Annotated in this window: 101 protein-coding genes, 1 tRNA gene and 1 riboswitch (2 of these 103 running past the window's edge); of the genes, 18 read left to right on the forward strand and 84 right to left on the reverse strand. The window is 45.9% G+C overall.

Annotated features, from left to right (window positions below; translation table 11 throughout):
- The 3 genes from MHI01_RS09435 to MHI01_RS09445 all read right to left on the reverse strand — a co-directional run.
- On the reverse strand, window positions 1-904 hold the 5' portion of the coding sequence (locus tag MHI01_RS09435; protein ID WP_017689571.1) for a LacI family DNA-binding transcriptional regulator. It extends 101 nt beyond the left edge of the window; 904 of the gene's 1005 nt are visible here — the first part of the coding sequence; it begins with the start codon at window positions 902-904; its stop codon lies beyond the left edge, outside the window.
- Between the two features lie 129 nt (window positions 905-1033).
- A complete protein-coding gene (locus MHI01_RS09440; protein WP_036669849.1) occupies window positions 1034-2041 on the reverse strand; it encodes a globin-coupled sensor protein in 1008 nt (335 codons plus the stop codon).
- Window positions 2042-2284: 243 nt separating this feature from the next.
- Window positions 2285-4180 carry a PrkA family serine protein kinase gene (locus MHI01_RS09445; RefSeq protein WP_036669848.1) on the reverse strand — a complete coding sequence of 632 codons (1896 nt, stop codon included), beginning with the start codon at window positions 4178-4180 and terminating at the stop codon, window positions 2285-2287.
- A 361-nt stretch (window positions 4181-4541) separates the two neighbouring features.
- Between MHI01_RS09445 and MHI01_RS09450 the strand changes: the two genes are divergently transcribed.
- A complete protein-coding gene (locus MHI01_RS09450) occupies window positions 4542-5387 on the forward strand; it encodes a DUF2161 domain-containing phosphodiesterase (protein ID WP_127544391.1) in 846 nt (281 codons plus the stop codon).
- A 111-nt stretch (window positions 5388-5498) separates the two neighbouring features.
- Here MHI01_RS09450 and MHI01_RS09455 read toward each other — a convergent pair whose 3' ends face one another.
- The 3 genes from MHI01_RS09455 to MHI01_RS09465 all read right to left on the reverse strand — a co-directional run bounded on the left by MHI01_RS09455 (window position 5499) and on the right by MHI01_RS09465 (window position 8332).
- Window positions 5499-6125, reverse strand: a complete 627-nt coding sequence (locus MHI01_RS09455) for an FMN-dependent NADH-azoreductase (RefSeq protein WP_036610012.1) — start codon at window positions 6123-6125, stop codon at window positions 5499-5501.
- 190 nt (window positions 6126-6315) lie between these two features.
- On the reverse strand, window positions 6316-7539 hold the full coding sequence (locus MHI01_RS09460; protein WP_036610015.1) for an aminotransferase-like domain-containing protein: 1224 nt from the start codon (window positions 7537-7539) through the stop codon (window positions 6316-6318).
- 136 nt (window positions 7540-7675) lie between these two features.
- Entirely contained in the window at window positions 7676-8332 is a 657-nt protein-coding gene (locus tag MHI01_RS09465) for a response regulator transcription factor (RefSeq protein WP_017689577.1), read from the reverse strand.
- 439 nt (window positions 8333-8771) lie between these two features.
- On the opposite strand from MHI01_RS09465, the gene MHI01_RS09470 reads away from it, so the two are divergent.
- Window positions 8772-9182 carry a uroporphyrinogen-III C-methyltransferase gene (locus MHI01_RS09470; protein ID WP_017689578.1) on the forward strand — a complete coding sequence of 137 codons (411 nt, stop codon included), beginning with the start codon at window positions 8772-8774 and terminating at the stop codon, window positions 9180-9182.
- Window positions 9179-10243, forward strand: coding sequence for a phosphodiester glycosidase family protein (locus tag MHI01_RS09475; protein WP_340982988.1), 1065 nt, complete (start codon window positions 9179-9181; stop codon window positions 10241-10243). Before MHI01_RS09470 ends, MHI01_RS09475 begins: the two co-directional genes overlap by 4 nt.
- 298 nt (window positions 10244-10541) lie before the next feature.
- Here the strand turns inward: MHI01_RS09475 and MHI01_RS09480 are convergent, their stop codons facing one another.
- The 6 genes from MHI01_RS09480 to MHI01_RS09505 all read right to left on the reverse strand — a co-directional run bounded on the left by MHI01_RS09480 (window position 10542) and on the right by MHI01_RS09505 (window position 18162).
- The gene (locus tag MHI01_RS09480) at window positions 10542-11558 is read right to left on the reverse strand and encodes a LacI family DNA-binding transcriptional regulator (RefSeq protein ID WP_282322110.1); all 1017 of its coding nucleotides are present in this window, start codon (window positions 11556-11558) and stop codon (window positions 10542-10544) included.
- A 77-nt stretch (window positions 11559-11635) separates the two neighbouring features.
- Window positions 11636-13801 (reverse strand): beta-glucosidase BglX, encoded by a 2166-nt coding sequence (gene bglX / locus MHI01_RS09485; RefSeq protein ID WP_282322111.1) that lies wholly within the window; start codon window positions 13799-13801, stop codon window positions 11636-11638.
- 98 nt (window positions 13802-13899) lie between these two features.
- Complete coding sequence (locus tag MHI01_RS09490) at window positions 13900-15495, reverse strand: ABC transporter substrate-binding protein (RefSeq protein ID WP_076252415.1); 1596 nt, start codon at window positions 15493-15495, stop codon at window positions 13900-13902.
- A gap of 52 nt (window positions 15496-15547) precedes the next feature.
- A complete protein-coding gene (locus MHI01_RS09495; RefSeq protein WP_036610027.1) occupies window positions 15548-16450 on the reverse strand; it encodes a carbohydrate ABC transporter permease in 903 nt (300 codons plus the stop codon).
- 18 nt (window positions 16451-16468) lie between these two features.
- A complete protein-coding gene (locus tag MHI01_RS09500; RefSeq protein WP_017689585.1) occupies window positions 16469-17428 on the reverse strand; it encodes an ABC transporter permease in 960 nt (319 codons plus the stop codon).
- Window positions 17429-17439: 11 nt separating this feature from the next.
- Window positions 17440-18162, reverse strand: coding sequence for an alpha/beta hydrolase (locus MHI01_RS09505; RefSeq protein ID WP_257467745.1), 723 nt, complete (start codon window positions 18160-18162; stop codon window positions 17440-17442).
- A gap of 515 nt (window positions 18163-18677) precedes the next feature.
- On the opposite strand from MHI01_RS09505, the gene MHI01_RS09510 reads away from it, so the two are divergent.
- Window positions 18678-19595, forward strand: coding sequence for a serine hydrolase domain-containing protein (locus MHI01_RS09510; RefSeq protein ID WP_340982990.1), 918 nt, complete (start codon window positions 18678-18680; stop codon window positions 19593-19595).
- A gap of 101 nt (window positions 19596-19696) precedes the next feature.
- Here MHI01_RS09510 and MHI01_RS09515 read toward each other — a convergent pair whose 3' ends face one another.
- The 17 genes from MHI01_RS09515 to MHI01_RS09595 all read right to left on the reverse strand — a co-directional run bounded on the left by MHI01_RS09515 (window position 19697) and on the right by MHI01_RS09595 (window position 38093).
- On the reverse strand, window positions 19697-19951 hold the full coding sequence (locus MHI01_RS09515) for an AbrB/MazE/SpoVT family DNA-binding domain-containing protein (protein ID WP_036610032.1): 255 nt from the start codon (window positions 19949-19951) through the stop codon (window positions 19697-19699).
- 167 nt (window positions 19952-20118) lie between these two features.
- Window positions 20119-20586, reverse strand: coding sequence for a tRNA (uridine(34)/cytosine(34)/5-carboxymethylaminomethyluridine(34)-2'-O)-methyltransferase TrmL (gene trmL / locus MHI01_RS09520; RefSeq protein ID WP_017689589.1), 468 nt, complete (start codon window positions 20584-20586; stop codon window positions 20119-20121).
- Window positions 20587-20725: 139 nt separating this feature from the next.
- On the reverse strand, window positions 20726-21814 hold the full coding sequence (serC, locus tag MHI01_RS09525) for a 3-phosphoserine/phosphohydroxythreonine transaminase (RefSeq protein WP_036610035.1): 1089 nt from the start codon (window positions 21812-21814) through the stop codon (window positions 20726-20728).
- Between the two features lie 397 nt (window positions 21815-22211).
- Window positions 22212-23636: a type I glutamate--ammonia ligase gene (gene glnA / locus MHI01_RS09530; protein WP_036669830.1), complete on the reverse strand. Its 1425-nt coding sequence runs from the start codon at window positions 23634-23636 to the stop codon at window positions 22212-22214.
- 413 nt (window positions 23637-24049) lie between these two features.
- Window positions 24050-25114 (reverse strand): 3-deoxy-7-phosphoheptulonate synthase, encoded by a 1065-nt coding sequence (gene aroF / locus MHI01_RS09535; RefSeq protein WP_036610039.1) that lies wholly within the window; start codon window positions 25112-25114, stop codon window positions 24050-24052.
- 286 nt (window positions 25115-25400) lie between these two features.
- The gene (locus tag MHI01_RS09540; protein ID WP_315371544.1) at window positions 25401-26354 is read right to left on the reverse strand and encodes a 4-hydroxy-3-methylbut-2-enyl diphosphate reductase; all 954 of its coding nucleotides are present in this window, start codon (window positions 26352-26354) and stop codon (window positions 25401-25403) included.
- Window positions 26355-26421: 67 nt separating this feature from the next.
- Complete coding sequence (locus MHI01_RS09545; RefSeq protein WP_340982991.1) at window positions 26422-27882, reverse strand: sensor histidine kinase; 1461 nt, start codon at window positions 27880-27882, stop codon at window positions 26422-26424.
- A 1-nt stretch (window position 27883) separates the two neighbouring features.
- Window positions 27884-28573, reverse strand: a complete 690-nt coding sequence (locus tag MHI01_RS09550; RefSeq protein WP_036610048.1) for a response regulator transcription factor — start codon at window positions 28571-28573, stop codon at window positions 27884-27886.
- 176 nt (window positions 28574-28749) lie between these two features.
- Complete coding sequence (locus MHI01_RS09555) at window positions 28750-30414, reverse strand: S1C family serine protease (RefSeq protein ID WP_340982992.1); 1665 nt, start codon at window positions 30412-30414, stop codon at window positions 28750-28752.
- A gap of 148 nt (window positions 30415-30562) precedes the next feature.
- On the reverse strand, window positions 30563-31225 hold the full coding sequence (locus tag MHI01_RS09560; protein ID WP_340982993.1) for a response regulator transcription factor: 663 nt from the start codon (window positions 31223-31225) through the stop codon (window positions 30563-30565).
- Window positions 31226-31243: 18 nt separating this feature from the next.
- Window positions 31244-32269: a HAMP domain-containing sensor histidine kinase gene (locus MHI01_RS09565; RefSeq protein ID WP_036669825.1), complete on the reverse strand. Its 1026-nt coding sequence runs from the start codon at window positions 32267-32269 to the stop codon at window positions 31244-31246.
- A 3-nt stretch (window positions 32270-32272) separates the two neighbouring features.
- Window positions 32273-33301 carry a cell wall-active antibiotics response protein LiaF gene (gene liaF / locus MHI01_RS09570; protein WP_036610055.1) on the reverse strand — a complete coding sequence of 343 codons (1029 nt, stop codon included), beginning with the start codon at window positions 33299-33301 and terminating at the stop codon, window positions 32273-32275.
- A 198-nt stretch (window positions 33302-33499) separates the two neighbouring features.
- Window positions 33500-33715, reverse strand: a complete 216-nt coding sequence (locus MHI01_RS09575) for a hypothetical protein (RefSeq protein ID WP_036610057.1) — start codon at window positions 33713-33715, stop codon at window positions 33500-33502.
- Window positions 33716-33827: 112 nt separating this feature from the next.
- Window positions 33828-34367 (reverse strand): 3D domain-containing protein, encoded by a 540-nt coding sequence (locus MHI01_RS09580; RefSeq protein WP_081595013.1) that lies wholly within the window; start codon window positions 34365-34367, stop codon window positions 33828-33830.
- Between the two features lie 428 nt (window positions 34368-34795).
- Complete coding sequence (thrS, locus tag MHI01_RS09585) at window positions 34796-36733, reverse strand: threonine--tRNA ligase (protein ID WP_340982995.1); 1938 nt, start codon at window positions 36731-36733, stop codon at window positions 34796-34798.
- A gap of 159 nt (window positions 36734-36892) precedes the next feature.
- A complete protein-coding gene (locus MHI01_RS09590; protein WP_155985060.1) occupies window positions 36893-37033 on the reverse strand; it encodes a hypothetical protein in 141 nt (46 codons plus the stop codon).
- Between the two features lie 115 nt (window positions 37034-37148).
- Window positions 37149-38093: a putative sporulation protein YtxC gene (locus MHI01_RS09595; RefSeq protein ID WP_340982997.1), complete on the reverse strand. Its 945-nt coding sequence runs from the start codon at window positions 38091-38093 to the stop codon at window positions 37149-37151.
- Between the two features lie 180 nt (window positions 38094-38273).
- Between MHI01_RS09595 and MHI01_RS09600 the strand changes: the two genes are divergently transcribed.
- From MHI01_RS09600 to MHI01_RS09615, 4 genes are all read left to right on the forward strand, one after another.
- Entirely contained in the window at window positions 38274-38678 is a 405-nt protein-coding gene (locus MHI01_RS09600) for a hypothetical protein (RefSeq protein ID WP_051447154.1), read from the forward strand.
- Between the two features lie 294 nt (window positions 38679-38972).
- The gene (locus MHI01_RS09605) at window positions 38973-39467 is read left to right on the forward strand and encodes a cation:proton antiporter regulatory subunit (protein WP_340982998.1); all 495 of its coding nucleotides are present in this window, start codon (window positions 38973-38975) and stop codon (window positions 39465-39467) included.
- Window positions 39468-39471: 4 nt separating this feature from the next.
- Window positions 39472-40710: a cation:proton antiporter gene (locus tag MHI01_RS09610; protein ID WP_036610060.1), complete on the forward strand. Its 1239-nt coding sequence runs from the start codon at window positions 39472-39474 to the stop codon at window positions 40708-40710.
- A gap of 113 nt (window positions 40711-40823) precedes the next feature.
- Window positions 40824-41729, forward strand: coding sequence for a YitT family protein (locus tag MHI01_RS09615; protein ID WP_051447155.1), 906 nt, complete (start codon window positions 40824-40826; stop codon window positions 41727-41729).
- Between the two features lie 316 nt (window positions 41730-42045).
- Here the strand turns inward: MHI01_RS09615 and MHI01_RS09620 are convergent, their stop codons facing one another.
- The 6 genes from MHI01_RS09620 to metA all read right to left on the reverse strand — a co-directional run bounded on the left by MHI01_RS09620 (window position 42046) and on the right by metA (window position 48943).
- A complete protein-coding gene (locus MHI01_RS09620; RefSeq protein ID WP_340982999.1) occupies window positions 42046-43059 on the reverse strand; it encodes a zinc-binding alcohol dehydrogenase family protein in 1014 nt (337 codons plus the stop codon).
- Window positions 43056-44033, reverse strand: a complete 978-nt coding sequence (locus MHI01_RS09625) for an aldo/keto reductase (protein WP_340983000.1) — start codon at window positions 44031-44033, stop codon at window positions 43056-43058. Before MHI01_RS09625 ends, MHI01_RS09620 begins: the two co-directional genes overlap by 4 nt.
- Before the next feature lie 233 nt (window positions 44034-44266).
- On the reverse strand, window positions 44267-45403 hold the full coding sequence (gene mqnC / locus MHI01_RS09630) for a cyclic dehypoxanthinyl futalosine synthase (protein WP_036611015.1): 1137 nt from the start codon (window positions 45401-45403) through the stop codon (window positions 44267-44269).
- Window positions 45404-45644: 241 nt separating this feature from the next.
- On the reverse strand, window positions 45645-46817 hold the full coding sequence (locus MHI01_RS09635; RefSeq protein WP_047842272.1) for a trans-sulfuration enzyme family protein: 1173 nt from the start codon (window positions 46815-46817) through the stop codon (window positions 45645-45647).
- Complete coding sequence (locus MHI01_RS09640) at window positions 46814-48001, reverse strand: PLP-dependent transferase (RefSeq protein ID WP_340983001.1); 1188 nt, start codon at window positions 47999-48001, stop codon at window positions 46814-46816. The genes MHI01_RS09635 and MHI01_RS09640 overlap by 4 nt, the downstream gene beginning before the upstream one ends.
- Window positions 48002-48025: 24 nt before the next feature.
- Window positions 48026-48943: a homoserine O-acetyltransferase MetA gene (gene metA, locus MHI01_RS09645; protein ID WP_036610071.1), complete on the reverse strand. Its 918-nt coding sequence runs from the start codon at window positions 48941-48943 to the stop codon at window positions 48026-48028.
- A gap of 236 nt (window positions 48944-49179) precedes the next feature.
- Window positions 49180-49303, reverse strand: a riboswitch (SAM riboswitch).
- A gap of 451 nt (window positions 49304-49754) precedes the next feature.
- On the opposite strand from metA, the gene corA reads away from it, so the two are divergent.
- On the forward strand, window positions 49755-50690 hold the full coding sequence (gene corA, locus MHI01_RS09650; protein WP_047842270.1) for a magnesium/cobalt transporter CorA: 936 nt from the start codon (window positions 49755-49757) through the stop codon (window positions 50688-50690).
- Between the two features lie 70 nt (window positions 50691-50760).
- Here the strand turns inward: corA and MHI01_RS09655 are convergent, their stop codons facing one another.
- The 8 genes from MHI01_RS09655 to MHI01_RS09690 form a co-directional block, all read right to left on the reverse strand.
- Window positions 50761-51762, reverse strand: coding sequence for an HRDC domain-containing protein (locus MHI01_RS09655; RefSeq protein WP_340983002.1), 1002 nt, complete (start codon window positions 51760-51762; stop codon window positions 50761-50763).
- 176 nt (window positions 51763-51938) lie between these two features.
- A complete protein-coding gene (locus MHI01_RS09660) occupies window positions 51939-52817 on the reverse strand; it encodes an ROK family protein (protein ID WP_047842269.1) in 879 nt (292 codons plus the stop codon).
- 72 nt (window positions 52818-52889) lie between these two features.
- Window positions 52890-53576: an MOSC domain-containing protein gene (locus tag MHI01_RS09665; protein ID WP_340983003.1), complete on the reverse strand. Its 687-nt coding sequence runs from the start codon at window positions 53574-53576 to the stop codon at window positions 52890-52892.
- A gap of 30 nt (window positions 53577-53606) precedes the next feature.
- Window positions 53607-54713 carry a phosphodiester glycosidase family protein gene (locus tag MHI01_RS09670; RefSeq protein ID WP_301291341.1) on the reverse strand — a complete coding sequence of 369 codons (1107 nt, stop codon included), beginning with the start codon at window positions 54711-54713 and terminating at the stop codon, window positions 53607-53609.
- Window positions 54714-54718: 5 nt separating this feature from the next.
- On the reverse strand, window positions 54719-55612 hold the full coding sequence (locus MHI01_RS09675; protein WP_017689620.1) for a 5'-3' exonuclease: 894 nt from the start codon (window positions 55610-55612) through the stop codon (window positions 54719-54721).
- A gap of 138 nt (window positions 55613-55750) precedes the next feature.
- Complete coding sequence (locus tag MHI01_RS09680) at window positions 55751-56116, reverse strand: arsenate reductase family protein (RefSeq protein ID WP_340983004.1); 366 nt, start codon at window positions 56114-56116, stop codon at window positions 55751-55753.
- 343 nt (window positions 56117-56459) lie between these two features.
- On the reverse strand, window positions 56460-57443 hold the full coding sequence (locus MHI01_RS09685) for an RluA family pseudouridine synthase (protein ID WP_340983005.1): 984 nt from the start codon (window positions 57441-57443) through the stop codon (window positions 56460-56462).
- Window positions 57440-58015, reverse strand: a complete 576-nt coding sequence (locus MHI01_RS09690) for a cob(I)yrinic acid a,c-diamide adenosyltransferase (RefSeq protein ID WP_036610088.1) — start codon at window positions 58013-58015, stop codon at window positions 57440-57442. The genes MHI01_RS09685 and MHI01_RS09690 overlap by 4 nt, the downstream gene beginning before the upstream one ends.
- Window positions 58016-58163: 148 nt before the next feature.
- Here MHI01_RS09690 and MHI01_RS09695 point away from each other — a divergent pair, with 148 nt between their 5' ends.
- Window positions 58164-58775: a DedA family protein gene (locus MHI01_RS09695; protein ID WP_074094303.1), complete on the forward strand. Its 612-nt coding sequence runs from the start codon at window positions 58164-58166 to the stop codon at window positions 58773-58775.
- Between the two features lie 85 nt (window positions 58776-58860).
- Here the strand turns inward: MHI01_RS09695 and MHI01_RS09700 are convergent, their stop codons facing one another.
- The 7 genes from MHI01_RS09700 to MHI01_RS09730 form a co-directional block, all read right to left on the reverse strand.
- The gene (locus MHI01_RS09700) at window positions 58861-59403 is read right to left on the reverse strand and encodes a bifunctional adenosylcobinamide kinase/adenosylcobinamide-phosphate guanylyltransferase (protein WP_017689625.1); all 543 of its coding nucleotides are present in this window, start codon (window positions 59401-59403) and stop codon (window positions 58861-58863) included.
- Window positions 59404-59440: 37 nt separating this feature from the next.
- A complete protein-coding gene (locus MHI01_RS09705) occupies window positions 59441-59992 on the reverse strand; it encodes a hypothetical protein (RefSeq protein ID WP_310333874.1) in 552 nt (183 codons plus the stop codon).
- Window positions 59993-60160: 168 nt separating this feature from the next.
- Complete coding sequence (locus MHI01_RS09710) at window positions 60161-60382, reverse strand: aspartyl-phosphate phosphatase Spo0E family protein (RefSeq protein ID WP_179198508.1); 222 nt, start codon at window positions 60380-60382, stop codon at window positions 60161-60163.
- 186 nt (window positions 60383-60568) lie between these two features.
- Window positions 60569-61777 (reverse strand): aminotransferase class I/II-fold pyridoxal phosphate-dependent enzyme, encoded by a 1209-nt coding sequence (locus MHI01_RS09715; RefSeq protein WP_036610094.1) that lies wholly within the window; start codon window positions 61775-61777, stop codon window positions 60569-60571.
- Window positions 61778-61790: 13 nt separating this feature from the next.
- A complete protein-coding gene (locus MHI01_RS09720) occupies window positions 61791-62291 on the reverse strand; it encodes an Lrp/AsnC family transcriptional regulator (RefSeq protein ID WP_024628343.1) in 501 nt (166 codons plus the stop codon).
- Between the two features lie 160 nt (window positions 62292-62451).
- Entirely contained in the window at window positions 62452-62847 is a 396-nt protein-coding gene (locus tag MHI01_RS09725; protein ID WP_340983006.1) for a spore coat protein, read from the reverse strand.
- A 45-nt stretch (window positions 62848-62892) separates the two neighbouring features.
- A complete protein-coding gene (locus MHI01_RS09730) occupies window positions 62893-63126 on the reverse strand; it encodes a hypothetical protein (protein WP_047842262.1) in 234 nt (77 codons plus the stop codon).
- Between the two features lie 97 nt (window positions 63127-63223).
- Between MHI01_RS09730 and MHI01_RS09735 the strand changes: the two genes are divergently transcribed.
- Window positions 63224-64444 (forward strand): NAD(P)/FAD-dependent oxidoreductase, encoded by a 1221-nt coding sequence (locus MHI01_RS09735; RefSeq protein WP_340983007.1) that lies wholly within the window; start codon window positions 63224-63226, stop codon window positions 64442-64444.
- 95 nt (window positions 64445-64539) lie between these two features.
- Here the strand turns inward: MHI01_RS09735 and MHI01_RS09740 are convergent, their stop codons facing one another.
- From MHI01_RS09740 to MHI01_RS09755, 4 genes are all read right to left on the reverse strand, one after another.
- Window positions 64540-65754, reverse strand: coding sequence for an MFS transporter (locus MHI01_RS09740; RefSeq protein ID WP_340026924.1), 1215 nt, complete (start codon window positions 65752-65754; stop codon window positions 64540-64542).
- A 129-nt stretch (window positions 65755-65883) separates the two neighbouring features.
- Window positions 65884-66450 carry a hypothetical protein gene (locus MHI01_RS09745; RefSeq protein WP_036669791.1) on the reverse strand — a complete coding sequence of 189 codons (567 nt, stop codon included), beginning with the start codon at window positions 66448-66450 and terminating at the stop codon, window positions 65884-65886.
- A gap of 119 nt (window positions 66451-66569) precedes the next feature.
- Window positions 66570-66989, reverse strand: coding sequence for a DUF350 domain-containing protein (locus tag MHI01_RS09750; RefSeq protein ID WP_036610109.1), 420 nt, complete (start codon window positions 66987-66989; stop codon window positions 66570-66572).
- A gap of 71 nt (window positions 66990-67060) precedes the next feature.
- The gene (locus MHI01_RS09755) at window positions 67061-69427 is read right to left on the reverse strand and encodes an endonuclease MutS2 (protein ID WP_340019851.1); all 2367 of its coding nucleotides are present in this window, start codon (window positions 69425-69427) and stop codon (window positions 67061-67063) included.
- Window positions 69428-69614: 187 nt separating this feature from the next.
- Between MHI01_RS09755 and MHI01_RS09760 the strand changes: the two genes are divergently transcribed.
- Together MHI01_RS09760 and MHI01_RS09765 are read left to right on the forward strand one after the other, a co-directional pair.
- Window positions 69615-69974, forward strand: a complete 360-nt coding sequence (locus MHI01_RS09760) for a phage holin family protein (protein WP_036610114.1) — start codon at window positions 69615-69617, stop codon at window positions 69972-69974.
- 220 nt (window positions 69975-70194) lie between these two features.
- Window positions 70195-70587: a cytochrome c oxidase subunit II gene (locus tag MHI01_RS09765; RefSeq protein ID WP_047842258.1), complete on the forward strand. Its 393-nt coding sequence runs from the start codon at window positions 70195-70197 to the stop codon at window positions 70585-70587.
- A gap of 104 nt (window positions 70588-70691) precedes the next feature.
- Here the strand turns inward: MHI01_RS09765 and MHI01_RS09770 are convergent, their stop codons facing one another.
- The 14 genes from MHI01_RS09770 to leuB all read right to left on the reverse strand — a co-directional run bounded on the left by MHI01_RS09770 (window position 70692) and on the right by leuB (window position 91589).
- The gene (locus MHI01_RS09770) at window positions 70692-73400 is read right to left on the reverse strand and encodes a hypothetical protein (RefSeq protein WP_340983008.1); all 2709 of its coding nucleotides are present in this window, start codon (window positions 73398-73400) and stop codon (window positions 70692-70694) included.
- Window positions 73401-73538: 138 nt separating this feature from the next.
- Window positions 73539-75992, reverse strand: a complete 2454-nt coding sequence (gene pheT / locus MHI01_RS09775; RefSeq protein WP_340983009.1) for a phenylalanine--tRNA ligase subunit beta — start codon at window positions 75990-75992, stop codon at window positions 73539-73541.
- Between the two features lie 82 nt (window positions 75993-76074).
- Window positions 76075-77109 (reverse strand): phenylalanine--tRNA ligase subunit alpha, encoded by a 1035-nt coding sequence (gene pheS / locus MHI01_RS09780; RefSeq protein WP_047842255.1) that lies wholly within the window; start codon window positions 77107-77109, stop codon window positions 76075-76077.
- A gap of 633 nt (window positions 77110-77742) precedes the next feature.
- Window positions 77743-79635 carry a ribosomal protection-like ABC-F family protein gene (gene abc-f, locus MHI01_RS09785; protein ID WP_340983010.1) on the reverse strand — a complete coding sequence of 631 codons (1893 nt, stop codon included), beginning with the start codon at window positions 79633-79635 and terminating at the stop codon, window positions 77743-77745.
- 519 nt (window positions 79636-80154) lie between these two features.
- Window positions 80155-80225 (reverse strand) — tRNA-Gly (locus tag MHI01_RS09790).
- A 160-nt stretch (window positions 80226-80385) separates the two neighbouring features.
- Window positions 80386-82512, reverse strand: coding sequence for a bifunctional diguanylate cyclase/phosphodiesterase (locus MHI01_RS09795; protein ID WP_340983011.1), 2127 nt, complete (start codon window positions 82510-82512; stop codon window positions 80386-80388).
- A 289-nt stretch (window positions 82513-82801) separates the two neighbouring features.
- A complete protein-coding gene (locus MHI01_RS09800) occupies window positions 82802-83758 on the reverse strand; it encodes an aldolase catalytic domain-containing protein (protein WP_036610133.1) in 957 nt (318 codons plus the stop codon).
- An 83-nt stretch (window positions 83759-83841) separates the two neighbouring features.
- Window positions 83842-85155, reverse strand: coding sequence for a DUF4129 domain-containing protein (locus MHI01_RS09805; protein ID WP_340983012.1), 1314 nt, complete (start codon window positions 85153-85155; stop codon window positions 83842-83844).
- Window positions 85152-86267, reverse strand: coding sequence for a DUF58 domain-containing protein (locus tag MHI01_RS09810; RefSeq protein ID WP_036669763.1), 1116 nt, complete (start codon window positions 86265-86267; stop codon window positions 85152-85154). The genes MHI01_RS09805 and MHI01_RS09810 overlap by 4 nt, the downstream gene beginning before the upstream one ends.
- A gap of 4 nt (window positions 86268-86271) precedes the next feature.
- A complete protein-coding gene (locus tag MHI01_RS09815) occupies window positions 86272-87237 on the reverse strand; it encodes an AAA family ATPase (protein ID WP_047842249.1) in 966 nt (321 codons plus the stop codon).
- Window positions 87238-87358: 121 nt separating this feature from the next.
- Window positions 87359-88465: a PAS domain-containing sensor histidine kinase gene (locus tag MHI01_RS09820; RefSeq protein WP_036610143.1), complete on the reverse strand. Its 1107-nt coding sequence runs from the start codon at window positions 88463-88465 to the stop codon at window positions 87359-87361.
- A gap of 448 nt (window positions 88466-88913) precedes the next feature.
- Window positions 88914-89330 carry a hypothetical protein gene (locus MHI01_RS09825; RefSeq protein WP_017689649.1) on the reverse strand — a complete coding sequence of 139 codons (417 nt, stop codon included), beginning with the start codon at window positions 89328-89330 and terminating at the stop codon, window positions 88914-88916.
- A 356-nt stretch (window positions 89331-89686) separates the two neighbouring features.
- Window positions 89687-90226: a peroxiredoxin gene (locus MHI01_RS09830; RefSeq protein ID WP_036610146.1), complete on the reverse strand. Its 540-nt coding sequence runs from the start codon at window positions 90224-90226 to the stop codon at window positions 89687-89689.
- A gap of 277 nt (window positions 90227-90503) precedes the next feature.
- Window positions 90504-91589: a 3-isopropylmalate dehydrogenase gene (gene leuB, locus MHI01_RS09835; RefSeq protein WP_036610148.1), complete on the reverse strand. Its 1086-nt coding sequence runs from the start codon at window positions 91587-91589 to the stop codon at window positions 90504-90506.
- Between the two features lie 233 nt (window positions 91590-91822).
- On the opposite strand from leuB, the gene MHI01_RS09840 reads away from it, so the two are divergent.
- Window positions 91823-92803: an aldo/keto reductase gene (locus tag MHI01_RS09840; protein WP_036669756.1), complete on the forward strand. Its 981-nt coding sequence runs from the start codon at window positions 91823-91825 to the stop codon at window positions 92801-92803.
- A 259-nt stretch (window positions 92804-93062) separates the two neighbouring features.
- Here MHI01_RS09840 and MHI01_RS09845 read toward each other — a convergent pair whose 3' ends face one another.
- The 4 genes from MHI01_RS09845 to ilvB form a co-directional block, all read right to left on the reverse strand.
- Entirely contained in the window at window positions 93063-94604 is a 1542-nt protein-coding gene (locus tag MHI01_RS09845) for a 2-isopropylmalate synthase (RefSeq protein ID WP_036610154.1), read from the reverse strand.
- 139 nt (window positions 94605-94743) lie between these two features.
- On the reverse strand, window positions 94744-95736 hold the full coding sequence (gene ilvC / locus MHI01_RS09850; RefSeq protein WP_036669754.1) for a ketol-acid reductoisomerase: 993 nt from the start codon (window positions 95734-95736) through the stop codon (window positions 94744-94746).
- Window positions 95737-95997: 261 nt separating this feature from the next.
- A complete protein-coding gene (gene ilvN, locus MHI01_RS09855) occupies window positions 95998-96480 on the reverse strand; it encodes an acetolactate synthase small subunit (protein WP_024628317.1) in 483 nt (160 codons plus the stop codon).
- Entirely contained in the window at window positions 96477-98228 is a 1752-nt protein-coding gene (ilvB, locus tag MHI01_RS09860; RefSeq protein ID WP_036610160.1) for a biosynthetic-type acetolactate synthase large subunit, read from the reverse strand. The genes ilvN and ilvB overlap by 4 nt, the downstream gene beginning before the upstream one ends.
- A gap of 604 nt (window positions 98229-98832) precedes the next feature.
- Here ilvB and MHI01_RS09865 point away from each other — a divergent pair.
- Window positions 98833-99276: a GNAT family N-acetyltransferase gene (locus MHI01_RS09865; protein ID WP_036611020.1), complete on the forward strand. Its 444-nt coding sequence runs from the start codon at window positions 98833-98835 to the stop codon at window positions 99274-99276.
- Window positions 99277-99282: 6 nt separating this feature from the next.
- On the opposite strand, the gene MHI01_RS09870 is transcribed toward MHI01_RS09865, so the two are convergent.
- The 9 genes from MHI01_RS09870 to MHI01_RS09910 all read right to left on the reverse strand — a co-directional run bounded on the left by MHI01_RS09870 (window position 99283) and on the right by MHI01_RS09910 (window position 108123).
- A complete protein-coding gene (locus MHI01_RS09870) occupies window positions 99283-99672 on the reverse strand; it encodes a hypothetical protein (RefSeq protein ID WP_047842246.1) in 390 nt (129 codons plus the stop codon).
- A gap of 214 nt (window positions 99673-99886) precedes the next feature.
- On the reverse strand, window positions 99887-100849 hold the full coding sequence (locus MHI01_RS09875; protein ID WP_127544454.1) for an ABC transporter permease: 963 nt from the start codon (window positions 100847-100849) through the stop codon (window positions 99887-99889).
- Window positions 100850-101929, reverse strand: coding sequence for an ABC transporter permease (locus MHI01_RS09880; protein ID WP_036610168.1), 1080 nt, complete (start codon window positions 101927-101929; stop codon window positions 100850-100852).
- Window positions 101922-103460, reverse strand: a complete 1539-nt coding sequence (locus MHI01_RS09885) for an ABC transporter ATP-binding protein (protein ID WP_127544457.1) — start codon at window positions 103458-103460, stop codon at window positions 101922-101924. The genes MHI01_RS09880 and MHI01_RS09885 overlap by 8 nt, the downstream gene beginning before the upstream one ends.
- Before the next feature lie 299 nt (window positions 103461-103759).
- Window positions 103760-104800 carry a BMP family lipoprotein gene (locus tag MHI01_RS09890; RefSeq protein WP_127544459.1) on the reverse strand — a complete coding sequence of 347 codons (1041 nt, stop codon included), beginning with the start codon at window positions 104798-104800 and terminating at the stop codon, window positions 103760-103762.
- 579 nt (window positions 104801-105379) lie between these two features.
- Window positions 105380-105739, reverse strand: a complete 360-nt coding sequence (gene rplT / locus MHI01_RS09895; RefSeq protein WP_017689664.1) for a 50S ribosomal protein L20 — start codon at window positions 105737-105739, stop codon at window positions 105380-105382.
- An 88-nt stretch (window positions 105740-105827) separates the two neighbouring features.
- Window positions 105828-106031, reverse strand: coding sequence for a 50S ribosomal protein L35 (gene rpmI, locus MHI01_RS09900; protein WP_017689665.1), 204 nt, complete (start codon window positions 106029-106031; stop codon window positions 105828-105830).
- A gap of 24 nt (window positions 106032-106055) precedes the next feature.
- Window positions 106056-106550 carry a translation initiation factor IF-3 gene (gene infC / locus MHI01_RS09905; protein ID WP_017689666.1) on the reverse strand — a complete coding sequence of 165 codons (495 nt, stop codon included), beginning with the start codon at window positions 106548-106550 and terminating at the stop codon, window positions 106056-106058.
- Between the two features lie 334 nt (window positions 106551-106884).
- The gene (locus tag MHI01_RS09910) at window positions 106885-108123 is read right to left on the reverse strand and encodes a glycosyltransferase family 2 protein (RefSeq protein ID WP_036610177.1); all 1239 of its coding nucleotides are present in this window, start codon (window positions 108121-108123) and stop codon (window positions 106885-106887) included.
- Window positions 108124-108833: 710 nt separating this feature from the next.
- On the opposite strand from MHI01_RS09910, the gene MHI01_RS09915 reads away from it, so the two are divergent.
- Complete coding sequence (locus MHI01_RS09915) at window positions 108834-109361, forward strand: phosphatase PAP2 family protein (RefSeq protein WP_017689668.1); 528 nt, start codon at window positions 108834-108836, stop codon at window positions 109359-109361.
- 50 nt (window positions 109362-109411) lie between these two features.
- Window positions 109412-110563, forward strand: a complete 1152-nt coding sequence (locus MHI01_RS09920) for an MGDG synthase family glycosyltransferase (RefSeq protein WP_076327057.1) — start codon at window positions 109412-109414, stop codon at window positions 110561-110563.
- Window positions 110564-110703: 140 nt separating this feature from the next.
- Here the strand turns inward: MHI01_RS09920 and MHI01_RS09925 are convergent, their stop codons facing one another.
- The 3 genes from MHI01_RS09925 to MHI01_RS09935 all read right to left on the reverse strand — a co-directional run bounded on the left by MHI01_RS09925 (window position 110704) and on the right by MHI01_RS09935 (window position 114223).
- Complete coding sequence (locus MHI01_RS09925; RefSeq protein WP_390924812.1) at window positions 110704-112257, reverse strand: ABC transporter substrate-binding protein; 1554 nt, start codon at window positions 112255-112257, stop codon at window positions 110704-110706.
- A 100-nt stretch (window positions 112258-112357) separates the two neighbouring features.
- Entirely contained in the window at window positions 112358-113221 is an 864-nt protein-coding gene (locus MHI01_RS09930) for a carbohydrate ABC transporter permease (protein WP_373865007.1), read from the reverse strand.
- 96 nt (window positions 113222-113317) lie between these two features.
- Window positions 113318-114223, reverse strand: a complete 906-nt coding sequence (locus MHI01_RS09935; protein ID WP_017689672.1) for an ABC transporter permease — start codon at window positions 114221-114223, stop codon at window positions 113318-113320.
- Window positions 114224-114631: 408 nt separating this feature from the next.
- Here MHI01_RS09935 and MHI01_RS09940 point away from each other — a divergent pair, with 408 nt between their 5' ends.
- A protein-coding gene (locus MHI01_RS09940) for an AraC family transcriptional regulator (RefSeq protein ID WP_340983013.1) crosses the window boundary here: on the forward strand, window positions 114632-115343 show its beginning. The gene runs 1541 nt beyond the window's last position; only the first 712 of its 2253 coding nucleotides appear in the window; its start codon is at window positions 114632-114634; its stop codon lies beyond the right edge, outside the window.

Here is a 115343-nt window from a genome sequence, read left to right on the forward strand (position 1 = left end):
ATTCGATGGACTTAATGCCAATGGAATAGATATTCTGATTCACCGTGGTCAACCCCGGTTTGAATACCTCAGCATAATACGTGTTATCGAACCCGACAACCGAGATATCTTCTGGTACACTCAGTCCATGCTTTTCAATTTCATGAATCGCACCAAAGGCAGACATGTCTGATGCACAGACAATTCCCGTTGGTTGATCCTGAAGTGCCAGCAATCGTCGGGCAGCCTTGCTTCCCCCGTCGAAGGAATAATCGCAGATCTCCAGATATACCGTAGAATACGGGATGCCGCATTCTCGCAGCCCTTCCCGATATCCTTCCAATCGCAGATTGGCTACAGCAGGTCCAAGTGTCCCTGAGATATAGGCAATTTTGCGGTGCCCAAGCTCATGCAGATGTTTGACACCCATCGAGATCCCGTTCGCGTTATCCGTAGTAATGTAACCGGCACGTTTGCCCAACATGTCCGTATCAACAAACATCGTTGGAATCTCTGCATCCACCAGTTCCTGAATACTCGCGTTTTCTCTGCCTTCCCCGAATACCACTACGCCATCCACATTACGACTGCGGCAATGTTTGATGAACGAGTACGCCGGATCATCGAATCGAGTAGACAACCGGACCAGGTCATATCCACTGTTCTCCAGCGCTGTCTTGATCCCTTCCAGCAACTCCGACACAAAAGGGTTCGTAAACGGAACTGTTAACAGTACTCCCACCGTCCATGAACGGCGTTTGACAAGTCCACGTGCGACCACATTGGGTTGATATTTCAATAATTCGATGGCTATATTGACTTTTTTGCGTGTTTTTTCACTTACATCAGGATAATCGTTTATCACTTTGGAAACGGTTGCAACAGATACTCCCGCTTCCTTGGCTACATCATGGATAGAAGCCATCTGATCACCTCAACCTCTTTCGAATCCCCTGTCTCCGGCTGCATTTTCTATAACATCGGCAGGTTTGTCTACCCATTATAGCTTAAAACAGCCTGAAACGGTATGGAAGGTTCCTAATGCTTTTAAGCTCTATTCCTGCTGTTCCAGATTCTTCAAATCCAGAGACAGTTTCTCCATTGTTGTTGCAAATACAGCGAGTTCAGCCGAGCGTGAAGCTTGGCTACGTGCTCCGCGAGACGTATGATCCGACTCCTGCTGCACACTGCTCAGTTTCTTCATGATCTTCTCCAGATTAGACTGAATCTTACCCTGTGCATCCCGGGAACTGGCTGCAAGCTTGCGCACCTCACTGGCAACTACTTCGAAGCCACGTCCAAACTCTCCTGCATGAGCAGCTTCAATCGCTGCATTCAGGCCGACAAGATGACTCTGATCCGATATCTCGCGAATGAGTTCACCCATTTTTCCGATCTGCTGGATCTCTCCTGTTAATTCGGTAAGCATAACCTGAGCCTGATCCTGAGAAGCCGCTGTTTCTTTGGCAACATTCGATATAGCCATTGCACTTTCATTTAATTCACTAATCATGCCTGTAAGCTCTTGGGTAATCTGCGTAATTGCCTGTAATGTATGTTGTTGGTCATCGGCAAGCTGATGTAACTTTTCTTTTTCTTTCTTCTCATAGGCTTCCAGGACAAGCTGTGAATCCAGATTAAACATTTTGCTGAGCGCTTGAATGACAAGATGCCAGGAATCAGGGATAACCTGTTGGAATATGCTCGTTGCAATATCCAGGTAGACCATATAGGTACCCAGATAATAATCTTCAGACAGACCAATCCGTGAATGCACAAGTCCAATCGCAATCCGTTGCTCAATATATGCGTCGTCCACGATTCCATCCGTCATTGATAACCAGTACATCTTCTGTGTTTCTTTTAGACGATCAATGGTAGAGAATCGAGCGATCAGATCTACCAATTCAGGATAATTCCCCACATGATTGTAGAAATGATCCACCACTTCATTAACGACTTTTTTAAAAACAGGCCGATGATCGGCAAGCAGTTTTAGATCCCCTGCGGTTAATCCCATGTAATCAAGTTGCTTCTGTCTTGTTGCGGAAATACTGCTCATATCTGGTTCAGTCAGCTCCTTAATAAACACTAAATTACTTTAAATTGTAAATATATGTATTGATTATAGACTAAAATACCTAAATATACATATACCATTAGAACTAATTCTCTTTAAAATTAACCTTATTTGTCAGCTTTTTAGACTAATATGACCTTCATGTAATTAAAAAGGCCCTGACCCTGCTGTGAAGGAGCCTCACAACAGGCATCAGGAGCCTGATCCGGAATGGTTCGTTGCCGATTAGCGATTAAGCAGACTACCCACATAACGTAACAGTTCATTCGCGCTGGCTGCGGTGTATCCATGTTCCTCAATTAAACGTTTAATGACTTCATTCATACGTTTCAATTGTGTTGCATCCGGTGTTTTGGTTGAGGTTGTGATCTTGACAATATCTTTCAGATCGGTGAACAACTTTTTCTCAATCGCTTCACGCAAACGGTCATGGCTGCTGTATTCGAACTTGCGCTCCTTGCGGGAGTATGCCGAGATTCGGATCAGAATCTCTTCTCTGAACGCTTTCTTTGCATTCTCGGAAATCCCGATCTGTTCCTCAATAGAACGCATCAAACGCTCATCCGGGTCCATCTCTTCATCCGTGAGCGGGTCACGCATCTTGGACCAGTTGCAGAATGCTTCAATGTTATCGAGGTAATTCTCAAATAACGTTCTTGCGGATTCCTCGAATGAGTAAACAAATGCTTTCTGCACTTCCTTCTTGGCCAGTTCATCATACTCCTTGCGTGCAAGAGCAATGAAGTTCAGATAACGCTCCCGCTCTTCCTTCGTGATCGAGGCATGTTGGTCCAGACCATCCTTGATCGCCCGCAGAATATCCAGCGCGTTAATGCACTGAAGATTTTGCTTAATCAAAGCACTGGAGATCCGGTTAATGACATACCGTGGATCAATGCCGGACATCCCTTCATCCAGATACTCATTTTGCATCTCGCGCAGATCAGCTTCTTTGTATCCTTCCACTTCTTCACCATCATACATGCGCATTTTTTTAACGAGATCCATGCCTTGTTTCTTCGTTTCCTTCAAGCGGGTAAGTATGGAAAAAATGGCTGCAGTCCGCAGTGCATGCGGTGCAATATGAACATGCTTCATGTCACTTTGCTGAATGAGCTTGGCATAGATTTTCTCTTCCTCGGATACCTTCAAGTTGTACGGAATCGGCATGACAATCATCCGGGATTGCAGTGCCTCATTCTTCTTGTTGGAGATAAAAGACTTATACTCCGATTCATTCGTATGCGCCACAATCATTTCATCCGCACTGATTAAGGCAAAACGTCCCGCTTTGAAATTTCCTTCCTGCGTGAGCGACAGGAGATTCCATAGGAATTTCTCATCACATTTCAACATCTCCTGGAACTCCATTAACCCACGGTTCGCCTTGTTCAACTCCCCATCAAAACGATAGGCACGTGGATCGGATTCGGAACCAAACTCCGTAATGGTGGAGAAGTCGATACTCCCCGTCAGATCGGCAATATCCTGTGATTTCGGATCGGATGGACTGAACGTTCCTATTCCCACGCGATTATCTTCGGAAACAATGACCCGTTCCACCGGTACCTTGCTGATATCACCACCATATTCGGTACGGAGTCTCATCTGGCAGGATGGGCAAAGGTTACCCTCAATACGGACTCCAATTTCCTTTTCCACTTCAGGACGAAGCTCCAGCGGAATCAAATGCAGCGGTTCCTCATGCATCGGGCATCCATCAATGGCGTATATGGCACCTTTCTCTGTCCGCGAGAACTGTTCAAGCCCCCGCTTCAGCAGCGTCACCAGCGTCGATTTCCCTCCACTTACAGGACCCATCAGGAGCAAGATCCGCTTCCGTACATCCAGACGGCGTGCAGCCGAGTGAAAGTATTCTTCAACCAACTTTTCAATCGAACGGTCCAGCCCAAAGATCTCCTGTTCAAAAAACTTGTACCGCTTATGCCCACCTACTTCTTCCACCCCAAACGATTCAATCATCTCATACACTCTGGCGTGAGCCGTCATTGCCGGAGTCGGGTCCTCTCTCAGCAGTGCAATATAATCTTCAAATGTTCCGTTCCATGTCAAACGGTCACTCTCTGCCCGATGTTCCGCAACGCGTTCAAAAATATTCATGCTTGGTACCTCCCATGGCTCCTTTAGTGTGATTGTCAACCATTCCGAATGGTATGAAGAAATCAATAGAATTGCGGCTCCTGCTTGAATACCAATCTTGCGGTCCTGTGTAGTCCCGCCACCCTCTGTCCAAACGTCTTGTTTTGTTGTGAAAAGTGTATTACATACCTATGCGGCAATTCGGATAAGTTGACCTCTTTTTTTCAATCAACCGCTTCGAATTTTGGCTTTTCCCTGTTCTATCAGACATCTTGTGCCTTCAGAAAAAAAAGAACGAATATGATATAATGAGGGTTCTAAATTCAGGAAACCGGACAACACATGGTCAGAGACAGGCCACTTCTGGAAAGGAGCACGGACGATGGCAGTGAAATACGAAACCGAATTATATTCTCCTGTGAAGGCTTTTTTCGAGCAACGTGGCTTCGACGTCAAGGCGGAAGTCAGACATTGTGACCTCGTCGGAGTCAGATCGGACCAGGACGAACCACTCATTGTGGAGATGAAAAAAACATTTAACCTCTCCTTGTTGCTGCAGGGCATGCAGCGCTTGAAACTTAGCCCGTTCGTGTATCTGGCCGTCGAGCGCAATCGCAGTAAACGCGGAGCCGTGAACCAACGCTGGAGCGAACTGACCGCACTATGCAGACAGCTCGGTCTGGGGCTGCTGACTGTCACATTTTACAAAACCAAAGCTCCCCTGATTGATGTATTGTGCGAGCCCTCCGCCCTGATCCCCCTCACTGGCCCCAATCAGGTTGCCCGTAAAAGCGGTGTTCGGCGGAAACGATTGCTCAAGGAATTCGACGAACGCAGCGGAGACTACAATACGGGAGGCAGCACACGAAGACAGCTGGTCACAGCATATCGTGAGAAGGCTTTGCGTGTCGCATCCGCTCTACGGACGAACGGAGAAGCCTCTCCGGCCAACCTTGCCAGACAGACAGGCGTAGGTTCTGCCGCAGCAATTCTGCAAAAAAATTATTATGGCTGGTTTGAACGCCTCTCCCGTGGAAAGTATATTCTGACGATTAAGGGAGTACAGGCGTTAACCGAGCATGCACACATGCTTGAGGATAATGATATGATTGAACGAACCATTAATGAACTCGATGTAACGTATTCTGTATCTGGTGAAAATAAGGACGACCTTGCACACATTGCTGAAGCAGCAGAAGCTTACTTAAAAAATACAGGCCATGTCTGATATGGAATCACTCGAAGTAAGTGATATGAAAAATGAGAATGCAAAAAAAACACCTGTAATCTCCACTGGAGACTACAGGTGTTTTGATGTGTTCTATATAGAAGATTGTTATTAGAATTTTACTGCTACTTCGGAAGCCAATTTCAGACCTGCAGTAACGATTTCTTCAGCACGATCTGCAGAAGCGTTATGTCCTTCAACGATAACCACTTCAGGGTTTTGAATGCCCCACAAGCCAAGAACTGTTTTCAGGAAGTTCAGGGACATTTCAGCAGCTGCCATTGGGCCTTCGGAATAAACGCCACCACGTGCGTTAAGCAAAGCTACTTTTTTGTCGCCAGCAAGTCCTACAGGACCTTCAGCAGTGTATTTGAATGTTTTACCAGCTTGGCTCAGGTAAGCAATGTAGTTTACCAATGGAGCTGGAACAGTGAAGTTCCACAGTGGGAATGCAAATACAACTTTGTCAGCTGCCAGGAATTGATCTTGCAATTGTGCTGCAAGTGAAGCTGCTTTTTGCTCGTCAGCTGTCAGTTCAAAACCGTTAGCTGCTTTGTAAGTACCTGTGATAGCAGTGTTACCATAGAATGGGAATTCTGTATTGTAGAGATCCAACTCAGTAACTGTGTCACCTGGGTGGGACTCTTTGTATGCGCTCAAGAATGCATCGTACAATTTAACGCTGACTGCTTGATCTGCAGGACGGTCATTTGCTTTAACAAATAAAATATTAGACATGTTGAATTTTCCCCCGTTAAATAAAATATATGAGTGCTTTTCCTGAACTGGCCACCATTGTAGCTTATATAAAGAAACCAACAACTCATTAATTCATATTATATATAAAAATGTTAGTGGATGCAATAACGTAATCACTTTGGTCATGAACCAATTTTAATTTTTGCTACAAAATCTATTTTGATCTGACTTAACTACGAGCCGTAAATTCGGAAATGGCTTCACTGATCAGGTTCATGCCAAGTAGCAATTCATCCCGGCCCGGGTGGCTAAAGTTCAATCGGATGTAACGTTGATCCTGTACACCTGTGGAGCATAGTGATCCAGGAAGAAAGGATACACCTTTGGGCAAAGCCGCCTTAAGCAGAGCGCCACTATCCAATCCTTCCGGCAACTGTACCCACAGATACATTCCGCCCTCAGGGATGTTGTACTGACACCCTTTCCAGCCCGGCCTCTTCAACAGTTCAAGCATCAGTTTGAGTCTTGTCTTATACTCCCGATTCAACATCGATAGGTGATCACTCCAACGAAATGGGGAATGGGCAAGCAATTGATACAACAGCCGCTGATTCATCGGACTGGACTGACCATCTGCAATTCGTTTAACCGAGGCCATTGCCTGAATCAGCGCAGGATGTCCAGCGGCCCATCCGGTTCGAAGAGCGGGCGCTACCGTTTTGCTGAATGAACCAATGTAGAGAACATGTCCACCCTGATCGGCAGTATCCAGTGCAAAGAGTGAAGGATATTTACGATAGAATTCCGTTGGCTCAAGGCCATCAAAATGGAGCTCTCCGTAAGAATCATCTTCCACAAGCAGTACACCATAGCGCGAACACAGCTCAAGGACAGCCTCCCGCCGCTCCATACTCCACAAAGCACCGGTCGGATTCGAGAAACTGGGTGCAGCAAAAAGCAGCTTCGGTCTAACCTGCTGCATGTGATGCTCCAAAAGGTCTGGAAGTATGCCGTCCCGATCACCCATTACGGGCACAATCTTGGCTCCTTGCATCTCCAGAACCTCAAGACAGCCTGGAGATGTGGGATGTTCAACCAGTACAGAATCTCCTGGCTCAAGCAATAGACGCATCACCAGATCGATGGCCTGCTGGGTACCAGTGGTCAACAGAATCTGCTCGGGTACCGTTCGTATGCCTTTGCGTGCATTCCAGTCTTTGTTCAACCACTCTCTTAGGGGTGTGTAGCCTGCTGGCTCTCCATATTGCAATGCGGAAGGGCCTGAACTAAAGACAGACACCGCTGCTTCTTCCAACAATTTGAAAGGAAACAACTCCTCCGCAGGCAATTCTTCCGCCAGAGAAATGAAATAATCCCTGCCAGACATCTCACGTATATCCCTCAGTGGTGATGACAAAAGCCTGTTGGTACGGGAAGCAAAGAAATATTTCATCGATCCGTTCCCCTTTCGTCCCTATTCCGAAACTGTACTCGCAGTCCGCAGCCCTACAACCTATTCCTGCTCACCATCGAATATGACCGGATGCATACCGAACTGTTGTGATCATGGGAAGAACAGACCTGTTTCGTCAGGATCCCGTCTTCACTTGTCTTGCATGCAAGGCATAACGTTCAATGGCCTGTGCTCTACTGCTCACTTCCAGCTTCACGTATATTTTACGCAGGTAATTATCAATGGAACGTCTGCTAACGTTGATCTCATTCGCTATTTTATCATAGGTTACACCCTGAACAATTCTTTCCATGATAAAAGTTTCGGTTTCTGTTAATTCAATGACACGTGCTTCTGTCGGAGACTCCACAGGTTGCGCCCACTCCGCACTGTTTAACCACGACAATGGAATGGACACATGGCCCTCACGCAATCCAGAGATCAGATGAATCAGCTGGCTAGGGGAAGCCTGTTTGGATAACATGCCGCTTGCACCAAGGCTCATCAGATGACGAAACAGCTTCACATTGTCTTCATCCGTCAAAATAATGATGTGACTGTGAGCTGACAGATTCTTCATCTGGGCAATATATTGATCTGCCTGACCCTCCGGAAGACGATAATCCATCAGAATCAGATCAGGCTGGTGAATATTCACCAGATCGAGCCCTTCTGTTCCGGTCGAAGTCATGCCACGTACCGTCAGATCTTGCTGCTCTTCCAAAATCAATTTTGTACCGAGCATGCTGGTGGGGTGGATATCTATGATGACCACCTGCCATACTTTTTTCATTGTTGTTCCCCCTGTTATGTATTGGACAAATAACTTTTAAATTCTGTCATGATGATTTCATCGTCTATGCGACAATCCGAGTATAGAAGAAGCATAGGTCGGATTATGTCGAAAAACAGAAAAATACAGGAGGAAGCCGATAAAAAAGCTCTATTTTCACTGTATTTTGTTATAAAAACACCATGACGTCCATCTTTCCATCCCCGGAAAGGTCAAAATATAGTATAAATTTCCTGCATTTCTATCTAAAAAAGTCGAAAAACCTGCCCAAAGTTCCTACTTATTGCATCTATAAGAAATTGTATCCTAGGACTTCCTTCCGATGCAATCTCTTTTTACTCTATTAAGTAAAGAATTTCATTTTTGCGTAATCAATAGGGGCATGATAGAATGAGGACTGGAAATTTTTTTGTACCTATAAATGACCAGGAGTGATGATATGAAACCATCTGCCCCGTCCTCTGACATCCATCACACCCGGAGCGCCAAAGGCAAGGCTGGATCTTCAATCAAACTGTTTCTGGTAATGTGGATTGTTCTCATTGCACTAGGAGTCGTTGGAACCTACTATTATAGTAACCATCTCCAGCAACAGATGATTAACCAGCTTCAAGCCCATAATCAGCAGCAGATTGCAGCGCTAAAAACCGACTATGAAAATCAGCTAACAACGATATCAAAGGAAGTAGAAGACCTGCAGGGACAGGTTCAATCCTTCAATGAATTGCTGACTTTCACCAAGGATAATGCAAGTGACAAAACGGATAACAGCAACAAATTGTATACCCAGCTGAGCGAAGTCAAAAAACAACTGGAGACACTCCAGAAAAAGATGGACCTGCTCAAATGATTACACCCGTCAAACAGGTTAATCGTTTTTTTATGCTTGCACTCGCTCCTTTTGTTGGATTGATACTATGCCTGATGCTGCTTCGTCCTCCACTTGAACCCGGAGGTTTGATGCCTACCGAACTGTCAGAGGATACGATTACACCCCGGACCCAAGCAATTAGCCAAGAGCTTGCGGGGGCAAAAGATGCTGCTGTCCAGACTTCTTCTTCTATTAAAAGAACGACACAGCTCTATAATAAAACAACAAGTACGATGTCTACACTTGTGCAGAAGGCTTCCGCCCAGGCCGATCGTCCGGAAACGATCTACAACAAACGGATTTCATCCAAACTTGGCGTTCCATTTGAACGGGTAGACAGTGACCGGCTAACGATTGAAATGTACAGAGTGAATCCTGGCAGCTATAAGGGCTATGCCATGAAGATCAAGCTAAAAGACCCTACTGCCATGCAGATGGCTCTAGACAGTGAACCTGGGCGTTCTGAGACGACCATGCAGGCTGTGAAGCGTAACGGCGCAATTGCCGGGATTAACGCAGGTGGATTTGCTGACAGTGGCGGCAAACGTTATCCACTTAGCACAACCGTCATGGACGGGAAGTACGTGAACGGTTTCCAGGCCAGTTTCAAAGATCTGTTTTTTGTAGGACTTAACGATGCCGGTAAACTGGTCGGAGGCAAGTTCTCCGACAAAAACTCACTGGATCGCCTGCAACCACAATTCGGGGCTACGTTTGTTCCGGTGCTGCTACAGAATGGGCGGAAAACCCCAATTCCCGACAAGTGGAAAGTATCACCCAAACGAGCACCACGTACAGTCATTGGCAATTATAAAGATGATCAGTTATTGATTATTGTAGTTGACGGATATAATGAGGGCGGAAGTTCCGGTGCTACCCTTGAAGAGTTGCAAGGGCGATTGTACAAGCTTGGGGTGATTGACGCCTATAATCTGGATGGCGGTGGATCATCCTCGCTTATTCTGAATAATCGGGTTGTGAATAACCCTTCAGATGGCAGCCTCAGACCGGTTCCCACACACTTTTTATTTTACAAATAATAGGGTGAAGCATTTCTTTTCTACCTATAATGGTTATAATAGAAGAAAATGAGCTTGTGCAGGAGGTGCGAAGGGCATGTCATTTTCACTGACATTCTGGATTATTGCAATCGTATTGACTCTCTTCATTACAGGCATTCTCACTTCTTCCTACAACAATGACAAAACAAAAGGCTTGTAAAGGCCAAGCCTCTCTCCGGAGAGGCTTTTTCTATTGCTTCATCCTCGAAATAACAAGAGACAAGGCTTAAAAGAATGATTCGATTCTTCTAAGCCTTGTCTCTTGCTGTATTCGGGATCAATAGCTAACCGCCCGGTCATTCCGCATAGATATAACCGAATCAGCCGAAATAGGCCCACTCACCGACCCACCCTCAACTAATGTCACATAAATTCGTTCATGATCGACGGGTTCTCCAGCAATAATTTTGATCAATTGTTCAGCAGCGAGCGATCCCCACTTGCGTTTGGAATAATCAATGCTTGCCAATCTCGGCTGGACGTATTTGCTCAATTCAATATTGTCGAATCCGATGACATCAATCTCCTGACCAACGCCAAGTGCACTGTCTGCCAGACGATCACACAAACCAATAGCCATCTCATCATTGAGGCAGAATACCGCTGCGGGTCCATCATACACCTGCACAATCTGATCTGCGGCTTGTTCTCCACTACTCTTCTCAAAATCTCCCGTGATCTCAATCCATTCCACACCGGCTTCACGTTCTGCAACCTGTCTCACAGCCTTTAACCGCTGCACAGAGTCAAACGAACCTTCCGGTCCTGTCACCACGTAGATTTTCTTATGTCCCTGTTCAATCAGATGTTCCATCGCAAGTGTCGCCCCGGCTTTATTATCCAACAGAACCTGATTAATGTTGGGATGATCCATCTCACGGTCCAATACAACGATTTTGTGCCCACGATCGGCATACTGCATTAGTTCCTCACTTGCAAACGTATGATCCAGGATGATCGCACCATCAATCATTCTCTCTGGAAGCATGCGATGGGATTGTTTACCACTGCACACGATCAGGTCATAGCCTTGAGCATTACATACGGCTTTCATGCCACTCAGCAAGTCTCCATACACATCTCCTCTAAAATCGGTCAAGAATACACCTAGAATTTTGGATTCCCTCTTCTTCAGTGTTCTTGCTGCGGCATTTGGAACATAGTTCAGTTCTTTGGCAATGGCCAAAATTTTGGAACTCGTCTCATCGGTCACTTTGTTGCTGCCATTCAGCGCATATGACACAGTAGAGATGGAAACTCCCGCCTGTTTGGCGATATCCTTGATACTGACCACATTCTTCGCTCCCCTGTTATGTTCATCAGGCCTTCCATAACAAAAGGCCTGACACATTACTCTTTCCATTCATCAGATTAAACAAGTCTGAATGATTTCTTCTGAGTATCCCGACTGTTTGCACCCACAAGAATATGGAACTCGCCTCGATCACTGCGGTAGCTTAAGTCAGAATGGTGATAACGAAGCTGTTCTTCATTTAACGTAAACGTGGCTGTACCACTCTCGCCTGGCGCCAGTGCAAGCTTCACATATCCTTTCAGCTCACGCATAGGACGAACGACTTCACCCGTTACATCACGAACGTACAACTGAACGGTCTCCACGCCTGCGCGCTCACCCGTGTTCGTTACACGTACTTGAATGCTCAGGGACTCTTCGGTAGTCATCTCATTACTTGACACTTCAAGATCACCATAAGAGAACGAAGTGTATGAGAGACCATAACCGAACGGAAGCAAAGGTTCATTCGGGCTGTCAATGTATTTGGAGACATAACGTTCTTCCGTCTTCTCCGGGTTCAGTGGACGACCTGTATTGAAATGGTTGTAATAGACCGGAATCTGACCTACGGACTGCGGGAAGGACATCGTCAGACGTGCGGATGGATTCACTACACCTGTCAGAACATCTGCAATCGCGGCTCCGCCTTCACTACCAGGGAACCAGGCTTCAAGAACGGCATCCGATTCATCGATTACACCATGCAGATCCAATGGACGGCCGTTAAAAATAACGCTGGCAATCGGTTTTCCCGTTGCTTTGAGCTGTTTAACCAATTCCAATTGGGCTACTGGCAGACGAATATCCGTGCGCGAGCCACCTTCTCCACTCATCTCGGAGTCTTCACCAAGAGCAAGGACAATCAGGTCTGCTTTGCTTGCCACTTCCAGGGCTTCGGCAATCTGCTCAGCTGTAATCGTATGAACATTACTGCCTTGAGCAAATTGAACTTTCCCACCCGTCAGGCGTTCTTGCAGAGCTGTTCCCAACTTAACTGCATCTTCCTTAACTCCTTCGCAGGACCACCAGCCCAAAATATCAGGACTCTGTGCAAAAGGACCAATAAGGGCAACATTAGCGTCAGGTTGAAGTGGAAGCACGCTCTCATCATTCTTCAACAGGACAGCTGATTTCGTTGCCAGTTCATACGATACCTGACGGTGCTCTTTGGAAAATACAATCTCACGTTCACGTTCAGGATCAGCTGCACGAAGTGGGTTATCGAACAATCCCAGCTTTTCTTTCAGTTGCAGAATTCGCAGAACGGCTTCATCAATGAGCTTCTCATCCACTTCACCACTCTCAATCAGTTCAGGCAAATGATGCACATAACAAGGTGTCATCATCTCCATATCTACTCCTGCGCGAATGGCACGATATGCCGCTTCACGATCATCTTCTGCAGCACCATGCGCAATCATCTCGCGAATGGAAGCCCAATCCGAGATTAATACACCATCAAAACCCCACTCGTCACGCAAAATACCGCGCATTAACTTCTCATTGCCACTTGCCGGAATACCGTCAACCGTATTGAACGAAGTCATAACCATCTCCACGCCCGCATCCAACGCTGCTTTGTACGCTGGCAAATAGTACTCACGCAGGTTACGCTCAGACATGTCCACCGTATTGTAATCCCGACCACCCTCAGCCGCTCCATAAGCCGCAAAGTGTTTAACACAGGCTGCAAGACGATCTGGCTCATCCTTCAAGCTGTCGCCCTGATATCCACGTACAAACGCAGCCGCGAACAAACTGTTCAGATAAGGATCTTCTCCTGTCGTTTCCATCACACGGCCCCAGCGCGGGTCACGAACCAGATCCACCATAGGTGCAAAGGTAACATGCAAACCGGATACAGCTGATTCACGTGCTGCAATTTCAGCACTTTTCTCAGCCAGTTCTGTGTCCCATGAACAACCGATCGCCAGTGGAATCGGGAAAATGGTTTTGAATCCATGAACTACGTCAGCCATGAACAAAAGCGGAATGCCCAAACGGCTTTTTTGCATATAAGCTTGCTGTACATCAATGATGGCCTGCGCACCGGACAACCCCAGAATGGACCCACTGGCATCTACGGACTGCTCCGTAATTCCCATCTCTTCCATCGGCCCTGTGATCTGACCTTCAACATTTGTTCCTTCATAGAAGTTGGCAGTCAACTGAAGAAGCTGAGCTGTTTTTTCCTCCAACGTCATCTGTCTTACCAGATCTAGCAACTGCTCGTTATTCATCTAATCGTATCCTCCACTATAAGTTGTTGAAATAAAGAACCCGGCTGCGTTCGGGGAGAGACCGCGCACCGGGTTCAAAATTAATTACTGAATGATTACTAGAATTTATCGTTTAGCTCATCCAGATAAGGTTGAACCAGGGACATTTTACTGTTTACCCATTCTTTCCAGTTTGCCTCTAGATCTCCGTTTTTGAGGATCAAGTTGGCATATTCATTCTGGTAGTCGAATGAAGCCTGACTCTTAGCTTTGGAATCGTACAGGTTGACATCCCAATCGTATGGTGCAAGCGATTTGCCTTCTGTACCAAGTTTTGCTTTTTCTTCGAACAATTTCACGGCTCTATCACGGTAATCTTTTTTGATTGCAGGGTTTACAACACTGAAGTCGTCACCAAGCAGATACAGACCTTCGAAACGAGCTGGATATTTATCTTCCAATACCGTTCCTTCTGGCAACAAGCTAACGAGTTCGTTGTTTTCATCATATTTCCAATCTTTTCCTTCAAAGCCCATGTTGATGAGCAACTGTCCTTCTTTTGTTGCGGAGTAATCGATCAGATCCATGATCCGTTCGAATTTCTCGTCACTAATGTCTGGATTGAAGATTAATGCAGACCAGAAGTTGGCTTGTTCCATGTTACGGTATTTACCGTCATCGCCTACTACGATTGCTGTGTGTACCAGTTCATCACTATCTACACCCAGATTTTTTTTCATATCGGAATCCAGACCTTGTCTGTAGGAAGCCAGTCCGCCCAGACTTGTTACAGCAGCTGTACCTGTTACTTTGAAGTTGTTTTGACCTTCATTGTTTTTCCATGTGTAGAACTCAGGATTGAGCAGTCCATCTTTATAGGCTTTTTGCATCAATTTAAGTCCTGTCAGCGTTTCAGGATCTGCTGGTCCCCAGTGGAATTGGCCATCTTCACCTTTGTAGAACGGAGAGTCAGTCATGGCATGCACACTGTTTGGCATAATCATGTTTGTCATAGCATCTGCCGCATTGTAGGACAGAGGTACAAGTTTGTTACCCACTTTGCCTGGATCTTTTTCTTTCACTAGCGCAGCATATTCATTCAATTCGGTTGTTGTATAAGCATCTTTCAGTTCAAAACCAACCGCTTCAGCCCAGTCTTTACGAAGCGCAATGACACCAATTTGGTTCGTGAGTGGGTCAGCTGGTTTGTTCTCGAAATAGATTGGTCTAGGCAGGACATATGTTCCACCTGTCAATTCTTCCAACTTGTCTCCAAGACCCGTCAAATTGTAAGCTGCTGCCACGTTAGGCCAGCGTTCTTTCCAGTCATCCGGGAATTTGTAGAACAAACCTTGTTCAATGCTGTTAATGGCATCGCCATGTACGTAGTTCCATACCGCTACATCCGGCAAGTCGCCAGAGTTGATCCACAGACGAAGCTTCTCGCCCCATGAATCCCAATCGATATAGTTGTAGTCCCATGTCAAATTAAATTTGTCTGTCCAGAACTTGTGGAAATCATTATCCAGGTTCCCGTTTTTGATTTCTGTCAGGTTAGCTACAGAGATGGTCAGGTTGTCTTTGTAATTTCCCTCTGCATCTTTTTCGTTACCACCTGAAGCTCCTTGACTGGAACAAGCGGTCACCATCAGCATAACTACACTAAGCGTGATGGCAAAGAGAGCTCTTACTGACAATTTTTTTTTCGTTTTCATGTTTTACCCCCATGTTTTTAGTAGAATTTTATTGCAAAATCCTATACGTATATCAGGTCTTGATTGCCCCTGTTAATACCCCTTTGGCAAAGTGTTTTTGCAGCATTGGGAAGAAACACATAATTGGTACCATGGTGACAAATACGGCCGCCATCTTCATACCCATTGAGAAGTTGCTTGCTTGAGCAGCATCCACACTGGATGCATTGGATGCATTCGTCGTAGATGTCACGATAATATTTCGGAGTACATTCTGGAGCGGTAACTGATCCGCTTTTCGAAGGAATATCATCGCATCATACCAACTGTTCCAGTAAGCTACACCGTAGAACAACGTGATTGTAGCCATAATTGGTGTAGCCAGCGGAAGAACAACGGAGAACAAAATTCTCCACTCTCCGGCTCCATCCAGTCTCGCCGATTCCATGAGTGATTCAGGCAAGGTGTAGAAGTAGTTCATCATCAGAATCATGTTAAACGCACTGAAGCTTCCCGCCAGGATAACGGACCACAGCGTACCTGTAAGATGAAGTGATTTCATGATCAGGTACAGCGGTACGATACCACCATTAAAGATCATGGTGAACAGTACCAGGAAAAAGAGAAATTTCTTAAACGGAAATTTGTTGCGACTAAGGCCATATGCCATGCTTGTTGTCAGGAACAAGCTGAGTGGCAAGCCGATGACTAGCAATATAATTGTATTTTTGTACCCCGTCAGAATCGTTCCGTCAGCGAACAATGCCTTGTAGGAATCCAATGTCCATTCTTTAGGGAACATCAAAAATGGATTGTCAGCATATTCTTTTTGTGTTGCAAACGAAATCATGATGACATTCCAGAACGGAATCAGGATCATCAGGGCAAGCACTAGTAATACGGCGAAAATAATGTAATCGAGAAGTGTCATTTTTTCTGTACCAATTCTCGGTTTTTTGTTAGCTTTCTTGCTCATCTCATTTTTCCTCCTCTCTTATCGGAACAAACCGTCTCCGCCAAGCCACTTGGCAAATCTGTCAGCAAGAAGCAGCAAGGCCATATTCACCAGGGAACGGAACAAGCTGACCGCTGTCGAGAATGAGAAATCGGTAGATGACTGGAACGTAATCCGATAGATATATACATCGAGTACTTCCGATACATTTTTGGTAGCGGCATTTGCCAAGTTGAAGATCTGGTCAAACCCGGAAGACATCAATCCACCAACCGAGAGAATAAACATGATTGTGATGGTTGGAAGGATGTTCGGTAAAGTAATTTTGAACATCTGTTGCATACGGGAAGCCCCGTCAATCTGTGCTGATTCATACTGATCCTGATCAATACCGGAAATGGCAGCCAGGAATATAATCGCGCCCCATCCACTTGATTTCCAAATATCAGTCAACAGCAACATGGGTACAAAGTTGGATTCGGACCCCAGGAAGTTAATCGTTGGCAATCCGAGTAATCCGAGCGCGCTATTTACCAGTCCGTCATATGCCAGCACATTGATGACTACCCCGGATACGATGATCCAGGACAGGAAGTGCGGGAACGTAAGAACGGTTTGGAACAATTTTTTCCCTCTGCGCATCCGCAATTCATTCAGCAACAGCGCCAGAATAATTGGGAACGGGAACTGAATAATCAGTTTCAGAATATTGATGTACAGCGTACGCCATACTGCGTCGATAAAGGTTGGATCACGGAAAACATATTTGAAGTTCTCGAATCCGCTCCATGGACTTCCCCAGATGCCCAGGTTGGCCTTGTAATCTTTGAATGCCAGAGACAGGCCACCCATCGGCATGTAGGCAAACAGAATTAGCCAGACAAGCCCCGGAATAAGCAGGGTGTATGTCATTCGGTGCTTCCAGATTTCAGTCCAGAGCGAATTGCCCTTCACGTTTCCCTTCAGCTTTTTGCTAGGTCCTTCGGCTGCAGGTTTCACATTGCATCTCCTCACTCTACTATGGTCTTGTCGTTGTACAGAAAATCAAACATCGTTCTCAGGTGGTGCTCCCAAAATCTCCATTCATGAGCCCCCGGCGTCTCCACATACCGAAAATCAAAGGCAGTCCCCTGCATGTATCTCGCATAGTCGCGATTCATCTCTACAAAGGGGTCACTATCGCCACAGCAACTGAGGATATCCGGTAAAGGAACACCCTGTTCCAGCAGCTTGGCCGACAGTGCGTAAATATCCTGATCGGCTTTTACCTGTAAACGTTCTCCAAAAACCGCTTTCATTTCCTTGATCATTGTCGCTGGCATATGGGGATCATGAAGCCGTGTCTGGATATCCGTTACGCCAGATAGAGACACTACTTTGCGATATCGCTCTGGATAAGTTAGTCCACATTTCAGTGCACCATATCCACCCATGGATAAACCTGCAACGTATGTTTTCTCCGGATCAGGATTCAGATTGAGCAGACGCTTGCATATTTCAGGTAACTCCTGAGTGATGTAGTGGAAGTAATTCAGGCCGTATTCCATATCGGTGTAATAGCTTCGATTCGCTTCCGGCATAATGATCGTACAGCCATATTGCGCTGCATACATCTCAATTGTGGTTAACCGTTGCCAGGTACTCGCATTATCGCCTGCCCCGTGCAACAGATATAGTGTACCGCCTGAAGTCTCTCCGGAGTCACTGGACACAACATGTATGCTGGTATTCATGCATAAGGTTGGCGATCCAGTTTCGATCGTTATATGTGCCATAAATGTAACCCCTCTCATCATCGCCTGCTGTCTTTACTCATTCGTTTCTCTGGCGTTGGATTGCAGGCTGTTGTAGATTCCCTTGTATTACGATGGGTTATCGAAACGATTTTCTCGAATCGTTTCAAAACATAGCCAACGTTGATTCACATGGACTTCATTACAACACTTTTAATGTGGAAGCGATTTCTTCGAATCGTTTCGAATAAATCATAAGCCCGATGAGTAAATCCTGTCAATAACCTTTTTACAAATTTCGCGTTTTTTTCTCGAAAAAATGCTCTTTTAAGTCTAAATCTGCGTCCAAAGACACTATTATTACGAAAAAATGAAAATTTAGTAAGTGCTATTACAACTTTAATTGACACCAAACCAGGTTTATACTAACATGGGTTCTGATTTTGCATTCGAATTACGGAAACGTTTCACCAACCGATTTTACTCAGGTTTCACCTGATATTAGGGAGGTTAATATGTCTGAGCAACTCAAAGGTTTCATTCATACGATTACGGAGCAACAATTGAACGTTTTTTCCATTCGCATATTACAAAAAGGGCATCTGCTTGCCCATTGGGACCCGGATAAGGATCAGCGCAGGGTACAACATTCCATCAGTAAATCCTTCACATGTATGGCCGTTGGTCTTGCTCTTGAAGAAGGTCTGATACATCTGGATGCGACACTTGGTGATTATTTCTCTTATGATCATGTCCCGACTGCACAGCGCAATCTCCCATCGCCGCAGGAATTGAAACTAAGTGATCTTCTCCGAATGTCTTCGGGTCATGACTCTCCCCCTCTTTGGGCTGATGAGCGAGCTTCATTGACCGAAAAGGACTGGGCGAAATATTATATGTCTCTGCCTCTGGACCGGGTACCTGGAGAACAATTTACATATAGCAGTGGGGATACATTTATGATCTCAGCCATGCTACAGGCTGCTACCGGCCAAACCGTGAAAGATTACCTGACTCCACGGTTATTTAATCCGCTTGGCATCCATGATGTAGAGTGGGAAACCTCTCCACTCGGCGTAACGCTTGGCTGTGCAGGTCTTTGGATAAGTAATGAGGAACTGAGTCGATTTGGACAGTTACTGTTGCAGGAGGGCTTTTGGGAAGGCAGACAGCTTGTACCTGCGGATTGGATTCGACAGGCTACGTCCCAGCAGATCGAAACGACTGGAGACGGTGATTGGGGAAAAGGTTACGGGTATCAGTTCTGGATGTGTTCCCATGATGCTTACCGCGCCGATGGCGCCTATGGTCAGTTGTGTATCGTAATTCCCTCAAAGGAAGCTGTCATATGTATTAATAGTGAGGAAGAAAATATGCAAGGCATCCTGAATGCCGTGTGGAATGAGGTTTTACCCCTTTACACCCAGCGTTAGTATACGTATTTTATCTTTTTTTCAAATTGCAATTATGCCATTCAATTGAGAATAAAACAAAAAAAACGCCACGGGGTCAATGGACCCCATGACGTTATTTCTTATCCGTGTTGTGGAAGCTGAGTCATTTCATCTAAACATTGTGCGCATATGTAACGCTCTTTGAACTCGTTGACTTCCTCGATGGATCCGCAGAAAATACATTTTGGACGATATCTCTCCAAGATAATATGGTCCCCTTGTACTAAGATTTCTACAGGATCTCCCTCATTCATTTGATACCTTTTACGCAAAGATTTAGGCAATACGATCCTACCTAATTGGTCAACTTTGCGAACTACTCCAGCTGGCTTCATAGCTACGGCACACCTCTCCTATCTTACTCTAAATTTCTAGGTACATTTGTACTATGTTTATAGATTCGCCAAGATTTTGTCGAATCCTGCTGGAAATAAACATTTTTTGTCCTTTTTTTTGAAAAATGTTTTTTTTCCGAATTCTAGCCGTCATTTATAACCAAATTTTATCCTTCTAACCCCGGGAAATTGAGCTGGCGTAACGCTTCATATACAATAATTGCTGCCGAATTGGACAGATTTAATGATCTAACATCACCAGTCATTGGCATTTTCATGCATGTATCGGGATTCGCAGCAATTAATTCAGGTGGCAGGCCTTTAGTCTCTTTACCAAAAACGAGGAAGTCCCCATCCTGAAAATTAAAATCACTATATCGGTTCTTGGCCTTCGTAGTTGCATAGAAGAAACGACCTTCCGGATATTTTTCCTGAACCTCAGCAAATGAGTCGTGGTATTCAATATGGACAGCATGCCAGTAATCCAGCCCTGCACGTTTCAATGTAGCATCATCTGTTCGAAATCCAAGTGGACGTACGAGATGCAGATGGGTACCGGTTGCCGCACAAGTACGCGAAATATTGCCTGTGTTCGCCGGAATTTCTGGTTCAACCAGAACGATGTGTAAAGCCATATGTGTTCAATCTCCTTTTCATTTCATGTTGACGACAACCCTCTAATCTTAAAGAAAAGCCCTCCACACGTCAATGTGGAAGGCTCTGGTAAGGCACAGGATAAGACACAAAGGTCCATTACACCGTACCTATACTAATTTATCCATTTGTCTTCTGGAAGTGGCTCATGAAGTCTGTCAGTGCCTTAACACTCTCATAAGGAGCAGCATTATAAATGGAGGCACGGAGACCACCCACACTGCGATGTCCTTTCAAACCTACAAATCCTTCTTCCTCCGAAGCCTTGATGAACTTTTTCTCCAATTCTTCAGAAGCAAGACGGAAGGTTACATTCATGAGGGAACGATCTTCTTGTTCCACACAACCACGGTAGAAATCACCGGAACCATCAATTGTGTTATAGAGCAATTCCGCTTTTTTCGTATTTTTTTGCTCAATACCAGCCAGTCCGCCCTGTTCTTCAATCCATTTCAATACTTCATTCACCATATATACTGAGAAGGATGGTGGCGTATTGTACAGGGAATTGTTATCTACATGTGTGCTGTAACGAAGCATGGTTGGAATCGTTTTAGGCGATTCGCTCACCAGTTCCTCACGAGCAATTACAACCGTAATTCCGGATGGACCCAGGTTCTTCTGTGCACCCGCGTAGATCATGCCGAACTGATTAAGATCAAATGGTTTACAGAAAATATCACTCGACATGTCCGCAATCAGAGGTACTGAACCGGTATCCGGGAACGACTTGAATTGCGTACCTTCAATCGTTTCGTTCGAAGTCAGATGCACATAAGCCGTACGTTCTGGCAAACTCAGATTCGAAACATCCGGCAATTTCATAAATTTCTCTGCTTCCGAAGATGCAGCAACATGTGTCTCGCCGATCAACTTCGCCTCAGACAGAGCCTTCTTCGCCCAGCTGCCAGTCATCACGTAACTTGCAGTCTGCCCTGCGCCGAGCAGGTTCATTGGCAACATCGCGAACTGAGTGCTTGCACCGCCCTGCAGAAAGAGAACCTTGTATCCTTTTGGACTGCCTAGAAGCGACAACAACCGCTCCTGAGCTTCATTATGTACAGACTCATACACCGCTCCACGGTGAGACATCTCCATAATCGACATGCCTGTATTACGAAAATCTACAAATTCCGCCTGTGCACGCTCCAGTACCTCAAGTGGTAACGCCGCAGGTCCTGCATTAAAGTTATACGCTCTTTTTGTCACAAAATCCCCCGCCCTTTCCATCCGTAACTCTGACATACAAACAGCATTTTGCACAATTCGATTAGAATCGCTCACGGGTATAAGAGTTGGACAGGAAGAAGCATCCTGATCCAACCAACGTATAGACAAATTGAATCATTTTGATCTATATCTTACTTATTGAAAGTCGCTCTATGGATTTGTGCAAAATGCACTCAAAGTAAATATTATCGCTATGATATCAGTATTCTCTATCTGCTTCAAGGGCAATATGCACTGAAGTGTTGAATTCAGGTCATCAAATTCCTTTATCACCCTGCAAAGTTAAAGCACTACATTGTTTAATTCAAGGAAAAGCCTCCGAGAGCGTGTCCCGGAGGCTTTAAGTTGGAACAAGAACTGTTCCGACCCCGACCGATTAGCAGTCGAAGTAGAGGCTGTACTCGTGCGGATGAATGCGGATCGCTACTGCTTTCGCTTCATCACGTTTGAGGTTGATGTAGTTATCAAGGAAGTCTTTCGTGAATACGCCGCCTTCAGTCAAGAACTCGTTGTCAGCTGCCAATGCATCAAGTGCTTCTTCCAGGGAAGCTGGCACACTGCGGATGTTTTCTTTATCTGCATCAGACAGGTCATAGATGTTTTTATCGAGAGGACCATATCCAAGCTCAGTTGGGTTGATTTTACGTTTGATTCCATCCAGACCCGCCATCAACATTGCGGAGAATGCCAAGTATGGGTTAGCTGTGGAGTCTGGTGTACGGAACTCGATACGACAACCTTTTGGTGTCACAGCTGCAACCGGAATACGAACTGCTGCGGAACGGTTACCTTTGGAGTAAACCAAGTTAACTGGTGCTTCGTAACCAGGTACAAGACGTTTGAATGAGTTTGTACTAGGGTTAGTCAAAGCGATCAGTGCCGGAGCATGGTACAAGATACCTCCGATGTAGTGCAGAGCCATTTCACTCAGGTTAGCATATCCCGCTTTGTCATAGAACAATGGGGAATCGCCATCAAAGATGGATTGGTGAACGTGCATTCCGCTACCATTATCACCGAACAATGGTTTTGGCATGAATGTTGCTACTTTGCCATATTGACGTGCAGTGTTGTGCACGATGTATTTGTATGCAAGCAGGTTATCTGCTGTTTTCTTCAGTGTATCAAAACGGAAGTTGATTTCGGCTTGACCCGCTGTCGCCACTTCATGGTGATGACGCTCGATTGACAGGCCAGCTTCTTCCAAAAGGCGACACATTTCGCTACGAATATCTTGTTGTGTATCCACTGGTGCTACTGGAACATATCCGCCTTTAGTACGAACTTTGAAGCCCAGGTTTCCGCCTTCTTCCTGACGGTTGGTATTCCAAGAAGCTTCTTCTGAATCTACGAAGTAGGAAGAGCTGTTCGTGCCGCTCTCATAACGAACATCGTCGAAGATGAAGAACTCGGATTCAGGTGCGAAGAATGCTGTTGTACCTACGCCGCTTTCTTGCAGGAAAGCTTCTGCTTTAACAGCGATACTACGTGGGTCACGCTCATAACGCTCGCCATCCGGAGTGAAGATATCACACATAACATTCAATGTAGGGTGTGCAGTGAACGGATCGACATAAGTCGCTTCAGGGTCTGGCATCATAACCATATCGGACTCTTCAATTCCGCGGAAACCTTGGATAGAAGAACCGTCAAAAGCTACTCCATTTACGAACGTGTCTGCATCAACAGCCGAAGCTGGCAACGAGATGTGATGTGCACGACCAGCTAAATCTACAAAACGAAAATCTACCCACTCGATGTTGTTCTCTTGAATTGATTTCAATACGTTTTCAACCGACATGTATTCGTCCTCCCAAATATTCCGAACATTAAACAACCCCACTAAGAAAATGTCTAAATTCGAATTTTTTTCTGTCGTCATTATAAATTTTAAAACATGACATCGTCAATACTTATGTAAGGTATTTTTTGAAGGGATGTTAGATATACTCACACTTTATAAATAACATAAATTCATATAACAACTAGTTTTATATACATTTAACTGGTTTAATGCGGTAAAGCGACCCCTATTTTAACCTAAATCATGGGAAAAACTTCACATCATAAATGTTTCTTATCACTATTGATTAATAAATACGTTCAAAACTGCAAAATATGCAAAAAACCGAGCATCTATCTGATTCCGTTGCAATGAACGAGATCAGAGGAGATGCCCGGATGATGATCCAGACCTTGACTATGAAATTCTTATTACACGCCTACACGTGCCGGGAAAAATTCTGCCGGTTGTTTGGCTGTGCTGAATGATTTACCCACGATTGGTGCCAGTTTCTCCAGATCCTGCAACAGGTTGGCGAATTGGTCAGGGAACAAGGATTGCACACCATCTCCTGTCATGGAGTTATCCGGATCGGTATGCATTTCAATGATCAGGCCATTGGCACCTGCAGCAACAGAAGCTTTTGTCATCGGTTCCACCAGTTCACGTCGTCCAGTACCATGGCTCGGATCGGAAATAACCGGCAAATGGCTCAGAGACTGCAGAACAGGGATCGCTGACAGATCCAACGTATTCCGTGTGTAGGATTCAAACGTACGAATACCACGTTCACACAGCATAACATTTGGGTTACCACCCGCAAGAATGTATTCAGCCGCATTCAACAATTCATCGTATGTCGCACTGAAACCACGTTTCAACAATACGGGTTTGCCACACTCGCCCAATTTGCGGAGCAGGTCAAAGTTCTGCATGTTACGTGTACCTACTTGCAGAATATCTGCGTACTCGGCGCAAATATCCACATACTCAGGTGTCATGACTTCTGTAATGGTCAGCAGATCATGTTTCTTGCCTGCTTCCGCCATCATGATCAATCCTTCTACACCCGTTCCCTGGAAGCTGTAAGGACCCGTACGAGGCTTAAATGCACCACCACGTAACACTTGCCCACCAGCAGCTTTCACAAGCCCGGCAATCTCATCAATCTGTGCAGCGGATTCAACCGCACATGGTCCGCCCATGACAACAAGTTCTTTTCCGCCGATATCTACACCTTTGATGGAGATCACCGTATCTTCCGGATGGAAGTCGCGACTTGCCAATTTGTAAGACTTCGAGATTTTAACGACATTCTCGACACCTTTCATTTGGCGAAGATGCTCTTGCATTTTAGGTTCAACTTTACCAATCAAACCAATGATAGTACGATCCTCTCCGCGAGAGATATGCACCTGAAGCCCTTCTTTTTCAATAACTGCAACGATATCCTGAATCTGTTCCTCCGGTGTAGCTTTGCCTGCAATAACGATCATATTAATTCCCATCCTTCCTTGTATGAGAGCACAATAATTTCCTTAACGTGCGTCTGATTAAATATAAAAACTCTGTCGCGCTTAAACGCTTGTTCGCTTTTAAGCTTTTATCCGTTAAAGTGAATATACCATAGTTATCTGATTGCGTCAAGGTACACATTCCTTATCCATATACAAAAAAAGAATCCTGCTCCACAGGCTCCGACATTCGGATCTGCATAACAGGATTCTTCTCATTCACATCTCGTTTTTAATTCACATACACTTAGACTTGCTTTTACATTTCCTAAGGTGTACGTGTTTTTTCTCTAACTGGAGGCAACAGTTTGCTCATGTTCACGGTACGTTTGATCTCCCACGTCTCCGGCTTGTCATGTTCATACTGTTCCAGGTAAAGGATGACTTCTTTCGTGATCGGTGTTGGTGTTGATGCACCCGAAGTAACCGCCACCTTATTTACACCTTTCAACCATTCTTGCTGAATCTCGGAAACATCAGATACACGGTAGGCCGTAACACCCGCAATCTCCTCCGACACTTGTGCCAGACGGTTAGAGTTATTGCTGCGAGGATCACCCACCACGATAACCAGGTCCGACTGACCTGCCTGTTCCGCAACAGCTTCTTGACGAACCTGAGTTGCAAGGCAAATCTCATTATGAATCTCTGCGCCCGGAAACTTCTCCAGCAGACGGCTCATAATGTGTTTGATATCCCACTGGCTCATCGTTGTCTGATTTGTAATAAGGATTTTGCCTGGAGATACGTTCAGCTCTTCGATCTCTTCTTCCTTCTCGATCAGATGAACGAGATCTGGTGCAACACCAACGGCACCTTCTGGTTCAGGGTGATTCCTTTTACCAATATAGATGATCTGATAACCTTCTGCCGTCTTCTCCCGAATGAGATCATGGGTCTTGGTGACATCAGGGCATGTTGCATCCACTGTTGTCAATCCTTTGTCCCGTGCCAACTTGCGCACTTCAGGAGATACACCATGAGCTGTGAAAATAATTGTGCCACTCTCCACTTGGCTCAAAATATCCATCCGGTTCGGACCATCCAATGTAATAATACCTTCATCTTCAAAGGAATCCGTCACATGTTGGTTATGCACAATCATACCCAATATATAAATAGGTCGTGGTAAATCCAGATTGCGTGCCGCTTGACGCGCGAGCACCATCGCATCCACAACGCCGTAACAATATCCCCGCGGCGAAATTCGTAGTACTTCCACTTGGTTGCCACCCGCTTTCTTTCTCGGCAACGTTGCCGATGTAATTGCAGTCCTGTCTATTATACCTTTATTCGATAGGCGGAGCAAAGACAACCGGCAACCAGATAATAAAGGTGGTTCCTTCTCCACGTCTGGTCACAACCTCAACCGATCCATGGTGTTCCTCAATAATCCACTTCGCAATCGAAAGTCCCAGACCGATGCCCGGTGTAGCCCCGCGGGATTCATCTGCCCGATAGAAACGATCAAAGATGAACGGCACTTCGTCCCGATCCATCCCAATACCGGTGTCGCTAATGCGTAGTCCCACCTGGCCCTTGTATAATACGGCATCCAGCGTCACAGAGCCTTCAGGTGTGTATTTAAACGCATTTTCGATGAAAATAAACAACATCTGTTGCAGATAGTCCTTGCTACCGTTCACATAAATGCCGTTCAGGGTGGAAAAATCTCCTGGAAGCCAGTCTGCCTGACGATCCAGAAATTGTGCTCTGCGTGCCACTTCCTGTACGAGAATCTGCAGCGGGATCGGATTCAGTTCAATTTTCTGACCCGTATCCGCTCTCGCCAGCGATAACATGTCGCTGATCAGCCTGCTCATACGTTTTCCCTCGTCCGCCATGTCTTCAATGGCTTCCAGAGACATTTGTTTGACAGTCTCCTCATCCAGATTCGGTCGGTCGGTTCCCTCCTGATCCCACAGCTTCTTCAGGAAGTCCACGTTCCCGCGAATGGTGGTCAGCGGCGTACGAAGTTCATGCGACGCATCGGATACAAAGCGGCGCTGGGCAGCATTCGTCTCCTCCAAACCGCGGAATGACAATTCTGTACGTTCAAGCATATTATTCACCGTTTCAATTAAACGTCCAATTTCATCCTTGGGACCCGCATATTGAATTCGGACACTAAGATCGTCACCCGATTGAATCTGATTCGCAGCATCAATGACATTGACGAGCGGACGCATCGATTTACGAGCCAGAACGAGACCCGAAGTAATGGCAAGCGCCATCGCAACAAGCCAGCCAAAAACCAAAATATTAAGCAACGCTTCCAGCAAGCGAGCCTGTGAACTCACATTGGCTCCTACCTGAAGAATTCCACGTACTTCATTGGTACCCTGAAGCGAAAGGGGAAGCTGATTCACCAGAAACGGTGTCCCATCCACATAGATCTTGGATATGCCACGCTTTTCAAGAATTTCATTGGGTTTCAATACCGGAAACTGAATCTGCAATTTCTTCATATTGCCGGAAATTATGCCCGAACGGCTCTGATAATCCCAGAGTTGAATATAGATTTGTGCCTCCTGAAGCTGACTCTCTGTAAACAGGTCCAGATCCAACGACTGTGAAAGAGGATTAACACCAATCTGTTCCGTAATCCGGGTACTCTTCACCTTCAATTGCTGTTCGACTTCCTGGTAGGTGTTTAAATAAACAAAGGCATAGATTACAACGCCCCAAAAGATAAGAACAGCCGCCAAAATGCCAGAATACCATGCGGTTAGTCTTAACCGGATGGACATATTAGGAGTCACCTCTCAGAATATAGCCGGCTCCCCGGATGGTCTGGATTAGACGCTTGCCACCGTATTCTTCGGTCTTCTGTCTGAGCATAGCAATGTACACTTCAAGCACGTTAGACTCACCGCTGTAATCATAACCCCAGATTTTATCCATAATCAGATCACGGGACAGTACCCGTCTTGGATTTTGCATAAACAGATTCAACAGTTCAAATTCTTTGGCAGTCAGCTCCAGACGCTGCCCATCTCGCAATACTTCACGTGAGTCATTGTCCAAAATGATATCTTCATACATTAAGCGGTTGTCCGGCGTACCCGCACTATCTGACTTGCGGCGCAGCAATGCCCGGACACGTGCCAATAATTCTTCCAGCGCAAAAGGTTTTACAAGGTAGTCATCGGCTCCCGTGTCCAGTCCGGTCACCCGGCTCTGTACTTCATCCTTGGCCGTAAGCATCAGCACAGGCACTTTACTGCCTGCTTCTCTCAATCTCCGACATACCTCAAATCCGTCAATCTGCGGCATCATCACATCCAGCACAACGATGTCCGGCTCCTTGTCCATCAGTTTGCTGAGGCCTTCGGCTCCATTGGAAGCCGTCTGTACCTCATATCCTTCAAAAGCCAGCCCCCGGCGGAGCATGGATACAATTTTTTCGTCATCATCCACAATCAAAATAGTTGAGCGCATGGTGGTCTTTCTCCTTTATCCTAACGTTTTATCCCATTGTAACAGGCAGAAGCACAATCTGCATCTTCAAGTAGGCGTCTCCAATCCGTCCTGGTCCATTGTAACCCTGCTTCATCAGGGCAAAAAAAACGGAAGGGCCTTCAAACCCTTCCGTTGTGTTAATCCTTGCCCGATATTTATGGTTGCTGCTGTTGTGTATCTGTTGTTTGTGAAGTATCAAAATCATTTTTGTTGCCAATTGTGATTTTCAGATCCATCTTCTTACCATCACGCACCACGTTTAATGTAACTTCACTGCCGATCTTCTGTTTCTTGATGAAATCAATCAGGTCTTGACTTGTCGCATAAGGCGTACCGTTAGCACCTGTGATGATGTCATATGCACGAAGATCTGCTTGGTAAGCCGGTGATTGGAAGATCGTGCTGGCTACAACTGAACCTTCGGTAACGTCTGTTCCCATTTGTTTAGCAACTTCAGGCGTGAGAGCCATCAGAGACGCACCGATAAAGGGTACTGGCTCTTTGGGAACTTCTTTGTTCTCTTTAAGATATTTAACGGCTTCAGAGATGACGCTCGACGGGATTGCAAAACCAATTCCCTGTGCATCTGCGCTTACTGCAACGTTCATTCCGATAACTTCCCCATTCAGGTTAAGCAACGGACCACCGGAGTTACCCGGATTAATCGAAGCATCTGTTTGCAACAAATGGCTGTACTCACGTGTTTTTCCTGTTTCTTCATCTGGAATGCTGATCGTACGTTCTTTGGCACTCAGTACACCTGCTGTAACCGTGTGTTCGAATCCTTCAGGATTACCAATAGCTACAAGCCATTCACCGACTTGAGTACTGTTGGAATCACCCAGTGGAGCTACAGGGAACGCATCGTCACCACTGTTTTTCTCAATTTTCAATACAGCCAAATCCAGATCAAAGCTGCTTCCCAGCAATTTAGCCTCATAAGGCTTGCTGTTGTTCTCCAGGGTTACCTGGATTACATCTGCACCCTGAACAACGTGTTGGTTCGTCAGGATATATCCTTCTTTGTCAAAAATGAACCCGGAACCAATGCCCATAGGCACAAGCTGATTACCGCTTTGTGGTTGCTGGCTTTGGCCTTGATTGCCTTCCGTTCCGCCCCCATTACCAAAGAAGTATTGGTACAGCGGATCACTTGTATTTGATCCACCCTGACCCAATCCTGTACGTGAGGACTGCTTCGCGAGTGTTTCGATTTTGACGACAGCCGGACTTGTACTTGTTACTACGGAAGACACATCTTCTTTGCCTGTTGGCAGTAACGACGCTGTGACATTGTTGCCTCCGCCTGTGTTTGTAGACGCTTCCTGTCCTGAACTTTGATTGTCTGTGTTCGTAAGTGCCGTCTCCGGTGTGAACATGTTTGTTCTATCAGCTGTGTACATGAGAACGGTGATGACCAGCATCCCGGCAATAAAGGAAAATAGAAGTGATCTTACGGAAGAACGTGGCTTGCGGTTATTATAGTTCCAGTTGCCTTTGCCGCCATTCCCTTGATCTCCACCGTTACCTGAGCCGTTTCCGCCGCCTGCTGATGATCTTTTCGCTTGTTCGGATGGTTCACTATTATAGTAAGTAGGTACGGGTCTCACCGGATCAGGTTTTGTAATCTCTACATTTCCTTCTTCACGCTGATTAGTGCTTCCCATGTGATTTGCTGTATCTTCCTGATTCACGGACTGAAAAGGTCCATAAGAATAATAATAGGAGGATTCGTCCGTTCCGGAAGAATTGCGATTCTCCGTTTGTTTGGTTTCGTTTTCCTCGTCTTGACGGTTCGATCTATAGTTGCGTTCGTCCATGCCTCTCTACCTCCCAATCTCTTATTCCCAAGAGATATTCTTTAACTGTCCTTATTTTGTACTTTAAACCTTAACCGTACCTTAAAAACAATTAAAAAGGAGATAAAAGCACATAAGAATAGACTCTTTTCCCCGTCACGACGGCATTTTACCCTTTCGTTTTCACCCATCCCTGACGATGAGCATAGATGGCCAACTGTGTACGATCGTCCATCTCACATTTCATCAGCAGGTTACTTACATGTGTTTTGACGGTTTTGATACTGATATGTAATTCTTCTCCAATGTCTTTGTTGGTCTTTCCCTCTGCAATAAGCAGCAGCACTTCCTTCTCCCGTTCAGTCAGACCCGATTCACTCTCTCTCGCTGTACGTTGTCTGATTCCCCGGGTTAACGCCTGCGAAACATCACCTGTCATAACAGGCATGCCTCTATATGCCCCTTGCAGAGCATAGATCAGTTCTTCAGCAGAGACTGTCTTCAGTACATAACTTACCGCACCCGCTTCAATCGCTTGCACAACCAGATCATCCTCCAGGAAACTGGTGAGCATCACAATTTTCATCCATGGAAATTCAGTCATGATGGCTTTTGTTGCTTCAGCGCCATTCATTACAGGCATCATCAGATCCATCAGGATCAGGTCCGGCATTTCACTATCATTTAACTTACGTAACTGATCAAGCGCATCCTGCCCATGGCCCGCTTCTCCCATCACATGAAAAGTAGGTTCCAGCATCAGATATGTTTTCAAGCCCATGCGCACCATATCATGGTCATCCACAATCATCACGTTTACTTTACCACTCATTGCGTCTCCCCCTCTGGTTCACTCAGGAACGTTCGGGAATTTCGGGATCAATACCCGTACCGTCGTTCCCGCTCCCGGTTTCGATATAATCTGAACTTGCCCCCCAAGCTTCTCCGCCCGTTCACGCATGGTAGATAACCCGTATGAACCCGGACGCTCCGCTTGCTGTAAAAATCCCTGACCATCATCGCTGATGCTCATGCTGATCTGATGTTCACTCTCCCGTATGGACAGACTAACCACTCCAGCCTCTGCATGCTTCACGACATTGGCAACTGCCTCCTGAATAACAAGAAACAGCTGGTGCTCAATGGCATCCGAGATTCCGCCATCCAGTTCCAGCTCTTTCACACCTTTAAGACCATTCTGCCTGCAATAATCAGGAAACCAACTATCCAGTGCTGCGGTGAGGTCACGCCCTTCCAGCTCCACCGGTCGAAGTTGGGCAATCAGTCCTCGCATCTGACGCTGTGCAATATGTGACATCTGTATTAACTGGTCCAGTACTTTACCGCCATGTTCCGGATTCATCTCCAGCAGTCGCGGTAAGGACGAAGCCGACATATGCATGGCAAACAGCTGCTGGCTAACCGTGTCATGGAGGTCCCTTGCCATTCGTTTGCGCTCTTCAAGCACAGCCCGCTCCGAGGCTTGCTCCTTCTCAATGACTTCCTGCTCACCGAGGCGCTGAAGCAGTCTCATCTTTTTCTCAATCGAATCCATCATGACATTGAACTCCTGATAGACACGACCAAACGAAGCGTCATCCGCTTCAGGCATGCGCACCGCCAGATTACCCTTGGATACTTTCAACATGTTGAGATCAAGCAGGTCGATCTTGCGTTGGAGTCGTAATGCAGCGATATATCCGGTGATAACGGTGGCCAGCACAACAACAGCAACATAGGTCCATGCCCGCTGACGACCAGCCCCCATCAACACCTCTCCATACAATAGATAGAATCCGCCCAGTGTAATCAGACCAGTTAGCGCAAAATACATCATCAGTTCCCATTTATTGGCCTTGAGAATTGTTCGAATCATGCATTAACCCACCTTATTCACTTTGACGTCTCCGATAAACACACTTACAATAATCCGTACTTTTTTGCTTGCTTCATGGTAATGGGCAGTTTCAGCCTGGGCACTACTCAGGAATCCGCCGCGTTTCTGGTTCAACAGTGACATATCTCCAATGAAGGAATTTGTCGTCACCGTCACACCCAGATCCATATCTTCCGGAACAAATACTTTCACATCCCCAATAAATGAAGAAATGACAATCTTCGTCTCCCCATAAGGAATCTGTGCCTTCGTCAAATCAATTACAGTATCTCCGATAAAAGCCGAGATGTTCATTGGTTTCAACGAGAACACTTCCTGCCCCATGTACAGATCACCGATGAACGCCGATTTATTAATTGTATTGCCACTGCCATAATCCCCATAACCATTTCCGTAGCCATCATCATAATGTTCTCCGTATCCGGTATCGTTAGAGTTATACGATTGATGTTTCTTCTTATATTGATGCCCTTGTGATGATGAATCCGTTGATCCTGTGAAATGAGGGCCATGTGCATCGTTCTTCTGTTCCTGTTTTGGTTTGCCAAATGTTTTCTCGAACTGTTCGTCAAACGATGACGGCATCTCCAGATCCTCCGGAGCCAACGGTTTATAAGGTTGCTCAGGTGCTGGAGGTGGCTGCATCTTGTCATGATGTTTCCGATCACGACGTCGTGGCCCGATCAGTACAAACAATCCTCCGCCAATCAGCATAACCGGGATCAGATAACGAATGAACTCCCCCATGGAGTAATCAATCCATCCCAGGTTACGGGCAAGAAAGTAACCACCAATTGCCAGTACAATTACCGGTCCTATAAAGGCGTAACCCCCGTTGCGACGAATCTCGGAGATTCCTTTGACCCCCCACCAGATTAGAAATAACGGCCAATATGTTCTGAAAATATATCCTACATCAATGTCATATCCCAATTGTCTGAACAAGATCATCGCACCAATAGCAATAAGAGGTATGCCAACCCACCAGCGGTCACGCGTCGATCGTTTCATCGCTCATGTCTCCTTTGTCTGTATTGTGTAATCAGTGTAACTCAGACAAGACAATGAGAACAGCGGCGGCAGGTGGAATTCATCTCGGTCTCGAGACTGAGATGGGAGGATATTAATGTAAAAAACTTCGCATATGTAAAACACCCCGGAGCTGCTGCTCCAGGGTGCTGAATCATCATTTGATTAATGAATCTTCAATTATTTTTTGTATTTTGATGCTTTGCCTTGACCTTGGCCAGTTTGGCCTGTGTTTTCTACACCGAACTCGGCATTGTATTTTTCATCAGGTGTTTGGAAATTATCTTGTACTTTGTTTTGAGCGGATTGCTTCACTTTTGCTGCTGCATTCTCTTCTCCAAACTCTGCATTGTACTTCTCGTTTGGCGTTTGGTACCCTTGTGATTTTTTAGCCACAACGAATCACCTCTCTCTTCATATTTACGATGCATTGCTGCACCGCGGGGTTCGTCCCCAGTCAGTATTATGTGAAGAGAGCACTTCAGTTATTCATGTTCAACATGTGAAATTAAATGGCCTTGTCCAACCACGAATCAGGTACAGATTTGTACACATCGATTGCATCGGCCAACTCGCTGAGCATCTTTTCTGTACACTTTCCAGCGCCTTGCCTGATCACCTGTACCTCCACATCTTTTTTGCCCCACTCTTTGTACACTTGCTTGGTTGTCGGGAAATACAGATCGATTTTATTACCTTTGATCGCTGAACCCGTATCTGCAACAATTCCGTAACCATAGCCTGGAATATACAGAATGGAACCCATTGGGAACAACTTCGGATCAGCTGCAATCGTGGAAACTGTTTCTTTATCACGACGTACTTTTACACCAGAATACGTAATTCCGTATTGAGGATGTTTGGGTCCTTTTCCTGTAGACTCCACACCTGCCGTATATCCCGTTGCTGTAACCTTTTGTGTACCCAGGATTTGTTCTGAACGCGGAGCAAGCACCGGCATAGACGGATCTGCCACTTGTTTCTCAGGAAGCTCAGGCCTTGGAATGACCATCGGTTGCGGTGACCACAATAAAGCCATATACACCATGGTCGTCAGCTGGGCCTCGTCGCTGTATTGATGGCTAACCTGTTCCGGAAATTCTTGATCAGACTTGCTCGATGTTTCAATTTTCGGACCTTCACTGCCGCTGCTCTGACTCTCGACATGCAGTACTGTACTTTCCTCTTCAAATGTATAGGCATCCGCCTGATTCAGGTTAATCATCATCCCGGCGAACATCACACAGCCAACCAATAAACCCCGAATATGTTTCTTTTGAATTGAGAATTGCTTTTTCATTGTATAACCTCCCCCTCACTGCAAAGGTTTTCCAAAAAGCAATTAATCTATACTTTTTACTGCAAACACTACGAAAAAACGCCTGAATAACATAGGTCAATCCCATGTTATTCAGACGTTATTCAGAGTGATCAGCGCAACTTATGCACTGGTTATCTGATAGATCATTTGTTCATTTATACCAAACGTGTTGCAATTTCTTCTTTCAATTGAGCGATAATTTCATCGACCGGTTTCATGCCCAGATCGCCTTCTCCACGCTTACGCACGGATACGGCTTCTGCATTACGCTCATTCTCACCAACAACAAACATATAAGGCATTTTCTCAAGCTGCGCCTCACGGATTTTATATCCAAGCTTCTCGTTCCGCAGATCGGCTTCAGCAGAGATTCCCGCACGTTTCAGTTTCGCTTCCACTTCACGCGCATAATCGTCGAAGTTTCCGGATACCGGGATCACTTTTGCCTGTACCGGAGACAACCACAATGGGAAAGCTCCTGCAAAGTTCTCCAGCAAGAATGCTGTGAAACGTTCCATTGTACTAATTACACCGCGGTGAATAACGACTGGACGATGTTTCTGTCCGTCATCGCCCACATATTCAAGTTCAAAGCGCTCAGGCAACAGGAAGTCCAGTTGAACCGTAGACAATGTCTCTTCTTTGCCCAGAGCTGTTTTGATCTGTACATCCAGCTTCGGACCGTAGAACGCCGCTTCACCTTCAGCTTCATAGAATGGAAGGTCAAGTTCTTCCACAACTTCACGCAGCATGCGTTGGGACATCTCCCACATCTCGTCGTTCTGGAAGTATTTCTCGGTATCCTGCGGATCACGATAGGACAGACGGAAACGGTATTCGTTAATACCGAAATCCTTATAGACTGTTTGAATCAACTCGATAACACGAGCGAACTCTTCTTTGATCTGATCCGGCCGTGCAAAAATGTGTGAGTCGTTCAGTGTCATTGCACGTACACGATGCAGACCTGTTAATGCCCCCGACATTTCATAACGGTGCATCATACCAAGCTCTGCAATACGGATTGGCAGATCACGGTAGCTGTGCATGCTGGACTTGTACACCATCATATGGTGAGGACAGTTCATTGGACGGAGAACAAGTTCCTCGTTATCCATTACCATTTTCGGGAACATATCTTCCTGGTAGTGCTCCCAGTGTCCAGATGTTTTGTACAATTCCACGTTACCCAGAACTGGTGTGTATACATGCTGGTATCCCAGGCTTTCTTCCAGATCCACAATATAACGCTCCAGAGTACGGCGCAGCTTCGCACCGTTAGGCAACCAGATTGGCAAGCCTTGACCGACCAGTTGGGAGAATGTGAACATTTCCAGCTCTTTACCCAACTTACGGTGATCCCGTTTTTTAGCTTCTTCGAGGAAGTGCAAATGATCGTCCAGCTGTGCTTTTTTCACAAAAGCCGTACCATAGATACGTTGAAGCATTTTGTTTTTGCTATCTCCACGCCAGTAAGCACCCGCGACATTCATCAGTTTGAACACTTTGATTTTGCTAGTTGATGGTACGTGAGGGCCACGACACAAGTCGAAGAATTCACCTTGCTCATAAATCGTAATCACGCTGTCTGCTGGCAAATCACGAATCAACTCAAGTTTGTAAGGATCGCCCACTTCTTCGAACGTTTTGATCGCGTCCTCGCGGCTAACTTCCTTACGTACAATTGGCAAGTTCTCATTCACAATACGTTCCATTTCCTTCTCGATCTTTTGCAGATCTTCAGGATTGAGCGCATGTTCGAGGTCCATATCATAGTAGAAACCATCTTCAATGACAGGGCCGATACCGAGGCGTACCTCTTTGTTCCCATATAAACGTTTCACTGCTTGAGCCATCAAGTGAGCTGTACTATGACGCATCACTTCAAGTCCTTCTGGTGAATCCAGAGTTACGATCTCCACCAATGCTCCCTCATGAAGTGTTGTGGACAAGTCCACCACGATACCATCCAGCTTGCCGGCTACGGCATTTTTGCGCAATCCGCTGCTAATTGAAGCGGCTACGTCCTCAATGCTACTGCCATCCGCGTACTCACGTACCGAACCATCCGGTAATTTAATGTTCACTGCCATTTGTCTCATTCCTCCTGTTAATGTAACCTTTGTGTCCAGATATTTATGGACTGATTATCTATTGCTATTCCAGTCATTTTGCAAAGGAACGCAAAAAACACCCGTCCCGGCAAAGGGACGAGTGATATATACTCGTGGTTCCACCCTAATTCAGCTGATTCATCCATATTCGGAAATACAGCCCTCATTGGCATGACGATAACGGGCATGACCCGGCAGATCCTTACTCGCGGATAATCCCCAATAAAGGCGATATTCTAACTCCACTTTCAAAATTGCAGCTACAAAGGGGTAAACCATACGTGATATCCGGAGGAAATTTCAGCCTTGGTTCCTCTCTCTGCACCGATCTTGCGTGTGGTTGTTGTCTTTGTCAACGCTTTTGGTTCAATGGTTCACATGAAAAATTCATGGATCAACAGTTATTATAATTGCCGAGATCACTTGCGTCAAGACCTGTCAACAATCCTGAGCGCAGCACTTCGCATTCCGGGCAATGATGACATATTTGCACTTTGTCTTCAAAGATCTGGCATATGGTCGAGATGATTGGCAGATCCGGGGTGCGTGTATGGAGCATGACCTTCTCAGGAGAGATTGAGATGAGTGTACTTACAATCATATCTTCAATATCCATCTCCAGTTCCAGACCCGGCATTTCCACAACGACCTGTTCATCCTTTTGCACGGGTAACAGATTAAGTCCAGCATCCAGGACCTGAAATTCATGCATTCCCTTGTGTACAAGATGAACCAGAGGTACTTTGGTTTCTTGAAAAAACACAAAATATTTTAACAGCCCCATAAACTCTTCATACTGCCGATCCATCCAAAACTCATCCAGCGCATACTCCACTAATTCCTGAAGCTCCTGCTTATATGGCCGTATGCGGAAGTTGATAATGCCTTCAAGGTGAAAAAAGTGAACATCCTCCAGGTCCTGCCGTAGTCCACTGGCTAACGTAGTACGACGGCGCTCTCGAAGTCCGGGCTGATCCAGATCACCATTTAATAGAAGTGGCATGCAGATTCGATTGACCTTTTCCACCTCATGCTCATCCATGACAGAACACGCCTTGGCGATCATATCCTCCACCATGCTCCGTTCTTGTGTCTCCATAATGAAGTCGGCGAGTCCAAGGGAGAGCAGATCACTGATCCGGGGAAGCCATTGCTGGAATTCTTCGTGATTCTCATTCCCTCTGCACACCCAGGTTGCTCTTCCATCATTATGTTTGAAGGTGAGCCGAAATCCTCTTTTACTTATATGTAAACCTTTGGTTTTTTCCTTGACACAACGATAAAATTGATCCGCTTCCTCTTGCCCCGATACATCGGTCCATACAGCAAACAGTTCCACAAGAATCACTCCTTTCCTTCCTGTTCAAAGTATATGGCAAGGCCGATGGGGATATACGAAGCGGATTGATGGAAAGCGTGTCATGATTTCTCAGTATATTATAAAGAGGTTTGGAGTTAAGACAAAAATGTGTTATTATTTTAATAACAGTATATTTCACGGGAAAGGAGGGAAGCCAAAATGAGACAACAACCTAGAATACTCCACTACACTATCATTATCATTTTGTGCGTTTTCCAAGCCTTGTGCTTCCCTATTCCGATGCAGTCCGAATCTGCCGTTGGGGTGTCTGTAGAAGCAACTTCCAACAAGGAAGTGCTGTTGCAAATACCCGAATCCCAGCAGAAACCTGTCATTCGCAAATATCCACAAGTTATGTCCAAGCTGATTGCGGTTACGCATAATAAGCCTGTCTTTCTTGTCCTCGCATTGTTATTGATGCTGCGAATCCCTACAACGGGTCTGTCCTTTAAACCGTGGTATTGTCTGTTTAAACGCAGATTATTTCTGCTACCTATTAAGTTTACCAGCATGTATGTATCCCTCACCCCTATAGCACCAAAATACGTGAACGCTCTTCACTAGCCGTTACGACGTATTTACAGGTTGCTTTTGCATGAAGACACCTCTGTAATTTAAGACGGTGCGCTTGTGCATAACTTATAACCCTTTTAGCACACGTTAGATAAACCCATGTTTATGACAGTACCTATTTTTGTTGTACCCACACCGACAAATTCAAATCATATGGCTGTGTCAGGAATTTCTGGCTCTGTTTACCCGCATCTTTTGATGTTCCCTTGAGCAGCAGATTAATCATTTTCGGGAAATAAGCCTGTCTTCTATGGCCAGCCCCTAATTATAAGGAGGCAACAATCCATGGATGTACGCGAAACAGACTTGCCGGGAATCGGCAAAAAATTTCAGATTGAAACAAGCAGCGGTGATAAAATTGTCATTATTATTCACGATGACGGTCGCCGGGAAATGTACCACTTCGAGTATGATGATCCCGATCAAAGCATCTCGATGATCACACTTGACGATTACGAAGCACGACAGATTGCTGCTATTGTTGGCGGATTAACTTACAAACCAAAACAGCTTGAAAATATTGAAGTGACGTTTGACGACCTGATTATCGAGTGGTACAAAGTCGAACCATCCTTCGGAAGTATCGGTAAATCCATCGGTGAATTGGACGTACGTCAAAACTCTGGGGCAACGGTTATCGCCGTTGTAGAGAAAAATCACAAAAAACATATCAGCCCAGGTCCGGAGGTAGTTATCAGTGCAGAATCCACGGTGGTAGCCGTTGGCGAACGCAATCAGCAGAAACTGTTTAAATCCCTCCTCCTGACTGGAAGGGGGTAAATAGATGGATCATTTGATATTCGAAGTAGGTCTGGCCCTTGTGCTCATTGCAGCAGCCGGCCTTTTATCGGCAAAACTAAGATTTTCGGTCGTTCCATTTTATATTCTGATCGGGATGGCCGTTGGGCCACATGCCATGAAAATCTGGCATCTGGACTTCCGTTTTATTGAAAGTCAGCCTTTTATTGAATTTATGGGTCGGATCGGTATCCTGTTCCTTCTCTTCTACCTTGGACTTGAATTCTCGGTAGGTCGTTTAATTAAATCGGGTCGCTCTATTGCAGTTGGCGGCTCGATCTACATCGGCATTAACTTTACGCTGGGATTAATATTCGGTTTTGTGTCCGGTTTCCCAGTTGCAGAAGCACTTATTATCGCAGGTATAACTACCATCTCTTCCAGTGCCATTGTGGCCAAGGTACTCGTCGATTTGAAACGAACGGCCAACCCGGAAACAGAGATGATATTGGGTATTATTATGTTCGAAGATGTATTCCTCGCTGTATATATCTCGATCTTGTCCGGACTTGTGCTTAGTGATTCATCCTCCATCGGAGGCGTCATCATGTCCGCACTTATTGCACTCGGATTCATGCTTATCGTGATTATTCTTGGACGCAAAGCAACACCGCTACTAAACAAATTGCTTAAAATTCGATCGAATGAGCTATTCTCTCTCGTTGTATTTGGAGCCTTGTTCCTGGTAGCTGGTTTCTCTGAAACTATTCATGTTGCCGAAGCGATTGGTGCATTACTGGTTGGTCTGGTGCTTGCTGAAACAGAACACGCGAAACGGATTGAGCACTTGATTCTACCGTTCCGTGACTTCTTCGGAGCAATCTTCTTCTTCAGCTTTGGATTGTCCATTGATCCGTTGTCCTTGGGTGGCGATGCCGTCTGGTTAGCTCTGATTGCAGTTGTTATTACATTGTTCGGTAACTTCCTGGCGGGTATGCTGGCCGGGCGCAGTGCAGGACTATCACCCAAAGCATCGGCGAATATTGGATTAACCATTGTATCACGGGGTGAGTTTTCCATTATCTTGGCCAACATGGGTAAAGCCGGGGGACTGTTGCCAATGATTCAACCGTTTGCCGCGCTGTATGTCCTAATTCTGGCCATTCTGGGTCCTTTATTAACCAAAGAGTCCAAACATGTATTCCGTTTATTGGATAAAATATTCAAGTTCAAAGATCCTCGGAAAAAGAAAGAAGAACCAAAGGTTCTGCAGAAAGAAGGATAATCCCTATGTCTGTACAGAACAGACATACTAACGTACTTCGCGGCTCTTACGCCGATCTTTCTGTGACTAACCCAGGGAGAATGGCTCGAAAGCCGCACTAAGGAGGATGACCTATGAAAGCACCTCTGATATCGGCTAATCCGGTGCCAAACACCGCCAAGACCAGGATATCGTCTACCCGCCGCTGGTTAAACCTGTTTCTCGTTATTGCGGGCGGAATTCTGGCCTCCGTGGGACTTGAATTGTTCTTACACCCCAATAAGATTATTATTGGAGGCATTACAGGCATTTCCTCACTCTTCGCCCACTGGACCGAAATGAGGATTGGTTTGTTCCTATTTTTATTCAATGTGCCGTTTATATTTCTGTCTTACAAGATTGTGCAGAAGAAATTTGTACTGGTTACTGTTCTAGGTCTGGTTGTCTTTTCGATCGGTGCCATTGTGCTTCATCCCATGCCGCCACTTGTAGAGCATCCGCTGGCTGCTGCCATGTTTGGCGGATTATGCCTCGGACTCGGAATTGGACTCGTCGTGCGGTATGGCGGGACACTGGATACGCTGGAAATCGGTGATCCGTCTTCCCGCCCACCTGAACGTGTGTTTAGCGGAAAACGGATGCTTATCGAAAAAATAATCATGCTGCTTAACTTGTTGATACTGACAGCCGCTGGTGTTGTCTTTGGCTGGGACCAAGCGATGTATTCCGTAATCGCCTACCTTATTGCTTATGAAATGGTGTACATTGCGTTCAGGGGCTTCTCTTCCAAACGCAAAGTATGCATATTGACCACACAAAGCTCTCAAGTTGAAAAAGCTGTACGCAAACGGCTACGCCGTGAACCTGGAATTCTGGAAGCCACTTCTGACTCAACACAACTCGCGATGGCGGAAGGATGGATCAGGCAAATCCCGGGTGCACTTTATTATGAGGTACATGTGCTGGAGATGATCTGGTTAAAGTCCATTGTGCGTCACATTGATCCACATGCGGGTATTGTAACGAATCCGGAAAAATAATAGCTCATGTAAGTTGAACTAAAGATATTTACACTGACACCACGATGACAGAACAACCTTCCAATCGCTGTTATCCCCAGATTTTTTTGATTCCCTTTTCTCAAGGGAAAAATCCGGGGATAGCGTATGCTTTCGGAGCAGCTTTCTTTCAGAAAGCTTTCAGGCGAACGCTTCGCTTTTTCAGGTTTTTTCTGCCCTCTTCGTTATCGTGTAATTTTAATTCAACTTACAAAAAACGCTCTCTTACCCTATGGATGAACAGTATTGTCCACCAAGGTCAGAGAGCGTTTTTTTCTGTTATTATAATTAATTGTTATTATAGTTCAACGATGGCTTTGACTACATGTGAATCTGGCAAAAGCCATTGGTCTATTGCCGTAGGTAGCTCATTAAATTCCACTCGGTGTGTGATGTACCCATCCATGCTTAATTTCTTTTGACGCAAGGTCGACAGGACCTGTTCAAAATCTTCACGGGTTGCGTTTCGACTGCCCAGGATACTCATCTCCCGCTTGTGAAATTCGGGGTCATGAAAGGTAATATCCGCTTTTACCAGTCCAACAAAAATGAGTTGACCACTATGCGCCACATATTGAATGGCCTCATTCATGGAATTCACGTTACCTGTTGCATCGAAGACAGCTGTAGCATAGTCGCCTCCCGTAATTTCAGCCACTTGTTGTACAGCATGTTCATTGGCCTGTACCAGGTCATCCGCTCCAGCCCAAGTCCGGCTAAGCTCCAGCCTGTCCAGATTACGATCAACGGCAATAACACGCGCTCCAGCCTGTTTGGCGAATGCCATCACACCCAATCCAATGGGGCCAGCTCCAATCACAACCACATGCTCACCAGGTTTAATTCCTGCTCTTCTGACGGCATGGGCTCCAATGCTTAATGGTTCTACCATTGCCGTCTCATCCAGTGTCAAACCTTCTGCTGAGAGCAAATGTGAGACAGGCACGCTGATTTTTTCTCTCATGCCTCCATCGACGTGCACACCCATGACTTGCATGGACGCACAACAATTGGTTTTTCCACTGCGACATGCAATACAGTGACCGCAGTGCAGATACGGAATAATACTTACCTGATCCCCAGGCTGTAACCCAGCCTCGTTCGGACCGATTTCTTCAATTACAGCCGCCAGTTCATGACCCAGAACACGAGGATAGGTAAAGAATGGCTGGTTGCCTTTGTACGCATGCAGATCCGTTCCACAGATCCCAATCCGCCGAATGGCAACCAACGCCTCTCCTTCTGCTCGTTCCGGTTGAGGCAGGTCCTGGAGCTTCAATTGATCTATTTCTTCACATACAATGGCTCTCATCGTAGTTCCCCCTTGGATGCTTCTGCTGTCGTGTTGCTTGGCTTCGTATTATATTCAGGTCTTCCGCTTGACCACGTCTCGTTATGCAATGGAGCCAGAATGCGCAGCACTTCATCCAGCAGGCTCTGATCCATCGGTTCCTCTATCCAAGCTGCATTATTGAGGATATTGCGCTGGCTGGCACTGCTCACCAGTGTTGTCGGAATTCGTTCATTCGACGTGGAGAATTGCACGGCCAACTTGGCAATGTCACTGCCTTGTTCTGCACAGAAGCGGGCAGCCTTCAGGCAGAGCTCTTTCACCCGATCGTCTGCCGGATGCCAGGCAGGAGCCCCTCGGGTACTCAACAAGCCCATAGAAAGAGGCGAAGCATTGACGAGGCCAATTTCTTTTTTTTCCAACAGGGGCAATAACGATAATAATGAGGTATCATTCAATGAATAATGACAATACGAGATGATCGCATCCGCATCGATCTGTGGCAGAACCTTCTCGAACAACGGCAAGGGCAATCCACAAATGCCCGCATGTCGTATAACTCCCTGCTCTTTCAGACGCAGCAACGTTGGAAAGGCTTCTTCTACGATGATCTCTGCTGGCACAAATTCTATATCATGCAGGAACAGAATGTCGATATAGTCTGTATGCAATCGATCCAGGCTCTCTTGCACACTATCCAGAATCCGCTGACGTGAAAAATCAAACTCATTTTCCCCATACCGTCCGGCTTTGGTTGATAACATATATGAAATGCGCGGCAAGCTGCGGATGGCTTCACCCAACACTGTCTCCGCCTTTGTCAGCCCGTAATAAGGCGAAACGTCTATGTAATTCATCCCCGCATCTACAGCCGCATGTACAGTGCGAATCCCTTCGTCCCGGTCAATGTCACGAAATACAGAACCGAGTGAGGATGCTCCAAAACTCAATACAGGTACGTCCAGTTCCGTCTTGCCAAGTATTCTTCTCTTCATCGGTTTAACCCCTTCCAGCGTGTCTGACTACACAAGTTCCCTTTCATTGTAACAGTTCAATTTCAATATAAAATATCGCCAATTGCGTAACATGTACTGTTTGATGACCTCGAACCGCAGAAAGAAATCAAAAAGCCCGCCGTCTCTCCAAACGGAGTAGTCAGCGGGCTTGGCTTCATAAATACTTATCTAACGATCAAAGTTTATAAAGAGTAGTATTGAATTAATTAGAATTAGTTCTGCATTACGAAATCTTCATGTACGGCATTTTCTTCGTCGAACATGCGCACAATCTCGTATCGGGTGTTACGTTGTGCCGGGATATAACCGGACTCCCGAATCAAACGGAGAATGGATTCAATGTTAACTTTATATGTTGCACCAGCAGCAGATACAACGTTCTCTTCAATCATCGTGCTACCGAAGTCATTACAGCCAAATTCAAGCGACTTCTTACCGATCTCAGGACCCATCGTTACCCAAGAGGATTGAATGTTCTTGATATTATCCAGCACCAGTCGGCTGATGGCTACAGTCTTCAAGTACTCTTCCGGAGTCTGACGCTCCAGCTTGAGGTTTGTATTATCCGGCTGGAAAGTCCAAGGAATAAACGCCAGGAAACCTTCGGAGTCATACTTGTTCGCAATACATTCGTCCTGAGCTTCACGTACACGGAGCAAGTGTAATGCACGCTCTTCCATCGATTCACCAAGTCCGATAACCATCGTTGCCGTGGTGTTCATACCGATGCGGTGTGCAGTTTGCATAACGTCCATCCAATCCCGCCATGAACCTTTCAAACGGCTGATCTTCCGACGTGTGCGGTCATCCAGAATTTCGGCACCGCCACCAGGCAAGGAATCCAGTCCAGCTTCGTGAATGGCACGAACAACCTCTTCCAATGTAAGGCCATCGGATACTTCAACCATTTTCATAATCTCCGCTGGGGAGAAAGAGTGCATCGTGATGTTTGGGAAACGCTCTTTGATGGCTTTCAACAGGTCTGTATAATAGCTGAAAGGCAAGTTTGGATTCGTTCCACCTTGCATCAAAATCTCGGTACCATTCACATCTTCCGTTTCCTGAATCTTCTGGAAAATCACTTCGTCCGGAAGCACATAACCTTCATCCGAACCAGGTCTGCGGTAGAAAGCACAAAAACGGCAGTACACATCACACACGTTTGTGTAGTTGACGTTACGCCCAATTACAAATGTTCTGTATGGTTCAGGGTGCATGCGTTTCATAATGACATTAGCAGCTGCCCCGATTTTGTCCACTTCATTGGATTCAAATAACTGAATCGTGTCTTCCAAGTCCAAACGTTCGCCCCGAAGGGCTTTATCTAAGATACGGTCTACCGTACTCATCGTAAAAAAGCCTCCCTCATGAAGAGAAATTATATAACGATCCGTCCCAACTTGTTCAAGAGAAGCAAGTTCTGGTGGCAACATCGTATTTCTGTACTCCACATATCGTAACACAGGTTACATGTGAAAAAAAGCACCTTATGTACAGGTGCTTTAAAAATAAGTAAAAATTTTTACATATGGAAAAGAATTAGTTCGAACTTATGTGATACGCATCGGCGTATTCGGGCATCCACTTTTGTTAGGATTCCTGAAGTGCTTGCTCCAAATCTACAATGAGATCTTCGATATCTTCCAGACCTACTGAGAAGCGCAGCAATCCATCTGTAATGCCACGGTCACGGCGAACCTCAGCCGGCATTGCCGCATGAGACATCATCGCTGGGTAGGACAGAATACTCTCCACAGCTCCCAAGCTTACAGCAACAATGGGGAGCTTCACCCGGTTAAGAACTGCTTTTGCACGATCACCTGAACCGACGTCAAAAGAAACGACAGCTCCATATCCTGTGGACTGGCGCTCATGTGCCTCACGGCCCGGATGATCCTCAAGTCCAGGATAAAAGACAGCGGTAATATCACTGCGCTCATTAAGCCATGCCGCCAGTTTGGCTGTGCTCCGTTCACTATGAGCCATGCGAGCCCCCAAGGTTTTCATCCCGCGCATCAGAAGCCAGGATTCTTGTGCCCCGAGTACAGTTCCAAGTCCATTTTGCAACTGTTTCAGTTGTACGCCAAGTGATTCCGTGCGAGCAACCGCTAACCCTGCCAGTACATCACTGTGACCTCCGAGAAACTTCGTAGCACTATGTACGACGATGTCCACACCAAGCTCAATTGGACGCTGATAGTACGGTGTCATAAAGGTGTTATCCAGAATTGTGATCAGGTCATGTTCCTTCGACCAGTCAGTTACGGCAGCGATATCCGTAATTCGCAGTGTAGGGTTGGACGGTGTTTCCATATAAACTGCCTTGGTGTTTGGCTTGAGTGCCGCTTTTACTTCATCTATATTCGTCATGTCTACAAAGGTTGTCTCGATCTGCATACGGCTTAATATGGAAGTAAGCAAACGATACGTACCTCCATATACATCTTCCGTTACAATCATGTGATCCCCTGCGGAGAACATCATGAACACGCTTGAGATCGCAGCCATCCCCGAAGAATAGGCAAAGCCTCGTGCGCCGCCCTCCAGCAATGTGATGTAATCTTCCAAAGCCTGACGTGTCGGATTACCCGAACGACTGTAATCATGTTGAGGCGGATTGAAGATATCAAAATGATGGAATGTTGATGCTTGATAGATCGGTACACTTGAGGCTCCGGTCGTTTTGTCAATCTCATCGCCAAAATGGAGCAATTTGGTATCAAATTTCAACTCGGAATTGGGCTTATTGTTGGACTCCCTCATGAGTGCACGCCTCCTTCCACTTCCTGCTGTGCAGCTGTCAGAGCATTGCCGAGATCTGCAATCAGATCATCTGCATGTTCAATGCCTACGGAGAACCGGAGCAGACGGTCATCTACACCTACGGCGTCACGAATTTCAAGCGGAATATCCGCATGAGTCTGTACTGCCGGATAAGTCATGAGTGATTCGACTCCGCCGAGACTTTCGGCAAAAGCAATGAGTTGGATATGACGTAGCAACGGTTCAACATAACGTGCATCCTTCACTTTGAAAGAGAAGATACCTGTATTACCGGTGGATTGTTTGTTCTGTATTTCATACCCCGGATGATCGGATAGGCCTGGATGATACACTTCAACCACCGCTGGGTGCTCAAGCAAGTATTTGGCAATAGTAAGTGCATTGTGCTCATGACGCTCCATGCGAAGAGCCAGCGTTTTCATACCTTTCATCAACTGGTAGGAGTCACTTGGAGATAATACCGCTCCAATGGAATTATGCAGGAACGCCATCTCTGCAGATAACGCCTCACCTTTGGTAATAATTAGACCGGCGAGCACATCATTATGTCCGCCCAGATATTTGGTAGCGCTATGAATGATGATATCGGCACCCAGTTCAATCGGACGTTGGAAAAATGGAGTCAACAACGTGTTGTCAACAATGGTCAACAGGTTGTAACTTTTCGCCCAGGAAGCAACGGCTTCCACATCGGTGATCATCATCAGTGGGTTGGTTGGTGTCTCAATAAATACAGCTTTTGTATTCGGTTGACGAACCTTCTCCAGTGCTGCCAGGTCATTCGTGTCCACATAACTTGCAGTTACGCCGAAACGGGACAGAATTCGTTCCAGCAGACGATAGGTTCCACCATACAGATCCAGCGATACAATCAGATGATCCCCTTGACCAAACATGGCGAAGATCGTTTGCAGCGCGGCCATTCCCGAGCTACAGGCAAACCCTGCATCACCGGACTCCAGCGCTGCGGCGGCTTCTTCCAATACTTTACGGGTTGGATTAGTCGTACGAATATAATCAAACCCCGTGCTTTGTCCAAGCTTCGGGTGGCGAAACGCAGTGGATTGATAGATCGGAAAGTTAATGGCGCCTGTTACCGGTTCATTGATGGACCCAATTTGTGCTAAGCGGCTTTCGATTTTCAACTTGTTGTTGTCTTCCATTGCTGCATCCTCCTGTAATCTCGATTAGATTTGCGGGCCAATATCGTAAGGTGTTTCTTGATACACATAGTAATTGAGCCAGTTAGAGAATAATAAGTTGGCATGAGCGCGCCAAGTAGCTGGTGGCACACGGGAAGGGTCGTCATTCGGATAATAATGTCTAGGCAATGCGATATCCAACCCTTTGGCTGCATCCCGGTCATACTCCCACTTTAATGAGAACGGGTCATACTCGGCATGTCCTGTGGCAAAAATCTGTTTGCCGTCTTTGGTAGCAACCAGGAAGATCCCCGCTTCCTCGGATTCAGCCAAAATCTCTAAATTCTCATTCTTTTCAATATCTTCGCGTCTCACTTCCGTATGACGGGAATGTGGAACGTTGAATACTTCATCGAATCCACGCAACAATGGAACATGTGGTTTATTGATGGTATGTGGGAAAACGCCAAAACACTTTTCATCAAGTGCAACCTTGGGTACGTCAAAATGATGGTATAAACCTGCCTGGGAAGCCCAACATATGTGGAGGGTTGAAGTCACATTGGTTTTGGTCCATTCGAAGATCTCCTGGATTTCATTCCAATAGTTCACGTCTTCGAAATCCATTTGTTCCACCGGGGCACCCGTAATAATCATTCCATCGAAACGGCGGTGCTCAATCTCATCAAAGGTTTTATAGAACAGATCCAAATACTCCTGAGACGTATTCTTCGACGTATGGGATTTGGGATGTACGAGAACGACATCCACCTGAATAGGCGTGTTTCCCACCAGACGAAGCAATTGTGTTTCGGTCGTTTCCTTTGTGGGCATCAGGTTTAATATAGCGATACGGAGTGGACGAATATCCTGCTGATATGCAGAAGTTTCATCCATGACGAAGATATTCTCTCCTTCAAGTACTTCTTTTGCTGGTAGAGTATCGGGTATTTTGATTGGCATAGTAAGTCTAACTCCTCCTTGTGCATAGATAGATGCAGCCACCCCTGGCTTGATGTCTTCACATCAATACAGTTATAGACTGCCTTGAGCTTGTAAAAACATTGAATTGCTCTTTCATCCAACGTTACAAACAACCTCAAGTTCCTTAGCGAAAATCACTGCTGAGAAGTCGGGGCATATAACAAAGACCTTCCTCGGATTTCGAGAAAGGTCATATGTAAAAAAGATATGCGCCTCTCTCATCTCTCAGTTACAACAGTGCCACTTGACACTTAGTCGCTGCAAGAATTAGCACCGTGCGGTATACCGCCGGTTGCCGGGTTTCATCGGGCCAGTCCCTCCACCTACTCTTGATAAGATTTCGCTGTATTAGATTGTAATTAAATATGGTTCACCGTCTACTTTATTACATTAATGCCCTCACGTCAAGATGCAGTTCGATGTCTGCTTCCCAGATCGGAACCGTTCATCATCCGTTGTCATACACTGCCTCAGGGCGCGAAATAGACACATTTTTGCGCTTGAAAGCACCTTGTACCAGCGGTATACTAAACAAGGTGTTATAAACCCTTATGTGAGAGGTGACATATTAAATGGATGGCGACCCGAGGCCTGACTGGCAGCCGAATTCCGACAAACTGCATAGAGAATTGACATCAGCATGCCGGCAGCGGGACGTGACTTCCGTTTGATTATATAGTGAACGTAGCCCTGATCTCCAGGCTCCGCTGCCGACCGGCTGATTTGTTCTTTTTGCGCCCATAATGATAATATCCGCCAAGTTGGCGGGTGCAGAAGGAGTAGATTAACGATGAAAATCCGGTTGGTAAACAACGGTGTTTTTATTCCGGTGGACGACATTCAGCAGGCGCTGACTCCACCAGCGGAAGGATTTTACTGGATTGATGCAGACGTAGACGATTTGGCGGTACTTCAGCCGCTGTTCTTGATGCATGATCTGGCTGTGGAAGACTGTCTTAGTGACGAAGAACAACGTCCGAAGATTGAAATTTATGAGAACCATTATTTTATTGTGATTAATAGCATCCGTTTTGATGATGAAGAGATATTTCTACGTGCCGTCAACCTGTTTCTCGGCAGACATTTCATTATTAGTGTTACCAAGCACAAGGTCAGCGAATTGCGTACACTGAAACCCATCCTGTGGGAACAGGAAATCAGTACACCGGATCGTCTGCTGTATTTGCTGGTTGACTTGATTGTTGATAATTATTTCACCGTAGGTGACCGAATTGAAGCACGGATCGAGAAGCTTGAGGAAGACATTCTGATGCATACCAAAAAGTCACATCTGAATGAGATCATCGGGCTGCGCAGTGAGATTCTGTGGCTGAAAAAAGTCCTTGGACCTCAGAAAGAGGTCATTAACACCTTGAACAAAAAAGATCTGCGTCTCATCGATGATCAACTGCAAAAGTATTTCAGTGACATCTATGAGAATGCTGTAAAAATATCTGAAACCTTTGAAACTTATCGCGACCTGATGGGCAACTTGCGAGAAGCCTACCAATCCAGTATTGCGAACCGGGCGAATGAAATCATGCGTGTATTTACCGCCATTACCACGGTCTTCATGCCGCTGACGGTCATTACCGGTATATACGGCATGAACTTTACGAATATGCCAGAGCTTAACTGGAAATACAGCTATTTTGTTGTGATTGGCCTAATGGTTACCCTGGGCCTGAGCATGTTCTTCATTTTCCGCAAGAAAGACTGGGTATGAACTCGTATGAAATAACAAAGACGAAGCGCTCCTCCGGGAGAAACGCCTCGTCTTTTTTCATTTCTGATTATTAACCAACATTCTTCTCTGTCTCTGCGTGCCGACGGAAGCGGATTCGAATCATGCGCAGCCTTTCATAGACCTGCTCCAGACTTCCTCCATCGGGTTTCTCTCCTCCATACACCTTATGTAATACTGGCTTCAGGAACGTATCTCCCAGCTCCTCATACGCACTCCATACGGCCTCTTGTTCGTTCTCTGGCATCACTGCCAGCTCCACATCAAGAAGACAATCGGTGTCATAACCTTCGTGATCCAGTGCCTCTAACAGCTCAACCAACTCGCGTCGGGATAATCCGGATCGATTAACAATCTCCTCTAACGTATACCCTTCCTTCATGCCTTCAAGCACCTGCTTACGCGTGGTGAACTTATCAAGTTCCTGCTTATACTTCTGCTCTCTCTGCTTGTATAACCAACTCTCATACTCTTCTTCCTTCAGCGCCGTGTATACCCAGTCCAGCGGGAATGTCGTTGAACGCTCCAGCCCGTTTGTAATCTCCATCCATTCCGAACCATACTCAGTCGCTTTGCTCTCTCCTACGCCCGGCAGTTGCATCAGTTCATCCAGCGATTGCGGAACAAAGGCACTGATCAAACGCAGCAGACGATTGGTTGCAATAAAATACGGTGCCTTCCGGTCAGACACAGCTCTCTTCCTGCGCCATGTGCACAGATCCGTATATAACTGCTCATTGCCGTATAACTCACTGTAACAATGGAGCCGCTGTCCACCATAACTGCGTGACTTCAGATCATCATTCTCATGAAATAACCCCTGCAACTGCGGTCGGTACCCCTCACTCATCTGTATGGCAAGCTGATGACGGTAAATATGAAGCAGCTCCTCCCAAGAAGTCCCCTCATACCAGATGCTGTCCTCACGCTCTCCTTCCTCATAGCGACTCCATCCCAGCTGCCAACTATCTTCCTCTTCCCCAATCCATAACTGTGCATACTCTGCATTCTGATCTGACATTCTGGACAATCTGTTCATGAAAATGACTTCCATTTTCGTTCCCTCCCTTTGAATATTTAGCTTATACGAGTTAAAGATGCTACCTATAGGCAGCACAAAAAAACACCCCTCCTGCAAAATGCATGCAAGAGAGGTGCTTCCTCATTAACCGTACTATGCTGTTGCCCATATCATACCACAATGGTAAAATTCGTCAATCCCTTTATAATCTACTTATTCAATGCCAATTTGGCAAGCGCCAGCGAACCACACAGCCCTGCATTGTCGCCAAGTCCTGGTGAAACAACATACTGGTCAATGTCGGACTGAAGCGCCGGATGCTGAACGTATCCAGCCAGCAACTCCTGCAGTTTGCTACGAACCATCGGGAACAGGTGCTCCTGCTTCATTACTCCGCCACCCATGACAATTTTCTGTGGAGAGAGAATCAGAACATAGTTCATCAGTGCGTGTGCCAGGTAATGTGCTTCAATCTCCCAAGCTTTATGATCTGCAGGCAGTTCATAAGCTGGTTGCTCCCAACGTTTGTTAATGGCCGGTCCTGCTGCAAGGCCTTCGAGGCAGTCACCATGATACGGACAGAAACCCTCGTATGTATCCTCCGGATGTCGGCGTACAATGATATGTCCCATCTCTGGATGTGACAATCCATGGACCATTTTACCGCCAACCACAGCACCTGCACCAATACCTGTACCCACAGTGATATACAGACAGCTCTCAAGACCTTGTGCAGCGCCCCAGGTTGCTTCTCCAAGTGCCGCACCATTCACATCCGTATCAAATGTCATCGGCACATCAAAATGCTCCTTGAGCTTGCCAATCACGTTATACTGTCCCCAATGTGGTTTAGGTGTTGTTGTGATATAGCCATATGTTGGGCTTCCTTCAATCGGATCAATCGGACCGAATGAACCTACACCCAGAGCTTCAATGCCTTTGCCTTCAAAAAATGAAATCACTTGAGCCATGGTCTCTTCCGGTGTTGTTGTTGGAAAACTTACGCGTTCCAGAACTTCTCCGTTTTCTGTGCCAATACCACATACAAATTTGGTTCCGCCTGCTTCAATTGCGCCTAAGATCGTCATGTTAGTCACACTCCCAAGTTAGTTTAAAAAGGAATTCGAATTGCTTTACTTGATGACACGATAATTACCCTGCTACTTGTTCTCCAGCTTGGACAATCGTTTCATTAACGTTTGCCTCCAGCTGTCTGACAGCGCAGGAATGGCCAGCAACGCCTGAATACCTTCGACATTTTCTTTCCCCTGATGCATGATTCGATTAGCTTCAAGAACCGTCATTGAGGCTGGATCGGTGCTGATCCGTCGAAATATCGATGAAGGCCCTACCTCACCTTCTTGCAGTACACGAAAGTAAAAGCCGGTATATCCACTCTCCTGAAAATAAACAGGTAGCTCCTTATAGTCATACCTCGCACCCAGCTTGAAGCAAGGTTGTCTGGGCTGACTGACCTGCACTGTGGCTTGGCCCAACTCGTACACATCACCAATCCGTACGTCTTCTTCGGCACAGCCTTCAACCGTCAGATTTTCTCCACAAGCTCCCCAATCCAGCTTGCGATCCATCAGTTGTTCCAGCGCCGGATAACGACTGTAATCGTATACACAAACGGCTTTGTCAGGTCCGCCATGATGCACCAGATCCGCCTGCGCGTCCCCTGTCATTCCAGTGAATGACAGGAAAATCGCGTCGGATACAGGATGTTTCACAATGCCGCTCAGCACTTCACGCTTCTGCCCAGGGAGCGGCTGCGGCAGTCCTACATTAATGGCCAGAACAGCTGTATTGCCCTCCCCTGGCTTTCGATCAGATGTGAGTGTCATTTGCGTCATACCTCCCATAATCACTTTCTTTTAACGCACAGAGCCGCCAAATACGAGTGTATTACTCAATAGCCGACCTGGAGAAGTCAACATTTTGCCCCCGGCATACATACCCGAGGAAGCACCGCCATCCAGATTCATGGCCTGTTTGGCGCCAAGCTTCTGCATTACCGCTGCCCACTCCTTGATTGTTGCTCCGGAAACGGTAGCCAGCATAACAGAACCGTCCGCCATGATCGCAATACCACTTCTGGCTCCGGAAGCATTAAGAATCTTGGCATCCTTGAAACCTTCGCTCGTCGGATTGACAGCTACCTTACCGTCTTTTACCAGACGGGGTCCTGCCCCAACAGCAGTCACTACATCTTGCCAAGGGATCTCTTTGCCTGCTGCGTTCGTATACTTATAATTCATTTCTACGGTCGAACCAACAGTGAAACGGTCCGAAGAAGACTTCTGATTACCTGTGAAGACCAGTACCGAGCCATTCTTAGGGATCGCTACATTTGTATTGGGCACTTTTTTGGTCACGATACCTTTCTCCATGACAACCGCAGTGCCACCTTTGAATCCGACTGTGGCACCTCGTTCAGGCGTATACAGCATCGTAATGCTTGCGTTCGCTGAAGGTGTTCGATTAATAAAGGTTGCATACCAACTCCGTGATTTACCTTTTGTATCCGTTACTTTACCTGTCAAACTCACCTGAAGTGAATCCATGATCGCCGAGCCGTCTTCCTTAAATCCGATGGATGTTCCGTATCTTCCAATATGTATGACCTTACCATTTGCTATTAACATACCGTATGGATCTGGTGCTCCGTTATATGCTTCAAAAAATGCTCCGTTAATGGCTGCTTGCGCACCATAGGCTTTCACAATCGATGGCAATGTTGCCGTCTGGCCAACTTGCTTCTTCGCGAGTCCCACGGTAACCGGTGTTCCCTTTGGAATCGAAACGGTCTGTACGGTAAAATTACGTCCTGCTGCTTTTACTTTCTGTACTTTGGTGCTAATTGCTGCTTTGGCATCCACTGTCTGTGGTGCACTTACTGCTCCCGAAAGAATTACGGGCAAGGCCAGGACAAGGGCCATAGCCCCTGTCCACCACTTTTTGCCTGTTCGTACGTTCTTCATGTTGCTCACCCTATTGCCACTCCCATCCAAGAGCCAAGGCTCTTCATCTCAAGTTGTTCAAACTTGTCCATCACCATATCCGGATCAAGACGCAATTCACAGATATCCAGCGCACAGGCAACCGGAACAGCACAATGAATCTCTGCCAGTTTGCGGGACAGATGAAGCATGTCCAGATCATTTTCAATCTTGTTACGCACCGAAGGGGTCAGTTTATCCATGTTGCTCAGAATCCCTTCAATGGAGCCGTATTCCTGTACAAGCTTCAACGCTGTTTTCTCACCAATTCCCCGTACTCCGGGATAATTGTCGCTGGCATCTCCCATCAGACCCTTCATGTCAATCACTTGACGAGGTGTCAGTTGTTTCTCTGCCATGAGTGTTTCAGGGTTGTACACCATGTAGTTGCCATGGCCTTTTTTCATAATAATGATACTTGTGCGGTCATTGATCAGTTGCAACATGTCGTGGTCACCCGTCAGTACCATAACATTCATATCTGTCTCTTCGGTATAATACTTCGCAAGGGTCCCGATACAATCGTCGGCTTCGAATCCTTGTGCACCTATATTCGGAATACCCAGGCTATCCATGACTTCACGAATCAGAGCAAACTGGGGAATCAGATCATCCGGAGCTTCAGCCCGGTTGCCTTTGTAGGCTGCATATTCTTCACCGCGGAACGTCTTACCGCCCATATCCCAACAACATACGACATGACTTGGCCCAAAAGTCTGAACCGCATCCCAGAAATAACGGATAAATCCGTAGACTGCGTTGGTAGGCAATCCTGCCTTTGTACGTCTGATATATCCGCTTGCAGATGTCGCATAAAAAGCACGGAACAACACCGCCATACCATCTACCAGCAACAAAGTAGGTTCATTACGTTGATTCACTTGAATTTGTTCTCTCCTATCTAAATCTAGCATATAAAATACGAAACTAATTCTATCATTATAGCATAGTTCCGCCAACCATCGTTCAGCCAAAAAAGCCCTGAATTTTGAACAATTCAAGGCTGATATTCAGCGCGTTTATGCGTTATTCCATTCCTGCTCATACGTTTCTTCCTTGAATCCAACCGTCACCTTTTCTCCATCCGTAACGATCGGACGTTTGATCAGTCGACCATTGGAAGCCAGTAAACGAATCTGTTCATCAGCGGACAGGCCTGGAAGCTTGTCCTTCAATTGTTGTTCTTTGTATACTTCCCCACTCGTATTAAAGAACTTTTTCACTTCCAGTCCGCTCTTTTGGATGAGTTCTGTTAGTTCAGATTCGGAAGGCGGTGAGTCAAAAATAGGGATTAGCTCCAGCTCATGTCCTTGAGCTTCAAGCCATTTTACAGCTTTGCGGCATGTGCCGCATTTGGCATATTGATATACTTTTAAGTTACTCATGTATGTGTTCCTCCAAATGCTCCGGTATCGACTTCTCGCTTCCCTTGGTTTGCTTCACAAATCCAAAAGTCGCTCCAAATCGATACCATCGCCATGTAATTTTACTGACTTTTGCGAATGAGATCAAAACACATTCGCTATATTTTTTGGATCAAGACCTTAAAACTTTAAGGACTAAAGAGTCTACAACCATAATGATTAGCCTGCGGCATGTTGTTCAGGTGCATTAAGCCCCCTCACATGGAATAGCCCACCAGCGTTGACCTCAACCAAGGCTTGCCGTACAGAAAGCTACGACACAGAGGGCGTATCTAAGGAAATCTAAGAGCCCCGTCGCAGCTTCCTACAGTTCTTCTCTCGGAGCTGCCTCATCATTCAAACGCTTCTCCAGCGCGGCCATATCTGCTGGAAAAGGAGCCTGGAACGTTATGCGTTCCTGTAGAATGGGATGTTCAAATGTCAGCTCACAGGCATGTAATGCCTGGCGTTCGATCCAGGTATCCCGTTCTTCTCGAACAGCCATGGTCTGCTCATCGATCTCGTGCACAGGTAATGTCTTGTACATTCGATCACCGATTAATGGACAGCCGATGGACGTCATATGTACCCTGATCTGATGGGTTCTGCCACTTTCCAGCTTGAGGCTTATCGCACTGGCGCTGCCCCCTGACCAACGTGTTAAGGTTGTGTACAACGTTCTTGCAGCGTAACCATCAGGTGTTACGATTCGGCGGTGTGGCTCTTCAGAATCGCGATCGATCGGGCCATCTACTGCCCCCTGTTCCGGGACAGGACTGCCGTGCACAAGTGCAATATATTTCTTGTCCACTGTTCCTGCAATCATCTGTTCAGAGACATGTTGATGGACATAAGGGTTCTTGGCTATGGCGAGAACACCTGACGTTTCCTGATCAAGGCGATGAATCGGTCTAAACCGAAAGCGCTCGCCCTTGGTTTTCCAGTAATGAACAACGCCATTTGCCAAAGTACCTGTATAATGTCCATGTGTCGGATGAACGATGATGCCCGCATCCTTGTTGACAATAAGCAAGTGCTCATCTTCATACAGAACGGTAAAGGGAATAGGCTCAGGCAAAATATCATCCGATTCCTCTTGCTCCATCCGAACTTCAACGACATCACCCGCAGCTACCTTGACGCTAATGTACACGCGCTCTCCATTAAGCATGACACCTTGCTCCGTCAACTTAATTTTGGACAAAAGCTTACGCGACACCAGCAGCCGGCGCTGAAGCACGGTCTTCAGCAGCCAGCCATCTTCTTGTTCGGTCACCGTGTAGACAATCGGCGAATAATACTGGCTCATTCTTTGCGGCGGAAGACTTTTTTGCTCCGCACATATTCAATATCCGCCACCTGTTGTCTCGCGTTGGCTGTCCGTGCAACCACGAAGAAGTAATCAGACAGTCGGTTTAGATACCGTCGTACAGACGGATTAATATCTGTATGTTGTCCAAGTGTTACCGTGCGACGCTCTGCGCGACGACATACAGTACGGCACACATGAAGAGCAGAGGACAGCTGACTGCCACCTGGAATAATGAATCGTTCCACTTTTGGATTCTCTGCATCATACTGGTCGATCCATTGTTCCAGACGTGTGACCATTTCATCTCTCACCTTATATTTGGTCTCACTAATCTTCACAAAGGCCAGATCCGATCCGCAATCAAACAGTTCCTGCTGAACTTCCAGCAGATGTTCACGCAGATCTTCAAATTCCCCTTGAGCCGAGTCAATAAGGCTGATCGCCTGGCCTACAAAACAGTTCAACTCATCAATCGTGCCATAAGCCTCAACCCGGTCATCATCCTTGATGACGCGTCCACCGATGACCGAAGTTTGTCCTTCGTCACCTGTTCGTGTATATATGCCCATCGTTATCCCTCCAATTGGTAATATAATAATGAATACGGGAATGCCATTTTTTCAGAAACCCGTCTATCGCTTTACACGTATATAAGAATTGGTGTGCTCTGCCGAGTATACGACAAATCAAAGGAAACCAAAAGTAAAGGAGACGATTATGCAAAACTGGATAACCGATTTCATGGAACAATACGGCTACATAGGCATTGCACTCATTATTGCTCTTGAGAACGTATTTCCCCCGATTCCATCCGAAATCATCTTGCCGTTTGGCGGATTCATGACCACCTATACCAGTCTCACTATTCCAGGAGTTATTATCGCTGCAACTATTGGTTCTGTCCTTGGTGCTGTGATCCTGTATGGTATTGGTCTACTCATTGACGTCGAACGCCTTGAGAAAATTGTGGAACGCTGGGGACATGTTCTGCGCATCAAAAAAGAGGATATTCACCGTGTCGACGCATGGTTTGACAAATATGGCATGTGGACCGTATTATTCTGCCGAATGGTTCCCCTCGTTCGTAGTCTTATCTCCATTCCCGCAGGCATGTCCAATATGAAATTTGGTTTATTCCTTCTCTTTACAACCATTGGTACATTGATCTGGAATGTCATTCTGGTCTGCGTTGGTGCTGCGCTTGGCGCATCATGGGAGAGCATTTTGCACTTTATGGACGTCTATTCCATTGTAGTGTACGTCATTCTGGCCATTATTGTCATCGGATGTATCATCTGGTGGATCAGACGTAGCAAAAAGCAGAAATAAAAAGGATAGCTTAATAAATAAAGCCTCCTCGCCACCAATTCGTGGTTAAGGAGGCTTCTTTATGTCACCCGTTTATGTCATCTCGCTATCGTTCATCTTCATTTCGCATGCCCTGACTCTTAAGATCGATAGCCAGACCAGATACCAGCAAGTACATCTTTTCAGCATGTATCTGCAGCATCCGATTAACCGAAGCCATTCTCGCTGTAAATATTCGTTCTTCCTCGGTAGGATGCAATGTGCCATGCATTTCATTGGTAATCACAAGCAACTTCCCCTGATAAGACAATAATGCATCAAGCAAAAGCTGTGTCTCTGAACGCTGATGATCCAGATCCTCTGTTGCCCTGAAACCGGCAGCCATCCAGGAGGTCAGACTGTCTACAATTACAATTCGCTGATCCGCCAAAAACAGATTGGATTCCCGATTAATCTGGGTGATCACCTCTGTCAGATGCTGACCGTTCCCGGCATGAATGGCACGATAATGAGCGGATGGCAATTCGGGAATAACGGGATCATGATCACCGGTGGATAAATATACACCCTCCCGGCTAATCCCGGCTGCGTACTTGAGGGCAAACCGGGTTTTACCACTACCTATGCCGCCTGTGACCGTAATCAGCAATCCGCTTCCCTCCTTCCATAGCCATTCTGAATTTTCTTTACTCTGTCAGCGCCTTCAGCACTTTTTTGGATTCTTCGACATTGGAAGATGACACTGGAATGGTGGCGAACAAATTGCTCGCAGCATATTCTACATCTTTAAACATTTTCATATCTTCGAGTGGAATGCCGTAAAGATGTGATTCTTGCTTGATGTCTGAACCTTCATCTCCTTCACCCTTCTCTACCAATACTCCACCCTCAAATACACCCCGTTCAAACTTCTTGGGATCAAAAGTATCATCCAGCGGAACATTGGAGCCATTACTTCCGTATTGTTTCATGTCGGACTCAGGCAAAATGAAGATATCATGTCCTCCAGCCGCATACTCTACCATAATTTTCTGAACATCATACATCGCACTGGTAATCACTTCTACCTTGGGTTCCTCGCCCAGTTTCTGTTGCAGATTGGCCTGTAACTGTTCTGAGATTACAGATGGATTTCCTTGGTTATCAATGATGAAAATGGAAAAACCATCTTTACCTCCACAACCAGCAAGCAGAAAAACGATAGAAATGATTGCAGTAAGCCCCCAAAATCTCTTCATTCCAGTTCCCCCTTTAGTCTCCTATGTCCAATATATCACAATTGTTCCACGCAAAAAAATAACCTGGCTTATCGGGGGATCACCCTGCCTTTACACACAAAAAAAGAAGACCTTCTCAGGTCTCCCTTTCTAATTCGATTAATGAAACGTTTCACTCCCGCATAAACGTTATTTTGCTTTAATTGGGTTAGCCTTCATATATTCATTAATCTTTAAATCCAGCAAACTGCTGATTTCAATTACAATATCGGATGTGAATGATTTCTCTTCGAGGAAGATCTGTTCCATCTTGCGACGAAGCATATGAATTTCATCTTCCAAGGAAATGTCATGCAAAGATGCGTTATCGGGTTTCACCGACCATCGGTCGCCATGATCGCCTTCTGCCAGATAGTGCCCACGATTCGTCGGTAAATCATATTCAACACAAAACAAAGCTAACCCCTCCTTGGAAAAATGGTTTCCAAATTTATGAAAACTTATTTCAAATTGAAATTATATCACATTATTTTGTAAAAGGAAGTTATTTTTTCCAATATAACTATGTCACATTTGTAAAAAGATTCTATTTTAGTATTAACCCTCTTTTTGCAGTTTGTAAACAAAGTTTCCGATTCGTTCCAAAGCTTCATTTAATTGGGTTACAGAAGTAGCGTAAGAACAACGCAAGAAGCCTTCACCCTGAGGACCAAAAACATTGCCCGGAACAGCAGCCACTTTATTCTCCGTTAACAATCGCTCAGCAAACAGGTCTGAACTCATACCCGTCTTTTGAATGCTCGGGAATGCATAGAATGCTCCCTGAGGTTCATGACAATCAAGTCCAATATCCCTGAATCCCTGCACAATTAAACGTCTACGCTGATTATACGATTCTACCATCCGATCTTTCTCACCCAAACCATTTGTCAACGCCTCAAGTGCAGCAACCTGACCCATGGCCGGCGCACACATTACCGTATACTGATGGATTTTGAGCATGGCTGCAATAAGCTCAGGATGACCACACATGTAACCGATCCGCCAACCTGTCATTGCAAAAGCCTTCGAAAATCCGCTTACGAGAATGGTCCGCTCCTTCATGTCAGGGATAGCTGCAAAGCTAACATGTTTTTGCGTATACGTCAATTCAGCGTAAATTTCATCCGCGATCACAATCAGATCATGCTTTTTAATCACTTCAGCAATAGGCAACCACTCTTCATACGTCATGATGGCTCCAGTGGGATTACTCGGATAACACAGAATAACCACTTTCGACTTCGGTGTGATACCAGCTTCAAGTGCTTCGGCCGTTAACTTGAACTGATCTTTCGCATAGGTTTCAACACCAACGGGTATACCGCCACCGATAGAAGCGATTGGTGAATACGCCACGTACGAAGGTTCAGGAATGAGAATCTCGTCGCCAGGTACGATTAATGCGCGCAAAGCCAAGTCAATCGCTTCACTGCCACCCACGGTAACAATAATCTCATCCTTGGGATCGTATTTGGTATCAAACTGAGTATCCAGATATTCACTGATGGCTTCTCTCAACTTCGGCATACCTGCGTTGGATGTGTAGCTGGTCATACCTCTTTCCAGCGAGTATACACAAGCTTCACGCATATGCCAAGGGGTAACAAAATCAGGTTCACCCACACCCAATGTGATAATATCCTTGTTGTCTCCAACCAGATCAAAAAATTTACGAATTCCGGATGGAGGTATCTGCTGCACGAGGGGTGCCAGATAAGATGTCATTTTCTTGTTGTTCCCGGTTGTCTGTTCATTCACTATCATGACACATCTTCCTTTACGGCGAGATCATGAGACGGTTGTCTTCCTGATGGTCTTCAAAGATAATCCCGTCCTGCTTATATTTTTTAAGAATAAAATTCGTTTTGGTTGAAAGTACAGAGTCTATCGGAGACAGTTTCTCCGACACAAAATTAGCGACTTCACGCAGGTTGCCACCTTCCACTTCAACGAGCAGATCGTATGCACCGGACATGAGATATACGGACTTTACTTGCGGATAGAGATAAATACGTTCGGCAATCCCTTCAAAACCACGACCACGCTCCGGCGTGATCTGCACTTCAATCAGGGCCGTTACTTTTTCATCATCTATTTTGCTCCAGTTCACGACGGTTGCGTATTTCACGATGACGTGGTCTTGTTCTAGCTGTGCCACGGCGTTCTTGATCTTGTCTTCCGACTCCCCCAGCAGCGTCGACAGCAGTGCGGGAGTCCTTCTCGCGTCTTCCTTCAGCAGATCCAGAACTTTTAATTGCAGATCGTTCAAATCTTTCATGGTTTTCCCTCCAGCGTCATCCAGGTTCCTGAAAATGAATTAATACTTATATTACATGAATTTGACGTTGATGCATAGACAAAAGACCGCCTGCCCTGAATTCAGGCAAGCGGTGGTATGGTCCTGTAACGTTAGGTGCTTCAAACCTCTTTTGCAAAGGTTACATGTAATAAGGGTTACCGTAATTCGGTTGATGCTGAGACACATTAGGAGCTTGGCTATATGAACTGTTCTGCGTATTCTTTTCCTGAATGAATTGCTGACACTTTTGTTGGGTCTGGTGGGCGGACTGAATTTGCTTGTCCACATCCTGACGAAGTGCCTTGGATGAGACAGAATACATGTTGTTTTGCTGCATCAGATTGAACAGTTCCCCTTGTAATCTTAGGGTATCGTTCGTCAGGTCTGTGAACATTCGACGTGTCATGGGGCAGGAAGCTTCCGTTGTCGCAGTCGTATATTCGCGTGAGGTTCGTCTTAAATCTGCAAGAATCGACTTCAGCAGATCCTGCTCCTGCATAAAATTTCCACCAGATGACAAAGATTGAGTGTACACGTATTTTCCTCCTATACTTTGAAATAACTTGTCATGTTTTGAACTTTACTGTGATTGCGCTGGTGCAAGAGATTGATGTTGCTGTAACGCATTGACAAGAGTATTCAGATGCTGCTCATGTGAGCGAACATAATGATTCAGCGCCTGTTGAATTTGCGGATTATGTGTGATGGAGGCTGTAGCTGCACATTGTTTGATTAACATTTCCTCATTGGAAATTGAATCCGCAATATAGTTCAGTTCCTTTGGGCTCAGTGCTTGCATTTGTGAGTTTTGCATGTATATCTAACCTCCTTAATCTAAAGTTATTGCGAATTTATTGTTACCCTAACCTGAAAAAGTATACTTCAACTATATTCAACAGAGGTGATCAATTATGGAACTTATTAACGGAAAAACATTTTGGCCAACTACCTTTGCTTCCCATCCCCATTATCCTGTTTTGCAAGAAAACCTGTCCTGTGATTGTCTAATCATCGGTGGTGGAATGGGAGGCGCGTTGTCTGCCAAGCTTTTGACGGATCAGGGGATTGACACCGTTGTTATTGACAAAAGAGATATCGGTTATGGCAGTAGTATGGCAAATACGGGCCTGCTCCAATATACGAATGACAAAACGCTCACCTCTTGTATCCAGACATTTGGAGAAGAACGCGGTGTTCGATTCTACGAATTATGCCGGGATGCCATGCACCATCTCGAAAAAATTTCATCGAAGCTTGAGATTGATCCTTGGTTTTTGCCCCGTACAAGTCTCTATTGTGCCAGTCACGAGGAAGATGTATCGTTGCTGGAGGAAGAATATCGTAACCTGAAACATTATGGATTTGATGTGGAGCTGTGGGATCAGGAAAAAATCAGTGCACTATTCCCGTTCAGCAAACGTGCTGCATTATACACAAGCGGGGATGCTGAGGTTAATCCCTATCGTTTGGTTCACTCACTATTCCACTCAGCCTCACGTCAAGGAGCAAGAGTCTATGCTCATAGTGAATTCACCCATTGTGATTATGATGAAAATGGTGTCCTATGTTACACACCTCATGGCACTGTACGTGCCAAACATGTTATTTTCTCAACAGGCTATGAAACACAAGAAATTAAAAAGGACAGGGGCGCATACCTTCAAAGCACCTATGCTATCGCTACCAAGCCACTAAAGGATCTCAGCAGCTGGTATAAGCAATGCATGATATGGGAGACCGAACGACCTTATCTATATATGCGCACAACTCCAGACGGAAGAATTATTGCAGGTGGACTTGATGAGAATCGTCCTCGAGAAGAACAACGGGCTATCAAGGCGGTTCATAAAGGTGAGATTTTGCTACAGAAGATTGCCGAGTATTTCCCATTACCTGATCTCGAAGTCGATTACGCTTGGGAGGCTGTCTTTGGAAGCACCCATGATGGTCTTCCGTTAATCGGTCCACACCCAGACTATCCGAATTCGTACTTTGTAGAAGGGTATGGAGGTAACGGGACCGTATACAGCATGATTGCTGCTTCCTTAATTGTGGATGCTATTACTGGCAAACAAAACCCTGATATGGATCTGTTCTCTCTCACACGTACAAATAAACCATCTCCTGTATAACCAACAAATGAATCAATACAATTACAAACAGGGTACAGCACACGGAAAGTTCTCTTTTCCCGCCGCTGTACCCTGTTTATATATTGTGAAGCCTGCTAAGCCGAGGGCTCTTGCCCTTCCGTTCGGTTCAATAACTTGCGCATAAAGAGCCATCCAATTAGCGGAGAAGCACCGAGGACAATAATAAGCCAGGTTAACATGCGTAGAGACGGAGCATTTAAGACCGTCACAATAAATATGGCCAATCCACATAGTCTGCCAAGCATCAGGCATAACTCTCTCAAAACGACAAGTTCAACCCTTTTCTCTACATTTTCGCCACTTGTGCCCATCATGTCGAATCCCGCTGATATCATCGGTAATACATATAACGGCATCGCAACAGCACTCCCAATCCCCATGATTAACAGGGTACCATAGGTCACTTTCCAGAGAAGAGGAAGAAGCACAACGAGCAGAATGAGGGCTCCAATGAACATGCCTTTTGATCTATACTGTGGTTTGAACCATTTCCCGGCTGCCCAATAACTTACTAGTGCCACAGCAGAAGTGATGAGTGAGAACTGCCCCAATTTGTACTCCTGTGCGGTAGCCAAATATACAAGCAGTGCAATCAGGAAGGCAAAGACACCTTCACGTGCACCCTGAGCGAATAAACCCAAGCCTAAGGTCCTCCAGGGACTATCCCGCTTGGATAGCTGTATCCAAGGTTCCGACCAGCGGTATGTACCGCTCACCTTTCTTTTTTTCAGAAAAAAACTAAAAACTACTGCTATGACATAAATAACGAGTGATACCGTGAAGATGAGCCGATATCCTGTGTTGTCTGTCATGCGAGTAATAATCAGACCGGAGAACCATGGACCTATAATTCCTGTCATCGAACCAAGTAACCCGACCCAGCCATTGAATAGATCCCTGTTTTCCCGATCCGTTATTTCAAAATACACAACATTAAATGCAATCCAGAATAACCCCAAGGAACAACCTAGTAGCATACCCAGAGGCCATATCCAGTCTACAGCTTTGGACCCAGCCCAGAGGACTATCATATAAAATATGCCGGACAGCGCAGTACCTAGTCGTAGTGCACTCATTTTATTGTGTTCCTTGACCCATTTGCCAGCAAGCCAGAATGTCAGTCCAATGGCCAGTTGCTGGCTGAGAGTGAACCACCCCAACATGGCATAATCCGGACGGCTTTTCCACAGAAACACATTCAAAAAGGTTCCCGACAGCGCTCCGGCTAACGCAAACAATCCATTCACGCCCAAAAGCAGAATGGATTGTCGGCCTAAAGTAATCTTCATCTGCTCCTCCTTCATCCACCTGAAGTGAACTATGTACAGGTAGGTCTTAGGGTTAACGTGCCCCAAGCAAGAGGAAAACATGATGAATCTTCAGGATTGCTATGAAATTGGTTAGAATCTCCGAAATGTTTATTCCTGCGTACTCAGGTTCTTGATCAGACGCAGACGATCTTCCTCAGACAGACTGTATTGAACTTGGAAACATCCCGAGCATACATAGGTCAATACTTTAAACGGTGATGCCAATAGTGACCCTTCGCCTGAAGCTGCGTTAGCAACTGGTGTGAAGTTATCCTGCGTTGCAGCTTGTGTACCTGCGAGAATCATGAATTCGCGGCAATTCGGGCACTCTGGTACTTCTTCCTGATGATCAAGTTGCTTCTGTACACCTTGTTCATACTGAATGAGATCATTACCTTCATCCGCGTATTTGGTTAACGTTCGCAACTCCGGCAATTTGAGTTCGACTTCATCCCCCCACAGATCCGAAAGATCCGTAGTCTGTTTCTCGTTCGTTACATCGTCTACATCATAGATGTCGTCCTCAGCTTCATCGTTCTCTTCATCATCGATGTTAATGTTGAGTGTACGGTATCCTTTTAACTCATTGTGGCAATAAGGACACTCTTCTTCAGGACCGAGCTCCTCATCCCATACAATCTCCGTCTGACACCAAGGGCATACTGTTGTTTCCATATTGATCAACCTTTCTCTTTCATATAATCATGTATTCATTACATAGATGACACCGATGGCAAAAAACACGATCGATGCCGCAAACAGAATTCGTATCAATATCTTCATGACCGATCCCCCTAGATAATGCTCGCGCCAATTACAAACGACAGCGAGACTGAAATAATCATGGATATCAATCCGACAGCTCGGTTATCCGATTCGATCTCCTTATCAATGGAGAACACGGGTGTCAGGAATTCGAACAAAAAGTAGGCAATGAGCAGAAGGATAAACCCTACAAATGACCACGTCATGGCTTCATATACCGAAGATTTCGCTTGTATGCAGAACCGCAATACGTTGCAGATCCCGAAGATCTTACCTCCTGTAGCCATCGCAACGGCCACATTGCCCTTCTTGATCTCCGTCCAGCATTTATACTTAGTCACCAGTTCGAAGCAAGCCAGAAATACAAGCAGCTCCATAATCGCTACCGAGAAAAAACCGAGTACCATCCCCAAGGGATGAGACAGCAATTGGTCAATGCTTTCTATCACGCACCGTTCCCCTCTCCCCATCTGCGACCTTCATGAATAAGGTCGCAGAATATCATTGATTCATGGACCGGCTATTCCAATTCTGCGACGGTCACACCGTTCCCGCCTTCTCCGTAATTGCCCAGCCGGTAGCTTTTAATATGTTTATGCTTACGCAGGTAATCCTGAATACCGGAACGTAAAATTCCTGTACCTTTACCATGAATAATATAAACTTGGCCCAGGTTGGCAAGGAAAGCTTCATCAATGAACCGGTCTGTCTCCATCAGGGCTTCTTCCAGGTTGGTACCACGCAGATCCAATTCACTTTTCACATTGTCATCACGTGTGCGCTTCATACCCGTTACCGGTTTTTGTTTCGGTTTGGCTGCGGGAGCCGATTGCTGCAGTTCCAGGTCATCCAGGGAAACTTTCATTTTCATAATCCCCAGTTGTACCATAGCGTCTTTGCTGCCCGCCATCTCTACAACATGGCCTTTTTGATTCAAACTGTAGACAAGCACTTCATCACCAGGACCGATAGCACGAGTCTTCGGCGCTGTTGCCGCCTTCTTGACCGTTTTTCTGCGTTTCTCCGGTTCTGCCTCGTCCAGCTGTTTGCGGGCAGCAATGAGTTTGTGCTCCTTCACGGAAGCACCTTCTTCCATAGCCAACAGGCGAAGATCGGCTATAATCTTCTCCGCTTCCGCGCGAGCCTTGTCCACAATGCTGCGTGCATCTTCTTCTGCTTTTTCAATCCGGCGATCACGCTGCTGTTCCAGCTTCTCCAGTTCGGTCTGATGACGACTGCGTAATTTCTCCATATCCTGGCGCAAGCTCTCTGCCTTCTCACGCTCTTGTTCAGCCGTAAGACGGTTCTCTTCAAGAGAAGCAATCATGTGTTCAATCCGTTGATCCTCTTCCTTCACTTCGCCACGGGCGTAGTCGAGAATGTAACCCGGCAGTCCCAGTCGCTCTGCAATGGCAAATGCATTACTTCGTCCAGGTACACCCACCAGAAGGCGATAGGTTGGACTCAGTGTGTTGATGTCAAATTCCATGCTGGCATTAATGACACCTTTACGCTCATATGCGTATGCTTTCAGTTCACTGTAGTGAGTGGTTGCAACCATGCGACATCCCGTCCGGTGCATATGCTCCAGCATGGAGATCGCCAGTGCGGAACCTTCAGCCGGATCTGTCCCTGCGCCAAGTTCATCAAGCAATACCAAACTTTTTGGTGTCATGTTTTTCAGAATGCGAATGATGTTGGTCATATGACTGGAGAAAGTACTCAGATTCTGCTCGATACTCTGCTCGTCCCCAATGTCTGCATAGATCGCATCAAATACACATAACTGACTGCCATCCTCAGCCGGAACAAATAAACCGGACATGGCCATCAGGCTCAGCAATCCAATCGTTTTGAGCGTTACCGTTTTACCACCCGTATTGGGACCTGTCACGATAATGGATGTATAATCATTGCCCAACTCTATGTCAATTGGAACTACGTTTTCAATTGGAATCAGTGGATGACGGCCTTTCTTGAGCTTCAGGAACCCGCGGTCATTCATGCGAGGCAATGTTGCTTTCAGTTCACGAGCCAGACGTGCTTTGGCAAAGATAAAATCAAGTGATCCCAGCAAGTCGACATCATACAACAGCCACTCTCCCTGCTCACTGACAAGTGCCGTCAATTTCTGCAAAATAATTTCTATTTCGCGTTCTTCCCGAATCCGGGTTTCACGTAATTTGTTGTTCATTGCAACAATCGATTCCGGCTCAATGAACAATGTCGCACCCGAACCGGATTGATCGTGCACAATCCCGCCAAAGTACGAACGATATTCAGCTTTCACCGGGATAACAAAACGGTCTCCTCTGATGGTGATGAGCTGATCCTGAAGCATCTTGGATACGGTAGAGGAACGAATCATGGAATCCAGTTTTTCGCGAATCCGCGCTTCTCCGCCTCGCAGCTCACGACGAATCTGCGCCAACGTTACGCTTGCACTGTCGGCAACCTCTGCATTATCGTCGATACAGATTTTGATGGCATCCTCAAGCGTTTTTTGCTCTGACAGTTGATCACTGATATAGAACAATGATTCGATGGGCTCATCTTCATGCAAAGTACCAATCTGACGTTTCAATCGCCGCGCCGCAAAGGTTGTATTGGATATTCCCAGAAGTTCGTGAGGGTTAAGTGTGCCTCCAATTTCAGCACGTTTGATGGAAGCCGTAATATCTACAATTCCCCCAAACGACGGTGAGCCTTTCAAGCGATCAAATGTGAAGGCTTCATCGGTTTGCTGCAGCAACCGCTTCACTTCTTCAAGTTCACTGCTTGGTTCAAGTTGCTCCGCTTTCTTTTTTCCCATGGTCGTCTGGGCAAAGCTAAGCAATGTATTTAAAATTTTGCGATATTCCAGTGTGTGTAAAATTTTCGTGTCCAAGTGTACAACTCCTTCCAAACTATATCTGTATTATAACGAAAGAAACTTTCTTACGCTATTTAACGAATCCTTCCACACATAACTTCAACCATAACACCACAAACTACAGGTGTCAGGATTGTGCAACCTCTCCATCCCCTTGGAGTTGCCCTGCTCAGTTCAATCCGAATAAAAGGAGGTAAACACCATGAATTTCCTGGGACATGTCGTGCGATTTGTCATCGCTGCAATTGTATTAATGGTGGTCAGCTGGATCGTTCCCGGATTCGCCGTTGGTGGCTTCTGGAGCGCTCTGTTGCTTGCTCTTGTCATTGCCCTGCTCGGCTGGATCGTTGAAGGTATCTTCGGCAAAAGAGTCAACCCGTTTGGTCGCGGTATTGTCGGATTTATCGTTAGCGCACTGGTGATTTGGCTTGGTCAATATGTTGTAGATCATGTTGAAGTCAGCCTGCTCGGTGCCATTCTCGCTGCGCTGGTTATCGGGATTATCGATCTCTTCATCCCGGTATCCACCCCTTTTGATGCCGGACGAAGCTCCAAAAGTTAATCTCCACTTCACCTTAACGTCCCCATGTATTCTCCTAAACCTCTGAAGGCCCTGGGCCGGAAGGGGTTTATTTCATTCAGGCAGTGCACACGCTCTGCCGTACACGTACAATTTTCAAAAAAACGACATACGCAGCGTGTACAGGCATCCACATATTGCGGTATGATGACTGGAGCAATCATTCAAATTTTATCCATATCACGCTTTAAGGAGGCACATGATGAAGAAAGGCATAACATGGCTTGCTGCCTGTATGTTAATTCTGGTCCTCACTGCATGTGGAGGAGTGAAACAGTCCGCAGAATCTGGCAGCAATGGATCCGATGCTGATGCTGGAGTTACAGCCAGTGAAGAATTGGTCATCAAGGCGAGTAACTATGAATTCGATCAACCTGAGTACCATCTTAAAAAAGGCGTTCCCGTTAACATTGTTTATAAAAATGAAAACGGAAATCACGGTATCCTGGTGCCTGAGCTGAATCTTCAACTGGATACCAGAAATAGCTCCAAAGTCATAACCCCGGACAAAGTTGGTGAGTTTGAAATGTCCTGTTCTGTCTTCTGCGGTTCAGGACACAGCAGCATGATCTCCAAAATTATCGTTGAAGAATAGTATTCAAGACAAGGAGCCCCCGCAGCGACGGGAGCTCCTTCTTTAGTATAACAAATTGTACCAGAGTACGTTGCCCATGAGCCAGTTCTGCTACATTCATTCCGCTAGGTCTGGTCCTGTTCAATCAATTCAATCCATTCGTTATATTCCGTCTGCAATTTCGTATATTCATCATGCAACTGACGATATTCCGTGTTCAGTTGCTCTGCCTTCTCCTGCTCCATTTCACGTTCAACCTGTAACAAACGTAATTGATTGGCCGCTAGTTCGTAACGCTCCCCCATCTCAAGCAGTTCAGTTTCCATGATCTCTTTCTCTTGGGTCGCTTCTGCACGTAACTTGTCCAGCTGCTGTCGTTCTTGCTCCAGTCCCTCCAGCAACTCACTACTTGCCGCACTTTCTCTCTTCCAAACCGTCAGTTCATTCTCAAGTGCAGCCCAGCGTTCCTGCCAGGATTGTTCCTGAGCCGCCCATTCATCTGCACGGCGTTGCCACACCTGGTCGTTCTGCTCTGCTTGTTCAACACTTGAGCGAAGTTCTTCTTCACGTCTCGTCAACTGTTCCAGACGGGATGCCAACTCGGCCTGTTTGGCTGACAGCTCTTCGTATTTGATCTGCCACTCCAACGCTTCTTCCTCAGTCTGGGCTAGCCGGTTCTCTTGCTCAGAGTAACGCTCGGAAAGTTTAGCTGAAGATTGACTTGCTTCTTCAAGTGCGTTCACAATCTCCTGTTTCTCTTTGCTCAGTTCATCCAGCTTGGAACTGTAATTCTCTTCACGTTGTAATGCATCACTGTAATCATTACGGATTTGTTTATAGTTATCCTGAAGTCGATTCAGCTCTTCCCGAACAACATTTAGCTCACCTTCAAGCTGATTGCGTTTCTCTTCCAAAAGCTCTGCATCCTTCTGGTATTGCACAGCCTCTTCATGGTTGAAACGAGACTCTTCCTTCACCACGGACAATTCATCATGAAGGGATTGCACACCAGACTCCAACGTTTCATTTTGTTCAGCAACTTCAAGAATCTGATTCTCCAGGTCTCCGATCTCAGCCAATCGCTGCTCAGCAAGATCCTTCAAGGACTGCTCACGTTCCGTAAGCGTGCCGATCTCATTCTGCAATGTACGCACCGCAGCATGAGCCTGTTCAAGCACTTTATGCAGTCTGCGCTGTTCCTCTTCCGACTTCACTTCAGCCTCACGAAGCTTTTGGGCTTCCTGTTCAAGCTGTGCATGTTGCTCCTGAAGTTTGCGTAGCTGTGCTGTGAGAGAGGTTTCTCTATCCACAGTTTCATTATACTTCTGCTTCCATTGTTCCTGTGAATCACGGGATTGCTGGGCAGCCTGTTCCGTTTCACGCAGAAGCTCCTGCAACTGGGAACGGTCCTCTTTCAACTGCTCCAGTTGTTGCTCCAGTTCCGTAATTCGGCGAGTCTGAACTTCCTGCTCCTGTTTACGGACCCCATGCTCATGACGTAACGATTCCAATTGACCACGCTCGTGCTGAAGCTGCTGTTCTTGCTCTGCAACCATGTCCTGTGCACTGATGAGCTGGGTCATCACTTCTTCTAATTGCTCTTCGACATCTAATAGTCGAGTCTCCGCCTGTTTACGTTGTTCCTCAAGTTGCTGTTTGAGCTTGCCCTGTTCTTCTTGCAATAAGGCCTCTGCCGCCGCTTCGGCTTCTTTCGCTTGGGACGCTGCTGCTTCCTTGGCTTGCTGCAATTGTTCCTCGAAGGCTGCTTCTTTCTCCATCCATTCGAGTTCCAACTGCTCGGATAACGCCTTGAACTCCGCATTCAACTGATTTATCTCAGTCAGGCGCTTCTGCTCCGCTTGTTCCTGTAAGGCAGACCGTTCCTGATTCGCCTGATCCGTGAGCTCTTGTGTCTGTTGCAGCGCTTTTTCTTCAGCCTGTTGAAGACGAAGTTCCATCTGTTGCTGAAGTTCGTTATATTGCAGCGCTGCTTCTTCCTGAGCTTTCTTCAGATTGCTCTCTGCCTGCTCCAACTCTGACAAAATGGCCGACTCGGCTTCTTCCTTGGCTGTCTGGACCTGCTGCGCAGCCTTGGCTTCAATCTGTTGACGTTCTGCAACGGCACGGCTTTCGGCTTCTTTTAATTGAGCTGCAGTCTTGTCCTGCAACTCTTTATATTGCGCCGCAGCTTTGGCCTGCACCTGCTGCAATTCGGCTGCAGAACGGTTCTGAGCTTCTTTGAGCTGGGAAGCAGCCTGTGCCTGTGCATTTTTAAGCTGGTTAGCCGCTTTCTCTTCCATTTCCTTCAGCTGTTTCGTTCCCTTGGCTTCTGCTTCCTTCAGTTGTGCCGTCGCTTGGGCCTGCAATTTCTGCACTCGCTCCGTTGCTTGAGCGCGTTCTTGCTCCAGCAGCTTATTCAACTTGGTTATCTCTGAATTTTTGTCCGATTCGGACTTTTGCAACGCCTGCTCAGCTTCAATCTTCAGCTGTTGCAAATCAGCAAGAGCCTGGTCACGCCGTTCCAATTCTTGTTGATGTTCATTTTGTATGGCGTTTAACCGATTCAATTCGTTTCTCAGTTCTGTACGTTCTCCAGTGAGCATCTTCAGTTCATTACGGATTTCCTGAGTCTGAAGAGACTGTTCAGCCATATGTACAGCCGCCAGTACCGCAATACGCGGAGTATCCAGACGGGAATTTTGCTTGGAGATCGCGCCCATACGCTCATCTACCAGGTTAGCTACTTGTTTCATATAGTCGGCACTGCTGCCAACCAGTTTATAGGAAGTCCCGTAGATCTCTACGGTGACGCGTGTACGATCAGGTGTAGTCACAGTTGTGCCCTCCTTCAAGTCTGTATGTTGATTCTAAGCTGTAATCACAAAAAAGTCACATCGATCCTCTAATGCTAAGGATTCGATGTGACTTCAAACAATTCCTGCTAATCTTTGTTCAAAAAATCTTCTTTTGTCCTATTTACGCAATTCCGCTCCGAATTGCTCTTCCAGACGAGCCACTACACGGGCATGAACTTCAGTAACTTCCTCATCGGTGAGTGTACGTTCACGATTCCGGTATACCAGTGCCATCGCCACGCTTTTCTTGTTTTCACCCAGTTTACTACCAGTAAACACATCGAATACCTGTACGTTTTGTAACAATTCACCCGCCGATTCACGAATGGCGCGCAGCATATCTCCAGCTTCAACATCCTCATTCACAACAACCGCGATATCACGTTCCATGGCTGGGAAACGCGGAAGCTCACGATAACGAATGTCAGCGTCTGCTTCGCTGTAGATCGATTCAAGTGCAATCTCTGCGATGTACACATCATTCAGATCATACTGCTGTTGCAGTTCCGGATGCAATTGACCCAATGTACCGATCAATGTGCCTTCCCCGCCATCCTTACCTTCCAGGTAAACCGATGCGGAACGTCCCGGATGGAATCCTTCAGGGCTGTTTGCTACCAAGCGAATGCGTTGTTCCAGACCTACATAGGCGAACAGATGCTCAAGAGCACCTTTCAGATCAAAGAAGTCTACTTTCTCCGCTCCAACATTCCACTGCTGGCTTGCACGATTACCGGTGAGCAGCAAGCCCAGTACCGGAATCTCATGTGGCTGCTTGGTCAACTGATCTTCTTCAGTGAAGAACACATTGCCCACTTCAAATACAGCCAGTGAATCCTGTTTACGGTTCATGTTATACACCGCTGCATCCAGCATTTGCGGCAAAATACTCGTACGAAGCACACTGCGGTCCTCACTCATAGGCATCGCGAGTTTCACGGCTTTACTGCCTTGTGTCAATGCCGGGAACAATGTCGCTTTATCCGGGTGTACAAAGGAGTAACTGATCATTTCCTGCCAGCCACTGCCGGAGAGCAATCCACGAATGGTGCGACGCATCGCTTGAGAACGTGTATATGCCCCTGGAGTCGTCGGTCCTTCAATCCATGTGGTTGGAATGTTGTCGTATCCGTACAAGCGTGCAATCTCTTCAAACAAGTCTACATCGAGCGTAATATCCCCTCTGCGTGTTGGCACTTCCACATCCAGCAATCCTTGATCAGCATCACCACATGCAAAGTGCAAGCGAGCGAAGATCGTTTTTACCTCAAGCAAAGACAGATCAGTTCCCAGATAACGATTCAGTCTGTCCAGCGACAATTGAATTACACGTTTCTCCGCAGCTTCTGCTCCAGCTTCCACGATTCCCTGGTGCACTTCACCTTCAGCATAACGCTGAATCAGTTCAGCCGCACGATCCAAAGCCGTAATCACCGCACCCGGGTCTACTTCCTTCTCAAAACGCATGCTTGCTTCGGAACGTAGCCCCAGTTGGCGCGACGTTTTCCGAACGGTTCCGCCGTCGAACTTGGCGGACTCCAGCAACAGATTCACCGTGCCTTCCGATACCTCGGAATTCTCGCCACCCATAACCCCAGCGATGGCTACAGGTTTCACGCCGTCCGTGATGAGCAACATGTGCGGCTCCAGCTTGCGCTCCTGTCCATCCAGCGTAACAATCGTTTCGCCTTCGTTGGCCATCCGCACTTCAATATGGCCCTTTTCCAGCTTATCCGCATCGAATGCATGTAGCGGTTGACCGTATTCCAGCATGACATAGTTCGTGATATCAACGATGTTATTGATTGGGCGAACACCTGCCGCCATGAGACGGTTTTGCATCCACAGCGGGGAAGCACCCAGCTTAATGCCAGTTACATAACGAGCTGCATAGTGAATGCATTGCTCCTGTGCCTTGATCTCTACAGAGATATGATTCACGGCTGCATCACCAATTTCAACCAGTTGGTCTTTGGGACTTGGCAGCTTCACTTCACGACCCAGAATGGCACCCACTTCATAAGCTGCACCACGCATGCTGAGACAGTCGGAACGGTTCGGTGTCAGGTCCAGTTCAAGCACATGATCGTCGAGACCAAGAACCTGGCTGATTGGCGTGCCAACCTCCGTTTGTTCCGGCAGAACGAGAATACCTTCCTGCTGATCTTTCGGCAACAATTTATCGTTCATGCCCAGCTCTTTGGCGGAACAGATCATGCCAAGGGATACAACACCGCGCAGTTTGGCTTTTTTGATATCCAGTCCACCAGGGAGCTTCGCTCCAACAAGGGCTACGACTACTTTTTGGCCTGCATCCACATTTTTCGCACCACACACAATCTGAAGATCTTCTTCCTGACCAGCATCAATGACACATACATTCAGTTTGTCTGCATCGGGGTGTTTCTCCTTGCTCTTCACATAACCTACAACAACTTTATTGACGCCCTTGTTGCGGTTCTCCACTACATCAATTTCGACACCCGCACGGGTGATTTTCTCCGCCAATTCCTGTGGCGTCACACCTTCAAGGGAAATATAATCAGACAGCCAATCTGTCGATACTCTCATGGACGTTCACTTCCTTCATCTATAAATTGGTGTTCCCGGTTCATTCGCTTGCTCTATATGGTTAATCTTTCTTGTCTTAAAGTTACAGCCGTCCGAATTGCTTCAGGAAGGTCAGATCACTGTTGTAGAAGTGACGGATATCATCGACACCATACTTCAGCATCGCGATACGCTCTACGCCCATACCAAATGCAAAACCACTGTATTTCTCCGGATCGTATCCACCCATTTCCAGTACTTTCGGGTGAACCATACCGCCGCCCAAAATTTCAAGCCAGCCTGTTTGCTTACATACGCGACAGCCGCTGCCGCCACATTGTACACAGGTTACATCCACTTCTGCACTTGGCTCTGTGAACGGGAAGAAGCTTGGACGCAGACGAATTTCTGTGTGGGAACCGAACATTTCGCGCACGAATTGCAACAGGGTTCCTTTCAGATCGCTCATACGAATGTTTTCGCTGATGACCAAACCTTCAACCTGGTTGAATTGGAAAGAGTGCGTCGCATCGTCGTCATCACGGCGGTATACTTTACCTGGACAGATGACTTTGACAGGCACTTCGCCCTTCATGCTCTGCATGGTACGTACTTGAACCGGAGATGTATGGGTACGCATCAACAAGTCTTCGGTAACATAGAAGGAATCCTGCATATCGCGCGCCGGGTGATTCTTCGGCAGATTCAATGCTTCAAAGTTGTAATAATCCATTTCGACTTCAGGACCTTCCGCAACGCGGTATCCCATACCGATGAAAATATCTTCGATCTCCTGTACCACTTTGGTCAGTGGATGCAGTCCGCCTTGACGTCCACGACGTCCTGGCAGAGTCACATCAATTTTCTCGGATTGCAGACGCTTCGCCGTCTCTTCCTTCTGGAACTGATCCTGCTTGCTGTCGATGACTTCCTCAATGGCAGCCCGAACATCATTGGCTACTTGACCAATAACTGGACGTTCCTCCGCACTAAGTGCACCCATACCACGCAAAATTTCAGTCAATGCACCCTTTTTCCCCAAATACTTTACACGCAGATCACTGAGCGTCTGCGGATCATTCACACCAGACAACTGCTCCAGCGCTTCGATCTTCAATGCCTCTAAACGTTCTTTCATGTGTAATTGCCCCCTTTTTGTGGTGTTTTTGCAACAAAAAAAGGCCTTCTCTCCCCTGAAGGGACGAAAAGACCGTGGTACCACCCTTGTTAGACATCCATTGCTGCGTGGCCCTTCTGGCCTGCAACTGGTTCTGTCTCACTTTGTACGGAATAACGACCGTTAACCGTTTGCCCCTACTGTTGCCTCTGTGTCTGCACACAAACAGGTTCAGGGAACCGCTTCGGAGTGAATTTCGGCAGCCTTGTTCTACAGAAACGCTCTCAATCTACGGCGCTTCCTCCCTGTCCAGAGGCACTGCTTACTTATCTCCATCATCACGTTTGCTTTTAAGTTAAACCTCTAGAGGTTGTCAAAAAGTCCGCTTTTGATTACGAATGATGCCTGACGGCATCATCAGCGTCGAATATGGCATTCAGCCGAATAAGCAAATGCTTACGAAGTATGTTTCCTTCGGAAACATTGTAGTTGCTCACGTAGTTTTCCTACGCTCCGCTACTCCATTTCTAGCTTCATCCCATCTTCTTGGTACTGAAAACCGATCTTTTTGAACACTTACCTATATCGATGTAATCATCGATGATCGTTCATAATTATATGCAAAATAGATCGAAATAGCAAGCCGTCCATGTTCTAATTTATGCTTGCACCCTTATCTTTCAATTGTTTCAGGCGCTGCTGGATTTCGCGAATCTCAGCTGCCTCGACTGCTCGCTCATTCGAATGCTCGGGCTGTGTCAGACTGTCTTTTCCAGCAGTGCTCACAGGAGACAGCAACTCCGATAGGCGCATCTCCAATCGTAACCGCTCATCATCGGATTCCCGGGTCTCCAGCGCCACCTCCCGAAGTTTGGTGGACTGCTCCCAATCCGACACACCTCCTTCAAACAGAGTTGCTGTGCCACCAGCCTCCAGATCGCATAACCGATTCGCAAGTGACTTCGTCAGCATCCGGTCATGGGATACAAGCACCAAAGCACCTGAAGCCTGTTTTAATACATTCTCCATGACTTCCTGGGTATCGATGTCCAGATAGTTGGTCGGTTCGTCCAGCACCAGCAGATTGGCTCCGCCAAAGTACAGTCTCAGAAATGCCACTCTGCACTTTTCCCCCATGCTCAAATCCCCAATGCGCTTGAATACATCATCTCTGGAAAATAGGAAACATCCCAGAATGGTACGTGCCGCACTTTGTGTCATGGATGGAAGAGTAAGCAAGCTGTCCAGCAGCGTCAGATTTTCGGGAAGCCCTTCCAGCTCCTGTGAAAAGTAACCGATTTGCAGCTGTGGATGCCGGGTGACCTTGCCTTGCGAAGGTTCCAGTTCACCAATCATCAACTTCAGCAGTGTTGTCTTGCCGGTTCCATTAGGACCTCGTACAGCAAGCCGATCTCCGCGTTCCACAGTGATTCGAAGATTGCGCAGCAATGATTTGTCTCCCGTATATGAAAAACTCACCTCTGCCAGCGCAAGCAGCTGGCGTGCAGCCAGTGGATTCATCTGTAATTCCATGTTCAACTTTGCAGCTTCACGAGGTTTATCCACCCGTTCCCGCTCCAAACGTTCCAGCTGTTTTTGTTTCGCATGGTAACGTGAAATATTTTTGTTGGCTCTGGCCTTATAGAAACTCTGGGTGATCTTCACCTCCACATCAGTCGCCGAATTATGCGCTTTATGGAACCATTCCTGATAATTTCGAATCGTTTCTTCCAACGCCTTACGTTCCAATTCCTGCCTGCGGTAGATCGTTTCCTGTTCGCGTAATTCACGCTCTTTGTGGATCTTGTAGTCGGAGTATCCGCCCTTGTATTTGGTCAGGGCATCCGGACTGAACTCAATGACTCCTGTTGCTACCTGATCAATAAACGTACGATCATGTGATACAAATAACAGTGTACCTTCATATGAGGATAACCACTCTTCCAGCCAACGCATGCTTCCCTCATCCAGATGATTCGTCGGTTCATCCAGGATAAGGAACTTGGGTTTGCTGACAAGTAGCCCCGCCAAACGAGCCTTTGTTTTTTGTCCACCACTCAAGGAATGATAGGGTCTATTCCAATGCTCTGCGGATAATCCAAGGCGGGTCAGTACTTTCTCTACCTCAGTCTCCCACATATAACCGTTCAACTGTTCATATTGCTCCATCACTAGTGTATAAGCTGCAAGCAGCTCTTCATCCGCTTCAGTGCTCATGCTCAAACGTTGTTCCAGTTCTTCCAAGTTCCGTTTCACTTCATAGATCTGACCGCTCTCACGACGGACCGCATCCAGTACATTCATCCCGGTCTCAATCTCCGAGCGCTGGCGCATGAACCCCCATTCCTGCTGAGGGATATGACGTTCAATCCGTCCACCACCATGCTCCTCACCCAAAATGATGCGTAACAACGTTGTCTTGCCGCATCCGTTGCGACCCAAAATGGCGAGTCGTTCGCCCTCATTAATCTCCAAATTCAATCCTGTAAACAATTCAATACCGTTCCACTCTTTTGATACTTCATGTAAGCGTACCAATGTCATCATGAGGCCTCATCCTTCCTGCATCCTTTTTGCTGAACAAAAAAAACCGCTGGCATCAGCCGGCGGTTTGGCAATTCAGGGTTGGATCAAGCATTCAAAGACAGATCTAAGGTAAGCTACGGCATGAACAAAGAAACCCAAAATACAGGGTACACGTAAACCTCAATGGCTTACTTGTTCCATACCTTTTCCCATAGCTGAATTTGGACACACGAATCCCCTCATTGCTCAGCCGCTCTGGCTGACTGCGTCATAAAACCGTCTGCAGTTAACTGGGGTTCAATTCATGTGTTTTACTTCATGGGACGTATGGTTACCTCTCATTCATGTGTAGTATCAATTTCTCCGTTATTGTACCAGATCATTGTAAAAAAGCAAAGGGTATATAAATTAAACTAAAGAATACTTACTTACTCGCCACTCCGAAAACAGAACAATCTTCTGCTCGCTGTTACCACGGGATTTCTTTTAAGGTAATAGAAAAAGCCCCTGCATCGCAAGGGCTTCGGTACTGCTTCGTTAAGCGGGTGATGGGAATCGAACCCACGCTATTAGCTTGGAAGGCTAAAGTTCTACCATTGAACTACACCCGCATGATTGAAGATTTATTGTTAAGTTCCTTAGGAATTTAACAGTGATTTTACAAATAATAATATACCATGATCCTCTATAGCATGCAAGTCATATTTTCCATTTTTTTCATTACGCATCCATCAAAAAAAAGCAGGAGCACCCTCGCGCCCCCGCTGTTCCCTATCCTGTAGGCTTATCCACATCTCTCAAAAACTGCTTTTCAAATTCAGCGGCTTTAATCGGTTTGCTGAAGAAATAACCCTGAGCCTCGTGACAGTGTTGATTGCGAAGAAAGACCATCTGATCTTCGTTCTCCACGCCCTCAGCTGTGACTTTCAGTTGTAAATGATGCGCCATTGAAGTGATGGTAGATACGATCGCGGCGTTATTGCTGTCCTCCATGACTTCATTCACAAATGAACGGTCAATCTTAAGCCGATCAATCGGCAGATCCTTCAGATAGTGCAACGAGCTGTATCCCGTTCCAAAATCATCAATACTGATATGCACACCAATTTCTTTGATTTTGTGCAACTGTTCAAATGACCGGTCTTTATCAAATGTCATGCTCTCTGTAATCTCCAGTTCAAGCCATACAGGCTCTAGTCCCGTCTCTTTGAGAATGCCATTGATATTGTCCAACAAATGGGAGTGCCTGAATTGTCTCATCGACAGATTCACCGAAACACACAGTTTACGATAACCGGCTTCCTGCCACTGTTTGTTCTGTGCACACGCTTCACGAAGCACCCATTCGCCAAGTGGCACAATGAGCCCACTCTCTTCTGCCAGAGGAATAAAGTCCGCCGGAGATACCGAGCCTCGTTGCGGATGCTGCCAACGCACCAAGGCTTCCATGCCAACGATTAACCCACTTTGCAGATTAACCTGCGGCTGGTAGACCAGGTAGAACTGACCTCGATCCAACGCCTTGCGCAGATCATTCTCAAGCTGCAAACGCTCCTGTGCCTTCATCTGCATCGCATGGGCAAAACGATTCAGTTCCATTCCTTGTTCCTTTGCACTGTGCAAAGCAGTATCAGCATTCTGAATAATCTCCAGTGGTGACTCTCCATCATGTGGGAAAATGGCCATCCCAATTCCAAGTGTCAGATGATACTCATTGCCATCAACCAAGACGGGCTTCTCAAAAAGTTGCAAAATGGATCTTGTCCGACGCAACGCTGTATCGGTTGAACTGAAATCTGTCATCGTTAATGCAAACTCATCTCTTCCCAATCCAAAGACTTCTTCTCCTGGAAGGGACAATTGTTTCAGTCGTTGACCTACCTGACGCAAAACACGGTTAGCCGCTTGCTGTCCAAGCGAATCATTAATGGTTTTGAACCGATTAATATTCAGGACCAATACACCAACAAGCTGTTCCTGCACCACGGCATCATCCATCATCTTTTTCAACTGCTGTGAAAGGCGACGACGGTTTGGAAGTCCCGTTACATCATCATGATGAGCAATATAGTTCATCTTGGCTTCCGCGACCTGCTGTTGCAGGAAAGGTGTGTCCACTACGGACGTATACAGCCCTTTTTGAATGAAAAAATATGCCATACAATTACTCAGCAATCCTAATAACAGATTGAGATCGTTCACCCCAGTTGCTGAAACAAAATAACATTCACCAAAAAAGAAACACAGAATGCCACATAGAATGGTTGGTAAATCACCATCTTTGGTTTTTTTCCATTGTACAAACAAAAGAACTGCAATAATGCCATAGAGCAATCCAACCATAAGATGAACTCGGGTGAAGACACCACCAAGCACTTCCCCATCAAGCATACTCGGCAACATGCTCCATTCCTGAATAGCCAGTATGTACAAAATAACAAAGGTACCCAATGTCCCACTTAAAAGTAAGAATTTGCGTGGTAATGCAAATTCTTTCTCATTTAAGGTATACACGAGCAGTAAACCTACGGAACATACCAAAGATCCCATGGTTGACATCATTAAGGAGAACTCCGATTCCATCATGGCTCCATTTGGAATCTCTTCTGCAAATGAAACGATATGAACCAGTTCAAACAGACCAATCAATAAAAAGAGTGTTGTCAATAATGTCCTCCGAAGCGTTAGCTTCTGTGTCCGAAACAACCAGCTTTGATTATAGATGCCGATACAAGCCGCTACCGCAGCAAATCCACCCAAGAGTGTCAAAACCGGGTAACCCGATATGATCAGATCAGAGCTTGAAGAAGAACGAAACCATTGACTTGCGAGGAAACATAATAAGCCGCCCACAGCGACCCAACTTATTTTTCTCTGATCTTGCAGATTAACCTTCATGCCGTGTTTTCCTTCCCGGGATCACCTATCCTGAATTACATTAACCAAACTCAACAACTTACTACACGATTCGACAAAAAACATATTAACCAACGTTCAATTCACATGCATACACATGCTATCTGGTACATAATAACATTTAATTTTGTATACGTGAACTAAAAAATAGTTACTCCTAGGAATATTTATTCACAAATATATAGAAAAACAAGGCATTAAGAACTAAAAAAACATGGATCTCCAGTTAGAGTCCATGTTTTCCTATTTTGCAACTGTATTTCAGACTATATTACTTCTCAAAATTCACTTCTGGTGTTGTTAATTTATCATAGAAATCAACAACCTTATCCTTGTCTTCCGATGAGCGAATCGCCATCGCTGAACGTGGATGCTCGTCCAACGCACCTGTAATCATGTAAGGCAGAATGTAACCCCATTCTTCTTTTTCTCTGAGCGGAACCATCAACTGTTCCAATACACCAAGTACTGGACGCAGATTGTATTTTGTTCCTTTCAGATGAGCTACGAGCAATTCGGTTGGACAGTTTCCTGCCGCACGTCCCATACCATACACAGAAGCGTCAAGCAGTTCAACGCCAAGTTCTGCCGCAACCAATGTGTTAGAAAACGCAAGTTGCATATTATTATGTGTGTGAACACCAAGACGTTTGTTAGGCAAGTGAGTCTTGAACTTCTCTACCAGATATTTCACATCATTATGGTCCAAGCTACCGTAGGAGTCTACAATGTAAACAACATCCACAGCGCTTTCTTTGATCAATTCAAATGCTTCCAGCAATTCATTCTCCATAACATTGGAGAGTGCCATAATATTAAGTGTAGTTTCATATCCACGATCATGGAATGTTTGAACCAGTGCAAGTGCCTTGTCTACATCTTTGCTGTAGCAGGCAACCCGGATCAGATCCAGCATGCTCTCACTGCGAGGCAAGATATCATTTTCGTCCACACGTCCAACGTCAACCAGTGCAGACAGTTTGGTATTGCCTTTTTGAGGAATAACTTTACGCAGGAAATCATCGTTCAGGAAACGCCATGGTCCTGCTTCCTCGGCACCTTTAAGCAACTTCGGAGAGTTCTTATATCCAATTTCCATATAATCAACGCCAGCTTCATTCAATCCAGCATATAGCTGTTGAACAAAGTCCACGCTAAAGTCCCAATTATTCACCAATCCGCCATCACGGATCGTACAATCTACAATTTTGCAATGATTTGTCTTCATTAATGTCTGCTCCTTTTCTGACCAACTTGTGTGTTCCTCTCATGATACTTGAACGTGACAAGAAAAGTAAAGGGATTCCGGACTTATTTACTTCGATAAGATCTCCAGATTCGGTCAATCTCAACCATATCGGAACGATCGGGAGCTTTCTCTCCATAACGAACGGCATTATACGTATCTGGCAGTCTCGCAGACAGCTCACCTTCTTCTACCTTCATACCATTCTGAATAATGGTCTGTGCAGCCTCCAGCGGAGTGTGTGTCCCCTGTATTTCCACGCCTCGATGAGCGGCTCTTTCAATCCAAGTCCGATAGTAATACCGAACACGTTCGGCATCCTGTGCAGGTGGCGCTTCTTTCTTCCGAAACCAATTCTTTCGGACTTTTGCTGGCGCATCAAGCGTCTCACTGACATCGATATACTCCGTCCGTGGTTCTGCCTTCTTTTCACCTGGTTGTAACATCCCCTTGAATCGGTCCATAAGTCTGTTTATCGTTTTTTGTCCCAACCTCAGAAGCAGCCACAGAATTGCTCCTGCTACAGCACACATCACTATCCATCCGAGGATGTTCCAGAAGACTGAGGGCTCGGATGGCGGCTCTCTCCAGTCATTCGGTATATTTAACTGCTGATTGGGGTTGTCCATTGGTAATCGTGGCTCCTCGCCGGAAATCGGACCAAACCATCCCCTGATCCATGCGAGCAAGCGATCACGTAGCGGTCCCAGCCAGGCAGCCAAACTTGGGAAAGCACCAATCGCTACGATAACAATAAACATCCACATGAACCGCTGATGATTCGCACGTGCAAAATCTCTTAATACCAATCTTCTCTTGCCGTCATTGAGTATTGCCTGATCCAGTTGCAGCATATATCGTCCAACTAGCCAAAAGGCAAAGCTGATCACTCCGGCAATATAGATCCATAGGGTATAGGTTCGTATTGGCTGCATGAATTCCAACGAATTCGAAGCAATCATAAGCACGATTGCACTGATTACACCCATAATCTGCAAGCGCCATAACAATACAGAATGAAAGACTGGCTGGAGGGTCAGACCTGCATAAGCCGAGATGACTCCACACAGTACCAATGTGATGATATCCGGCAACGGGAGAATAAGGCTCAACCCAACAACGAGTGCGAAGAGAAATCCTATGACGAGTGCCGCTAGTCCACGAATGAGTGTACTTTTCTCGCTAAAACCTGGAATTTTATGCTGAATGAATTGTCCCAACCAACCTACAAGAACAACCAGGATGAATAATGTGTACGGCAAATGTTCCATTGCGTAGAATGAAGCAAGCGTAAATATCGGAAAAAGGTATATGCCAGCCATCAAGACGGCAAGCATTGTTATGAGTCCTGTGGTCGTCGCTACCGGTCTGTTCCTCATGCACTCACCGCCTTCGTATTACCCTTCACGTCCTCTACCGGGAGAATCGTTACACGATGTCCTTGTTCGTGCAGACGTGCAATCTCGTGCTCCATAGCGGCAGATACATAGGATGTAATCAGCAGATAGCTGCGGATTTGCTGTGCTTCTTCATTCAGACGTACTTCATCATTCAGGAATTGCTCCATGGGCACCATGCATTTCAACTCTGTCTCAGCCATAGCTTCCAGTAACCGTTCCAGATGGGGCGTGCCATAATCCGGTTCAATCCGAAGTGTATCGCGGCCTCCACCCACATGATAACCATTATGGGCGAAACCTGCTGGCAACCCTCTACCGATGGCATCCACTGCAGCCGTGGCAGCGTAACGAAGTGCCCGCTCAATCTTTTCCGGTCGAGTAACAACACTCCACATATCTGCAGATTCCTGAATGTTGACTACAATCCAGGATTGCGGATCAGCCGTCCATCCCTGCTTGTAGACCTGTAATTCACCTGTACGTGCACTCGCTTTCCAGTGAATACGATTCATGGGGTCGCCTGCACCATAAGGCCGAACACCCAGAATCAAGAAAGGATCTTCAACGATCCATCGTGATACTTCCACTTCTCCCTGCCATACCTGATAAATTGCAGGAAGATCCTCTGCATTCACTAATGAGGGATACACAATCATAGACATTTGCAAAGGAATCGGTTTGGTGGAACGCCACACGCCAAAGAGATCCCCACCTGTCATCGTTGCTGTATTTAATGGATAAATTCCACGCTGAGTACATGTAAAAGGATGCTTGCGCGTAATGCGAGTAAACGGTTTTAACGTAAAAATACTCTTATGGTTCTGATAGATTTCGCCTTGACTAATATCCATACCTGAGCCGGAACGAAAAACAAACGACACTGGCATCATCGATTCAAGTCTGAGCCACGGTACGGAGACTCGTTTCTCATTTGATATCGTCTCCACCATCTCAAGTTCATCTCCAGCGTAACAACGCAGCTTGCTGAATTGTCTGCTGTATCTGAGTTTTCGCAGTGCAGGTCGTCCAAACCACACACCATGTATAACAACGACAATGCCTCCAACAAGGACAAGCCATAATAATGCCATAAGATTAACGCCCGCTTGTAGCGAGATTCTCCGTAGGCACTTCTGTCTGATTCAGAAGTTCCTGGATGATACGCTCCGCCAAGCCCTCTTGTTGTCTGATCCTGTTACGGAATACCAGTCGGTGGGCCAGCACAGGTTCCGCCAGTACTTTAATATCATCAGGCAAAACAAAGTCTCTGCCATGCAGTGCAGCCCATGCCTGACTTGCCTTGAGTAATGCCTGAGCCCCTCGTGGACTTACGCCAAGCGAGAGCTCTGGATGTTGCCTTGTCGCTTCGGTTAACTGAATGATATATCGTAGCAAATCTTCGTTGATTTGCACTGTTTTATACGTATCCTGCGCCTTCAAAAGTTCTTCACGACTGATCACTGCCGAGAGATCATCAACAGAACGACTGGCTACCGTACGTCTCAAAATTTCTACACTCTCTTCACTGCTTGGATAACCCATGCGAATTTTCATCATAAAACGATCCATCTGCGCTTCAGGTAGTGGAAAAGTTCCCTGGTTATCTACAGGATTCTGGGTGGCGATAACGATGAATGGCCGTTCCAGCTGTCTCGTTGAACCGTCGATACTGATCTGGCGCTCTTCCATACACTCCAGCAAGCTTGATTGTGTACGCGGTGTAGCACGGTTAATCTCATCGGCTAGTACAAGATTGGCAAACAAGGGGCCGGGTCGGAATTCAAAATCCCCTTCTTTTTGATTAAAAAAATGAATCCCTGTTAAGTCAGAGGGCAGCAAGTCCGGTGTAAACTGTATCCGTTGGAATGTGCAGTCCAATGAAGAGGCTACCGATTTGGCAAGCATCGTTTTTCCGGTACCCGGTACATCCTCCAGCAGCACATGTCCTGACGCTATGATCGCTGTCATTACCAGCTCTATCGTATGCTCTTTTCCCACAATCACTTTTCCCACGTGATCCATCAGTTGTTGATTCATTTGTTCCATTCCTTGGATTTCCATCTGCATCTCATCCTTCCGTTATGGAGCTTATGTATTCGCATTCATTACTAACTATAACCGTTATTGGCAACATAAAACAAAGGAGTTGGCAAATGGCCAACTCCTTAACTCCCCGCTTTTCTCAATATACCAAGGGTAACATAATTATAAACCGCGTGCCTTCGCCCTTTTTGCTATCCACAGAGATGGTGCCTCCATGGTTCTTGATGATTCGGTAACTCACCGAAAGTCCAAGCCCCGTTCCGCTCTCCTTGGTCGTGAAGAACGGATCAAACAGACGTACAAGCGTGTTATGGTCCATCCCATGACCGTTATCCGCGATGGAGATCTGTACGAACTTGTTTTCCGTGGCGGTAGATATTCGAATTAGACCCGTATGTTCTTCGCCAACTTCCTCAATGGCATCCATTGCGTTTTTCACCATATTCAAAATAACCTGCTTAATCTGTTTGACATCAATGGACACATTCAGCGGGGCATCCCCTTCATCCAGTACGATCTCGCATCCCTTCATCAACCCTTCGCTTTCGGTCAGCAAGACCACCTCTTTGAGCAAAGAGTCGACGGATATCACGGTCTTCTGTGGAGCTGACGGTTTGGAAGAATTCAAAAATTCGTAGATGATGTCATTCGCCCGATCAATCTCCGTCAGTATGATTCGAGCGTACTCGTCTTTGCCGAGCTGCAGCAAATGGGGCCTGAGCAGTTGAATGAACCCACGGATTGCAGTCAACGGATTACGAATTTCATGAGCAATAGATGCTGAAATTCGCCCCAGCATCGCAAGTTTGTCATTTTGATAAGCGGTCTGTTCAATTTGTTTATAATCAGATACATCTTTGACGCTGAACAAGAAGTCGCCATCCATCTGATCACCGTACGTCACAGTAACCAGCCAATGCCTTCCGTATTCATCAATCAATTCATGATAGCGCTTACGATGAAAAATAGTTTCCCGATAGATACGTAAAATTTTCTTTTTCTTGAATCGGCTCATCTGCGGATGATGCAGCATTTGCATCAGGGTGCAGCCGCTCAACAGACTTCTTGGAAGTTCCAACAACTTTGCCATCTGAACGTTAATAAACGTCAATACACCGTGACTGTCAAACAACATAATACCGCTATCCAGATGTTCCAGTACATTCTCGTACTTGTTGTTATCCAGATGCACAGGCGGGAAACCATCCGTTGGTTGAGGCACTGTATCCTGAAATTCACTAATCATGTCAGGTTCCTCCTTTTCACGTAAATGATAAACTTGCCATTCGGACATCATATCATCACAGAAACAGGAAGGGCCGATTTTATTTTTCATTACCGGTGCCCTTTCGTTGGGGGGCTGAGCCGAAAATATGGATGGCATGTCCGGAACTCAAGCTGGTCTATTCCCGGTAACCAACAGTCGATCCGGAAAATCATATACGTTTGTCCCATTCTGACCTTCTCCTATTCCCAAACACGAACATTTTTTGCTCCGCCTCTTTTGCAAGTCTGTTTTTATCATAGACAAGTTTATAGAAGAGAGTCAATCGGAGAAAGTGTCGAATGGAAATTATTTTAAAAAAAAACCTCGAATTAGTTCCAGAACACAGCACAAAAACGAAGCCGTTTCACCCAGTAGGCAAATCAGCTTCGTTTTTAATATCTTTAATTGGTGATATATCCGAGATCATCTATAGTCCGGTCTTATTATGCTGAATTTTCAGTCTGCGCTGACTCATCACAGCTAATCGACGTTTAAGTTCGCTTTCCCACTTCTCGTCTTTGGTTTCCTTCGCGAGCCTGAGCAAATCCAGAGCCATATCAATCTGGCGCTGCACAATGACCATGGCATCCTCGCTCTCACGGTTTACACAGTTTTCGAAAATGGCATCCTCATCTTCTGTAACATAATCTTGAAAGTCTATCTCGGATGCACCGTCTCCATGCGCATATTCAGCCAGGATTTCGTATTCATTTTCCACTTTATAATGCACCTCAACCCGGTGACACACCGGGCAAAACAGCAGGGGAACATTATGAACCTGGGTGCGGTAATGCTTCAGCGTGCCCTTCGTTCCAACCATACTTGCCCCACAACAGTAACTCATTTTTGTTCACCCTCCTTATTACGTGCCGGGACTTTTTTGTTAAAATGCCATCCCGTACACTTACAGCACTTCCAAAAAGGAATAGTTCCATCAGTGTATCACATTCATGTACAGATTATAAATGCAGAGCACCGGAATATTTACCGGGTTTCCATACCCTATTCGCCTTAAAGGCCATCAATTCCTCTTTCAACAGATAAAAAGAAGACTTTCTTCTAATATATTATTAACACGCTTAGCTGCTTGTTCAAACACTTTTGATTAACTTCGTGATAACTTCCGTCAAAAGGGTGCAAAAAGCCCTCAATCCCTAACGGGATGAGGGCTTGAACAAAAACCGTTCAAGTTAACTTGGCTTACAGGTTAGTGTCGCCTGGTTTCCAGTTCATTGCACACAATCCGCCGGATTGCAGTGCTTGCAGTACGCGAAGTGTTTCTTCAACACTACGGCCTACATCGTTGTGGTTAACTACTTGATATTTCAATTCGCCTTCTGGATCGATGATGAACAGACCGCGCAATGCTACGCCTTCTTCTTCGATCAGAACGCCGTAATCTTTAGCCACTTGCTTCGTGATATCGGAAGCCAGTGGGAAGTTCAATTGACCCAGACCATTGCTGTCTACAGGTGTATTGATCCATGCTTTGTGGCTGTGTACGGAGTCTACGCTCACGCCAAGGATTTCTGTATCCAAAGCTTTGAATTGCTCGGAAGCAACGCTCAAAGCTGTAATTTCAGTTGGGCACACAAATGTGAAGTCCAAAGGATAAAAGAAGAATACAAGCCATTTGCCACGATAATCGGACAGTTTAACGGAACCGAAGTCTTGTCCGTCTCCCGATACTGTTTCCATTGCGAAATCCGGTGCTGGTCTACCTACCAAACGTTCTGCCATAACTAAAAATTCCTCCTTTGGGATTATGTAAGCATCCTTGCGGATTGCTCATCATCAAGAAAAACGCGTACGCTTTTCCTGTAATTAAAATGATTTGATACTTGATAACAAGTACAAGTAAAATGTTATCATCCGGACTTCCTAAAGTCAAGATTATAAACATTATTTTTTTATAATCATTATAAATAAGGAATTTTCGTGGCAAAAATGATAAAGGAACAGCCCTCTGCACATTCCATAACTGGAAACAAAGGGCTGCCTGTAGTTGATAATATAATTACGCCTGTTTCTGAATAGCCGCCACGATCAAATCGCCCATTTCGGTCGTGCTGATCGCTGTGCTCTTGTCTACAGCAATATCACTTGTGCGGTGTCCTGCATTCAATACATCCGACACAGCTGCTTCAATGGCATCCGCACCTTCTGTATAACCAAAGGTTGTACGGAACATTAATGCCAAAGAGAGAATGGTTGCAATCGGATTAGCGAGGCCTTGACCTGCGATATCCGGTGCGGAACCGTGTACCGGTTCATAGAGTCCGAAGCTGCCCTCTCCCAGTGATGCAGATGCGAGCATACCGATGGAACCTGTCAACATCGCTGCTTCATCACTCAAGATATCTCCGAACATGTTTTCCGTTACGATGACATCGAAGCTGGACGGACGACGCAGCAATTGCATCGCGCAGTTGTCTACCAGTACATGCTCCAGTTCAACATCCGGATAATCCGGTGCTACCCGGTTCACGACTTCACGCCAGAGACGGGAAGTTTCCAATACGTTGGCTTTGTCTACAGAAGCCAGCTTTTTGCGACGTCCTTGCGCAATTTCGAACGCCTGACGAACGATCCGCTCCACTTCTGTTACATTATATGCACATGTATCCACAGCCTCTTCGCCCTGTGCACTTTCACGTCTGAACTTCTCACCGAAGTAGATCCCACCTGTCAACTCACGTACCACCATCAGATCTGTACCTTCCAGTACTTCAGGCTTCAGAGTTGAAGCATCCTTCAGGCAATCAAATACGACAGCCGGACGCAGGTTGGAGAACAATCCAAGTGCTTTGCGAATACCCAGCAGGCCTGTTTCCGGGCGAAGCTCTTTGCTGTTGTTATCCCATTTTGGACCACCAACCGCTCCAAGCAGGACTGCATCTGCACTTTTACATACGCTCAGTGTTTCTTCAGGAAGAGGTGTACCCTTCTCATCAATCGCGATTCCGCCAAACAACGCATGCTCTGTCTCAAAACGATAACCGAATACTTCCTCCGTACGTTTAAGAACTTTCTCAGCCTCAGCTACGACTTCAGGGCCAATTCCGTCACCTGCAATAACTGCAATTTTTTTCACGTCTGCCATTGGGTTGTCCACTCCTTATATTTCATTCATTAATTATTCATAAAGTAACGTCTCATATTAACTCTCTCTTTTGTATCATATTCCAAGGTCATTTGACCAAGATATACAATCTATGACTTTAATAGATTTTACCTATAAGCCAATAGAGATTGGCCTTTCCAAGTTGTTCTGACCTCCCGGCTGGGTTAAAATATAGCTGAATTCAAATCAGGTACGCAGGAGGGATAAGCAACATGCAATATTCGTATTTGGGTAAATCAGGCCTCAAGGTCAGCCGAATCTGTCTCGGTACTATGAATTTCGGGCCTGCTACAGATGAAAAAGAAGCTTTCCGCATTATGGACGCAGCACTTGATGCAGGCGTGAACTTTTTTGATACCGCTAACATCTACGGTTGGGGTGAAAATTCCGGCCTTACCGAAGAAATTATCGGACGCTGGTTCAACCAGGGTGGAGGCAGACGTGAGAAAGTGGTTCTGGCCACTAAAGTCTATGGCTCCATGCATGATGATACAGATGGCCCCAATAACGAAGCTGGCCTCTCAGCCTACAAAATCAGGCGGCATCTGGAGGGTTCCCTCCGCCGCTTACAGACCGATCATATTGAGCTGTACCAGATGCACCATGTGGACCCTGCCATATCGTGGGACGAGCTGTGGGGTTCGTTCGAGAATGCCGTTCATCAGGGTAAAATCGGTTATGTAGGATCGAGTAACTTTGCCGCATGGCAGATTGCAATCGCTCAAAGTGAAGCCAAGAATCGTCATTTCCTCGGCCTGGTTTCCGAACAGCATAAATATAGTCTCAACTGTCGTTTGCCTGAGTTGGAAGTACTGCCCGCAGCCAAAGAGCTGGGCCTCGGCGTCATTCCATGGAGTCCACTGGATGGTGGATTACTGGGACGTAACGCTCTGCAGAAGCTGGAAGGAACACGCAGCGGGGGCATCGCTGGACGGATCGAGCAGCAGCAAACTCAGCTTGAAGACTTTGCCGCACTGTGTCGTGATCTCGGTGAACCACAGGATACGGTGGCTTTGGCATGGGTTGCAGCCAATCCGGCAGTGACCGCCCCGATTATCGGACCACGTACGCTGGAGCAGTTTGAGACCGCACTCAAATGTCTGGACGTGACTTTGGATGAAGCCGTGCTCAAACGTCTGGATGAGATTTTCCCGGGTCCAGGTGGACATGCACCTAATGCATACGCATGGTAATAGCTTGATGGCGTAAGACAATACAATAGGAAGCGTAGAAAAGGTTCTGTGTTTTACTGCCATAATTATATAAATACAAGCAAAAGAGTCTGACCCTCCACAGGAGAGTCAGACTCTTTACGTACCTCACTAAACGTAACAAAGCAAGCCGAACGATCTTCTATATCCATTAAATTAAAGATAGATCATTCTAGCAGCATACATGTGTCTCAGCTTAAAGTTCAGTTCAATGAAAGGTGCGTGCTTCTTGCATTGGAGCCTACAGATTAACGTTTACACGGTTCGTATATGTCTTGCGCTTCTCAATCAATTGATTCAGGCCGTCTACATAGGCACGTGCACTTGCACCCAATATATCTGTGCTTACGCCACGTCCTTGTACCGAAACCTGATTCTGAGTCAGCACAACATGTACTTCACCCAATGCATCCTTACCATGCGTTACCGATTTGATAGAGTAGTCAGACAACGTTACGTCTTCCCCACTCACTTGGTCAATCGCATTGTAGATCGCATCTACCGATCCGTTACCCTCTGCTTGCTTCTCAATCGTATCCCCATCAAGCGTTGCAATGCGGACTTTGGCCGTTGGTACCGATTCATCTCCGTAAGTTACGAAGATGGATTCCAGTTTATACACCTCAGGTGCATCCTGCAATTTCTCTTCAATTACGGCAAGCAGATCTTCGTCAGTAACTTCTTTTTTCTTATCAGCCAGATCTTTGAACTGGGCGAAAGCCCGATTCAATGCTTCTTCTTCCAGCTCATATCCCAGATCAATCAACCGTTCACGGAAGGCATGACGACCAGAATGTTTACCCAGTACAAGTTTACTTTCCTTCAGACCGATGGACTCTGGGGTCATGATCTCGTACGTGGTTTTTTCCTTCAGCATACCATCCTGGTGAATGCCAGATTCATGTGCGAAGGCATTTGCCCCAACAATGGCTTTGTTTCCAGGCACAACCATACCTGTCAAACGGCTAACCAAACGACTGGTCCGTGCAATCTCAGACAACTGCAGCGATGTTTTCGCCTGGAAAAATTCCTGACGTGTCTCCAGTGCCATAGCAATTTCCTCGATCGCCGTGTTTCCGGCACGTTCACCAATGCCATTGATCGTACCTTCGATCTGATCGGCTCCGTTGAGAATGGCTGCAAGTGTATTGGCCGTCGCCATACCCAAGTCATTATGACAGTGGGCGCTCAGCTGTACCTTTTCAATACCGTGTACATTCTCCTTGAGATGTTTGAAAATGTTTCCGTATTCATATGGGCTCAGGTAACCAACCGTATCCGGAATATTCACGACGGCTGCACCTTCTTCAACAGCCATATTCACCATTTCCACGAGGAAATCATACTCGGTACGACCTGCATCCTCAAGGGAGAATTCAATCTTCGAGAATGTTTTCTTTGCATAACGAATCGCGGAACGAGCTGTATCCAGTACCTGCGCTTTGTCCATGCGCAATTTATGTTGGCGGTGAATAGGTGAAGTTGCCAGGAAAACGTGAATGCACGGGTCCTGTGCACCTTTAAGTGCTTCCTTAACCGCATCAATGTCTTGCTCTCTGGAACGGGACAAGCCAATTACAGTCACATTTTTGACCGCATTTGCTACTGCATTGACAGCTGCCAGATCACCTGGAGATGCCGCCGGGAAACCCGCTTCCATCCGGTCAATGCCAAGCCGCTCGAGCTGATGGGCAATTTCCACCTTTTCACGAGTGTTCAGATTGACTCCCGGGGATTGCTCTCCATCACGTAGCGTTGTGTCAAATACATAGATTTTACGCACGCTTCGCACCTCCTGTACTTGTTGTTATATGTTTCTCTGAACCAGCAATAGCGGCTCACGCATAAGCACGGCCGCTATTCCCAGTTAAAGCTCTAAGTTTACTTAATTACCTTAAGGTGCATGCTCTAGAAGTTAATGCTTACTTCTTGATCCAGTGCATCATCTCACGCAATTGTCCGCCAACCACTTCGATTGGGTGTTCAGCTTCGTTACGACGAGTTGCTGTCAAGAATGCACGTCCGGATTGGTTTTCCAGAATGAAGTCACGTGCGAATTTACCTTGTTGGATATCCGTCAGCACTTCTTTCATTGCTTTCTTCGTATCTTCAGTTACAACGCGAGGTCCAGTTACATAGTCACCGTACTCAGCTGTGTTACTGATGGAATCACGCATGCTTGAAAGTCCGCCTTCATACATCATGTCAACGATCAGCTTCAGTTCGTGCAGACATTCGAAGTATGCCATTTCAGGAGCGTAACCCGCTTCTGTCAATGTTTCGAATCCAGCTTTTACCAATGCACTCACGCCACCACACAGAACAGCTTGCTCACCGAACAGATCTGTTTCTGTTTCTTCACGGAAGGAAGTTTCGATAACCCCTGCGCGTGTACAACCGATACCTTTAGCATAAGCCAAACCGATTTCTTTAGCTTTACCCGTTGCATCTTGCTCAATAGCGATCAGGCCTGGTACACCAAAACCTTCCACATAAGTACGACGTACCATGTGACCAGGGGACTTAGGAGCTACCAGCAATACATCGCTGTTTTTTGGAGCAACGATTTGACCGAAATGAACGTTGAAACCGTGTGAGAAGAGCAATGCAGCGCCTTCTTTCAGGTTTGGTTCGATTTCGTTTTTGTATACAGAAGCTTGAGTTTCGTCTGGCAGCAAGATTTGAACTACATCTGCGCGGCTTGTTGCTTCAGCCGGGGACAGAACTTCAAATCCGTCATTTTTTGCAGTGTCGAAGGATTTACCTTCACGAAGTCCGATGACTACGTTCAATCCACTATCACGAAGGTTTTGAGCTTGGGCGTGGCCCTGGCTACCATAACCGATTACCGCGATCGTTTTTCCTTTCAATACGTTAAGCTCTGCATCCTGTTCATAATAAGTAGTTACTGGCATGTTTATAAGTCCTCCTTTGTATTGTAAAGAACCCTTCATTAATGAGCGGGTGTCTCAAGGGACCGCCTCGCTTGGAGTGTCAAAAGCATCTCTGGTCTGATCCGATCCGTTCAGACACCCGCCCATTAATGCGGGAATGTAGCTATATTTTCAAGCGTTACATCACTAAAATGTTAAATTACAACTGTTAAGGGACTGACACTCACATAAGATCAACTGTATATGTTAGCTAACCGTCGTCCCTCTTCATTCATTATAACTTTATACGTTGCCGCGTACCAATGCAGTAATGCCTGTACGAGACAATTCGCGAATGCCATATGGCTTGAGCAATTCAATCATAGCATCAATTTTGTCCGTATCTCCGACTACCTGCACAATCAGGCTGCCCGGACCAACATCTACAACGGATGCGCGGAATGTTTCTACCACACCCAGAATTTCAGGACGCTCGGAAGGCTCTGCTTTCACTTTAATCAAAGCGAGTTCACGGGCTACCATCGGTTTCAGGCTGAAATCAACCACTTTAATAACATCGATGATTTTATACAATTGTTTCTCAATCTGCTCCAGCGTTTTATCGTCACCAATGGTGACAATAACCATCCGGGAGAGTCCAGGTTCTTCCGATTGACCTACGGTAATACTCTCAATGTTAAATCCGCGTCGACCGAACAACCCTGATACACGCTGAAGGACGCCTGGCTGATCGTTTACCAATATTGAAATCGTATGTCTAATCATTCGTCAGCATCCCCCATCAGCATTTGATCAATTGTTGCTCCCTGCGGAACCATTGGATACACATTTTCATCCTTGCGTACTACGAATTCTACAACGACTGGTCCTGGTGTGTCCAAAGCTTCCTGCCAAGCACGCGCTGCTTCTTCTTTATTCGTTGCACGCAATCCTTTCACGCCATATGCTTCAGCCAGTTTTACAAAATCCGGGCTTCCTGCCAGATCAATGTGGCTGTAACGGTTCTCATAGATGAGTTCCTGCCATTGGCGAACCATTCCAAGGACCTGATTGTTAATGATCACAATTTTTACCGGTATATTGTTAATGGCACAGATTGCGAGTTCTTGGGAACACATCTGCATTCCGCCGTCACCGTTAATGGAGATAACGAGTCTGTCCGGATTGGCCATCTGAGCACCAATTGCAGAAGGGAATCCGAAGCCCATCGTTCCGAGACCACCCGAAGTTACCCATGAACGTGGTTGATTAAACTTGTAATATTGTGCCGCCCACATCTGATGTTGTCCCACATCCGTAGTCACAATTGCTTCACCTTTGGTTGTATCATTCAACATTTCAACAACCCACTGCGGTTTCAGCACTTCGTCTGAATCCGTATAGCTGTATGGCTTCTCTTGTTTCCACTGTTTGATCTGGTCTCTCCATGCATCTGCACGCTCTGCACGTCCAACTTCTTTGTTGGCTATTTCAAGTACGGTCTTCACATCACCAACGATTGGAATATCGGTTGCAATGTTTTTACCAATCTCAGCCGGATCAATATCGATATGAACGATTTTGGCATGTGGAGCGAATCCGTCCAGCTTACCTGTTACCCGATCATCGAATCGTGCGCCGATATTAATCAGCAGATCCGACTGTTGGATGGCCAGGTTGGATGTGTATGTTCCGTGCATTCCTGGCATTCCTGTCCATAGTTCATGCCCACTTGGGAATGCACCAAGCCCCAGAAGGGTTGTCGTAATCGGAATGCCTGTCTTCTCAACAAACTCGAACAGTTCTTCATGTCCTCCCGAGTATACCACACCGCCACCGGCCAGAATCATTGGACGTTCTGCTTCCTGAATGGCCTGAGCCAAACGGTCAACCTGCAGTTTGTTTGGTACTGTCCGTGGATTGTACCCTCTTAATGTAACAGGTTCAGTACTCGGTTCAAACAAGGTTTTGTTGGCTGAGACATCTTTTGGAATGTCGATCAGTACAGGACCTTTACGGCCGGTGTTGGCAATATGGAATGCCTCATGAATGATACTCGACAAATCCTTAACATCTTTTACCAGATAGCTGTGTTTGGTGATCGGCATTGTAATCCCGGTAATATCTGCTTCCTGGAAAGCATCCGAGCCGATCAGGCTGGAATTAACATTTCCCGTAATGACAACCAGCGGCACAGAATCCATATATGCCGTGGCTATTCCAGTAACCAGATTGGTTGCTCCCGGCCCGGAGGTAGCGATACAAACACCAACTTTGCCGCTTGCACGTGCATATCCGTCAGCTGCATGAATTGCACCTTGTTCGTGACGGGTTAAGACGTGTTTGAAATCCTCGAAACCATACATTGCATCGTAAATGTACAACACTGCGCCACCCGGGTAACCAAATACGCAATCCACACCTTCAAGCAACAAACTTCTCAGCAGAATCTCGGAACCGCTAATGACCTCCGGCTTCATCCATTTTTCACGTAATTCATCTGTCGATCGTACTTCTGGAATTTGAGCTCCCATTAGTCATCCTCCTCTCGGAATTTACACCATTCTGACATTTAAAGTTACAAAAAAAACCTTCCATCCCCTGCAAACAAGTTCATGCTTGCGAGGGACGAAAGGTTATCGCTTCCGTGGTACCACCCAACTTTGCCCGAAATTTCGCAATAACGGACCTTACCAGGTACAACAAAACGAATAGCTCAAACGAACATAGTCGTTTCCCATACCTGTTGTCTGTAACGCAGACATACGATTTTCCCTAATACGCGAAAGGAGTGACATCCAGTGCTTTTCAGGAAAACAGCTCCGAGGTGAGCTCGTATATAAGGGATAATGGTGGTGGTTTCAGCAATTCCAGCCACTCTCTGAGCAAAAGAGCCCTTAAAACTTCGTCCTCTTCATAGCCGATGAAATATTCTCGTTAAATGTTAGGAACATTATATGATTCCTCCAACCGATAAGTCAATACCTGTTTTGCATAAAAATTCAGAGAACCTTCCTTCCTCCCTCTTCAGCCTATAAGGTTGCCCTAATCCCAGCGCTTCATTCAGTCACCTTTTATCTTGCTTCGGGCATAGGATATACGAGCAGCACGACTGGTCCTGAAAGGAGGCTCCGCATGGTGATTCGGCAACGCACATCCAAGCTGGATGATGGCGCCATCATGAAGCTGATTGACACTCAACTTGTTCCTTTATCCCATATGAGCGAAAAGGAAATTAATAAAATCCGCAAAGAAATACCCCTGCGAATGAACAGGGGCATGACCTTTGTTGTCTCGCCGGAGCCAGACAAAGCTGCTGTGGCATTCATCCATTTTCTCATGCATGGGGAATTGCTCTATGTCGATATGATGGCCGTTAGTCCGAAAGAACAACGCAAACGTTACGGGCAAACTTTGTTGCTCAAAGCAGAGAGCTTTGCGGTATCTCGGGGTTGTCGAAGATCTAAAGTGATGGTGGATGAGGGCAATACCAAAGGGCTTCAGTTTTATCAAAAAAATGGATACAGCGCGATTCGATACATCATGATAAGCCGCTGCTACGAATTGGAAAAAACATTATAGAATGTCCTAGAAAAATCCTGGTGGGCGTGGACCTGGACCATAAGGGCCGAATCCAGGACCAGGTCCATATCCGCCACCAGGTCCTCCAGGTCCATATCCCGGTCCGTAGCCTGGACCATATCCAGGGCCTGGTTTTGGTCCAGGTCCATATCCGGGACCGAAGCCGGGACCACCTCCATAAGCATAAGGCAGTGTGGCAATAGCGAGTAGATCAAACAATACCAGTGGCAGAATCGCTTTTGTACGTACTTTTTTGCCATTCAAACGCTTGAGTACCAGTTTGTTGCCCGATACTTTCAACAGCTTTCCCGTAACCCGAGTGCCGTCTTTTTTGATTGCAACAATATTTTTGCCTATTAATTTCATCGCTTCATCACGCGTAACTTGTTGTTTCATACTTTCCCCTCCTCCTCGGATCGTTCAAAACAGTGTATTCGTCCATCACTGAATTCGCCTGTTTCTTTGTCCCTACCTGAAAATATGGGTATCTGCACGAGAACCAAGTTAAGCATGTAAAAGTCGATGGGCGTTCAAGAAAACAAAAAAAGGCCCGCACAAGGCGGACCCTTTATCAGAACTCTAAATAGCTAAGCTGATATGGAAAAGGTTGTTACCTTTTACCCGGATCATATGCTTCACCGAGTGCAGACGGAGCCGAAGAACGTCCAACCGCTGCAACGAGAACGATGATGGTAAGCAGGTAAGGCAGCATAAAAATAATTTCCTGGGGAATATTTTGTGACCATTCAAACAACTGTACATAGTTTCGGATCGCTTGTGAGAATCCAAAGAAGACAGCCGCCCCAAAGGCACCAATCGGATTCCACTTACCAAAGATCATAGCTGCAATGGCAATATAACCTTGGCCGGAAACCGTATTGTGTGAGAATGTACCCGTAGTCGTCAACGTAATCGCAGCTCCACCAATGGCCGCAAGCGCACCACTGATCATAACGCCAATATAGCGATAACGAAGCACTTTAACACCAACTGTATCAGCCGCACTTGGATGTTCACCTACAGAACGAAGGCGCAGACCAAATGGCGTTTTGAACATGATGTAATACGTCAGGAATACGAACAGAATGGCCAGATATGTCGTTGGATATACATTCTTGAAGAAGGCTTCTCCAAGCAAAGGAATGTCTTTCAACAATGGCACATCAAACTTGCTGAAACCTTGAACCAACGGTGAATCACCAGAACCTTCAAACAACAGTTTAACCAAGTACAACGTACTTCCTGCTGCCAAAAAGTTAATGACGATACCACTGATAATCTGGTCTGCCTTAAATGTGATAGACGCAACGGCATGAATCAGAGATACCATTACGCCCAATACAATCGCGAGCAAAACCCCCATCCAGGCCGATGTCGTTCCGCCCATGCCCGCTTCTTGAGCATAATGCGCCCCGATTCCAGCTGCAAAGGCACCAAAGACCATAAAACCTTCAAGTCCAAGGTTGGTTACACCTGATTTTTCCGAAAAAATTCCGCCAAGTGATGCAAAAATCAATGCCGTAGCAAAGACAAGCGTCGTATTGATAATTTGCCCAATTGTCAACAAGTCCATCTACAACACCTTCTCTTTCTTACGCTTCGAATAGAACGGTTTAAGTATCCAGCGCACGATGCCTTGTGCCGCAATGAAGAAGATAATCGAACCGATCACAATCCGAATAATCTCAGGCGGAACATCCGCAGCAAAACTCATACCTGCAGATCCGTACGTGAGGGTACCAAACAACACTGCCCCCAATAACACCCCAAACGGATGATTCAAACCAATCAGGGCAACTGCAATTCCGTCAAAGCCTGTTCCCGGTGAACCCGACATTACGGTTTGGTATTGGAACACACCAAGAACCTGGAATGCACCGCCAAGACCGGCAAGCATACCACTGATAAACATCGCTTTTACGATATTCCGGTTAACATGCATACCTGCATATTCAGCCGCATTAGGGTTGTAACCTACCGCGCGGATTTCATAACCTTGTTTTGTTTTCCACATATAGATATAAAAGAGCACAGCCATCACAAGGGCAATCAACGTCCCCATGTGTACACGGGAGTTACCCATCAGTTCAGAGAGCCATGTCAAACTAATCGAAGCCGATTCGCTGATATCCACGGAACGATTCTCGCCCTTCAACAGCAAGAATTGGCGAACGATAAGGTTGGCCAGATACAGACCAATCCAGTTCAACATGATACTACTGATAACTTCATTGACCCCACGTGCCGCCTTTAGATAACCAGCAATAGCGGCCCACAGACCACCAAACAATGCACCGGCAATCAAAGCCAGTGGCGCATGAAGGTAGATCGGCAAACCTGCAAACTTAACACCAACAAATGTTGCAGCGGTCATACCAACGAGAAATTGACCTTCTCCCCCGATATTAAACAACCCTGCACGTGATGCAAATGCAAATGCAAGTCCAGTCATAATTAGTGGTGTCATTTCCCGTACTGCTTCACCAAAGTTGTACATGTCGCCAAATACCTTGGTGAACAATGCACCATAGGCTTCAATTGGATTGTAGCCACCAATCAGCATGACAACTCCACCGAGAATAAGACCCATAATAATAGCTACTACAGGCAAAATAAATGAATCTCGGGTAAACCATTTCAATACGTTATTCATGCGCAGTACCTCTCTTTTGGGTGCTGCCCGCCATCATCAAGCCGAGCTCCCTGTCATTGGTTTCTTCCGGCAGCACCTCGCCAACGATCTGGCCTTCATAAATAACAGCAATTCGGTCAGATACATTGATAATCTCATCAAGCTCAAATGAAATCAGCAGAACAGCCTTCCCTTGATCGCGCTGTGCAATCAGTTGCTTTTGCACGAACTCAATAGCCCCTACATCCAAACCACGTGTTGGTTGCGCAGCGATAAGCAGTTCAGGGTTTTTATCTACCTCACGGGCGATAATGGCCTTTTGCTGGTTTCCTCCGGACAAGGACCGAGCTTTGGTCTCGATGCTTGGTGTACGCACGTCAAATGCCTCAACAAGCCGCTTCGCCTGCTGTTTGATGGCATCAAAGTTAAGGAACCCTTTACGGGTATATGGTGCTTTATAATACGATTCCAGAACGATATTTTCACTCACTGAAAAATCAAGTACAAGTCCGTGTTTATGGCGATCTTCCGGAATGTGGGCTACACCCGACTCCGAGATATGGCGTGGAGAATGATTGGACAGCTCCTTGCCCTCCAAAAGAATCGAACCGCTCTCTACTTTACGAAGTCCGGTAAGGGCTTCAATCAGTTCACTTTGACCGTTGCCATCCACGCCTGCGATTCCGACAATCTCTCCTGCACGTACGTTCAGGTTAAGTTGGTTCAGAACCGAAATACCTTCTTTATTCTTGGCCGTTAATTTACTGACTTCGAGCACATTGGCTCCAGGTGTAGCCGGTTTTTTGTCCACTTTGAATGTGACATTCCGCCCCACCATTTTCTCTGCCAGCTCATTTGGATTCGTTTCCGAAGTTTTGACCGAATCAATCACTTTACCCCGACGGATAATCGTTACCGTATCGGAGATTTCCATGATTTCTTTCAGTTTGTGCGTGATCAAAATAATGGACTTTCCTTCAGCAGCAAGCTTCTTCATGATGATTATCAATTCTTTAATCTCTTGAGGAGTCAATACGGCTGTAGGCTCGTCAAAAATCAAAATATCTGCACCACGATACAATGTTTTTACGATCTCAACTCGCTGCTGCATTCCGACAGAAATATCATGAATCTTGGCATGAGGATTCACTTTCAGTCCATACTGTTCAGACAGACGCTGAACTTCAGCGGCTGCTTTTTTATAATTAATATTGAGACCCTTCGTTGGTTCAGATCCCAAAATAATGTTCTCTGTTACCGTGAACGGCTGTACAAGCTTAAAGTGCTGATGCACCATGCCGATGCCAAGATCGATCGCTCGGTTAGGACTGTCGATGATGACAGGCTTGCCATTCACTTCAATGGAACCTTCATCTGGCTGATAGAGACCAAAAACAATATTCATCAACGTTGACTTACCAGCGCCGTTTTCGCCCAGTAGCGCATGGATCTCGCCTTTACGAAGCTGAAGGCTGATGGCGTCGTTGGCAACAATGCCTGGGAAACGCTTCGTAATTTGTTTTAACTCAACGACGGGGGTTGCTGCACCCATGTAATCACCCTTATAACTGATATAGTGTGGTTCCGCAAACGTAAAAAAAAACGTCTATCGACGTACTTTCAAAGAAGACAGACCACGCTTAGCTGAAGTTTTTCTTGCGATAATCGAATGGTTCAGCTCCGCTAAGAACGTATAAATTCTATTATCTTAAGAAAAGCTCCTACCGGAGCGTTGGTGCACAGTGACCTTGTACAATTGTTATGATGACTTGATCAAATGTTCCTGTTCTTGCAATCATAAGGCCGGTCAAGACCGGCCCCAATGATTATTCTTTTGCAACGAAGATCAAATTACTCTGTAGGAACTTTGATTTCGCCGCTGATGATTTTTTCTTTGTACTCGTCCACTTTTGCAAGTGTATCAGCAGAAACATTTTTCGTGGAAGTATCAGCGACACCTACACCGTTGTCTTTCAAAGTCAGATTCTCAGCTCCGCCTTTGAAGGTACCATCGATGATTTCTTGGTTTACGCGCTTAACAGCTTCGTCAACTTTTTTGATCATTGAAGTCAGTGTGATTTCATCACCAAACTCAAGAGATTGGTCTTTGTCAACACCGATAACCCATACATCTTGACCTTGTTTCTTGCGAGCACTTGCTTCGATAAACACACCGTTACCTGTTGCGCCAGAAGCGTGGAAGATAATATCTACGCCTTCATTGTAAAGTGTTGCTGCTGCTGCTTTACCCAAGTCAGGTTTATCAAATGCACCTGTGTAGTTAGAAATGAATTTAGCGTCAGGGTTAACTGCTTTAACACCTTCTCTGAATCCAACTTCAAACTTTTTGATCAGTGGGCTTTGCATACCGCCTACAAAACCAATTTTGTTGGATTTTGTTGTCAGACCAGCCACAACACCAACTAGGTAAGATCCTTCTTCTTCAGCAAATGTTACGGATTTAACGTTAGGAGCATCAACAACACTGTCGATGATCGCGAGTTTAGCATCAGGGTTTTGCTCAGCTACAGTTTTGATTGCATCAGCCAATTGGAAACCGATACCCCAAGTCAGATCATATCCACCTTTAACGAATTCGTTCAGGTTAGGAATGTACTCTTCATCGGATTTACTTTGCAGGTATTTAACAGCAGTACCTGTTTCTGTTTCAGTCGCTTGCAAAGCTTCCCAAGCGGATTGGTTAAAGGATTTGTCATTAACTCCACCTACGTCAGTAACCATACCGATATTGAGATCGGATTTCGTTTCAGTGGGTGTGCCACCTGTATCTCCTCCGGCATTTGTTTCTTCTTTCGGTTTGCTACCACAACCTGCGAGCATAACCGATACCGCCAGCAACATTACCAAAGACAAGCTGAGCATCTTTTTCATTTCTCTTTTTCCCCCTTAATGATATATCCCTCATTCCAATCCAGCCTACAATTGAACGGTTAACAGATAGCAGGAATGACTTTTATGCAGAATGTATGGTTTCTTCGACATTACAAGCGCATTCTCACCCTTGAAGCATCCTATCATCTGTCGAAAAACCGAACATTATGACATGGAGAGAAAAATCTAGGACTAGCCTACTAGAGGTGATTATACAATCAACCAGTGTTAAAATCCAGATGTTTCATCACCAAATATCACATATTTTTGTTCTTTTTTTATTGAAAACGCTTAATAATTTAGCGTTTTAACACACTAACGTTACAATGATGTGATGTTATATAACAAAAACATATCGCGAACTTTAGTGATGAGAGGGATTTACCTGTTTTTATTTGTATTATTTCACCGTTCGTATTTTATGTATTCCTATGGACCGTTATTCACCAGTTATCTGGTTTCATTGTTCCCTTCCAGACTACAGCCTATTCGCTCTAATCATTCAGAGATCCATCTTCGAATTTCTTCCAAGCCGTAAAAAAAGCCGCCATATAGGCACGGCGGCTTGTATCATACAATTTAAGCGTTGATTTTGCCTTTAGCTACAGTAGCCAAAGAGTTGAACGCATTGATGTCGTTAACGGCCAGATCAGCCAACATTTTGCGGTTCATGTCTACTCCAGCAAGTTTCAAACCATGGATCAGTTTGTTGTAAGACAAACCATTCATACGTGCTGCAGCATTGATACGAACGATCCACAGTCTGCGGAAGTTACGTTTCGTGTTGCGACGGTCACGGTATGCGTATACCAGGGATTTCATTACTTGCTCGTTAGCTGTTTTAAAAATACGGTGTTTGGAACCGAAATAACCTCTTGCCAGTTTCAAAACCTTTTTATGACGACGACGTACTACAAAACCGCCTTTTACTCTTGCCATATTAAAGAACCTCCCAAATAAATATAAATGTATCCGTGGTATGTGTACGGCCGTAGCCGATCCCCCATACGGAATCTACTAATTAGAATTAGCCTTTCAAGTTAGCCAAGCCTTGTTTCAAACGTCTAACATCCCCGGCAGCCATAACTGGGTTACCGTTCAGAACGCGCTTAGCACGTTTGGATTTGTGGGAAAGCAAGTGGTTTTTGTGAGCTTTGTAACGAAGGACCTTACCGGAACCGGTAATTTTGAAGCGTCCTTTCAAACTGCTGTGTGTTTTCATTTTAGGCATTTTGTGTTTCCTCCTCCAATGTTATCAGGCTTTAGGAGCCAAGATCATGATCATACTGCGGCCTTCCAATTTCGGTTGACGTTCAACAGTACAAAGTTCTGCAACTTCTACCTTAACGCGCTCCAAAATCCGTTGACCAATCGCGGCATGTGCAATTTCACGTCCGCGATAACGAACAGAACATTTCACTTTGTCGCCTTCGTTCAAAAACTTAACTACATTACGAAGCTTCGTTTGATAATCGTGCTCCTCAATATTGGAACGGAACCATACTTCTTTAATATCAACAATTTTCTGGTTCTTACGGGCTTCTTTATCTTTCTTTTGTTGCTCATAGCGGAATTTGCCATAGTCCATAATACGACACACCGGCGGTTTAGCCTGTGGTGCCACATTGACCAGATCCAAATTCAGGTCAATCGCCATTTGCAGTGCTTCGCGAATGGGCGTAATCCCAATTTGTTCTCCTTCAGCTCCGACAAGGCGTACTTCCTTCGCCCGAATCTCATCATTAATCATGTGATCTTTACTAATAATCGTCCACCTCCAGGTCATTTTGAATATCCAGTTACACAAAAATAAAAGGGATGCCGGTCAAGCTACCGACATCCCTGTAATCAACACAATTCTTCATGAGTATACACTTCATAAATTATTGGGATCGTTGACCAGCCAACATGTTTGTTGATCAGGTGAGAAGTCGGACTTCTGCTTGTGATTCCATTGCTATTCGCTTTAAGGCACTTAAATACTATATCACCCATGAAATACATTGTCAACATTTTTCACAACTTTTTTCGTGAATTACCCATTTGTGATATCAGATGTCAACAAAGTATCAAATGCAGGTTCCTTACCCTTGTTTGCTTTGCACCTCATCCAACCGTACAACACGTGTATGTTGAGTGTGGCTCCACTGTTTGTTGTTCTGCGTAAAGAAAGCGTAGAACGTAATCGGGTACCAAGACAGCAGGTAGATCGGGAACAGAATCAGATATAGATAAACTTTGGCAAAGGTAACCTTCTCCAGCGCCATGGACAACAGGAACGTCAGAATGTTCAAACCAATAGCCACGAACCCAACCCATAACGGGAAGTATCCATAAATATTAGCAATGTGCGGACCACTGAATATCGCCATGTCTACCCACATCACAGCCGTCATCAGGAACGTAAGCAACACCACATAGACATTGGCTCCATAGATAGCAAGGTCGAATTTCACCAAGCTTCTTTCCTTAATGGACTGCCATAGCAGCGGGAAGAAGTATCTACGCGCAACTGTAAAGTGACCTTGCATCCAGCGCAGACGTTGTCTCGCTGAAGCTTTGAATGTTAATGGCTTCTCATCAAATACTTTGGCGTCATAGTTGAAAACAGGATACACATTACGTTGCACACTGCGCATCGTAAACTCCAGATCCTCAACCAGACTTGTTGCACCCCAACCAATTTCCTTCAACAGGTTGGTCTCAAAGCACATTCCGGTTCCTCCGAGGAAATTCGCCATATTCAAGTTATGACGAGACAACTGCCACAGACGGTTGATGTACCAGTAAGAAACACCGTAAGCTGCAGTAATCCAGGAATCCTCCGGATTTTTCGTATCAATGTATCCTTGGATAACACGTGAACCATTGTTCAAGTCATCATTCATCTCAAGCAAGAAGTTACGGTCAACCAGGTTATCCGCGTCAAACATAACAACTGCGTCATACTGACGTGGCAATTTCCACAGGTACTTAAGCATCCATTCGATGGCGTACCCTTTACCTCTTAAATCGGCATTGGTACGTACACAGGCGTTTAATCCATGCTCTCTGACAATTTGAGCCGTTCCATCCGTACAGTTGTCACAGATGACAAACACATCGTACAGATCTTCCGGATAATCAAGTTGTTTCAAGTTCTCCATCAAGGCACCAATGACTTGTTCCTCATTGTGTGCTGCGACGAGTACAGCGAATGACTTTGTCGCCGGATAATGTTTCTTTTTCTTTTTCTTAATCAGACCGAACAGCGAAAACGTGAATTGGTACACGGCTAGCAGTGCCAGAATGACCTGCATCGTGACGAATATAGCGTCCAACATCGTTCTCTGTTACCCCCTTTTTTTCAAAACCCAGTTTACTCAAGCATTTCTCTTCCTGATTCTGCAATTTATTTTTTTTTGATCTGCAGAATATGACCCTGTTCTTTTGTGTACTACGTGAATATATCAGGCAATGTTTCAAAGCTTGGTTGCTATCAGTTGGCTGCTTTATCGATTCTGTATCCTTTTCAGTCATTTGTCAAAACCCCAATTTCACTTTTTGAAGCAGAAATGTGATCTTTAAACGCTGAATAGACACTTCGTGATACCACAACCTCGCATTCATGCCTGTTATATCTTATTTTCAGCCGTTTACTTGATTTTTATTTCTAAAGTCCCTGCTTTTTTCATCAGCATGTTATTCTTCGTCAGAGGCTCTATAACAAATAACGCAAACAGACCTCAAAAAGTTTGAAACAGAACTCACATTTTTTTACCTCATTTCAGCCATGTTGAATCATTGTATCTTTTTTGGCTGACCCAAGTCAAAAAGTTAAGATGGGTATATATCCACTCTTTAACATGAATTTCACGTTCTTTACATGGGTTCTCCTTGAAAAGGACAACATTTAAAAATATGATAAACATATACCTGAAATAACCTCAAGTTCATGAAAAACGGTTATATACTAATCAGGACGAAACCGGATGCAGAAAATCACCGGAAATAATGCCGCCATTACGGGCGGCCTGACTGGCAGGAGGCCAATATGAGCCGTTTATTCTTAAAGTTTCAAGATTATGATCGAAATGTTTTTATGTGGATCAACGGCCGACTTCATAATCGTTTTATGAATTTTTGGCTGTATTATTTCACCCATCTGGGTGGAGCAACTTCATCTATTGCAATATCGTTGTTAATCTGGCTGCTTGCTCCAGCTCCATGGAGCACAACAGGACTCCAGGCATGTATCGCCCTTGCGGTCAGCCACATCCCTGTAGCTATCGCGAAAAAATTGTATCCCCGCATTCGACCTTATCTGGCCTTACCGGATACAATTACGTTCCGTAATCCCCTGACGGATCACTCGTTTCCTTCAGGGCACACAACTGCCATTTTTTCGGTCACAGTTCCCTTTATGACCACTGATCCAATCTTATTGCTAATATTGTTGCCTGTGGCCCTTATTGTCGGATTCTCTCGAATTTATCTGGGGTTACACTATCCTTCCGATGTTCTGGCGGGTGCCACAATAGGTACTTTAGTCGCACTTGCAACAGTTGCATTCTGGTCTTAAAGCCGATATGTTAGACTCAGAAAAACCTAGCAGGAACAGGTGAAGCAAGCGTGGAGAAAAAAAGAGTATTACTATTATCTGAAGGCTTTGGTACGGGTCATACTCAAGCCGCCTATGCACTGTCCAGCAATTTGCGAAAGCTCTCGCCAGACGTGCAGACAAAAGTGCTTGAACTGGGAAGTTTCTTAAATCCAAAGGTTGCACCTCTGATTATAACAGCATACAAAAAAACGGTTACCAACCAACCCAAACTTTTCGGATACGTATACAGACACCAATATAAAAAATCATTGAACAGGCTGACAACACTGGCGTTGCATAAACTGTTCTATACACACACACGTAGCGTTGTGCGCCAGTTACGTCCCGATGCGATCGTCTGTACACATCCGATTCCAAGTGCTGTCATATCCAGACTGAAGCGTCTGGGTGTACAGGTTCCCCTATGCACAGTCATCACCGACTATGATGCACATGGGACGTGGATTAACCGTGAAGTAGACCTTTATCTGGTTTCTTCAGATGAGGTTAAGTCCAAACTAATGCTACGAGGCGTACCTGCAGAAAACATTCGAGTCACGGGCATTCCGGTGCATCCAAATTTCTGGGAGCATCCCGGGCGAGAAGAGATCCGAAGCAGATTTAACCTCAAGAACATGCCTACTGTACTGGTGATGGGCGGCGGTTGGGGAATGCTCAGCGACAAGCTGGTCCATCCGCTGCTGACACGCTGGCATGAAGATATTCAAATCATTTTTTGTCTCGGTCGCAACGATAAAACACGGATCAGCATGGAACAGAACCCCATGTATCGCAAAGAAAACATTCACATTATGGGATACACCAACGAAGTGGACAAATTAATGGAAGTATCCGACCTTCTGATTACCAAACCTGGGGGAATGACTTGCAGTGAAGGCTTGGCCAAAGGAATTCCCATGTTGTTCCACAACCCTATTCCTGGTCAGGAAGAAGAAAACGTCCATTATTTTACGGCAAGAGGGTTGGGAGAACCCATAACTTCGCCCGACGTAGTGGTTAAATGGATGAACAAGCTGTTGCATCACTACCCGGATGTTGTACGTAAACGCAAACGTCATCTGGCGGAAATCGCCAAGGTTCATCCAATGCAGAGCGCTCAAAGTATTATTGATCTGCTGGAGGACGTTCGTCCTTCATCCGCAGAAGAGGCCCGTTTATGAATTTATCCCATTAGGATGTCGCTTCCCGCATTCTTCGTCCAATCATGCCTCTAACCAACGGCTTCAAACAAGCCTGCAACCACATTGAAAAGGTGCCTTCGAATCAGAAGGCACCTTTTCTTTATGAAGGAAAGTACAAACTATTGTATGCCTGTAGACTTCAAGTACTCCTGCCACTGCTTGGTGTATTCTGCCTGAATTTTTTCCAATCCTGCTTGTTTAGCCTTCTCCATAAATGTGTTCAATCCAGCCTCTACGTCTGCCACCAAACCTACATTAAGCGGATACAGATATTGTTTTTCCACTTGTTCCAATGCAGCCTTCTCGGCTTGGTACGGTGTCCAGTCTTCAGCAAATCCGGTATAAATATCCGGCTTTTTGATTTTGTCGAGATCTTCAAACATGGTCAGCACGTCATCAAAGGTTTTATCATAGAGCATGAATTCCGGATTACGCCATGCCCAACCATTCATACCCTCACGTGGGAAGCCGTTGGTTTGTGCATCTCCGACCATTTTGTAGTATCCATTATCTACCTCGAAGTTTTTGCCTTCAACGCCGTATTCAGTCAACCAATTATATCGTTTGTCTGTCACCAGTTTCTCATAAAATGCCAATGCTTTTTCCGGGTTTTTACTGCTACGCGGAATCGCAAAACCATTGTGGATCGGGTGAACCGGTTGTGCAAACCCTTTCGCATTCGGGTACGGGAAATAAGCCAGTTTCCAATCTGGATGAGTAGACTGCACCTTGATAACATCTGCATTAAATTTGTTCGGGTTCTCCCCGGACAGAACAACAGCCGCTTTTCCATTTTGCAGCAATGAGTTGGAAGTATCCTTTACATTCAGTACGTTTTTCGGGAAAAAGCCTTTATCCATCCAGCGTTTGTATGTTTTCAGGTCTTCCAGATGTTGCGCCGATCCCCAGTAGGACGTCACGGTCGATGGTGAGTCATACATAATATCCAGTCCATATGGAAGTTGACCTGCTGTATTAACCAGCTTGGATGTCAATTGACGAATACCATGGGTATGGTTGGCATTGCTATCGGCAATCGGAATCATATTGGGTTCGTTGGCTTTGATGCCCTCCAGATATGCTTCGAGCGTCTCCAAGGATTCCGGTTTCGGAAGATTGTACTTCTCGCGCAAGTCCTCACGGTACGCAATCCCCTCGGTTACATACTCAATCCAAGTTGATGGAACAGTATAGATTTTGTCATTGATTTTGACAGCATTCCACATGTCATCAGGTACATGAGCTTTCAGCGCCGGCGCTGCTGTAGGCAGCATTTCATCCAGTGGCAGGAACGCGCCCTTCTTGGCATAGGACTGGTAGAATGTCCAATCCGCTGTGAAGATCAGATCGATCGGCTGTCCGGAAGACAGCAGGAGTTTATATTTTTGATCCCAGTCGGTCCAGGAGGTGTAGTTGAATTTCACATTGACGTTCAGATCAGCCTCCGCCAACTTATTGATCTCGGATTCAATGACAGGCAGATCTTTGGGAGCATCCCCAAGCATGTAAAATTGGAGCGTCACTTTCTCTCCTTTGTTCCCGGATGTTCCTCCCTGCTCGCTTCCTTGCGTCGATCCCCCCGAACCGTTATTACATGCGGCAAGTACCCCGGCGAACAACATCAGGGCAAGTACCAGAGACAGGTGCCGAATTGTTTTGTTACGCATACGCATCCTCCCTTTTTGTGGTGAACCTTTATATGTTAGCGCAGACTCGCCATGCTTCAGACCTGAAATGATGTCAATGGCCTGACGCCCACAGCGCGTTCACGTTCTAACCTTTCACTGCACCAATGGTGAGTCCTTTAACAAAATAACGTTGTACAAACGGATACAGGAACAAAATCGGTCCCGTTACAACGATGGCCATTGCCATCTTGGTTGATTCGGTAGGCACATCCTGACTGAGTGTGATCCCTGTGCCAATCGCCATCTGGTCAATGAATGTGATCGTGTTCATCGTGTTGTAGAGATAAAATTGCAGTTGGTACATATCCGGGTTGTTAATGAAGAGGGATGAGGTAAACCAGTCATTCCAGTAACCGAGTGCCAAGAACAGACCTACGGTGGCGATACCAGGCATCGCCAGTTTCAACACAATGCTGAAATAGATGCGGAAGTCATTCGCTCCATCAATTTTGGCTGACTCAATCAATTCATCCGGCACTGCCGAGCGAATGAAGTTTTTCATCAGGATAATGAGGAATGGCGTCATCAACCCCGGGAAAATCAGTACGGTGTACGTATCTGTGAGATTGAAGTAGTTCGCCAACATAATGTACCAAGGCACAAGTCCCCCACCAAACAGGGTTGTGAAGTAGATAAAAAACGAGAACGTGTTCCGATATTTAAAATCCTTACGCTGGAGCACAAATCCGGCCATCGTGATGAGGAACAGCCCAAGCGTAGTCCCCACCACCGTTGTAAAGACCGTTACCCCATAAGCCTTGAGTACCTTTGTAGGGAATGTAAAAACCATTTTGTAACCTTCCAGGGAAAAGTCCGTTGGAAAGAGGTGATAACCATCCCTCACAATGGACTCGTTGCTGCTGAATGAACCGGATAGAATCAGCAGAAACGGTAACAAGCACATGATCGATAAAATGATGATGAAGCTGTAGGAAATCAGTTGAAACATGAAAGTGAATTCCGAATCTCTGAGACGAGTATTCGTACGAGTGTGAGTATTCATTGGCGTGTTCATGATCATTCTCCCTCCTGCCCTGCGGGCGTTCTAGAACAAGGCGTAGTCCTCATTTACTTTGCGGATAATATAGTTGACGGTCATGATCAAAATGAATCCAAACAAGGACTGATACAGACCAGCAGCCGTTGCCATCCCGATATCAAACGTTACTTTCAGTGAACGGTACACATACGTATCAATAATATCTGTAGCATTGTACAGCACCCCATTATTACCGATCAGTTGATAGAACAGGTCAAACTGCCCCTTCATAATGCTGCCGAGTGAGAACAACAACAGGATGACAAAGGTTGGCTTCAGCATTGGTACCGTAATGTACCAGATCCGCTGAAATATATTCGCCCCGTCGATTCGGGCAGCTTCATAATACTCGTCACTGATACCCGTTATGGCGGCCAGATAGATGACCATGCTGTATCCAAGATTTTTCCATAGATAAAAGATGATGATCAGGAACACCCAGATCCAGGGTGTGTTATAAATGTCGACCGGGCCGGCCTCAAAACGTTTGAGCACCGTGTTCACAAAACCCGACTCGTAGTTGAACATGTTGTAAGCGATTACACTTAATAGTACAAATGAGATGAAATACGGCAAGAACATGACGGATTGCGTGATTTTTTTGAATAACCTGCCCCGGATCTCGCTAAGCATGATCGCACAGAAGATCGCCAGACCGTTTCCTAATATAATGAAGGCGAGATTGTAACCCACGGTATTGGTTGTGAGCTTCAGCAACATTCCGGATTGCCATAGGAACTTAAAGTTCTCCAGACCGACAAATGGACTACCAAATAATCCGCCTTCAAAATCATACCGGGTGAACGCATAATAGATGCCGACCATCGGAAAATACGAGTTAATCAGAAAAAAGATCAGCGTGGGCAACAGCATCAGAAACATGATTTTGTTTTTGTTCAATTCTTTGAGCATGGCTCGATCCCTCCCGAATTTCTTGCGGTGCTGCGTGGTGGAGCTCTCTTTTTATTGTAGATGCTCTCTTCACTCACGGATACTGAAGCTTCCCTTCAGAAAATGAACGATTCTGCGAAATGAACTATGAACAAAATGAACGAACCATGAAATGAACAGACATTCACACACATCCGTTCACAAATGTTGATATCGTGCATAGGCTACACCTAGTGAACAATCCAGCGAAAGTTGAACTTTATGTAGAGAAAACAGGCAAAATGGCCTGTCCAGCATTGATGTAAACGCATACATAATATATAATTCAAGTTACTCTTGCTCTTCTGTACATCGATATATGAAGCCTCACATATGTATATGAAATTCTATGTTGTTCACCCAAAATAGGAGGTCTGAGGGGGAAACAGAATGCGTAAACGTTCAGAGGACAGTCAGAAGGTCTTCACACGGATTCTGATCGGCATTATTATCAGTACCGTCGCTACCTTACTTGTGGCTTCTTCTATTTTGTACGTCAACTATAATCGGATTGCTCTTCGCCAGGTGTATCGTACAGATATGAACAGTCTTACTCAAACCAGCCGTGAAGTGGCCAAAATGACCGAGACTGCAAAATCATTGTCATATCAGATCTATCAGGACTACACCATCTCTTCATTACTGCTTTATTCCAAACCAAATATCTATGAGATCACATCGGCGATGGAGCAGCTAGACAACTACCGTATGTCCCTTCCCTTTATCGAATCCATCTATGTATATAACTCCAAAAGCAATGAATTCTATATCAGTTCCAACGTGCGCAATGGGCAGCAGTCCATCTCGGAGATCGATGATCAGGGGATTACAAGCATCCTCCAACGCTTCCATGACTATAAACCTTTTGTGCCCATCCCGCGTACATATCAGGTCGGCTCTACCGAAGCAACAGAGGTTAACAGCTACACCTATCTCTGTTATGACACGATTAATGATAACGCGAAGCTAAACTATGCTGTCATCGTTAATATCAAGGATGATTGGCTCAGTCCCAATATGAATGCTGTGGATCAACCCGGCAAAACCTTTATCGTGAATGAGAATGGAGACCTTTTATCTGACTTTGGCGACCGTGCATTGA

This window comes from Paenibacillus sp. FSL M7-0656, from assembly GCF_038003225.1.
Taxonomy (GTDB): domain Bacteria; phylum Bacillota; class Bacilli; order Paenibacillales; family Paenibacillaceae; genus Paenibacillus; species Paenibacillus amylolyticus.

What these genes read in the sequence shown, in the direction of transcription:
- MHI01_RS09510 (WP_340982990.1), top strand. Translation starts at nt 18,678, where the DNA reads ATGTCTGAGCAACTCAAAGGTTTCATTCATACGATTACGGAGCAACAA.
- MHI01_RS09765 (WP_047842258.1), top strand. Translation starts at nt 70,195, where the DNA reads ATGAAGAAAGGCATAACATGGCTTGCTGCCTGTATGTTAATTCTGGTC.
- MHI01_RS09555 (WP_340982992.1), bottom strand. Translation starts at nt 30,414, where the DNA reads ATGGACGAACGCAACTATAGATCGAACCGTCAAGACGAGGAAAACGAA.
- MHI01_RS09660 (WP_047842269.1), bottom strand. Translation starts at nt 52,817, where the DNA reads ATGACGATCTTAGGCGCAATTGAAGCAGGCGGAACCAAATTTGTATGT.
- MHI01_RS09830 (WP_036610146.1), bottom strand. Translation starts at nt 90,226, where the DNA reads ATGGCAGAACGTTTGGTAGGTAGACCAGCACCGGATTTCGCAATGGAA.
- MHI01_RS09680 (WP_340983004.1), bottom strand. Translation starts at nt 56,116, where the DNA reads ATGAGTAACTTAAAAGTATATCAATATGCCAAATGCGGCACATGCCGC.
- MHI01_RS09440 (WP_036669849.1), bottom strand. Translation starts at nt 2,041, where the DNA reads ATGAGCAGTATTTCCGCAACAAGACAGAAGCAACTTGATTACATGGGA.
- MHI01_RS09740 (WP_340026924.1), bottom strand. Translation starts at nt 65,754, where the DNA reads ATGAAGATTACTTTAGGCCGACAATCCATTCTGCTTTTGGGCGTGAAT.
- MHI01_RS09635 (WP_047842272.1), bottom strand. Translation starts at nt 46,817, where the DNA reads ATGAGGGAGTCCAACAATAAGCCCAATTCCGAGTTGAAATTTGATACC.
- MHI01_RS09450 (WP_127544391.1), top strand. Translation starts at nt 4,542, where the DNA reads ATGGCAGTGAAATACGAAACCGAATTATATTCTCCTGTGAAGGCTTTT.
- MHI01_RS09665 (WP_340983003.1), bottom strand. Translation starts at nt 53,576, where the DNA reads ATGACACTCACATCTGATCGAAAGCCAGGGGAGGGCAATACAGCTGTT.
- rplT (WP_017689664.1), bottom strand. Translation starts at nt 105,739, where the DNA reads ATGGCAAGAGTAAAAGGCGGTTTTGTAGTACGTCGTCGTCATAAAAAG.
- MHI01_RS09465 (WP_017689577.1), bottom strand. Translation starts at nt 8,332, where the DNA reads ATGAAAAAAGTATGGCAGGTGGTCATCATAGATATCCACCCCACCAGC.
- MHI01_RS09625 (WP_340983000.1), bottom strand. Translation starts at nt 44,033, where the DNA reads ATGAAGAGAAGAATACTTGGCAAGACGGAACTGGACGTACCTGTATTG.
- MHI01_RS09495 (WP_036610027.1), bottom strand. Translation starts at nt 16,450, where the DNA reads ATGAGCAAGAAAGCTAACAAAAAACCGAGAATTGGTACAGAAAAAATG.
- MHI01_RS09670 (WP_301291341.1), bottom strand. Translation starts at nt 54,713, where the DNA reads ATGAAGAACGTACGAACAGGCAAAAAGTGGTGGACAGGGGCTATGGCC.
- MHI01_RS09545 (WP_340982991.1), bottom strand. Translation starts at nt 27,882, where the DNA reads ATGTCCATCCGGTTAAGACTAACCGCATGGTATTCTGGCATTTTGGCG.
- MHI01_RS09590 (WP_155985060.1), bottom strand. Translation starts at nt 37,033, where the DNA reads ATGGTTTACCCCTTTGTAGCTGCAATTTTGAAAGTGGAGTTAGAATAT.
- MHI01_RS09620 (WP_340982999.1), bottom strand. Translation starts at nt 43,059, where the DNA reads ATGAGAGCCATTGTATGTGAAGAAATAGATCAATTGAAGCTCCAGGAC.
- MHI01_RS09910 (WP_036610177.1), bottom strand. Translation starts at nt 108,123, where the DNA reads ATGTTGGACGCTATATTCGTCACGATGCAGGTCATTCTGGCACTGCTA.
- MHI01_RS09610 (WP_036610060.1), top strand. Translation starts at nt 39,472, where the DNA reads ATGGATCATTTGATATTCGAAGTAGGTCTGGCCCTTGTGCTCATTGCA.
- glnA (WP_036669830.1), bottom strand. Translation starts at nt 23,636, where the DNA reads ATGTCGGTTGAAAACGTATTGAAATCAATTCAAGAGAACAACATCGAG.
- MHI01_RS09870 (WP_047842246.1), bottom strand. Translation starts at nt 99,672, where the DNA reads ATGAAACAACAAGTTACGCGTGATGAAGCGATGAAATTAATAGGCAAA.
- pheS (WP_047842255.1), bottom strand. Translation starts at nt 77,109, where the DNA reads ATGAAAGAACGTTTAGAGGCATTGAAGATCGAAGCGCTGGAGCAGTTG.
- abc-f (WP_340983010.1), bottom strand. Translation starts at nt 79,635, where the DNA reads ATGATGACATTGGTACGCTTACATGAAGTATCAAAAGAGTGGAACGGT.
- MHI01_RS09735 (WP_340983007.1), top strand. Translation starts at nt 63,224, where the DNA reads ATGGAACTTATTAACGGAAAAACATTTTGGCCAACTACCTTTGCTTCC.
- ilvC (WP_036669754.1), bottom strand. Translation starts at nt 95,736, where the DNA reads ATGCCAGTAACTACTTATTATGAACAGGATGCAGAGCTTAACGTATTG.
- ilvN (WP_024628317.1), bottom strand. Translation starts at nt 96,480, where the DNA reads ATGATTAGACATACGATTTCAATATTGGTAAACGATCAGCCAGGCGTC.
- MHI01_RS09745 (WP_036669791.1), bottom strand. Translation starts at nt 66,450, where the DNA reads ATGGAAACAACAGTATGCCCTTGGTGTCAGACGGAGATTGTATGGGAT.
- MHI01_RS09795 (WP_340983011.1), bottom strand. Translation starts at nt 82,512, where the DNA reads ATGAAGGTTAATCTGCAAGATCAGAGAAAAATAAGTTGGGTCGCTGTG.
- MHI01_RS09695 (WP_074094303.1), top strand. Translation starts at nt 58,164, where the DNA reads ATGCAAAACTGGATAACCGATTTCATGGAACAATACGGCTACATAGGC.
- MHI01_RS09490 (WP_076252415.1), bottom strand. Translation starts at nt 15,495, where the DNA reads ATGAAAACGAAAAAAAAATTGTCAGTAAGAGCTCTCTTTGCCATCACG.
- MHI01_RS09615 (WP_051447155.1), top strand. Translation starts at nt 40,824, where the DNA reads ATGAAAGCACCTCTGATATCGGCTAATCCGGTGCCAAACACCGCCAAG.
- MHI01_RS09580 (WP_081595013.1), bottom strand. Translation starts at nt 34,367, where the DNA reads ATGGTGTATATGGCTTTATTGTGGTCACCGCAACCGATGGTCATTCCA.
- MHI01_RS09655 (WP_340983002.1), bottom strand. Translation starts at nt 51,762, where the DNA reads ATGGAAGTCATTTTCATGAACAGATTGTCCAGAATGTCAGATCAGAAT.
- MHI01_RS09810 (WP_036669763.1), bottom strand. Translation starts at nt 86,267, where the DNA reads ATGGCATTATTATGGCTTGTCCTTGTTGGAGGCATTGTCGTTGTTATA.
- MHI01_RS09935 (WP_017689672.1), bottom strand. Translation starts at nt 114,223, where the DNA reads ATGCTCAAAGAATTGAACAAAAACAAAATCATGTTTCTGATGCTGTTG.
- rpmI (WP_017689665.1), bottom strand. Translation starts at nt 106,031, where the DNA reads ATGCCTAAAATGAAAACACACAGCAGTTTGAAAGGACGCTTCAAAATT.
- bglX (WP_282322111.1), bottom strand. Translation starts at nt 13,801, where the DNA reads ATGAATAACGAGCAGTTGCTAGATCTGGTAAGACAGATGACGTTGGAG.
- MHI01_RS09800 (WP_036610133.1), bottom strand. Translation starts at nt 83,758, where the DNA reads ATGAAGACAAATCATTGCAAAATTGTAGATTGTACGATCCGTGATGGC.
- MHI01_RS09890 (WP_127544459.1), bottom strand. Translation starts at nt 104,800, where the DNA reads ATGAAAAAGATGCTCAGCTTGTCTTTGGTAATGTTGCTGGCGGTATCG.
- MHI01_RS09720 (WP_024628343.1), bottom strand. Translation starts at nt 62,291, where the DNA reads ATGAAAGATTTGAACGATCTGCAATTAAAAGTTCTGGATCTGCTGAAG.
- MHI01_RS09475 (WP_340982988.1), top strand. Translation starts at nt 9,179, where the DNA reads ATGATTACACCCGTCAAACAGGTTAATCGTTTTTTTATGCTTGCACTC.
- MHI01_RS09875 (WP_127544454.1), bottom strand. Translation starts at nt 100,849, where the DNA reads ATGGACTTGTTGACAATTGGGCAAATTATCAATACGACGCTTGTCTTT.
- MHI01_RS09930 (WP_373865007.1), bottom strand. Translation starts at nt 113,221, where the DNA reads ATGTTTCAACTGATTTCCTACAGCTTCATCATCATTTTATCGATCATG.
- MHI01_RS09690 (WP_036610088.1), bottom strand. Translation starts at nt 58,015, where the DNA reads ATGGGCATATATACACGAACAGGTGACGAAGGACAAACTTCGGTCATC.
- MHI01_RS09915 (WP_017689668.1), top strand. Translation starts at nt 108,834, where the DNA reads ATGAGCCGTTTATTCTTAAAGTTTCAAGATTATGATCGAAATGTTTTT.
- MHI01_RS09600 (WP_051447154.1), top strand. Translation starts at nt 38,274, where the DNA reads ATGAGACAACAACCTAGAATACTCCACTACACTATCATTATCATTTTG.
- metA (WP_036610071.1), bottom strand. Translation starts at nt 48,943, where the DNA reads ATGCCAATCAAAATACCCGATACTCTACCAGCAAAAGAAGTACTTGAA.
- thrS (WP_340982995.1), bottom strand. Translation starts at nt 36,733, where the DNA reads ATGGCAGTGAACATTAAATTACCGGATGGTTCGGTACGTGAGTACGCG.
- MHI01_RS09805 (WP_340983012.1), bottom strand. Translation starts at nt 85,155, where the DNA reads ATGAGGAACAGACCGGTAGCGACGACCACAGGACTCATAACAATGCTT.
- MHI01_RS09760 (WP_036610114.1), top strand. Translation starts at nt 69,615, where the DNA reads ATGAATTTCCTGGGACATGTCGTGCGATTTGTCATCGCTGCAATTGTA.
- MHI01_RS09640 (WP_340983001.1), bottom strand. Translation starts at nt 48,001, where the DNA reads ATGGAAGACAACAACAAGTTGAAAATCGAAAGCCGCTTAGCACAAATT.
- MHI01_RS09730 (WP_047842262.1), bottom strand. Translation starts at nt 63,126, where the DNA reads ATGCAAAACTCACAAATGCAAGCACTGAGCCCAAAGGAACTGAACTAT.
- MHI01_RS09605 (WP_340982998.1), top strand. Translation starts at nt 38,973, where the DNA reads ATGGATGTACGCGAAACAGACTTGCCGGGAATCGGCAAAAAATTTCAG.
- MHI01_RS09715 (WP_036610094.1), bottom strand. Translation starts at nt 61,777, where the DNA reads ATGATAGTGAATGAACAGACAACCGGGAACAACAAGAAAATGACATCT.
- MHI01_RS09825 (WP_017689649.1), bottom strand. Translation starts at nt 89,330, where the DNA reads ATGAGTTACTGTTGTGGGGCAAGTATGGTTGGAACGAAGGGCACGCTG.
- MHI01_RS09565 (WP_036669825.1), bottom strand. Translation starts at nt 32,269, where the DNA reads ATGATTCGAACAATTCTCAAGGCCAATAAATGGGAACTGATGATGTAT.
- MHI01_RS09505 (WP_257467745.1), bottom strand. Translation starts at nt 18,162, where the DNA reads ATGAATACCAGCATACATGTTGTGTCCAGTGACTCCGGAGAGACTTCA.
- MHI01_RS09885 (WP_127544457.1), bottom strand. Translation starts at nt 103,460, where the DNA reads ATGGGTGCAGCAACCCCCGTCGTTGAGTTAAAACAAATTACGAAGCGT.
- MHI01_RS09815 (WP_047842249.1), bottom strand. Translation starts at nt 87,237, where the DNA reads ATGGAAATCCAAGGAATGGAACAAATGAATCAACAACTGATGGATCAC.
- infC (WP_017689666.1), bottom strand. Translation starts at nt 106,550, where the DNA reads ATGATTAATGATGAGATTCGGGCGAAGGAAGTACGCCTTGTCGGAGCT.
- mqnC (WP_036611015.1), bottom strand. Translation starts at nt 45,403, where the DNA reads ATGAGTACGGTAGACCGTATCTTAGATAAAGCCCTTCGGGGCGAACGT.
- aroF (WP_036610039.1), bottom strand. Translation starts at nt 25,114, where the DNA reads ATGATCGTTATTGCAGGCAAAGCTACACCGGAGGAACAGATTCAGGAT.
- MHI01_RS09460 (WP_036610015.1), bottom strand. Translation starts at nt 7,539, where the DNA reads ATGAAATATTTCTTTGCTTCCCGTACCAACAGGCTTTTGTCATCACCA.
- MHI01_RS09560 (WP_340982993.1), bottom strand. Translation starts at nt 31,225, where the DNA reads ATGAGTGGTAAAGTAAACGTGATGATTGTGGATGACCATGATATGGTG.
- MHI01_RS09840 (WP_036669756.1), top strand. Translation starts at nt 91,823, where the DNA reads ATGCAATATTCGTATTTGGGTAAATCAGGCCTCAAGGTCAGCCGAATC.
- pheT (WP_340983009.1), bottom strand. Translation starts at nt 75,992, where the DNA reads ATGAGAGTATCGACAGATTGGCTGTCTGATTATATTTCCCTTGAAGGT.
- trmL (WP_017689589.1), bottom strand. Translation starts at nt 20,586, where the DNA reads ATGGCTTTACACATCGTTCTGGTTGAACCAGAAATTCCGGCGAACACA.
- MHI01_RS09550 (WP_036610048.1), bottom strand. Translation starts at nt 28,573, where the DNA reads ATGCGCTCAACTATTTTGATTGTGGATGATGACGAAAAAATTGTATCC.
- MHI01_RS09455 (WP_036610012.1), bottom strand. Translation starts at nt 6,125, where the DNA reads ATGTCTAATATTTTATTTGTTAAAGCAAATGACCGTCCTGCAGATCAA.
- ilvB (WP_036610160.1), bottom strand. Translation starts at nt 98,228, where the DNA reads ATGGGAGCTCAAATTCCAGAAGTACGATCGACAGATGAATTACGTGAA.
- MHI01_RS09925 (WP_390924812.1), bottom strand. Translation starts at nt 112,257, where the DNA reads ATGCGTATGCGTAACAAAACAATTCGGCACCTGTCTCTGGTACTTGCC.
- corA (WP_047842270.1), top strand. Translation starts at nt 49,755, where the DNA reads ATGAAAATCCGGTTGGTAAACAACGGTGTTTTTATTCCGGTGGACGAC.
- MHI01_RS09685 (WP_340983005.1), bottom strand. Translation starts at nt 57,443, where the DNA reads ATGAGCCAGTATTATTCGCCGATTGTCTACACGGTGACCGAACAAGAA.
- MHI01_RS09820 (WP_036610143.1), bottom strand. Translation starts at nt 88,465, where the DNA reads ATGATTAGTGAATTTCAGGATACAGTGCCTCAACCAACGGATGGTTTC.
- MHI01_RS09515 (WP_036610032.1), bottom strand. Translation starts at nt 19,951, where the DNA reads ATGAAGCCAGCTGGAGTAGTTCGCAAAGTTGACCAATTAGGTAGGATC.
- MHI01_RS09880 (WP_036610168.1), bottom strand. Translation starts at nt 101,929, where the DNA reads ATGAATAACGTATTGAAATGGTTTACCCGAGATTCATTTATTTTGCCT.
- MHI01_RS09470 (WP_017689578.1), top strand. Translation starts at nt 8,772, where the DNA reads ATGAAACCATCTGCCCCGTCCTCTGACATCCATCACACCCGGAGCGCC.
- leuB (WP_036610148.1), bottom strand. Translation starts at nt 91,589, where the DNA reads ATGGCAGACGTGAAAAAAATTGCAGTTATTGCAGGTGACGGAATTGGC.
- liaF (WP_036610055.1), bottom strand. Translation starts at nt 33,301, where the DNA reads ATGAAACGATCGACGCGTGACCGCTGGTGGGTTGGCATACCTCTTATT.
- MHI01_RS09445 (WP_036669848.1), bottom strand. Translation starts at nt 4,180, where the DNA reads ATGAATATTTTTGAACGCGTTGCGGAACATCGGGCAGAGAGTGACCGT.
- MHI01_RS09705 (WP_310333874.1), bottom strand. Translation starts at nt 59,992, where the DNA reads ATGAAGAGATTTTGGGGGCTTACTGCAATCATTTCTATCGTTTTTCTG.